Genomic DNA, 115343 nt, shown 5'->3' with positions numbered 1-115343 from the left:
CCACAACTCATTGCAGGTCCCATCATGCGACATGATGATTTTTATGAACAAATCGATCATGCAAAACTCAATTGGGATTTCGTACATAGAGGAATTCTACATATACTTTCCGGTATTATCAAAAAAGTTTTAATTGCCGATCAAATTGCAAAGACCATCAATCCAGTTTTTGCCGATCCTGCTGGATATGATGGACTCAGTATCTTTATTTCAACAATGGCATTCTCTTTACAAGTGTATGGAGATTTTTCAGGTTATACTGACCTTGCAAGAGGATCAGCCTTTTTACTTGGATATGAAATTCCTGAAAACTTTCGTTCACCATTTTTATCGGTTAGTTTTTCTGAATTTTGGTCTAGGTGGCATATTACCTTGTCCACTTGGATTAGAGACTACCTATACATTCCGTTAGGTGGAAATAGAGTATCCGAGTCGCGCTTTATGTTCAATACTGTCACAGTAATGGCTTTGGCAGGATTATGGCATGGAAATACATATACTTTTTTTATTTGGGGATTTTTACACGGTATCTTTCTTGCCATTGAAAGATTTACGTTCGGAAAAATGAATAGAAAAGATATGACCACCAAACAAAAAATCATTGGATTCATTTATGTCTTTATTGGTTTTAATTTGGTCAGTCCTTTCTTTCGTATCGATTCCTTACAGGGTATTTATAAATTTTGGTCAGCATCCACTTCCACGGCTAAAAACTTTATTTATAAACCAGATTTTTGGTTATTAATTTTAGCTTGTTACCTATTTCAATTTGTTGAATACAAAAACTATTTTAAAGAAAAACTACAACCATACGTTCATTGGTTAGTTCCAATATTTTCCTTACTCGTTTTCTTCGCATTAGTCAAAATTGAGAACCCAGTGGAAACATTTATCTATTTTCAATTCTGAGAGAACCTATGAACCAAAAACGAATTTATTTATATCCTTTTTTCATCATCTTTTTTGTCTTTCTGGTTGATAAACTGGTTTGTATACCTGAGTTAAGAGAAGCAGGTAGAAGAGCATACAAATCTGGACAAAATGTACTGGTTGGCTTACCAAAAGTATGGGAAGAAGATAAAAAACTCCAATCTGAAAATACCAAAGTGGTTGTTGTGACAGGCACTTCTCGTTCTGATATTTTTCACGAATGGGAAAAAATTCCTGTAAATCAATCTACCTATTCAGGTCCGATTTATTTCGAAACTAGGTCCTCCATCAAAGCATCCGAATATTTTTTATTTTATTTAATGATCCAATCCATGTCTAAGTCAGGTTTTAAACCAGATTTATTGTTTTTGGAATTTTCTGAAGAAATGTTAAATGAAAACAATGTGTTTTCTTACAAATCCAAATGGCAAGAGTTAATGTTACATGAGGATGAGTTAATTGATATTTTCCCAACTTTTAATTTTAAATACCAAAGAGAAATATTATCAAAATTATTTTTCCTTTCTTATAACTATCACTTTAGTCCAACACAAGGCGTGACCAATTGGATTAAAGGTAAAACAGCAAATGATGATAATTACTTCATTGCACTTGCTTCCTATTTAAATAAAAAAAGACCTTTTGATCCAAAGAAAATTGGAATTGAGTTAGATAATTTCACTCCACAAGAATTTAAGGATCGGATCGTAGATTATAGCCAATCTCAACGTGAACTTTTGCTCACGAATTATACCTTCTCCGAAACAGAATATGGGTTTTTAAAGAAAATCATCCAACATGCCGAGGAACATAATATTCCAACAGTACTTTGGGAACCGCAAGTCCACCCCTACTACGGCCAACTGAGAAAATCGATCACCGGTGGAAATTTAATGGAAATATACGGCAGACCTTTGGTGGATCCAAATTCAAAAAATATTCGTCTCATATCTTTGAACCATGGGAATACCAATTGTAAAACTTTTGTCGATAGTAGCCATGTTTCGCCTATTTGCGTTCCAGAAATTGCTGATAAGTTATTGCAAATTGCAAAGGAGATACCAAACTTCAAGTAAGGTTATGAAGTTAAATCTGAAAAAACTCAGTTTCTGGAAGAAAATTTTTCTATTTAGCTTTGTCTTCTTATTTTCCGCAAATTTCATGTACCAGCGCATCGTTGACAATGAAGTCAACTGCGGACTCATCGGTTCTCCAGAAAGTGGATGTCCTTACGCATTTTTAGATCATGCCTTCGGATTGAATCCTGGCCATGATTTACAAGAAGAAGGTGAACATGCGGATCATGTTTGTTTTTCATGTCCTTGCAATTTGATTATGTCCTGCTCTTGGGATTTGTATTTATCTCATGTTCAAATCCAACTTCATAAAGTATATATCAATCATCCTGAACTTCTTATCCCAAAACTAGTTACATTAAATAATTTTTTCCGACCACCTAAACCAAACCTCTCTTAGTTGATTTGCAATTTCATTGCATGAACACTTTTTGGAGGTTCTATGTACTTTAATCTTTTTCCCAAACATCCTAAAGTAATCACTTGTTGTTTGGTTTTCATGTACTTTACAGTTTACCCAATTCATTCGGATTCGAATGATTCGTACGGTGTTACTTGTAAAAAAAATAATTCCTTAGTGGAACTTAGCCATTGCATTGTAAGTAAACATCCGGACTTCCGAGTTGAAGAAATTAAACTTAAGGAGATTTCCGGTAGAAAAAAAATTGCTTCCTACTACTTTCCATCGAATCCAGTTTTCAGCAGTTATGTGGCAACAAGAAAAGGAGAGTCTTCTGGACCCACATTTTTATCAGAACCAAATGCGGCGAACAACTTCCAAGTTATGGTAAACCAAGAAATTTTTACCAATGGAAAAAGAGAGATCTCTGTTCAAATCGCAGATGAAGAGTTTAAAGCGCAAGTTTTTCGGTTAGAATCTGTAAAGAGAACTTTAGAATTTGCAGCCTTGAAAAAGATGATCCGATATCACTATTTACTTTTGGAAGAAGAGAATAGCCTAAATAGCTTAAATCTAGTTAAAGAACTTAAAAAAGTTTCGAAAGCAAGAGTTAATGAAGGACTATCTCCTGGAATTGATGAATCGCTCTCCGAATCAGAAGAAATCAGAATCTTTAAAATTTGGAACCAAACGCATCGTTTATCAGAAAATGCAAAGTCAGAGTTAGAAGTATTACTTGGTTTACCTTTTGAATTTGAAAATATGCCAAATAACAACTGGATATTTCCTAAAGAATTACCAAAAGATAAATCAGAATTAATTCAAATGGCAATGCAATTGCGTCCGGAACTTTCACTCTCAGAAAAAGAAATTGAATTGTCAATTTTGCGGCAAAATGAAGTTAGGCGACAAAAAATCCCAAATGTAACCTTAGGAGCGTTTGCACAAAATGATGGATTTAATGAAAAAGTGGTAGGTGGAATGTTAAGTTTACCTTTAACCATTTGGCGAGATTATGAAGGTGAAACTGTAGTTGCATCTTCAAAGGTCGATAGTTCCAGAGAAATTAAAGAATCTGTTTCAAGAAATATTAAACAAGAAGTCCTCTTTGCTTTTACCAACTATATTTATCTTTCCGAAGAAATTAAACTTTATGAAAAAACCAAAATGGATCGAGCAGAAACTGATTTAAAAAATCTGCAGGACGCAATCCAATTTGGCAAAATTAAGATCATCGATGCGATCAATCATCAAAGAATTCTTTTACAAACAAAACTAAATTATCTGAACACAAAATCTGAGTTTGAATTATCGCAAATTGAACTCGTCCGTGTTCTCGGCCTTCCTAGCGACTCATTAGAGGTCAAACCATGAAAAAACAAACTATATTACTTCTAACCTCACTTCTGCTTGTTTCCATTTCAATTTACCTATGGAAGTTTAGAGCTACAAATTCCATTTCTGAAAATACAGAAGATTCCAAAGATATTGTAAAAATTTTGGATGAAAACAGAAAAAATTTATCTTTAGAAATTGAAGTAGTAAAAACCGAACCGATCGAAACTAAAATAGAACTCATTGGAGAAACAGAAGCAGTTCCTGATGCGATCATTGATGTACCAGCAAGAATCTCTGGTCGAATTACCTCAGTTTCCTTTGTGGAAGGAGATTCCATTAAAAAAGGACAAAAATTAGCAACCATCGATTCCCCAGAGCTTGCAAAACTAAGATCTGCCTATTTAGTAGCTAAATCTAAATACACTGCAGCCGAACAAAATTTAAACAGGATTAATTCATTAGTAAAAATGAATTTGGCCGCCAAACAAGAGCTTATTGATGCGGAATCTAATCTTAAAGTAATAGAATCTGAAAAAATATCAGCAGAAGAAAATTTACGTGCGAACGGACTAGCCATTGATAATTCTGCTTCTGGCGTTTACACCGTATTTTCTCCTAGATCTGGACTTGCATTGTCAAGAAACGCAATCCCAGGGTCCATAGTTTTAGGTAACCAAATCCTAACAACGATAGCCGAGTTGTCTCAACTTTGGTTCCAAGCTAAAATTTTTGAAAACGATTTGAAATACCTCTCAGAAGGGATTCCCGGTAAAATTATTTTAAATGCTTATCCCGATTCAGAATTTGAAGGAATCTTGGAACATATAGGTGAAAAAGTAGATCCCGAATCAAGAACTGTACACGCGAGACTTGTTTTTAAAAATAAAAACCGCAAAGCAAAGATTGGATTGTTTGGAAAAGCCATATTGAGTGTAAACGGTAGAAACGGAATTCAAATTGCCGAAGTTGCAATCCAATCCTATCAAAATAAAAAATTTGTATTTATAGAAACTAAAAGTAATGAGTTTAAGTGGAATGAAATTACAACAGGATTTACTACTGATGGAAAAACAGAAATCATTTCCGGAATTAATGAAGGTGATCGTGTTGTAACGAAAGGAGCCTTCGAACTCAAAGCTATTCTCTTCAAATCAACATTTGGTGGAGAATAATCATGGAATTTTTAACAAAAATTGTACAAGTATCCTTACAAAACAGATTACTAGTTTTAATCCTTACCACATTACTTGTATTTGGTGGACTTTATTCACTAAACCATTTAAAAGTAGATGCAGTTCCTGACATTACAAATGTCCAAGTTCAGGTCATAACCACCTCACCTGCATTATCTACTTTGGAAATTGAACAGTACATCACTCTACCGGTGGAAAGAGCTATAACAGGCATTCCCAATTTAGTTGAAGTCCGATCGGTTTCTCGTTACGGTTTTTCCCTTGTTACTGCAGTATTTGCAGATGGTACAGATCTATGGAAAAGTAGACAGTTAGTTAGTGAAAAACTAACCGAAGCTTCCGAAAATATTCCAGCCATTTTTGGAAAACCAGTGATTGGTCCCATCACCACAGGTCTTGGTGAGGTTTTTCAATTTACCTTAGAAAGCGAATTCCATAGTCAAATGGAACTCACTACTTATTTAAATTGGTATATCAATCCAACACTTAAAACAGTTCCAGGAATTGTAGAAGTTAATAGTTTCGGAGGAAAAACCAAACAATACCAAGTGATTGTAAATCCTTTTAAAGCTGCCTCTCTTGGTGTTTCTCTAAATCAAATTGTCAATGCAGTACAAAGTAACAATCTTTCCACTGGTAGCGGATATATCGAAAAGTCCGGCGAACAGTTGATTGTTGGTAGTGATGGATTGTTAAAAACAACAACTGATTTTGAAAAAATCCAAGTAGGGAAAATGGGAGATGGTTTTCCCATTTATTTAAGTAGCATTGCTACAATTGTGGAAGGGCCTAGGTTACGAAAAGGTGCTGCAACGGCATCTGGTGAATCGGAGGTCGTGGGCGCCGTAACACTGATGTTACTCGGAGAAAACTCTTTAGAAGTAACAACTGCTGTAAAAGATAAAATTACCCAAATCGAAAAAACCCTTCCAACAGGTATGAAAATTAAACCATACTATGATCGTTCGATTATGGTAAAAAATACATTAAAAACAATTGTGTGGAATCTTTCGGAAGGAGCCATTCTTGTTATCATTATTCTATTTTTGATGATTGGTGATTTCCGGTCAGGACTTGTAATAGCTTCGGTCATTCCTCTTGCTATGTTATTTGCCATTACACTCATGTTTTTGCGGGACCTTCCTGCAAATTTAATGTCTATGGGAGCAATAGATTTTGGACTCATAGTTGATGGCGCAGTTATTTTGATCGAAAACTCACATAGACGTTTAGGATTAAAACGAAAAGAATTAAAACGAGATCTTACCGATGAGGAACAAAAAGAAACCATTTTAACCGCAACCATTGAAGTTCGGAAGGCTACAATTTATGGAGAGATCATTATAGGAATCGTTTATATCCCGATCCTTACCTTAAGTGGAACAGAAGGTAAAATGTTTATTCCAATGGCAACCTCCGTACTTTTTGCACTCCTTGGTGCATTCTTTTTGACTTTGACTTTAATACCTGTATTGGCATCTTACTTTTTGAAAGGAGGTCATATTGCCGAAGGAGAAACAAAGGTTTTTCAAAAAATTCACAACTGGTATACACCAAAATTGGATTATTGCCTAAGAGAATCTAAAAAAGTAACCTATTCTTCAATTGGAATTCTTATTCTTTCCATTGTTTTATTTTTTCGATTAGGAGGAGAATTCCTTCCTAAGCTAGATGAAGGAAATTTACTAATCGAAATTAGTCGGTATCCATCAACGACATTAACCGAATCTTTACAATCTTCTATGAAAATAGAGAAAGCCATTCTTAAAGAAATTCCAGAAATCACGGAAGTGGTTTCAAGAACCGGTTCTCCCGAATTGGCAATCGAACCGATGGGTGTCGAAAAAACAGATATGTATTTGGATATGAAACCTCGGTCTGAATGGAATTTAACCAAACAAGAGATTGAATCCAAGTTACAAGAGATTATAGAAAGAGTGACACCTCAAGTTGCCTATGGTTTATCGCAACCAATTGAAATGCGTAACAATGAAATTATGGCGGGGATTCGAGCCGATGTAGGAATCAAAATATTTGGAGATGATTTAATTCAATTAAAATCTTTAGCAGAAGAAATCTCCACAAAAATCAAACACATTCCTGGAGTTGTCGATTTACGAATTGAACAATTGTATGGGTTAGAATACCTCCGCATCAAACCTAACAGAGAAAAGTTGGCAAGGTATGACCAATCTATCCTTGATGTAAATCGTGTCACCGAATCAATTTCATCAGGCGTTCCAGCAGGTATCGTTTATGAAGGGATGAAACGATTTGATATTGCAGTGAAAACCGATGTTGGTCCAAATCCAGAACAAATCAAAAATATACCCGTGAAAGTAGGGAATAAAACATTTGCTCCATTACATGAACTATCTGAAATCCACATCGAAGATGGACCAGTCCAAATTTACCATCAAAATCAAAACCGTTATGCATTAGTTCAATTTAACATTCGGGGAAGTGATATGGTAAGTACCGTGAATGCAGTACAAGCAGTCTTACAAAAGGAAATAAAATTTCCTGCTGGTTATCATTATACGACTGGCGGAGAATTTGAAAAGTTTGAATCTGCTACAAAAACACTTTATGTTGTTGTACCAATTACGCTTATTATCATTTTTTTGATTCTCTATTTTGCATTTAACGAAGTATCTGCGGCAATAATTATTTTCCTGAATGTTCCATTTGCAATTACAGGCGGAATTTTTGCTTTGTATCTTAGAGGTTTGCCATTTAGTATTTCTGCAGGAGTGGGTTTTATTGCCCTCTTTGGAATTGCAGTACTCAATGGACTTGTGTTGATTAGCTTTATTCGCGGTTTAGAACAAACTGGAATGAAAAAAGAAGAAGCGGTAAAAGAAGCAGCAGTTTCAAGGTTACGTCCTGTACTCACAACAGCCTTTCTTGCTTCAATTGGATTCATACCAATGGCAATCAGCACATCACCAGGTGCAGAAGTCCAAAGACCTCTTGCCACCGTAGTGATTGGAGGGTTAGTCTCTGCAAGTGCACTAACCCTTTTTGTTCTTCCTCTCGTTTATTTGAAGTTTGCTGCAAAGAAAGTCTTCATGCTATCGAAAGATGCATAATCAGCTTTCTCATTATATGCTAGACCAGGTAATCCCTGCTTTTCGGAACCAGGTCTAGTGAATCCATGAACAGCACCTGGATGCGAAATAAAAGTTACCGGAGCTTTGGCATCTGTCACAGTTTTAATAAAAGTTTCCACGGAAGATTTTGGAACAAAAGGATCATCTGCACCATGATGTACTAAAACTTTACTTTTGATTTTTTTGGCACCGGTTGCCAAATTTTTGCTACCAAAAAAACCATGAAAGGAAACAACGCCACCCTTCAAATCAGCACCATCTAATGCTAGTTCAATGACACCGCCACCACCAAAACAATAACCAATTGCCCCAATTTTACTCACATCAACATTGGGATTTGATTTTAGGATATCGATTGCTTTGTAGATTTTTTTAAGAATGATTTTTGGATCGCCATTGGCTCCAGAAAGTTTCCCTGCTTCCACGTGATCTTTGGCAATAATACCTTTTCCATAAACATCCATCACAAAGGCAACATAACCTAAATCAGCTAACTGTCTGGCACGTTGTTTTGGATATTCGTTTAATCCCCACCATTCGTGAATCACAAGTACACCGGGACGTTTTCCAGTCATTGAGGTATCCGTAGCGAGATACCCTTCGTACAATTTCCCATCCAATTTGTATTCCACAGGAGTTCCTGTAACAGTTGTTTTTACGGGAAGTTGTGCTGTTGGCACGCTCGCACACTGAATGGCCAATACAAGTGTAAAAATAGAAATGAGTTGTTTCATACCTCTCCTGTTCCGCTCCAATCAAATCATGAAGCGGAGATAGTTTAGAATCTTAATCGAAAACCAGAAAAAAAGAAACCCTAATTTCTCATCGAATTTCCAAGATTTGGGTACGAGGGAATATTGTTACCACGTTCACTTTTGTTTCAGTTTTTTCTCTAAATAAAAAAATATACCGATTGGTTCACCTCAATCCAAAGTCTTCCATTTTTTTTGTTATACGATTTTTTTTAATCGCCTAGCATTCCTAAAATTTATCTTTTAATCCAAAAGGAAATTATATGATTCAAAGCAACTACTTTCAAACTAACGAAGACCTAAAGGAACACTTTTACGATTTAATTGATTGGAATGAAATTGTTCCCCTTTACGAAAATAATTACTCAGATTCCAAATTATATGCAGAAAACAATAATCCCAGATTGGAATATGCACCATCTAATGTAGATGAGGCGAAATCATTTTATGAAGAAATTCTAAAATCTTGCGGTGAAATTAGCGGTATGTATGTTTCGCAAGTTGCCGGAGTGGTGGATTCCAAAGGACTAAAATTTGAAAATGGAAATGTAATCCATCCTCAAGAGATGGTAGATGTAATCAAAATGTACCATGATGCAGGTCTTGGTCCTGCTGCTTTCAAAAGAAAATACGGTGGACTCGGTACACCAAGCATCATCAAAGCAATCATCGCTGAGTTAATGTATAGATCTGATAGTTCCATCACAATTGCTGTAGGAAGTATGGGACTTGCTTCCATCTTAGAAGTTTGTGCCACTGATGAAATGAAAGAGGAATGGATTCCGAAATTGATCTCAGGAAATTACACAGTTACCATGGGGCTTTCTGAACCAGACTTTGGATCTGACCTTCCCAATATCACAACAAAGGCTATTAAAAAAGACGATAAATGGTATCTGAACGGAACCAAACGATTTCAAACTGTGGCTTGCGGAATCAATGGAAGCCCTGGAATTACACTCACACTGGCAAGAACAGGAACCCAGGAAAGTGGGGCCAGAGGACTATCATTCTTCATCGTAGAAAATAAAAATTACACCGTCCAAGGAATTGAAAAGAAACTTGGGATCAAAGCATCAGCAACATGCGAAACTGTTTTTGAAAATAGCGAAGGTCATTTAGTCGGCAAAGAAGGATTCGGACTTGTGAAATACGTAATGGGAATGCTCAATGGAGCCCGTCTTAGTGTCTCTTCCCAAGGAACAGGAATTGTCACAGCGGCTTATGAAGAAGCTCTCAAATACGCTAAAGAAAGAATTCAATTCGGAAAACCCATTTATGAAATTCCTGCAGTACGTCGTATTTTGGACCGAATGGAAAGAGAGCTGGCTGGAATGCGTTGCCTCATGGTAGAAGCAGCCTACTCCGTTGATAAATACTATTGGTATGAAGATGGTCGGACAACGACAGCCGAAGAATCTAAAAGTGGGAAATTTTGGGAGAAGGTAGCAAACACACTCACTCCAATTTCCAAATACTATAACTCCGAAATGTGTAATGATTTAGTGTATGACGGCTTACAAGTATTAGGTGGTGCTGGATATACTGAAGATTATGATCTCTCAAGACTTTACAGAGATGCCAGAATCACCAATATCTATGATGGTACCACACAAATACAAGTCAACGCAGCCATTGGTGGAATTACATCGGGTATGAGTGCGACTGGTACTTTTCGAACGTATTTAGATCATTTAGCCAAAGGTTCAGAGTCCAATTCCAAACTTGGGGAAATTCGAAATCTTTTTGAATCCATTGTGGAAACATATAAAGCAATAGAAGACCAACAAAGAAAAGAAGCATATAGTTTTGAAGTAGTAGAGTCCGCAGCCAGAGTTGTCGTTGGATACTTAATGGAAAGAGCAAAAAATAAATCAGTACAAAGAAAGGAATTACGCAGCCAGTGGTGTAAAGAATTTCATACCGATAGTTTAGCAATTCTAACTGCTAACAAAATCAAACTGTGTTAAAAAAACAAAAAAAAGGGTCCTCGTAAATGAGGACCCGTAAGAAAGGAAAGGGATGGATTTTCCACAATGCGCCAGTGGAAAACCCAAAATTGTTCAGGTTAAGTGAGAGTAATTGATTTCTCTTCCATAGGTAGAGAAACTTGAAAACTGGGTTGTGTTACCATAGGTTTTGGTTCCAAATAAACTTTTTTATTTCCCATTAACTTCCCAGCAACTGAATCAGGAAAAGAATAAGCAACGATTCGTTTCCATACAGAACCAAACTGTTTCACAAAACTTCCTGTATTGTAGTGTTGGCCATACTTAGCACAAATTTCTTTCAAACGAGGAGCTACTTCACGGTAACGTATTGCCGGCATACCTGGGAACATATGGTGTTCTATTTGGTGACTTAAGTGACCAGTCATGGTATAAAAAAACTTACTGCCATCTAAGTTAGATGAACCCTTTAGTTGTCTCAAATACCACTGTGCTTTCGTTTCACCGGCAATTTCTTCGGTAGAAAAGGATTCAGCATTTTCAGTAAAGTGACCACAGAATATCACTGCATAGGTCCAAAGGTTACGAATTAAATTCGCAATCATATTTCCTAAAATGATTTTTGGAAAATTAAGTCCTGCAAGTAATGGAAACAGTAAGTAATCCTTTACAACCTGTACTTCAATTTTCTTAAAAAAGACTCTCTTAAAATCTTTTAAGGTTCTTTTATTTCTTTGTTTTTTGGGAATTTCCAAGTGTTCAACGCGGAATCCATGTGCGCCAATTCCCCATTGAAAGTTCATAGCAAGAAACAAATTTGTAAAAGGCTGCGTTAGGTGAACAGGTTTCCACTTTTGTCCTTCAGTCAAACGTGTAAAATTATAACCATAGTCATGGTCTTTATTTAAAACGTTAGTATAGGTATGATGCATATAGTTGTGGTAAAATTTCCACTGGTGCGCATCACAAACAATATCCCATTCAAAAGTTTTTGAATTAAAACGTGGATCATTCATCCAATCATACTGTCCATGAAGGACATTATGACCAAGTTCCATATTATTGATGATTTTAGAAAAGGAAAGTAACAAAGTTCCTGCTACAAATGATATTGGTTCAAAGCTAAAATGAATGAGACCACGACCCAAAATTTCAGTATAACGATATGTTTTATAGATGAAACGGATATGATCTGCATCTTCCTTTCCAACCTTTGCCATTACTTCTTCTCGCAAGGCTTCTACTTCATTCCCAAATGCTTCGATTTCTTCTTTGTTTAATTTTTTGCTAATCGTTTTCATTATTTTTCCCTATGATTAATTCGTTTATTTCAATCTTCTTTGTTTTTAATGTATAAGTTCTAAAGTTCTAATTCCAAATTTGATTCAGCACGGGAAATACAAATCTGAATATTTTGTTCACCTAACCCCGATACTTCGCCTTTTGATAAATCCGTAACAGAACCTGCAGATTTTTTGCAAACACAAGTATGGCAAATTCCCATCCTACATCCACTTTGCGGATAGATTCCTTGGTCTTCCAATTCTTCTAATAAAGATCGTTCCCCTTTCACTTGAATGGTTTTATGACTCAATGAAAGAAACACATCCACTGTTCCTGTTTTTTTCACTTTTAGGGAAGCTTGACCTGGTAACATAAATAACTCGGACTTCACTTCATTTCCTTCTAAAAGAGAAAGAGCTTTTGTTTGCATGGGTCCAGGACCACATACATAAACAGAATAGGATTTTAAATCATCTGTATACTTCTCTAAAATTTCTTTAGTCAAAAAACCTGAGTCGTAACCTTCTTTAGGAACATCAGAAAAAATATAACGAATCTCTAACCAACCAGTTTCTTTTGCAATTTGTTCTAACGAAGAACGTAAGATGATATCTTCAAAGGACCTAACAAAGTAAAGAAGTGTTGCTTTACCATTGTATTTCATTGATTGAAGTTGTTTAAGTATGGAGTGGATAGGAGTGATTCCACTTCCACCTGCTAAAAATAAAAATTTAGAAGGTACTGTTTTTGGAAGAACGAACTCGCCAGATGGTTTTCCAAGTTCCAACAAATCACCTTTTTTGATGTTTTGATTGATAAAGTTAGAAACAAGTCCGCCTGACTGACGTTTCACGGTTATGGAAATATACTTACTGTTTGGTGCCGAGGATAAAGAATAAAATCTTGTGACCCTTCTTCCCGCAATTTCTAAAGTGACGGGAACATGTTGGCCGGAAACAAAACCTTTCCAAAGCCAGTTGGGTTTTAAAATGATAGTTTTAGCATCCGCGGTTTCTTGGTGAACTTCTACCACTTTTGCTTTGATGGTTGTGACCGAAAATCTCGGATTGATTTCACCCAGAAGGAAATCAGCCCAGTCTTTCAACTGGAGGAATGCCAAAAATTCCTTGGGTTCGTTGTAGATAAAAGGAAATGTTTTCATTTTCGCCTCATATTTCGCATTTAAGTGAACAGTCGTTCACAAAGATATCTAATAGTGTTAATTTACGTCGTTAAGTAAGTCAACCCTAAAACGGCGTTTTAATTCTTGCTTTTTGAAAAAAAGTGAACAATCGTTTACTGAATTCAACCCATGAAATTGAACAAACGATATGCCCAGAAGCTCCGCACCCACAGTAACCTGCTAGAAGGTGCTTTGCGGCTGATGGGAGAAGAAAAAGGATTGGGAGACCTAAGCCTCCGGGAAGTGGCTGGAGAAGCGGGGATTGTACCGGCTGCCTTCTACCGTCATTTTAAAAATATGGAGGAACTGGGTTTGTCCCTTGTGGATGACTGCGGGGGGAAAATCCAAGCCATCGTAGGGGATGCCAGAAACAAAGGAGCTTACAAATCGGCCTTAAGGCTAACCATTGGGTTTTTCTTTGACTACGTTTCCAATAACCGCTCTCTTTTTCGTTTTATCGCCCGGGAAAGAACGGGAGGAAACCAAAAGATTCGAGAGAAAATCAGGGAATCCATGAAATCCATAGCCACAGAATTAGCAAAGGATATGCGAATGCCAAAAACCATTCCTGTGGACGATATCCAATTTGCTTCCGAATTGATCGTGAGTATTTGTTTTCAAATGGCTTCCGATTTTTTGGATCTTTCCCCGGAGGCACATACGGAAATGAGAAAACTAAAACTCCAAACGATCAAACAAGTGCGATTAGTTTTTATTGGTACAATTCGAGGTAGAAAACGAAGATAAAGTCGGTAAACGAAAACGATTTAAGTGTTTTAGTCCTTGTTGTTATGAGGAAAAGAAATCATTATATTTAGTCCTTCTCCTTTTTTGGAAACGGATGAAAATACTCCTTTGAGTTGGGAGGTCAAACTACGAATCAACTCGTAACCGAAATGGTTTCCTTTTTCTATATTCACAGAATCAGGTAATCCTTCACCATCATCCCCAACAGATAATATAATGTTTTCATTCGAACAAGATAAATGAATTCGAATTTCACCAGCTTTTTCATTCGGATAAGCATATTTCAATGCGTTGGTTAATAGTTCGTTTAAAATCAATCCAAGTGGTAAGGTTCGTTTTAGGTCCAATCGAATGTTGTCCAACTTTACATCGAATCGTATTTTTGTGGGATTCAGTACAAAAATATCATGTAGGCTAAATACCAAGTCTTCGATATATTTTCTTAAATCAACAGACTCCAAGTCTTCAGATTGGTAAAGGTTTTCATAAACCTTTGACATTGACATGATACGAGATTGAGCATTTAAAAACGACTGTTTGGCGACTTCATTCTCAACCTTAAAGGATTCTAAATTCAAAAGCCCTGAAATGATCGCAAGGGTGTTTTTAACTCTATGTTGTAGTTCTTTTAAGAGTACATCTTTTTCTTCTAAAGACTTCGCTAATCTGTTTTCTATATCGAGGATCTTAGTTACATCTAAGTTAATCCACAAAATGAAACGTTCACCAGCGATTTCAAAGGCCTGACTAAACACAAGGACTTCATACTTGTTTCCGTCAGTGTGTTCCACAGACATCCTTTCTCCTGACATTCTGCCTTTTTCTTTATAGATTCTGTTTAGTTTTTCGTTTTGTTCTGGATTGCTCCATGCTTTGAATTCGTTAGTTTTTTTACCTACTACTTTTGCCTTATCAAATTGAAAGATAGTTTCCATTGCGGAATTTAAATCCAAATAAGTACCATCTTTTACTGTTGAGATAGCCATTGCAATCGGGCTTAGTTGGAAAACCTTTGCATAAAGACTTTCCCCATCTTTTGGAGGTACCATAACAGGCTTGTTTGGTGTTTCTCTAAAAACAATTACGATACCGTTTAATTTTTTATCAGCATCCAAAATAGGTGACACAGTTTCTGTAACATGCGTTTCGCGACCAGAGCGAGAAATGATAATCAAATCATTTCGACGTTCTGTCTGAAGGAGTTCAACCTCGGAAGTTAAAAATGGATAAGAGACCCTTGTCCTTGCATCAGCATGCACTAAATATAAAAATGAGTTAAGATCCTTTTCCATTAAATCGGCTTTGTTATAACCCAACATATCCAAAGCTTTATGGTTGATCTCTCGAATGAATCCTTCTTGTGAAAGAACAATGACTCCATCACCCATTGCTTCAAAAGTGATACGAAGTTCTTTTTCTCTGAAAGCTAATGTTTGTTCTGCTCTATAGAGTTGTAATGCAGACCGAATCATACATTCAACTATTTCTGGACTTGATACTTTCGGAACATAACCGTAGTGTTTTATTTTACATACTCTATCTAATATTTTATTATCAGAATAACCACTGACAAAAAGGATAGGGATTTCACGGTAAGATAGAATCTTTTCTGCTAATTGGATTCCATCCAAACCATCAGATAAATTAATATCCATTAAGATTAAATCGAATTTTTCACCTGCAGTAATGTAATCGTAAGCATCAGTGGAATTGGAAACATACTGAACAGAATACCCTTTATTTTTCAAAAATTCCGATTGGGAGATCGCAAGTATAGCTTCATCTTCTACCAAAAGAATATGACCTAAACTTTGTTTGAGTTCCGTTAGCGGCATAGAGGGTTCTATCGATCTTCATAAGTAGCCGATAGAAATGCAATCGATTATGAGTTTTAAATTTCATGAAAAAAACAAAAACTCTTGCAATAAAATTTATAGGTAAATGTTGAACGAATGTCAGGTCTCCGTTTCTAAAAACCAGTTAAACTTTAGATTATGTCGATTTTTACGCACAAACTGCTGTTCGTTGACATAATTATCACGTAAGATTCCAGACTACGGATTTTTTTATATCAAACGTTCTTTTTTCAAATTGAACTCGCAAGAAGTCCGGACCACAATTTAAAACATATTTTTCAGAGTATAAGCAATTCCCAAAAGGTAGGTAAAAACTGAGGAATAGTCACTAACTCATGTTATAAACTCATTCGATGAAATTTAAAATTAAGGCTCAAAGTAAGCTAGATTTTCTGGACCTTCGTGTATGACGATCCGTCTGATTCTTCCTTCTGAGGATTTTACATCCTCTTTCAATCCGGAATAAAACCAACGTGCTACATTTTCCGAGGTAGGGTTGATTCCTTTAAAATCTGGGTGGTCGTTGATGAGAATGTGGTCGATGGAGTGAACCAGTTCCATTAGTTTGGTGCGTGCTGTTAAAAAATCGTAAGAGATTCCATCTGGACGAATGTTCGTATTTCCCTCTAAAAATACCTCTACCTTCCAGGAATGGCCGTGGATGGGCTCATCGGAGCCATCGGCAAAATACTGGTAGAGAAAATGGGCCGACTCAAACCGCCCCTCGATCCGGACATAAAATTTCCCGTTTTCTTGGGTAAACATTCCATTGACGAATAGAGCATAGTCCAATATTTGTATAGTAATTTCCTTCCTTGGGGTTCTTAAGATGACTGAAACAACAAAACCGCGCTTTTTTAAAGAAATGACTGTGGGCGAAGCGATCGCCATCCATCCAGAAGCAGGGCTTGTTTTCTCCAGCTACCATTTAGGTGGATGTTCACATTGCTCTATTAACGAAGTAGAAACGATTGAACAAGTTTGTATGGGTTATGGTGTCGAAGTAGACACTCTTATTGACTCACTGAACAACCTTTTCGCTGAAGAATAAGTTCTAGTTCTTCACTCTACTACAAGGGCCGCCTACGGCCCCTGTGTCTTCTTTCCCACCTCAAACTGAAATTCGTAGGTCTACGATGGCAAAAAATTTTGTACGTTTTCAATATAAAAACCAAGTTGATTGGGGATTGATCGTTAATGAAGAAGTTTTACCTTTACATATTGGTGATATAACTACCAAGAATTTGTTAGTTGGTCTTCAAAAAAAAAGAATCAAAACTCCTACAAATATTCAATCGCAAAAAAGGATTTCTAAAAACAAAATTACTATTTTGTCACCAATCACCGCACCTTGCCAAATCATTTGCCAAGGTGCCAATTACACAAAACATTCGTTAGAAGCTGGTCTCAATCCGAAATCAAAAACATATAACTTATTTTTTACTAAATCTGACGTATCGATCACAACTGCAATCGGAGATGTGATCCGACCTAAATATGTAGAACTTTTGGATTATGAAATTGAATTAGGAATTGTATTTGGAAAAGAAATCAATTCCACTCTCCATTTAGATTCTTACAAACCAGAAGAATATATTGCGGCTCTATTTATTGCTAATGATATTTCAGCAAGAGACATCCAACTTCCCCAATTACAATGGTATAAAGGTAAATCTTACCGAACCTTTTTTCCGGCGGGCCCCATTCTTTCTGTTTTAGAGCCAAATGATTTTGAAAAGATTCCTTTGTTAGAATTGAACCTCACTGTCAATGGCCAGTTACGACAGTCAGCAAAAGCCACCCAAATGGTGTATCCGCCGAAAGAAACTATCGCCGAACTTTCCGAATTCGCAAAGATCCAAGTGGGTGATATTCTGTTAACTGGAACACCATCCGGTTGTGCGCTGAAAGCTCCAGGAAAACTAAAACAAATATTCGCAAGTTTTCTTCCTGAACACAAAAAATGGAAAGTTTTTATCGAGGGACAAAAAAAACGAAACGAATATTTACAGCCTGGAGATGAAATCAAAGCAAACATTCGTACATCTGACGGAAAGTTAGATTTGGGAGAACAAATCCTTCAAGTGAAACAAGGATCATAGAAATGGACAACCTAACTTACAGTATACCTGGTTTATTATTTCCTGCAATTTCTTTGCTGATGCTCGCTTACACCAATCGCTTTTTTGGACTGGCAAAACTTTCCAGACAACTTTTATCCGAATATGAGAAATCTAAATCCGAAATTTTAAAAAAACAAATTCATAACTTACGATTTCGTATTTCTTTGATCCTATACGCACAAAGTGCAGGAATCTTTAGTTTGATCTTATGTACTTGTTCAATGGGAATGATCCCATTTTATAATATTGTGGCTTGGATTCTATTTGCCTCTTCACTACTTTTTATGGTAGTATCACTGATTCTAGCATTGATAGAAATCCATTTATCAGTGATCGCCTTAGACTTAGAAAGAAATTCGATTTTAAATACGAATGACAATCTTTCCAAAATGTGATCCCGATCGTAAATATCGTATCGCATCTGCAGATTCTTCCAATGAAAATACTTTGTCTATAATTGGGCGCAGACCCGAAGATTCGATTGCTTGGTTCATTTCGATAAAGGCTTTTCTCCCTCCGACCACCAAACCTTGAATTTTTAAATTGTTCATCACTGCGGGAAGTAAATTGAGTTCACCTGATTTTCCTGCGAGAATTCCTATCAAATGAATCACACCAAACGGTCTACAGGCGGCAATGGATTGTTCTAAGGTTCCCGCCCCACCCACTTCAATGATATGATCTGCTCCCACTTTTTCGGTGATCCTACGAACTTCCTTTCCCCACTCCAGAGTTTCCTTATAATTGATTAAGTAATCAGCTCCTAACTCTTTTCCACGTTCTAGTTTTTCACTACTGGAGGAAGTAAGGATGACTTTGGCACCTACCAACTTTGCAAACTGCAATGCAAAAATAGAGACTCCACCTGTTCCTTGTACAACGACAAATTCACCAGGTTTCAACTGGCTAAACTGAAATAATCCAGACCAAGCAGTGAGGGCCGCACAAGGTAAAGTAGCGGCTTCTTCATAAGACAAATGAGAAGGAATTCGGACAAGTCCCGTTTCCGGAACTAAAGCAAACTCGCGTAAGGTGCCAGGAAGGGGGCCACCGATAGTATGACGCATTTCTGAATGGGTTGCTTCTTTTGAAATCCACTTAGGTGCGAATGTGAGTAGAACTCGATCGCCCACTTTCCATTCGTTTACTTCTGAACCAATCGCAACAACCTCGCCTGCACCATCACTACAAGGTACCAAAGGAAGTGGAAATTTAGGATTGTATTTGCCTTCCACTACTAAAGAATCTCTGTAGTTTAACGAAGCTGCCCGCATTCGAACCAGAACTTCAGTTGGGTTTGGTTTTGCCGGTTCCGAAACCTCTACAATTTTTAAATGATCCAGACCAAAACTTTGGATTTGAGCTTGTTTCATACCTTCCCCTATTTTCTTTCCTAATAAATAAACATAACAATAGTTATACGAACTATTTATTTAGTATAATTTCACCTTTTTCATTCAAAGGGAAAAAAGGATTGTAAGCTACTTCAAAAATATGACCTTCAAAGTCTTTAAAATATCCGCTATATCCTCCCCAAAAAACTTTTTGAGGTTCTTTGAGAATGGTTGCACCTAACGAGCGCACTTTGTTGATTACGGCATCAACTTCTGCTTCACTTGTTTGGTTTTGAGCCAAAGTGATTCCTGAAAACTCTTGTCGTTTCTGAAAAGGAATTCCAATATCCTCAGCCAATGCTTTTTCACCAAACAAAGCAAAAACGACGGCTCCTAATTGGAAAAAAGCAATATTTTCATTACTTTCTTCCGATCGTTTCCAACCAAGTCCCTTTTCATAAAAATTTATGGAACGTTGTAAATCAGAAACGCCAAGTGTGATTAAATTGATTCGAGGATACATAAACGAATTCCTTTTGTTAAAACATGAACTTTTAGAAAATAAAAAATGAGAAATAGGGAAATGGATTCACAAAACGAAAGTTTTATGGTAAATGGAGCCATTGGGTGGCGGGTGGATAACCCCACCCAGTCTCAATAGGGCGGGGACTTGTACCTAAATACTCACCCGGAAAGAATTACTTCTTTCCAAGTCCTGTAGTTTTTGCACCAACGAGGATTGACATGTTTCCTGCTGGGTGTTTGTTTTCTCTCATCAATTGGTGGCATTCACCTGTTTGATCGAAAGTAAAAGTTTGTGCTAAAACTGGATCCACTTTTTTATCAATCACCAATTGGTTGAGGTCACGACAGTTGTCGTCGTTTGCGAAGTGAGAACCTTGCAGACGTTTTTGTCTCATCCACAGATAACGTAAGTCAGCTGTTGCATTAAAACCAGTGGTTCCCGCGCAAATCACAACCATACCACCTGTTTCACAAACAAATACAGAAGTAGGAAGGGTAGTTTCACCCGGATGTTCAAATACGATTTGTGGATTTTTACCTTTACCAGCAATGTCCCAAATCGCTTTTCCAAATTCACGAGCTTGTTTAGTCCATTCCACAAATGCTTCTGGTTTGTTGATATCAGAAGTAAGTCCACCCCAATGTTTGAACTTGTTACGGTTGATCACACCAGCAGCACCTAAATTTTTACAAAAATCAATTTTATCATCGGATGAAACAACTGCGATGGGAATACCACCAGCTGCTTTTACAATTTGGATTGCCATAGCACCAAGTCCACCGGCACCACCCCAAATCAGAACCACATCCCCAGGTTTTACATCATTTGGTTTCCAATGGTGTAACATTCTGTATGCGGTTGCAGCAACTAACATATAAGCAGCGGATGCTTCCCATGTTAGGTGTTGTGGTCGAGGAAGGCATTGGTGATCTTGTACTTTGCAGAACTGTGCAAATGAACCCCAGTTGGATTCATATCCCCAAATGATTTGGGAAGGCGCATACATTGGATCTTTACCAGAAAGAACCCACGGATCTTTTGGATCCCACATCGCGCAGTGAACAACAACTTCGTCACCCACTTTTACATTCTTAACTTCAGATCCAACTTTATAGACAATACCGGAAGCATCCGATCCGCCGATGTGGAATTTTTCGGGTTCGCCTTTTTTGTTACGAGCTGCAATTACATCAACAGGATAGCCAAGTGCCGCCCAAACGTTGTTATAGTTCACTCCGGCTGCCATGGTCGCAACGAGAACTTCGTTCGGACCGATCTCCGGAACATCAATGACTTCTGATTGGAAAGAAGTTTTCGGCTCGCCGTAACGTTCCGGGCGAATGACCTGCGCGTGCATTTTTTTGGGCACAACTCCAATAGGAGGTAGTTCCCCTACTGGTACGATTTCTACGTTGCTCATAGATTACCTTTTACGAATAAAATTTATAGAGTTTCTTAGAACGTTTTAAAAAAGGCGTCAGATGTCAATCGCTTCCCCACTCCATCGAGAAGGCAAATGTCCAGGCAGATTGGTAGAGTCGATACTCACGATCTCTCTGTAATGGGTATCGATAAGCCAAACTCATATTGTATTTCTCAGAAAAATTCCAAGAAAATCCAGCACTTGCTTCGGTAAAGTAGGATGGATTCAATTTATCTTTTACTTTTGAATAATCAACACCGTTGTAAGGATTGCGATACAAAAGCCCCGTAAAGAGTGAAATTTCTGGCATCAAATAATAAGTCACATAACCAGAAATGAGAGTTGTTTTTTTGAACTCATACTCCGGCTCTGGAGGTGATGCTGAAAGTTTTCTAAAATAATAAGGGATACCATCATTGTCTTGTAAGTTGTTTGGTTGGGGACGTGAGAGTGGAGCCAGTCCACCAATCTTAGTCACAAAGGACCACTTTTCATACAAATACCCAAGTTTAATAAACCCAGTACCTGTATAATAATTTCCTCCTGTAAACCGGTCTGTATCCGGTCCACTTGGAAAACCTACGGAACCTTCAATCACAAAAAAGTAAGGTTTATCCAAATCAAAGAATGGTTGGTATTTAAAACCAAGATAGGTTTTGCCAATCCTTGCCGCATCTTCTCTTCCTCTTTGTTGGTAATAGTTCCAAGGGACAGAAGCATTGAGTGCAAATCTCCCGTCATAAAAATTCATTTCAGCAAAGGCTGTTGTCGTAAAGAGATGACTATTTTCACGAGTCGATTGATAATAATCTTGTGTCACCACCAAATAGTTAGTTGGTTTTTCCCTCTTTCCCGTAAATGGATCCACAAATCTTGCTGTGGCATTGGGACTATCCGACGAACCAGTGTGATGCGAATATATTGATTCTGCGAAAATGAATAGAAAAAATAAAATTAAAAAACTATGTTTCATCGTTCCACTCCAGGGAAACAACCAGGAAAACTAAAAACGATATCTTCTGCTTGGAGATTTTGTTGAAGGATATTGTATAAAGTCACATTCGAAACTTTGGAAATGACCACGGGCCCCGCTACTAGTGACAATTGTTGTAAAAACCGTAGAGGTGTTCCGGACACTGTCCGATCTTGAAAAAGGGAAGAAAGAGAGATTAGAATTTCTATATTTCCAGATCTTTCCGGTTTGATTGGGATTTTGCATTTAGGAGTGATGGATTTAATTCCTTGCGGAAGTAGAATCGTAACATCCTTTCCTCCCACATCCATCCGAATATAAATCTCTTCCCAACTTACATTCGCTACCGCTACCACTCCTAATGGCATACTCGAAACCCTTGTGTTTGGATAAAGAAAACTAGCACCTGTTTCCGTTGTGCTATTGCTCGTTGTAATATTAGAAACTGTTCCCGCTGATAAAAAAGGATACGACTTTCCGTACAAATCATCCGCCGGCAAATCGAGAGGCACTGTATACGGTGTATGAGTTTTTGCTATGGCATTCGAACTTTTTTCCGAACCAGAAGTAGACACACCTAAAACTTGGTTAGGAGGATTGATGCGGTAAGTTCCCGTTTCCCAATTTATATAGGTACTACTTTGGATGGTGATATTGTAACCCACGGCATTACTTGTTAAACTAAACTGATTTAGATTATCATCTGCTTGGTCATCATAACTGCGAAGATTGGTTCCAATGGGAATCGTTTGGTTGTTGTTAAAAAAGATCAAATTCTGCAAAATCGCCAGTTTGTCTTTGTTACTATCACCCACCGAACCAAAAGTGCAATGAGTGAAAAAAAGGAATAAACCAGATATTAGAGTGTAACGACTGAATAAAGATTTCATCAAAAGGGACTCGCAAACTTGGGATTCGATAAAAACTCATCATCGGTCAGTGCTAAAAGAAAATTTACCATATCGTCTCTTTGTGAATCAGAGATCGGAAAGGCCCGAATGAGTGCCCCATCTTTTCCACTATGGGCTTGCCCCCCCGAACGATAATGGTCTACAACTTTCGTCAGTGCATCCCTGGCACAATCCACCTTTGTTTTTCCGGCGGTGATATTCGGATTGTTTGCATTATCACACATAAAAGATCCATCATGCATATAAGGATAGGTAACACCAATATTTCGTAAAGATGGGGCTCGAAACTTTCCTGTATCGGATGCCACACCAGTCAAATCGAATAACCCGCGTTTATTGCTTGCTAATCCAGCATAATAGGCATCCGTATGGATTCCATTACTATGATAAAAGAATTCTTCCTTGGCTCCCCCATGAAAGGAAGTGTCAGTAAAGTTAAACCCTCCATGACAATGAAAACATTCTGCCACTTCCCCATTAAATAAATTGAGTCCCCTTATTTCTGAAGCGTTTAATGCGGATTTGTTATTCCTAAAAGTGTATTGGTCGTACTTGGAATTTCCAGAAATCATCGATCTTTGGAAACTAGCAAGGGCATAACGTACATTTTGTTCGGTAATTCCGGAACCACCAAAAGCACGTTCAAACATAGGTTGGTAAATGGGATTGGAAGCCAAGGCACTTAAAAAATTATTATTCTGTAGTCCAAGCTCCACAGGTGATTCACCAAACATAGGAGCACGTGCTTGTAATTCCAAACTTGTCATTTTTGGATTACTCCAAGTAAGCCTTGGCATATACGCGACGTTAGAAAGATGTTGGGCGTTTCTTGGATGGGCTTGGTTTGTAATCCCACTGGGAAAATCCTTTCCATCAGCAAATGCCAAAGATTGAAAATGGCAACTGCTACAAGCCATAGTTCCATTTCCTGACAATTTCTTTTCATAAAATAAATGTCTACCTAGTTCGACTTTGGATTTGGACATAGGATTGTCCGCAGGAACATTTGGTACTGGAAAACCGGGAGGTAAATCCCAAACCCAGTCAGAACCATTAGCCAAAATTCCAAGAGCTATCAACAACATATCATTGTTTTTTTCTTTTTTCTGAAATGGCAGGACATTACAGCTAATGAAAAAACTTACCAAAAAGAAAACGGTGGGATGAAAAAATTTCATAATTAATATCCTTAATCACTTAAAGGGTTAGTATTGTATGATACTAACCCTTTCAATTTTACTTTAAACTAAAGATCCTTTGTGTATAGGTTCCATCTGCAGCACCATTAGTATCATTCAATCCAAATGCTCTGATTAGAGGTTGACATGTTGCAGCAGCATCACCAGGCATACACATACCCATATTCCCATAGGTATGACCAGTTAACAGTTTATCTACATCCAAAGAAATTTTCTGATTTCCTGGATTAATCTGACCAGTAAGCTGCACTGAAGTACGGAATTTTTTTGTACAATTTCCATAGTTTGGTGCACCACTACAATTAGTTGATCCAAGATGCAATAAAGTATACTCAGTTCCGTCGTTTTTATAACTAAACTCAATATTTGCATGTTTGTATCCACTGGTCCAAGCCCAATACATAGAACTAACATTAAGTGGTGCTGGTTGTACATTTTTATCTAAATGGTTTAATGCTTCAGGAACTCCGACAGTAAATTGGATTCCTGTATAGGTTCCAGGAGCAACAGTACCCAATACCTTCGTATTGGTTTCCGTTGTTTTAGAAGTTTCTAAATCCACAAGAGCCACTCCGTTGGATTGCCAAACATTGTCCGTCGCAAAAGATACTTCTGAAGTTGATCCATCTGCACGTATAAGCTTAATTTCCGATATAAACAATCGGAAATCACTAAATCGAACCGTACGAGCATCTGCAAGTGTATTGGAACCAGAAGTAATCTTTTGCCCATTTGCTAAAGCTTCAAATTCTAAACTCACAGGTTGAGGCCATGCCAATGCTAAAAGTGTCAAAGTATCCGTGTCATCGGATTTGGAATTTGGATTACAGGATATAAATCCTGTTACCAATATGGAAATAATAAATGTTTTAAATAAATTCATAAATACCTAATATTCTAAATTACTGTTTTTCTTTAATTACAGTAGATACAAAAACCTACTGTTTGGATCAACTTTCAGTTCAGAACTTAGATACGAGGTGGTCTTAGTAAAGTGGGGATTTTTCCATCCAGAAGAACGGAAGGAGACTCAGTCATTGTATAAATGATATCAGAAGATGGAACCAATATGTTTGTTAAGCTTGGTCGATCCATTGTTTGGTGATGCATTCTCAATGAAACTGCATCTTTTTTTTGTTTTTTACAAGAACAGAGATGGGCCTCTCCTGCTTTTGCATCATGACAACTAGGTTTGAGAGTCTCATGAGCGGAGGATTGGTGATCGTGAGAAGAAGTGACTGCGACCGAGGTTTCCTTGTCTTCGGAAAAAAGTTGGTCTTCCGTGTTCCCATGTTTTTCCTTTTTGGATCCATGGTTACACTGACAAATTTTTGATGCAGACTCCACACAATAGCCTAGCAACCCACTCCCTAAAAATAGGAATTGGGTACAGAGGAAAAGAGCCAAACTACCCGCAATCCACCGTCTAAAGAGCATCCACCCCATCTTTGGTCACCCAACCCAAAAATCGAGCCATTTTTGGACAAATTTAGTGTCCCCCCTCCTGGCCTTTGAAAACATGGTATTGGAACCAATGCAAACGAGCTAGAGGCCATCAGATGAAACGTACGGAACTAGAACGCAGGGAAAGAGAACTGCGAAAGGCAGAAAAGAAGAAGATCCTACCAGGTCAAAAAGAGGCCATGAGCGTAGGGGATTACATTGACTCCCTATTTGGAATGTTTCGTTATGATTCGGATGAGATTTTTAATGCATCCGATGACGAAAACATTTTGGAACTTCTGGAAAACATGAAAATGGAACATCCAGAAAAACAGTGGGACGTAATCATACGCAAGGCTGTCAATAAAACCAAAGTAGAACAAAAAGAGAAGGCTTACGACTCACTTCGTATCCTTGCAGGAATTCCTGCAGTCACTGCTTAATTCCTTTTTTCCACTACAAACAGATTTACAAAGGAAGGTCTTCGTCTTATACTTGTGACCTTCCTGTATGAAACGGATACTCACCTTCATTCTGTTATGTCTCTTTCAAACAAACGTATTTGCTGACCCTAAAAATTGCCCCAACACCACTCCAGTTGCACTCTCTTCCTTCCAAGGGAAAACTTTTGACCTATCCCAGCACCTCACTTACTTTTCGACAAAGCCTTCCCTTCAATCTCTATCAAAAGTGACAAACCACTTCCAAACTTTTCGTACAGAAAAATCAGCCGGTGTAATTCCGAATTTTGGAAACACTGACAAACAATATTGGTTTTGTTTTGTGATTCAAAATGATAAAAACCATTACAATCGAATCATTACTTATATAAAATACCCATTACTGGATGAGGTTAAATTTTTCGCCTTACGAGAATCAGGTGAAATCTCAGAAAATACTCAAGGTAGACTCTATCCTTTTAGAAATAGAGAAAGAGATTACAGGGGATTCAGTTATGGAACTGACCTTTTGCCGGATGAAACAGTCACTTATTACGTAGGTGTCAAAACAGATAGTTCGATGTCTGTCCCACTCATGGTCGCAGAAGAAAAAGATTTTGATAGTTTTGTTTCTTTGGATACCTTATTACAAGGTTTTTATTTCGGAATTGTGGGTGTGATGACTTTATACAATCTTTTTGTATATTTTATGGTTCGGGATAAAGCTTATATTTTTTATGTTTTGTACTTATTTTTATCCGCAATTTTATTTCAATTTTCTATGCAAGGATTGTTTCCTGCACTTTTTTTTCCGTCCTCACCTGAGTTAGTTTATCATATACACAATCCACTTTACTTTCTTTTTTTAATCTCCTGTTTTCCCCTAAGTATCACCTTTATGAATTTAAAGGAAAACTCTCCTTTCATTTACAAATGGTTTATAGCACTGAGTATCATCCCGATTGTTAGTTTTTGCCTTTTGCCATTTTTTCCCTATCGATTGATGAATAAAACAGGAGATCTATTTTCGTTTTTACTCGCTTTTTTTGCTTTAGTAGTCTCTTTTTACATTGCTTACATAAAAAAATTCCCACCTGCTAGATTTTATTTTTTTGGGTTTTTCTTTGTGATTGTTGGCGGACTTGCTACCGTTCTCAGGTACATGGGTTTTCTTCCTGTGAATGTTTTTACCGAAAATGCCTTTCAAATAGGAACTGCTATCGAAGTATTACTGATGGCATTTGGTTTGGGTGATCGAATTTCCGTGGTTCGCAAAGAAAAAGACAAAATCCAACTCAAAGCAGAAATCAACAAACAGAAGTTAATCGCCTATGGAAAAGAGCTAAAATTAGCTCAAAAACTACAAGAGTCCACTTTGCCACAGGTTCTTCCTAAATTCCCAGGCCTCATCATCAAAACAGGATATTTCCCTGCCTCATTGGTGGGTGGAGATTTTTATGACCTAACCGTTTACGGCAAACACCAAATTTGTGGACTCATTGCCGATGTGACCGGACACGGTGTACCTGCAGCCATTGAAGCTGCCATGTTAAAAATTGCTTATATGCAAACCTTGGCCTTTGCCAATAAACCAGGAAAGGTTTTGGAGAGTATCAATGTTTCTCTTGTTGGTAATTATAAAAATCAATTTTTAACTGCCAGTGCGATCTTTATCGATTTGGAACAAAAACTATTAAAAGTAGCCAATGCCGGACACCCCGCCTTATACAAGTTCAACGAACAGTCCACATCGATTGAAGTGATCCGTCCCAAAGGAAAACTCATCGGATATGCAAAAGAAGTACAATATCCAGAGGAAACTTACAAACTCGCAACCGGAGATAAAATTTTACTTTTTACCGATGGGATTTGGGATTTGTGGGAAAATGGAGATTCGGGAGAAGAGGAACTGCTCCAGTGGTTACTCACAAGAAAAGCAGAGTCAGTGGAATCTTTGTATGGTGGGATTGATGAACACATTCGCCTACGGAACAAAGAAGGTCCCGCAGACGATGATATAACATTGATTCTATTTGAAATTACTTAATCAAATTAGGCGGACTAAACGTCCGCATAAATTGCCGCATTCAATAGTCTGGAAATATTGTCCAAGTTACGAGACACATCACGGTAAAGTAGAGCTGGCATCAAATTATCTTTTTTCTGATACTTTTTCTTCTTCACTTTAGAATCGTTCTTTTTTATGGAACGAATCATTTGGAAACGATACTCACGGCTTTGGTTACGAATTTGTGGGTTACCAAGGATATCAAAAGTTTCACTTTGATCCAAGTTCACGAGCAAAATGTCGTAGTGGTGTTTGAGTAAATCCATTTGTTCTTTTACGGAATTACCGAACGTTTTGTCCAAAGAAACTTTTTGGCGGTGAGATTTTCTCATTTTTCTTGCAATTGAGGCAAAGTTATCACCCATTTCTTCCACTGCCTTCACCCTTTCCATAATTCCTAAAACGTCTTTTGCATAGTTTCCGGTAATCCCAGTTTCTTGGATTTGGTTTAAGTAAGTGAGAACTTCTGTACGAACTTGGTCCAACTCTTCTTCTTTTTTTAATACCTGAAGGACACGGGCAGCATCATAAGGTTGTAACAAAATTTGTTCTGTTAACCTTAGGAAATCATAAGTATCACGAATGATTTTTTTCGTGAACTCCACAAGTTCCACCATCGCTAGTTCTGTTGTTTTTACAGCACCAGCTTGTAATAACCGAATGGAATCTTTGTCTTTTCCTGTTTTGGAGGCGAGGCCGTCTACAATGGCACTCACCACTTTCGAGATTGTATTCACAAACCAAATAAGGATTAACGTATTTGTAATGTTAAACATTGTATGAAACAAGGAAATATGGAATCTAGTAGATTCTTTATCTGTCAGTGGATCTCCAGGAATCAAATCATCTACGATTCCTGTAAACAGTTTGAAAAAGAGGAGTGCCCAAACCACACCGAACACATTGAACATCGTATGCGCCAGCGCGGCTTTTTTAGCATTTCGATTTCCCGGAATGGCCGCAAGGTTAGCTGTGATAGTGGTTCCAATATTTTCCCCAAGGATCATACCATAAGCCGCATCAATCGGGATGTAACCAGAGAACGCGAGTGTAATGGTAATGGTTGTGGAAGCAGAAGAGGATTGAATCACAATCGTTAGTAAGGCACCAATCAATACAAACAACAATATGGTGTTGAATCCCATATTTGTGTATTGTTGTAAAAAGAGAAAACTTTCAGGGTCTTTGGCACTATCAGGAACTGATGATTTTAAATAATCCAATCCTAAAAACAAAAATCCAAATCCAATTAGGAAACTTCCCCAACCAGATCTGCTTTCTTTTCTTGAAAAGTTTAAGATCACCCCTGCTGCCACAGCTGGCAAAGCAAACGATGCAATATTGAACTTAAAACCTAAAAAAGATACAATCCATGCCGTGATGGTGGTTCCAATATTGGCTCCCATAATCACACCGATGGCCTGGGCAAGAGAAATTAAACCAGCGTTTACAAAACCAACCACAAGAACGGTGGTTGCCGAACTAGATTGTATTGTAGATGTAATAAATAGTCCGCTGAACACAGCAGAGACTCTGTTTCTCGTCATAGACGAAAGAAAGGAACGAAGCCTATCTCCCGCCACGCGTTGTAAGGACTCACTTAGTAATTTCATCCCGTAGATGAAAATTCCGAGCCCACCTAAAACTTGAATGAGTAGTGACCAATTCATAGATGTAATATTTCCAAGGTTCAATTTCTTTGATTACAATTTGGTACCAACCTTTTATTCGGTTGCAGTATTTTTTTCCATTGGTAGAATGTAATGAATATGTCAAAAACCATCAGCAAAGGAATGGTTGTAGGATTTTCCTATCACCTAAAGAACGCCCAGGGAGAAACTCTGGACCAATCAGACGAACCACTATTATACCTCCACGGCTGGCAGAACATCATTCCCGGTTTGGAGAAAGAACTAGAAGGATTAGTGAACGGAGATTCTAAAAATGTGACTGTACCACCTGAAGATGGTTATGGGACATATAACGAAGCTCTTATCTTTCAAGTCCCCAAAACAGAACTCCCTCCAGAAGCAGAGTTAGAAGTGGGAATGGAATTCCAAACGGACACTCCCGAAGGTAGAATGGTTCTATATTTACAAGAGGTTCGTGACGCCGATGTCATACTGAACGGCAATCACCCGTTAGCCGGAGAAACCCTCCACTTCGCTGTCACGATTAAATCCATTCGTGAAGCCACGGAAGAAGAATTACAACACGGTCACGTGCACGGTCCAGGCGGACACCACCACCACTAGAAATCCTTTTTCGCAATTTTCTCTCTGGGTCTTCTTTCAGATTGCTTTTTTTAGAAAGGGTAATTACACTGACAGAAGATTCAGAGTATTGTTGATTTTCACCGCCGAAGTAGTCCTTTCAAGCTTGCACGCTGGTAGCTTTCCCAAGTTTTTCCCTGCATTTTTCTGGAGTTCTTACCCAAAATCCCTTTTAGGGTCCCGACGATTGTAAATCTAGAATTCCCGAGTCAACTTTAACAAACAGGACAAAAACTATGTCAGTAAACATTTACGTTGGCAACCTCTCTTACGATATGACTGAAGGTAAACTCAGTGAGCTTTTCGGAGCACACGGAGCAGTAACTTCTGCAAAAATCATCACTGACCAGTATTCTGGTCGTTCTAAAGGTTTCGGTTTCATCGAAATGAAAGATGGAAAAGAAGCTGATAACGCGATCAAAGATCTTAACGGAAAAAACGTTCTTAACCGTGAGATGAAAGTAAACATCGCAAAACCTAAAACTAACAACTGGAGATAATCTAGTTTGTTAAAAACCGTCGCTTAACTTTGTTTAAGTGGCGGTTTTTTTTTGCCTTTTTCGTTTTTTGAATTTAACTTCCTACCAAACTCACGTCCAAAACTCAGACAATCCGAATAGACTCCAAATAAAATCATTCACCTTTCTTTACCTTATCTCGTTGACAATTGATCGATCTTCATCTAGTATTACGAAAGAGGTATCGATATGGGAAAAGTGACAGTCTCACCAAAATTTCAAGTGGTCATTCCAAAAGAAATTCGTGAACAAATCGGTGTTAAAGCTGGTATGAAACTCGAAATGATAACTTTTGGAAATCGAATGGAGTTAATCCCTATTGAACCAATTAAAAAATTGAAAGGTTCTTTAGCCGGTATGGACAGTAAATTAAATCGTGATGGAGATCGAATTTGAATGTAGTTGATTCTTCCGGATGGTTAGAGTATTTCGGTGGCACGAATCGAGCGAATTTATTTTCTGAAGCCATTGAAAAAACGGAAACCTTAATTGTTCCAAGTTTGTCTTTATTTGAAATTTTCAATAAAGTTTATAAAGAAAAGGGTGAAGACCTTGCTCTTAAAATTGTAGCCCATATGCAACTCGGTACGGTGATCAATTTGGATTCGAGAATTTCTATTTATGCTGCAAAGATCAGTGTAGAAAAGTCAATTCCGATGGCAGATAGCATTATTTATGCAACAGCCCAATTAAATAAAGCAACACTTTGGACTCAAGACAATGATTTCAGGGGTCTAGCAGGGGTTAAGTTTTTCGATAAATAGAAAGTTAAAGTCAGAATAGTCCGAAAAAACGTATTTTCAATCGCCACATTTCTCTAGTTTTAATTTTTCCATCTTAGCAAACTTCATCTATAAATTAGAAAAATCGTTCTTATTTTCCAATCCTTTCCTACAATACCAACTTATATTTTCCTTTCATCTTCTCGATTTGATCTTCTGGAATCTGATGTGTATTCTTTCCGCCATGTCGATTCTCGACTGTGACAACAAAAAGTCTATATCCAAATTCTTTCGCCAAACTAATGTAAGGTTCTAGTTCCCAATCTAAAGTAAATGTATTGTCCACAATCACAAAAGGGACACCGAGTTCCAGTGCTTGTTTGGTTTTGGCTTCGCAGTCTTTATATGCTAAATGGTTTTTTTGATAATCAAAATGATATTCACCGGCTTCATCTTCAAAATAAGAATCAATAGAATAAATAGGTGCTCCGTTGGTGAAGGAAATGGATTTTGCTAAACTTGATTTTCCGGAACCGGGAATTCCTCTTAAAGCAAGTAGTGTTTTGGCTGTCTCACTTGAGGTGTGATTTTTTTCAGAGTTCGACAAATTTTTGGGTTCCATTTTCCAAATCCTAGTTCTTTTTCCTCGTAGGGAAAGAGAAAAATCTAGCCTAGAATGATTCTATCTGAAAGAATAGAGCAGAAACAAGGAGACTTTTGTGTCATACGAAGCATATAAACTCATTCATATTTTCGGAATGTATCTTTTATTTTTATCCCTCGGCGGTATCACCCTCTACACCATCAATGGGGGAAAAAAATCGGAAAACAAATTCAAAACTGCGGCAGCCATTTTTCATGGTGTTGGACTTTTACTTTTAATCGTTGCAGGGTTTGGACTCATGAAGTTCCGAGGAATTTCACATTCCGCACTTCCAGTTTGGGTAATTTTGAAAATCGTCATCTGGCTTGCGTTTGGTGGACTATTGGCAATGGCTTCTAAAAAAGAAAAATTTGCCAAAATCCTTTGGTTTGTATTCCCACTTTTGGGACTTGCCGCAGCTTACCTAGCCTTCTACCAACCGTTTTAATTTTCTAAATCATAACTCTCCCGTTGCATCAGATGCGGGAGAGTATCATTTTTTCATTCCCACCTTTTTCTTTTTCGATTCTCCAAACAAACTCTGTCTACATTAAGAATAGAATGGGATCTCTAATGATTCGTGAGGGAATATGAAAACAAGAATCGAAACTGACTCAATGGGTGAAATTGCGGTAGAAATCTCTCGTTATTGGGGTGCACAAACCGAACGTTCCCTCCACCACTTTCACATTGGCAATGATAGATTTCCTAGAGAAATGATTCGAGTTTTTGGAATTTTAAAAAAGTGCGCAGCTATCACAAACCATGAACTCGGAATTTTATCCAAAGAAAAAACAAATCTCATAGTAAAAGCGGCAGATGAAGTCATCGAAGGCAAATTGGATGACCACTTTCCTCTTGTGGTTTGGCAAACAGGTTCGGGCACACAAACCAATATGAATGTAAACGAAGTCATATCCAACCGTGCCATTGAAATGGCAGGAGGTGTCCTAGGTTCCAAAACTCCCATCCATCCCAATGATGATGTGAACAAAGCGCAAAGTTCAAACGATACCTTCCCTACAGCCATGCACATTGCCTGTGCCGAACAACTCGTTCACAAACTGACTCCCGCCTTACAAACACTTCACGATACTTTGGAGAAAAAATCAAAAGCATTTGAGAGTATCATTAAAATTGGAAGAACTCATTTGCAAGATGCCACTCCTCTTACCTTAGGACAGGAATTTTCTGGTTATGTGCAGCAGCTTTCTTATTCCATAGATAGAATCAAACGAGTGTTACCGTCTGTGTATCGATTGGCTCTCGGGGGAACAGCCGTAGGAACAGGACTCAACACCCATCCTAAATTTGCAAAGGAAGCTGCCGCTGCGATTGCCAAAGAAACAGGACTTCCTTTTGTCAGCGCAGAAAACAAATTTGAGGCACTTGCCGCCCACGATTCATTAGTCGAAGTCAGTGGAGTTTTAAAAACCATTGCTTGTTCTCTGATGAAGATCGCAAACGATATCAGGTGGTTGGCTTCGGGTCCACGTTCAGGAATCGGCGAAATTTCCCTTCCCGAAAATGAACCCGGCTCTTCCATTATGCCAGGAAAAGTGAATCCTACCCAATCCGAAGCTATGACGATGGTGGCCGCTCAAGTCATTGGGAATGATGTGGCAGTGAATGTAGGAGGATCTTCCGGTAATTTTGAACTGAACGTATTTAAACCTTTGATTATATTTAATGTTCTCAATTCCATACGACTACTAGCAGATGTTACTTTGTCATTTGAAGAACATTGTGCCAGGGGTATTGAACCAAACCTTGAAACGATAAATCAAAACTTAAAACGGTCACTGATGCTTGTGACAGCACTCAACCCACACATAGGGTATGACAATGCTGCCAAAATTGCCAAACTGGCTCATAAAGAAAATTCAACCTTAAAAGAAGCTGGGATCAAATTAGGAATTCTTACGGCCGAAGAATTTGATCTTTGGGTAAAACCAGAAGCGATGATTTGAAATTACTTTCTGAACACCGCGGTGTGTGTGCGTATAACTTCAAGTTAACTCCTACCACAGTGTCTTTTCGCCTTCCTTTTGAAGGTGAAAATTAATTATTTGGTTATTTATAATCCCGATCTTTTGGTAAAAAAGATTCAAATTCCAATCTTTCTTTGTGCCAAATGGGATTAGAAACATCTCCAGACCATTCAAAACAAGATACAAATTGAAAGTTTTTATCATCTCTTTTGGCCTCACCCTCTGCTGTTTGATGTTCCATACGAAAATGTGCCCCACAAGATTCTTCTCTCAATAGTGCATCCAAACACATAAGCTCAGCTAACTCTAGATAGTCTTTCATTCTTCCCGCTTTTTCTAATTCTGCATTTTTAGAATAAACGTCTTTCGGAACTTTTATATTTCCTGATAAAAAATCTTCTCTTAGTTTTTGAATCGTATCGATGGCGGATTCTAAGTCCGCTTGAGAACGTTTTAATCCACAAGCATCATATAAAATTTTACCTAATTCTTTGTGGTAATCATCTATAAGTTTTTGTCCATTTGCTTTGGTATAAAAATGAATTTCGTTTTTAATCTTTTCTTCAGATTCTAAAAAACTAGGATGATCCGTGGAAACGAGAGGTGAGTTTACTTTATCATAAAGATAATTAGGAAGTGTGGCAGGAAGGATGAAGTAACCATCTACCGATGCTTGTAATAATGAATTGGCTCCCAATCGATTGGCACCATGGTCGGCAAAATTTGCTTCTCCTATTGCATATAGTCCAGGAACACTCGTCATCAATTCATAGTCCACCCACAATCCGCCCATAGAAAAATGTGCCGAAGGAGAGATTAACATTGGTTCGCTCAAAGGATCAACATTTGTTATTTTTTGATACATATCAAAAAGATTTCCATACCGAGCACGTAATACTTCTTCTCCCAATGTTTTTTTTGCGTCTTTAAAATCCAAATACACTGCATTTTTTAAGGGACCAACACCAAAACCCAAATCGATTCTCTCTTTTGCCGCGCGAGAAGATATGTCTCTAGGAGCTAAGTTACCATAAGAAGGATATTTTCTTTCTAAGTAATAATCCCTTTCCTCCTCAGGAATCTCCCCTGGTTGCCTACATTCGTCTTTTGATTTGGGAACCCAAATTCTTCCATCATTTCGTAAAGATTCTGACATTAAGGTTAGTTTTGATTGGTATCCGTTTGATTGTGGGAGTGAGGTAGGATGGATCTGGGTCCAACTTGGATTTGCAAACAAGGCACCTTTTTTATGAGCTCGCCAAACTGCTGTTGCATTACATCCTAATGCTAGGGTGGATAAATAATAAATTTTTCCAAATCCACCAGAAGCAACAACAATCGCATGTGCTGCATGTTTTTCCAAATGTCCATTTAACAAATTGCGAACGATAATACCCTTTGCCTGGCCATCAATGATGATATAATCCAAAAGTTCCGTATTTGTATATAATTGAACATTGCTTAGGTGCACTTGACGCATCAATGTTTGGTAGGAACCAAGTAACAATTGTTGCCCGGTTTGCCCTTTGGAATAAAAAGTTCGGCTGACTTGCACTCCACCAAACGAACGATTCTCTAAATAACCACCATACTCTCGGTTAAAAGGAACACCTTGGGAAACGGCAAGATCGATAAAAGGAAGGGAACACTCGGCTAATCGATACACATTTGCTTCACGAGAACGGAAGTCACCACCTTTTAATGTATCCCGAAACATGCGGGTAACACTATCCCCATCATTTTTATAATTTTTTGCCGCATTCACTCCACCTTGAGCAGCAATGGAATGGGCTCGCCTTGCGGAATCATGAAAACAAAAAGATGAAACTTGATAACCTTGTTCCGCGAGAGTCGCTGCAGCTGCACTCCCAGAAAGACCAGTACCCACAACGATGATTTTGAATTTCTTTCTATTGTTAGGTGAAATTAATTTAGAATTCCTTTTAAAGAGATTCCATTTTTCTTCCAATGGACCATCTGGGATTTTTGAGTCCCAAAAGAATGATTTTTTTTCCTTTTCATTCATAACTTCTTAGACAAACAAATGAAAAGGATTCATTAGAAAATTTTAATTCAACATTTGGAAAAAATCATTTCCTTTATCATCTACTACGATGAAGGCAGGGAAATTTTCCACGTCAATCGACCATACCGCTTCCATACCTAACTCAGGGAAATCCAACACTTCTACCTTTTTAATATTTTCTTTCGCAAGAAGAGCTGCTGGACCACCAATCGATCCGAGATAAAACCCACCATTTTTTTTGCAACTATCAGTGACAACTTTGGACCGGTTCCCTTTCGCAAGAGAAATCATCGAATAACCTTTCTCTTGGAATAGTGGCACATAACTATCCATACGACCCGCAGTCGTTGGTCCAAAAGAACCAGATGGCATCCCTTCTGGAGTTTTGGCAGGACCTGCATAATACACTGGATGGTTTTTGAAATATTCAGGAAGTGGTTCGCCCTTATCCAATTTTTCCTTTAACTTGGCATGTGCGATGTCACGAGCTACAACCAATCGACCCGACAACATAACACGTGTTTTAACTGGATATTTAGTTAGAACTTTTAAAATTTCAGGCATTGGTTGGTTGAGATTGATATGTACGGATTCCGTATTGGAATCCACATCATCGATCGTTGGTAAAAACTTAGATGGATCGTATTCTAGTTTTTCTAAATAAATTCCGTCTTTTGTAATTTTTGCTTTGATGTTACGATCGGCACTACAACTCACACCAAGTCCCACTGGACAAGAAGCGCCATGGCGAGGAAGTCGAATGACTTTAAAATCATGGGCCAAATACTTTCCACCAAACTGAGCTCCAATTCCTGATTTTTGAGCCGCCAGTAACATTTTTTCTTCCAGTTCTATATCGCGGAAGGCAGATCCAAATTTGTCTCCTTTGGTTGGCAAATGGTCCAAATACCCAGCTGACGCCAGTTTTACGGTCTTTAAATTGGCTTCTGCTGACGTTCCTCCAATCACCACTGCGATATGGTAAGGAGGACAGGCTGCTGTACCCAAGTTGGATACTTTTTCTGTGATGAATTTTTCGAGAGAAGCCGGATTGAGAAGTGCTTTTGTTTCTTGGAAAAGATACGTTTTGTTCGCAGACCCACCCCCTTTTGCCAAAAATAGAAAACTGTATTTATCGCCAGGTGTAGAATAAATATCAATCTGCGCGGGCAAGTTGGAACCAGAATTGACCTCATCGTACATTGTGAGAGGAACCACTTGTGAATAACGTAAGTTTCTGTTTACATAGGTATTATAAATTCCACGAGAAAGGGCTTCTGCGTCATCGCCACCGGTAATTACATATTCCCCTTTTTTTGCCATCACTATCCCGGTTCCTGTATCTTGGCAGGAAGGGAGTTGTTTGTCTGCGGCAATCACAGCATTTTTAAGGAGAGCCATTGCCACAAAACGATCGTTTGGTGTTGCCTCCGGGTCGTCCAAAATTTTACGAACTTTTTCTAGGTGTTTTGTTCTTAAATAAAAAGATACATCTTCCATTGCCTTTTCCGCAAGGAAGGTAAGCCCTTCCGGTTCCACTTTTAGAATTTCTTTATCACCAAAGGGGACTGTGCTTACAAAATCTTTTGTTAATAATTTGTATTCTGTGGTGTCTTCTTTTAAAGGGAAAGGATCGGCGTAAAAAAACTCTGGCATGGAAACCTCTATTTATAACTTCTAATTTCGCGGGATTCCTCGTTTCGTAAATGAATTTTTACAAGGACTGTTAGAAACACCAAGGAGAAAGAGGAAAACAGGAAGGGAAAAAATCGTTTCTATTTTTTAAAATCAGTCTATAACAAGGAAAAATGAAACAGAACCTAATTTATCTATTCCTTGTTTCTGTCTCTTCCATGATTTTTGCGGAGGGCCGGGAAATGGAAACCTCAATCCTCGAAGGAAAAATCAAAAAATCAGAATGGAGTTTGCTCTTAAAAAGACAGACCTACCACTACCTTCCTTACGAATACAGCTCTCTCACGGATAAAAATGAATCCATTGTCCCCACTCGTTCTAGTTCCGCTTTGAAAGAAAATGGAAAGGTTCTCATTCCCTTTGTCTTCAGTTATGAAAACTTAGAGAAAGGATTCAAAGTAGATCTTTCTTATTTTGAAATTGAAATCGTAAACGCAAATACTCTACTTTACCAACAGTCGGCCCAAGGTGGAAATGTATCCCGGTTTTATCTTTCTCCGACGGCTCATTCTGAGTTTGAACTGAACCTTTACCAAACATTTTTACTTAACAAAGATTGGAAATTATATCTGGGAGGTGGGGTTCGTAATATCAACAGGTATCTCTATGGGAACTATTTAGGCCAAGGAACCTTCAAAGAATATTTTTTTACGTATGGGCCGCAAGTCTCAGCCCAATCTGTCTACCAACTCTCCCAAAAATTAGCACTCCACCTAACAATGGATGTATTCTACACACAAGGCACTAGGTTTTTCAAACAACCTAACTTAATGGAGGACCGATTCCAATATTCCCTATCCACTGCTGGTACAGAAGGAATCTTTCGTGGTTATGAATGGGATGGATCGCTTTCCTATTCGTTTCATCCGAATATGAAATTTTTTGTGGGTTATAATATGATTGTTTCTAAGTTCTCCTATTTGCATTACAATGAAATTCAATTTAGCAGTAACACGGCAAATTTAGGATCACAGAATCCTTCCGTGACAGACACTTGGGAATGGAACCTCCCGAAAAAATCAGAAAACTTTGATCGTTTGCGTGGAATTTATTTGGGAATGATGGTTAGTTTTTAAGAAATCTTTTTTGGAACTAGGATGGATTCACATGGTTCATTGTTGTCTAAAATAGGATGGAAACAAATGTTTTTGACCAACTTGCAAAAGAGTATGATACAAACGAAAGAATAGAATTAGCAAAAATCATTGCCAGTGCCGTGCAAACAGAATGCCAAGAGAGCCAATCAAAAACTTTATTTGATTATGGTTGTGGCACGGGTCTTGTCGGCCTTACCTTAACATCCTTAGTCGACCATGTGTTATTCATTGATTCCTCGGAACCCATGTTAGACATTGTCCGCGAAAAAATCAAAAGAAAGAACATACAGAATGCAGAGGTAATCCACTCCAACTTTCTGCAAAACTCGAAAACAAAAAAAGCAGATATTTTACTGGTTTCTTTGGTTCTTTTGCATATCCCCGATACAAAAAAGATTTTAAAGTTTTTTTATGAAATTCTAAATCCCCAAGGAAAGATCGCCCTTGTTGATTTTGATAAAAATGAAAAGATAAATCATCCCAAAGTGCATAACGGATTTACCGATTTAGAAATTAAGTCCTTACTCTCTGCAGTTGGGTTTCACAATATAAATAAAAATACGTTTTATCATGGGAAAAATATTTTTATGAAGGAAGATGCATCATTATTTTTGGCAACAGGGATTAAGTGATATCTCTGACAAAATCAAATTGTAATCCCAAAAATTCCTTTATAACAAACGAATTCCGAATCGACCTAGAACCAACTGATATAGATAAAACAAAACTACCGTAAAAACGATACTGAATAACATGGCTACCCAAAACCCGTAAGTGGCATTTAGTTTTGGAAATAACAAAAACATAGGTAAAGTGGGAATCACAAACCAAAAAGTATAATAGGCATGGTTCGAGATTTTTTCTGTGCCAGCATTTTCAAATTTTAACCAAAACAATGTTAGAATGGTGACCAATGGAAGAGAAGCGATGAGGCTTCCTACTCGATCATTCCGTTTTGCCACTTCCGAAATGATGACAACAAGTGCCGCAGTGACTAAGTATTTGATTATCATAAAAATCATAAATAATTTCTCCAAATTCAAAATTTGGCAGTTTTTAGTAGTTTCTTAATTTCCATTAAAGAGTATTTACGATCAAGAATTTGTTTCATTCAAAAAATACAAACAAATAGATCCTCTTACTCTTATTTTAATAGCTGTGTCGCATCATATTTTTAAAAAAGAGAATCATCTTTGGTGTTAACTCCCATCCCCCCGCGCCATTTACGCTGAGTGTATCGAAGTGACGATAGAAGCGGAAATCCGAAGGATTGAAACGAAAAGCGCGGTCGGATTAAAATCAATTCTTCATTCGCATAACCAATGCGAGGCGCCCAAACAAAAAAAACAAAAGAGGCATCTAATTCCAAAAAGGATATGGGTATAAAAAAACCCACCAAAAGGTGGGTTTGATTTAGAGAAAAGTCTCTAGGTAAGAAATTTAAATTTCTTATTTAGAAACGACTTGGAAAGTCACACGACGGTTGATCGCGTCTTTTTCATCAAAACCAGAAATTGGCTTAGAAGAACCAGCAGCTTTTGTTACGATTCTGTCAGCAGGGATCCCTTGTTTTACAAGAGCGTCTTTCACTGCATCAGAACGAATTTGTGAATAGTATCCGTTTCCTTTTTTAGCACCTTCTGCTTCTTCTGGACCAGATGCATCCGCATGACCAGTTACTTCTAAAGCATATCCTTCAGGAAGTTTTGCAAGAGCGTCTTTGATGTAAGAAACGTTGTCTTTTGCCCAAGTTTTGAAATCTTCTGCTTGGATGTCCGCTTGTTTATAGCTAAAACCTCTGCGACGAACACCATCTGGGTAACGGTAGTCTTTAAGTGCTACGTTGATTTCGTCCAAAAGAGCTCCGTTGAGATCTCTAGAAGAAACTCCAGTTGTGTTGTCCGTTGTTGTGGACGTTGTTTCTTTTGGAGTTTCTTTTTCTTCAGAAGACGAACAATTCGTTAATGAAAGCGAAAGACCTGCGAGGAGGATGAGGCTTAAAAAAAATCCTTTTTTCATCAGTTGACCTACCTTAATGTTTCCATAGTTTAGTTCTTTTCATTAGATAACAACCGAAAATGCAAATATTTGTAACCGTTTCCGAAGATTATGACCAAAGTCGCCTAGATGTCTTTCTAAAAGACAATGCTGGAGACGATCTCAGCCGTTCAACCGTTCAAAAGTGGATTGATTCTGGATTTGTGACAAACAAAACCAAAGATCAACTCGCCCATAAAAATGGATATAAAGTGACCGTTGGCGAAGAATATGTAGTGGATGTGATCGCAAGACCACCTTCAAGACTCGAACCCATCCCTATGGACATTCCTGTTCTTTATGATGAGGACGAATTTATGGTTATCCATAAGAAGGCGGGGATTGCTTGTCACAGTGGACCGGGAGACGACCAACCTTCCCTTGTGAATGGACTCCTCCACCAATTCAAAAACCTATCAGCCACAGGTGGTGAACGTCGTCCAGGGATTGTGCATAGGCTCGATAAACCTACAGAAGGGGTTCTCATCATTGCCAAAACCGATCGTGCCCATGCAGCCCTCTCCAAAATGTTCCAAGACAGACTCGTGGATAAAACGTACTACGCTTGGGTTTTGCAAGCTCCTGTGGAATCGGAAGGGACTGTCAATTTACCCATTGGCCGCCATCCCGTCGAACGAGTGAAAATGTGTGTACGGGAAGATGGACGAATGGCCATCACTCATTACAAAACAGAAAAAATTGTCCAAACACAAACCGGACGGAAATACAGTTTGATGAAACTAGGGCTGGAAACCGGTCGTACCCACCAAATCCGTGTTCATATGGCAAAGATTGGTTGCCCCGTCGTAGGTGATACATTGTATTCTCGTTCGGCAAAAGACTATGCACAATATGGACTTTTACTTTTTGCCAAACGATTGGAGTTTCCTCATCCTTTTATTGCCGACAAACGAATCTTAGTGGAACTTGATTTTCCAGAAAGGTTCAAAACCTTTGAACGGAAATGCCCCAGTTACTAGTGGGACGTATCTTTTCATAATCATGTTTGTAAAGAAATATGATTTCCGATTGCCAGTGATTTTTTTATGAAATTGCGAAATGTAAAACCAATCCTCATCTTACTGATTTTATTTGGCAGCTTTCATCTGTTTTATGATGTCATCTATGAAAATCATTTGGGGGAAGGTACTGATAGCGATATTTTATATCCTTATTTGTTTGCACGGGATTTTTGGACTGGCGGATGGGAAGGTGTTCGAGGATGGAACCTTCCTCCTTGCACCACTATTTTTCCTGATTTGATCTATGCCATCCTTGCCTATCCCATTGTTTCTTCGATTTACTGGTTCCACTTAGTTTTTGGATTCCTTGTATTTTGTCTGCCTTATGCGTTAGCCAGATCCCTTGGATTGGCCAAACGATTCTCTTATTTGGTTTCCTTGGGATTTTTTATGTTTGCGGGACTTGATCCCAACCAATTGGGCCAGTTTTACTTTCCCAGCTTCCATGCGATGACCTTTTTCTTTGTTATCTGGACTTTGTTTGAATTGGATCATTGGAACCCCAAAAAAGGCAAAGTTTGGTTTCGGTTCCTCCTCCTTATGACCCTTGTTTGGGTTTCGGAATATTGGTTTTTCATCAACTTCTCACCGTTTTTAATTTTTTATGCCCTTGTTCGTTTGCGTTGGCAAAGTGTAGGACCACTTAGCATGGGTTTTGTGGGATATCACTTAGCAAAGTCCATCGGCAAAGGACTGCGATGGTTGGGGATCGGCACAATGGGATCCGACAACCTCTCTCACCTCACCAAACTAATGAATACATTTCATTCGATTCTTATAGATCCAAATTCTGTTTGGCAAACACTGGTTCATTCCGTCTCAAACCAAGAGGTACTTTCGGAGTGGTTCTATTGGTATTTGGTGATTGGATCTTTGTTTGTACTTTTATCTCTTTTTCGGAATCAGGGAAAAGATTTTTTTCTCGATTTCGTTTTTTACCTTTCTCCTTTGATTTCCATTTTCATTTTATATACCATCCAAATAGAACCAAACATACGTTATTTTTACATCCTTCCTTTTGGAATTTTGTATTTTTCCTTTCGATTGTTAGAAAGGATTCCTTTCATTCGATTTGGAATTCCAATTGTTTTGGTGTTTGGATGTTTTTGGTATTACTTAGGCAAACATTCCGAACTTACAACAATGGTCAAAGCCGGAGAAACCAAACGAAATCACAGATTGGAATGTCTTTCAGAATTTGATCCGAACCTTCCCGGTGCTGCCACGTACTGGCCCATCAAATACAGTTATGCGTTTTCCCATCAAAAATGGACTCTTGTTCCTTTCACAAAAGACGGAGTGTACTACCCTTGGGTGGCCAATTTTACTTGGGATGGAAACTTAAAAAACCAATCCTTTGTTTCCTTTTCCTGGGGAGTGACCGAATCCAAAGAAAATTTGGAAAATTGGAAAGGGGTCCGTTTGGTGAAAGCTTGCGAAGGTTGGTATTTTTTTCGCAGAAATTGACAAGATGGAATTCTTAAACTCAAGAATTCGATTGATTCTAGTTTTCCTTCGAACAGTTTGGGACAGGTAATGATAGAAATTCTTTCTGATCCCACAATGTGGCTTGCCCTCTTTACATTAACTGCTTTGGAAATTGTCCTAGGCATTGATAACATTATTTTTATATCCATCCTATCTTCGCGGTTACCTAAAACCAAACAAAAGTCAGCAAGACAATTGGGTCTTTTACTGGCTATGTTAACTCGAATTCTTTTGTTATTTTCCCTTTCTTTCATTATGAAACTCACAACACCTATTTTTACGATCTTAAACCATTCTATCAGTGGCCGTGATATCATTTTGATTTTAGGAGGACTCTTTCTCATTGCCAAGTCAACTACGGAAATCCATCACAAACTGGAAGGAGAACCAGAGTTAGGTGAAGAATCCGGCAAAAAAGTTTCCTTTACCAAAGTCATTGTACAAATCATGATTTTGGATATTATTTTCTCTTTAGATTCAGTCATTACGGCAGTCGGGATGACTGACCAGTTAGGTGTGATGATCGCTGCAGTGATCTTATCTGTGGGATTTATGTTGTTATCCAGTGGGAAAATTTCTGATTTCGTAGACAGCCATCCAACCATCAAAATCCTTGCTCTTAGTTTTTTAATATTGATTGGGGTTGCCCTTCTCGGAGAAGGATTAGAACTTCATATTCCAAAAGGTTATATTTACTTTGCTATGTGTTTTTCTGTGATAGTAGAGTTTCTAAATATGAAACTCCGATCCAAACCTGAAAAAAAATAAATTATAAGATTATAAGGAAAATTCTAATGAAACGAAAAGAGTTTATCAAACGATCCGCTTTATTGTATACAGTTCTCCAACTTCCACTGCGAAGTGAATCCAAACCCGAAGATGAAAAAGTTTCCTCGGAGAACTCAAAAGAATCTCCTTGGTTAGAAGCGGAAGATCTTTCCGATTTCCGTACGTTACTTGTTAGTTTACAATCATACCCAAAGGGAATTCAGTTGGCAGGTAATTGGAGTCCAGGAAAAGTTTTTACTCACTGTGCACAAAGTATTGAGTATTCTTTGAAAGGTTATCCTGAAATGAAATCGGCACTATTCCGAGGTTCTGTTGGCAAAATTGCCTTTTCAGTTTTTGCTTTTAAAAATAAAATGAATCACGGATTAGAAGAACCCATTCCTGGCGCGGAAGATATTTCCAATGATACCGAACTAAAGGCAGGAATCAAAAGACTGATCCAAGCCATTGATGATTTTTCCAAAGCCAAAGAATCTTCCCTTAGGCCTCATTTTGCTTATGGGGAACTCACAAAAGAAGAATACGAAGTGGCACATAGCCTTCATATCAAAAATCACATGGAACGAGTGTTACTCTAAAATCGATTCTATTTGTTGGCAGAGATCCTCTGCCTTATACATTTTCGATAAATATGCAGATACTATCGTTTCTAATCCTTCCTCTTCCAAAAATTTATCACCACCGGAAAGAGGAGCATCCGAACTAATCAAAATGATCGGAATTTTTTGGTTCGTGTGACGACGCCCTTCCCACTCATGGATCAAAGAAATTCCATTCATTCCTGGCATATGTAAATCGGTAATAATTAGCGATGGTGTAATCCTTGATAAATGCGATAATGCTTCTTCTCCATTCCCCGCTTCAATGACTATCCATTGATTTCTTCGCATAACCTCCGCTAGATCCGATCTAAAATTTCCAGAATCATCTACGAGAAGAACCGACTTTGTACTTTTTGATAACGAAATTTCAAAAGAGGAACCAACACCTAATACAGATTTGATTCGAAGTTTGCCAAAATGAGCTTCTAAAATATTGTTACATAATTGCAAACCAAGACCTGTTCCGCGTTCACCCGCAGTTCCTGGCAAACTTTTGATTGTTTCTTCTCCTGTAAGTCGATGGATTTGTTCTTCGCTCATACCCAATCCCCGATCTCGGATTTCCACAGATAACCATTTTCCCTTATAAGAAAGACCTATCCAAACTTCTGAATTCAGGTAGGAATATTTGATAGAATTGGTAAGAATATTTTTAAACACCTCTCCGATCAAAGTACGATCGGCAATGATTTCCGCTTGGATGGGAGTCTCTTTTTGGATGCGAATTCCTTTGAGTGTGGCCAGTGGTTCGACCGATTCGATTATTTCATTCAGTAATTCGTTCACACAAAACTGAGATTGGATGAGTTTGGTACCGAAGGCATCAAACCGACTTACATCCAGTAATTGCTCTAACATTCGTAGGGATTGAGTCACACCAGTTTTACAAATTTCTAAAAATTTCTTTTTTTCCTCTGCTGTGGTTTCGCTAAAACTAAAATCAATCACATCCAAAATTTGATTCACACTATTGAGAGGCGAACGTAAGTCATGCGAAATTAGAGAAACAAAGTTTGCTTTCCAACGATTCGCTTTTTCCAATTCTAAAGTGCGAGCTTTTACTTTTTTTTCGAGAGCTTCCTTTCTTTTGTATAATTCTTTTGATAAAGATTCGGATCGTTTGTATACACGAACAAGGCCAAAAGTTACACCTAATGTTTGTGGAAAAATAAACAAATATAAAGAGACAAGACCCAAAGGTCTATATCCAAATGTTGGATTGGCAATCAAAAGTATATCGATAAGGCCGCCAATGATAGCTAGTAACAAACTGAAAAAATACAACCTACTTTCCTTTCTATGAAAGTATAAGGCAAGAGACACAGACAAAAGCCCTAAAATTACAAAAGCACCTGATAGGATTTCAAAACAAAAAGAAATATCTGCGAGATGTGAAACTGGCGTAAACATAACAACAAAGAGAAAAATCAATGCATAGATTTTTAGAAAGATCAACATACGTTTAAAAAAACGCATTTGAGGCATGTTCAGAACAATATAACCACCAAAGTACAAAACCAATACAAAACCGATGCGAGAAAATCGAAACAAAGGAATACTAAATTCATCAGACAATAAATTATATAAAATTCGAGTCTCCATCAAAGTGGAAGAAAGAATTAAAATTCCTAAATAAACAAAAGACATTCGAAGTGCATTTTTTTCGGATCGATTAATAAAAAACACTAACGCATGATAAATGGCCAAAAACGTCATAAAGATCATAATGATCCATGACATTGTAAAATTCACATTCCAGATATGAATGATGTTTTGTAATTTACCCAAACGAATGAGGCCATGAATGCCAGCATACTTATGCGAAAAATTTGAGATATGAATGACTAAATCTAACTTATTAGAAACAACCATGAGAGGAATGATTTTTGTATGAAAGGAAGGACGGTGGAATTCCTGAGTGGTTGAAGTGGTTCCATTCTCTGCTACCAATTCACCATTGACAAAAATTTTATAAGCACTATGTAATGCGGGAACGGAAAGTGCAAACGGCTCCTCATTCGAATCCGAATTTGGCAAAATAACCGTTAGGCGGTAAGTTCCAAATCCAAAACTAGGATACTCTTCACCATCCTCATTTTCCTGTGAAAACCAAGGAACTCCCACACTTAGATAGGATTTATGTTCGGGAGAATTCCCTTTTGGATCCAAGAATTCATTCCAATAAAATTCCCATTTTCCTGTGAGGTTTATCGTTTCCCCTGAAAAATCGACAGTTTGAACATCGACAACACCATCTTTTGCGAGTAAGGTTGGATAGGCATCAAACCGGCAAGAGGTGGTGCCAAGGAACATAAGACCCAAAATTAAGGGATATCTACAAAAAATAAGTAAGCATGAAAAATATTTTTGGATGGATGAGAAGAATGCGCTGAGAATCATAAGGCTGTGGAATCCGTAAAAATTGCCATCTTAGAAGATCATTCCGTTGTCACTGAAGGAATCATATCTATCCTGAAATCCAATCCTTTCTTTTCTCTTGCCGGAGAATTTCGAACAGCCGCTGATTTGTTTCATTTTTTAGAATCGAATCCCATTGATCTTTTAGTTTTAGACATCGATTTACCAGATCGGAATGGAATCGATGTATTACGTGAGATTAAAGAAAAACACCAACCTACAAAAGTCATTATCTTTTCTTTACATGGAAGCCGGGTTTATGTGGAAGATGCATTAAAAGCAAAGGCAGACGGCTATATGCTAAAGTCTGACCCAATTTCCAAACTTCCTGAAGTCATCGAACTTGTGATGAAAGGTGGGTCCTTTGTTTCCGAAGGTGTGAGCAAAGTCCAACTTCCTTTCTCTGCTTTTCAAATGGAAATTCTAAATCTACTCGTACAAGGGCTGTCACAAAATGAAGTTGCAGATCGTATCCAAAAGTCTAGAAAAACAGTGGAATACCATCTCAACCAGATGAGGACCAAATTCTCCTGTAAAAACAATAACGAGCTCATTTCCAAATACGAAAAAGAAATACAAAAATAGCCATTTCGTGATTTTCTAATCTTTGGTTTCGACTAAACTATTAGTATGAAACATATCTATTTACTCCGTCATGCCAAATCGGAATGGGACGAACCTTATGATTCTGATTTGGAACGGACACTTTCTCGTCGTGGAAAGGAACAATCGAAAGCCTTACGAGAATATTTAAAAGAAAGTCGTTTTGAATTTGACCAATGTTTGGTTTCCCCTGCCGAACGAACCCAAAAAACTTACACCTCACTACGCAAAGAAATCCTTCGTTTTCCCAAACCAGAATTACGTGAGGCCATTTATGATGCGGACAAAGAAGACCTCCTTTTTTTATTACATGGTTTGTCCTCTTCCGTACGTTCCGTCTGCCTAGTCGGACACAATCCTGGATTAGAGGATTTAGGAAGTTCCCTTCTCTTTGGAGAAACGGACACATCTAGATTTCAGAAATTTCCAACGGCCTCATTTCTCGGCTTGAGTTTTTCTGGAGATTCATGGAAAGATATAACTTGGGGCAGTTGCCAATTGGCAGTTTTCTGGATCCCTGGGCAAATAGGCAAAGAATGAAACCTTTATATTCAGAAGAAAGAATCCACCAACGTGTTGATGAGCTCGCAAGAGAGATATCTCGCGATTTTTTAAGCAAAGACTTAGTTGTCATTGGAATCTTAAACGGTGGATTTATTTTTACCGCCGATCTTTGTCGCAGCATTGCCATTCCCCACGAGGTAGACTTTATGGCTGCCTCCTCTTACGGCGATGGAACAACTTCTGGAGATTTAAAAATCACCAAAGAGCTCAAACATTCAGTCAAAAATAAATCTGTCCTTCTAGTGGAAGACATCGTAGATACAGGCCAAACCTTAGAATACCTTTTGGAAGAAGTAGGAAAACAAAATCCCAAAGACTTAAAAGTGGCGGCCCTCTTTTGGAAAAAATCCAAAGCCAATCCACACATTCCTGTCCACTATCCAGGTTTTATCATCGAAGATGAATTCCTTGTGGGTTATGGTTTGGACTACAAAGGCAGATATCGCAATCTTCCTTATGTGGCAAAATTAGAAGGAACGGATTCTACTCTTTAGAATAATCCATTCCCTTTCCAATTCGCCTGTTTTTTCAGCAAACAAAAGTTAAGAAAATGAATACCCCAATGAGTAAATGACCCACTCGGGCGCCTCGCATGGGTTAGATGGCAAAAATCCAAATCTAACCCGACCGGGCTCACTCCGGGGTGCGCTTACGCTACCGTCTCACCTTTGTCAGGTGAGACCAAGCCCTTCGGATCCCTGGCGCTGGGATTGGTTGCCAGAGAAACAGGTTGCATAAACTAAAGATAAGACCGGTTGGTTTAATTTAGAAAAGAAGAATCCATTCCTATTATGACTTCATGAGGTGGCGTATCAGAATCTTTTTAAGGAATTCCCCAAATTTACCTTTTGAAAGAATGTTTGGTAATTTTTTATTTAGAATTCAATGCTAAATTTCATTGCTAAAACCAATACGACTGCCACAACCGTATTAAAATTTTAGTTATTCGGTTCAGGGAACCTTGCCTGTTGGACTTAGTTTGGATTCATATTCAGGAGAAATTAAAGTAACTACTACTGCAATCACCGATTCTACACCAATTACCATTACAAGAAGTAATCCCGGATATGGCACTTTTACAATCACACTCCAAGTTGTAGATACAAGTGCAACCATGGTCTATGGACAATACGGGTCATTTACCTGCGCATCTACTTATAATACAGGGGCTTGTGCAATCAGTGCCGTTGCATCGAACCAAAACCTAAGTTCTCCTTATGGAGTGGTTACCGATTCCAATGGAGCAGTTTATATTTCCGGTGTAAACCGCGTCCAATACTATCCACCTAACATAAATATTTCTTCTAGAGTGTACGGACAACCAGATTTTACAATGGAGGAAGTTGTAATGCAGGAGTCATTGGACCTAAAAGTCTATATTCCCCTACTGGAATTTTTTTCAACAAATCCGGCCAACTATACATAGCTGACCGAATGAATCATAGAGTTTTAGTTTACTAAGAAGCACAAACAAAGAAAGTTTGTAGTTCTAAATTTAAAACGGAATACTCTCTAAGTAATATTTATGTATTTAACTCGAAAAACGTTTTTACTTTACTGGCTCTGCAGAGACTTCCACTTCTGGAAGTGATGCTCTTAAATATCCCGATTGTAAAACAGCAACTTGACCTTGTTCACTGGTAAGGAAAGTAACAAACGCATCAATTTTATCACCTTGGTCTGTTTTATAAATGATAAATAACTCACGAGCTAATTTATATTTTCTATCATAAACATTACGTACCGAAGGGGCAACATAAGGATCTTTTATGGTTTTAGCATAATCCAAAGCCTTAAGTTTGTCTTTGTTTTCAACAAGAGCAGATCCCATACCCATATAACCAATGCTATTTGGATTTTCTTGGATATATTTAGACATTTCCGCATTATCTTTTACTATTTTAGCTTCTTTAGAAAAAACATTGGTTTTATATTCATTAAACTCGCTAAGTCCCAAATCTTTTCGTTTGAGGATATGGTTTTGAAAGTAGTCTTGGGTTCCGGATTTATCGTTACGAATCACAATCGAAATGGGAGCATCCGCTCCACCCACTTCCTTCCAGTTTTTAATTTTGCCAGAAAAGATATCGGAGGTTTGCATTAGATTGAGTTTGGTTACAACATTCTTTGGATTCACAACAAGAGCCACTCCATCGTAAGCCAATCTTACTTTTTCTAAGTTGCCAGTTTTGCGAAGATCATCAAATTCAGCTTGGTTTAAGTCGCGTGAGGAAACTGCCATATCGATCTCACCTTTTCGTAGTCTGTCAATTCCCGATTCGGATCCTCCACCTTCAACTGTTACACGAACATTAGAATTTACTTTTTCGTATTCAGCTCCTAAATAACGCATCATACTGTTCATGGTTTCTGAACCTGCCACTTTTAAGGTTTGTTTTTCCTTACAAGCGACAAAGTTAATTGTAATCAAAATGTAAAAAAGCAGGGAAAGGTTTTTCATGGTAATTCAGGTAAAGCCAAAAATCCATCCTTCGTCAATCGCAAAAACCGCTAGTTTTTTCCATTTCCCCTATCAGTTTTTCAAAAAATACCCCGATCTTTGTTTTGTGAAAACTCCCTACCGATTGATTTTACTTTGTTTTGTAATATTTCTAACCTTAGAAGGTTCGACCCCTGTTCCTACTGAGAAAACCAGCTTTCAATGGAAATGGAAAGAAAATCAAGTATTGGAGTTAAACGAATACCATAACGTTTTTTTTCGTGTCGGTGCAAAAACGGTAGAACGAGAAGATAAAAACAGAGTGGTCATGAAACCGAAAAAATGCACACCTGACTCTTGTTTGGTGAATTCTTGGTTTGATACCTATATTCGTTATGGAAAAACTTCTGGCCCTTTTTGGAAGGATAAAGAATTTACTTCGGACTTTACTCTTTTTCGTAATGGCCGTTATGAAGTTCCCAACGAATTTACAATGCCAAACCTCCGTAGTTTTCCGAGTTTTCCGGAAACACCAGTTTCTGTTTCTGATGTTTGGAAACTCCCGGCCGAAGAATCCTTTGACTTTAATTCTGAACGCATTCGTGTCAAAGTGATTCCCGAATATACCTTCCAAGGAATTTTTCCTTGGTCGGAAGGAAATTACAAAGGGAATTGTGAAAAAATCACTTATACCTACCCCATCTTTTATTCAAAACCTGACGGGGAAAAAATGGTTCCGAACGTTCCCTACAAAATTTTCGGTTTTGCTTCGGGGACTGTTTTTTTTAATGCTACCCGCGGTGTTCCCGAGTTTAAAGAAGTAAAATTATCTTATACTTTTATTTATCCAAACGGAACTGTACAGGAAGCAAACTTTCATATCAAAGGAATATATTTTCTACGTAACCAAATCAATACAAAAGATAAAGAATCCATTCGAGAAGATATCCTTGGTGATTTAATTGTGGGATATACTGGTGATCCGAATGGGTCAAAGTTAGGTGATCGTATCAAAGATCATAACAATGATAAAGAACCGAATGGAAAAAACTTAGGAAGGATTACGGATACTGGTGAAATTCCTAGACCCGAAAAAGATTCTTCTCTCGAGAAACTTCCGGTTTCTGTTCGTACTTCCGAGGATGGAATTGTATTCTCTTTGGATTCTATTCTTTTTGATTTTAATGATAGCAAATTAAAACCTGATGCAGAAACCGCAGTCGCAAAAATTGCAGAAATTCTTAAAAAATATCCAGATAGAGAAATTAGAGTATCGGGTCATACAGACAATATCGGAAAAAAAGAATACAACAGGAAACTCTCTGAAGATAGAGCAAAGTCCGTCTTACATTCGCTAGTTGATAATCATAAAATGGATGAAAAACATATCTCCTTTAAAGGTTATGCAGACGATCTACCAATTGCCCCCAATGACAGTGAAGAAAACCGTCATAAAAACCGCAGGGTGGAAATTACTTTAGTTTTGGACTAACCAATTTGTAAATCGAGACCCACAGAATAAGGAGGAACTAAAGGTTCACTTTCTTTTTTTCCTCTTTCCAACAATGTTTCCATTTCTTTGCGCATATCGGTAAGTAAACTTTGAACCCCATCTTTTTTGTTTGATTGGTAAATCTTATAATAAGGTGCAACGGAGAATGTTTGTGCAACTACCACATGTGCATATCTTGCTCTCATTTCAGTTTTCCCAAAAATATGTTTTTCAAAACTACAAATCCATTCCATCAAACGTTCGGCAGAAGGCCATTGGATTAAATTCTTTGGTTTGGTAATGATAAAGGCGTAGGCAGTGTCTACCAACTGTTTGGCTCTACGAATATTTTGATCCGTTAGATTCTTAGGTGTAGTGGAAAGAGGAGAACCCGCTTCTAAACTTTCGATGGTCATAAAAAGAAGCCTTAGTTTCTGGATGGCATTGTCCGATTCTTGAAACTTTACACCCAGGATCGAAGCCGCTAAATTCAGTGCCGTGTGTCTTGCCCTTCCTAAACGATAATCAAAATCTTTTCCATCCGTTTCCGCACGAGGAATTCCTAATTCAAATTCAGTTTCTTCCAAAATCACGCGACCAACAGTTAGAAATCTTCTTAATAAAGTACGTCCACCGGGATAAAGTTTGAGTTTACGTTCGATCCGAGAAAGCGAAGTTTCAATGTCGGCAAGGATGGAATCCCTCGAACCGGAAATTTTATATTTCACAAAGGTGGGTTGGATCCACAATTCAGCATGTGGATCTTTTTCCAATGCAGCTTCTAATCCCCAAAAGGAAACTTGGGCCACACCCGGCATAAACGATACTAAATTATCATTTTCTCCAGAAACCATCCCTTCTGGATACATGACAAGTTTGCCATCTGCTTCAGCTAATATCTGCTTTGTGGTCTTAATCGCATTACGATTTAACCTACCTGAAATGATAGAAAAAGCGCCTACTCGTTTGATCACTTCACCTACCAAACCAAATCCCCAATTAAAAATACTTCGAGATGCCATAAAATGAAATCTTGTTCCAATTTTATTGGCTACGTAATATGCAATGATTGGTTCTAAATCTGTTGGTTGGTTAGATAAGTATATGACTCGTTTATTTTTGATTTCTTTTAAACGAAGTTCATCTTCTTTTGTTATCTCCACTCCATCAATATTGAAAAGGAGTTTGGAAAGAATAGGAAAACTTATATCCAAGCCCAATGCAATGGGAAATTCAAAACGTGGAGCAATAAAAAGATCTTTCATACAATTGTCTTGATAAGTAAGCCAAACCCCTTTACCAATACGAGCAATTATTCGTGAATGTATCCCCAAGTTTCTAATATTTTTTTCACTTCTTTTCCCATCTCACGTTGCACCTCCGATTCCCTCGTTCCACTAAAGGCACCATCGTTATAAACCCAAGGCAAAGGTGAGGAAGGAAAACCATCAGGTTGTCTTTCCGATACAATTAAGTCTTCTAAGTGTGTGATCGATCTTTGATACTCTAGCCCATACCTCCCAAAACGAACAGGAATCGTTTTTCCATTTCGCGAAAAACTAAAAAACGCACCGAGTTCAGGATTCACTGTTTTAAATACTAATTCTTCCCCTTGTGTAACCTTGGAAGGTTTAGATTCCTTCAGTAGGGAAATTGTTTTTGCCGAACCGGAATTCAGTTGGATAGCATCAGACACCTCCCAATCGTAAATGGAACCTTGGACATTCAAAGAAAGGTAGTCGCGGCAAATGGATTCAGAACAAGGAGGGATAATAATTCGTATGTTGTTTCGTTTTAAAAAATTTTCCCGACGAAAATCGTTCCTTGCTGTCTGCAAAAGACTTTCTCCTTCTGGGATCGGACTTAAGTTATTTTTTTCCTCTGGATCTTTTTTTAGATCATACAATTCTTCTGCCATTGTATGGGGTTCTCCGGCCGATGTTCGCCTAACAGTAGTAAAACCAGGATATCTACGAATGTATTTATAATTTTCCGTCCGAACCGATTCCGACATCCTACCTTCAGTATAAATAAACTTTTCTTTTGGGCAAATGTTTGTTATGCGAATGCAAGAAGAATAATTTACACCTTGGTAAGTGGAATTTTTTGGCAATAAATCTAAAAAACCTAAAATAGTGGGCGCCAGAGACAACAAAGAAGACTGCCCAGGAATTCGGATTTGTCCCCCACTGGATTCAGATTCCCTAGCCAAATTGGAGTCCAAATTTTCTCGTACAGACTTAGGAAGTTTAATAAAGTATGGGACGTTAATTTCCTCATCATAATGAGTTTCCCCATGACCAAACCGAGTTTGCATAATGAAATGATAACTATAATCATGGTGTGCGCTGAATAATTCCCCATGGTCGCCAGTGATAATAATCATGGTTTCCTCATAAGTACCTTCTTTTTTTAATGTTTCGATTAACCTGCCAATTTCACGATCGGTATAATGCATTTCGCCGAGATAACGTTGCACGGGAGATTCATACTTATAAAAAACATCTGAAGGTACAATGGAACGAACGGCAGTCATATCCTCAGGTGGTGGGGAATAAGAGGCATGCGGGGTATTCAAATTAAAATGTAAAAAATAGGGTTTGTTTTTGTATTCTGAAACAAATTGGATTGCCTTATTTGTGAGAACTTCGGTATCCACAATGTCCATTCCCACTTGAAAAGAGTTATGAAATCCCAAATCCAAACCCACTGTGGTGTAATCCAAAAAGAATACATTATTCATGATCGTTTGGGTAAAGTATCCGGCTTCCCGAAAGGTTTTGGCTAAGTTGTCTCTTTTTTTCCCATAATAAACTTTTCTTTGGTATGGTTTAGTCGAAAACCAAGAATTCCCCAAACCAAGGTTTGACGAATATTCCGAATGAAAAAAAGACATCATGGAAGGTTTAGTCCAATTTCCATTCGCAAATGGATTTTCGAAAAACACAGACTCCTTTGCCATTTTGTCCATCACCGGAGTGACCGAATATGGATACCCATAGGAACCAAAAAAATCCTTTCTTGCAGAATCAATCACGATAAGAATCACCGATTTGGGTTTGCCATCCTTTTGGTTTACCGAAGTTGATTTTTCTATCGGATATAACAAAGGTTCACCGACAAACAGATAACTATCTAAACTCTCCCAAACCAACCGAAGTGATCCCAATGCACCTACATCTAAAACTGCTTTTTTAGAAATCCACCTTTCTTTTGGTGATTGGCTAAGATCCCATTCTTGTAAAAGATTTTCTCCTGAATAAATTTTCAATTTCCCTGAAACTTGAGTTTGAAATTCGGTTCCACCTAACAACCCTACTAACGAAGAAAATTCATAATGTCCCGATGGGATTTTAAATTCATACTCTTGGCCCGGCGGGAAAAAAAGCGAATCCAAGGAATGGTTTAAAAAAATCTCTTTGTCTGTATTGAATGTAATTTGTGTATTTTCCCATTTGCGAGAGAGGGGAAGGTTACTTTGACGACCTGGATTTTTTTTCCAGTGGTAGGGTAATAAATCTTTGGATATCGAAATTTTGGATTTTGCATTTCGTAATTCCAAAACCAAATCCACAGGGAAACGTCTTTCCGATTTGTTCAAACAGCTGAAGAGACAAAAACAGATCGTCAGGGCGAAGGGAAGAGTCGCTCGCATATGGAACCAGTTTGGAAAACGTGTTTCCGACGAACAGGAAAAGTTCTTTCTTTTTAGGTTTCCATCGTCCACCGTTGACATCTATGAGTAATTGGGAACAAGCCTACTCCCGTGAGGAGTCTACCTTTCAAAATAAAGACGGTGGTAAAATTTATTACCAAATTTACCGACCTAAATCGGGAGTCAAACGTGTCCTTGTGGTCCACCATGGGATTGGGGAACACGGTGGCCGTTACAATTTTTTATTGGAGGCTATGGCAGAACGTAATTACGCCATTTACCTCATCGATTGCCGTGGTCATGGTAAATCCGATGGACGACGCGGGGTCATCACTCATTTTTCTGATTTTTTTGCCGACCTAAAAGAACTAATCGATATCGCCAAACGAAATGAAGGTGTCAGTAAAGTTACCTTACTTGGTCATTCTATGGGAGCAGCCATTACCTTCCTTTACACTGCCACTGATAACTACCAAAATGATTTGGATGCTTACATTTGTAGTGCACTTCCTATCAAAGTCAAAACAGACTTAGTGATGGATATTAAAAAAGCAGCGGGTGGTTTTTTAGCAAAAGCTTTGCCAACTCTCACCATTCCCACAGGTTTAAATGTAAATTTAATTTCGCGTGATAAGTCAGTAGTTGATGCTTATGTAAAAGACCCTTTAGTACATGGAAACGTATGTACTTACTTAGGTGACTATTTACTTAACTGTTACACCCTAACTTTAGAATCGGCAGCTAAAATCACAGTGCCAATATATATGTTCCACGGAAAAGAAGACCAAATTGCCCTTCCTGAAGGAACTACTGATGCTTTTGAAAGAGTGGCATCCAAAGATAAAACCATAAGACTTTTTGATGATTTATATCATGAAACCATGAACGAACTTCCTAAAGACAGAGCAATCGTCTTAAAAGAGTTAGTTGCTTGGATCGACAAACACTAAGGAGACAATGCCAATGGCAATAACAAAAGATATAGTTGGAAAAAAACTAGATCGTTTTGATTTCACAGTGGAACGAGGAAAGATCAAAGAATTCTGCCTCGCCATCAACGAAAAAAACCCAATCTATTTTGACGTAGAAGAAGCAAAAAAAGCAGGATACTCTGATGTTCCTGCTCCACCAACTTTCCCTACAGTCATTATGTTTTGGGGATACCCAAAGATTTGGAACGATATGGCGGAACTCGGTATCGACCTTTCCAAAATCCTTCACTTAAAAGAAGAGTATACGTATCATAAAATTCTGTATCCGGGCAAAGTGTACGCACAGTCCGAAATTTCTGATGTAAAATCAGGAAGAGCAGAAATCGTAACTTTCAGAACAACCATCTACGATGAAAAAGATGATCCTATCCTTTCAGCTGAGATGGCGATTTTCATTCGTAAGGATTAATACAAGGAGGCAAACAATGGCAAAAATCGAATTTGATAAAGTAGAAGTTGGTCAGACTCTTCCTCCACTTGATATCCCTGTGATCGAACATGCAAATTTAGTTCGTTATGCGGGAGCATCTGGAGATTTTAACCCCATTCACAACGATCCTGATTTCGCAAGAAAAGCAGGTCTTGATGGAACAATCTCCCATGGTATGTATGTTATGGCACAAGTAGGAAGACTTTGTACTTCTTGGGCTGACCAAAAAGACATCGCATATTTTGGTGTGACTTTTAAAGCTATGACTAAACTCGGCGAAAAACTCACTTGTGTGGGAACCATCAAAAAGAAATTTGAAAAAGATGGTAAAAAAACCGTAACAGTACTCGTAGAAGCAAAAAACGAAGCTGGCGAAGTAAAAGCCGGTGGGGATTTAGTCGTCAACGCAGTATAATTTAGAATTCTATTTCTTTCTGATTTTTAATACAAAATCAAATTGAAAATAGTTTCAAGAGCATCGGAGGAAACTTCGATGCTCTTTTATTTTATAAATACAATCTTCCTTTTTTTGGGGCACCTCGGAATGGATGGTATGTTTTTTCTCAAAAAGGAAGCCACATGCAACTGAAACATCCAGAGAAGATAGGACGTGTCACTGTACCAAACCATGGTTTGGGAAAAGAAGTTGATATTAAAACAGAAAAAAGTATCTTAAAACAAGCAGGGATTAGAAGAAGATGGGATTTCTTTACCAGATCCCAAAACGAATGTTATCTGGGTGGAAGTCTAACCCTACTCCAATTCTTCAAAAGGGATATCCAATACCTCAAACCCAGCACAATCCAAATAATCATAATGCCACCACTCGGTTTTGTTCACACGAAATCCATATTTGCTAAGCACTTGAATCAAAGTGGTTCGGTTTTTTAAAATTTCAGGATCAGAAACAGAGGCTTCGGCCCAGGCTTCTTTTCGAAACGAATCATATTCCGTTGGCATTATAAGTTCTTTTTTTGTTTTTTGATCTACCAAAGTTAAATCAATCGCGCAACCTTTGTTATGCCTCGATCCGTTTTTTGGGGAAGCTACATACCTTGTATCTCCGACAATTTCAAAAAATTTGACTGTTGCAGCGTACGGCCTGTAAGCATCAAAGATTTTAATCGAGTATCCAAGTTGTAAAAATTCGAGTTCAGCCCGAGCAAGTGCGTCTGCTACTGGTTTTCTGGCAAAGGCTTTGGCTTCCTTATAGATAACTTGTTTTGTGAAGTTATCGGGAGTCGCGTATTTAATATCTAAAGTAATGCCAGGAATTTTTTTTCCTAAGTTGATCAGCTCTTTATTTGGATTTTTCTGTATGGAAAGTTCGTAAGTCTTACGATCCAAAACATTGAGTTTGTTTTCCTTCGGTTGGGATACCAAAGATAAAAATGGAAATCCCAGACAAATGGTGGCAATCAATAATTTCATTTGGACTCCAAAAGGGGTTCATACATCATCCAGGCCGTATTTTCTGTAACCAACTCATCTTTCAAAATTTCTTTTGTATCTTTAGAAATCTTTTTTCTGCGAATTACGTTCCTTCTCGTATAACCTCCCCAAGGTTCTGCATGAAAACCGTGATAAGATTCATACACTTGGTAAAAATATGGGAATTCCAGATCGGTTAGCCATTCCCCTTTTAAATCATCATCCTCGATCCAAAGATGCAAAACAAAGGGTTGGTTCGTTGTATTTTTAATTTGCAGGTCAATATAATTATAAGATAAAGTGGCACCCGAACCAAAGGGTAAGGTCCTATTGGAATCGGGAAAAATATCAAAACTATGACGCCATCTCTCTTTCACTTCCAAAGGAGAATGTAAGGTCATCCAATAAATCAAATTGGCCATTTGGCATAGACCCCCTCCCGTCCTTTCGATAAAACTTCCATTCCGAAGTTGCATTCCAGGCAAATACCCTTTCCTTCTGGTGGGTTTTCCTACCAGATACCAAAAGGAAAACACTTGATTCGGCTCGAGAATAATTCCATCTAACTTTGAAATGGCGATATTCAAATTTACTATTTTGTTTTCTTGGAGATACATGGGGACATCTTTTAATTTACGGTAAATAGGAGATGCGTGTTTATAAATTGAAATAGGATATTTTTCTTTGGTTTCAATCGGAAGAACTCTTTTTGTAGCAAATGATTTATGTTCCCAAAACCAAATCAAATATCGTTTCCATTGAAAATATATTTTACCGAAAAATAAACGTAGGTGTCCTCGATGTATTTTTTCATTCATACCAAGGATTGATTTTTTTTTGAAACTAAAACCCATTCGTATGTTTTCTCTTTATAAAAATAGGACGTTCTTTATAAGGATTTTTCCAAGACTTCGCTACTTGTAGAAGTTTTGAATTTCGTTTTTCTAAAGACAAACGGTAGGTTTTCCAATCTTGTTCTTTCACTAGTTGATACTCACCTAACGGTTGCAGGAATGAAAAAATTGGTTTTTTATTTTCATCCTTACTGGACAATAGATTTTCATAACGAATTCCATACACCGCACGATAAATTTCAGTCCCTTCGGGTAATTCAGAAATGGCTTTTGTATCTGGCTCAAAAGAAAGGCAGTCTTTGTTAAATTGGAAATGGTAATATTCGCAGAACCCGTGGTGAGCCACAAGCAATCCAATGTTTGGTACAGAAGCCATTGATTCTCCCGGCATCCACATCGCTTCATAAGAATAACGAAATTGGTTAGGATTCATAAATAAAGTAAAAATCCAAAGCCCAGTACTTACCATCCAAATCAAAATTTGAAATACATTCCACTGGATAAAAATCTGAGTGAGTAAAATCAAACTCAATAGAATTCGGAATTGAATGTCAGCAAAATGAAGGATTGGAAATAATAATAACAATCCAAAAAAAGCCAAAGCCCTACGTAATTTATGGAACTTGGGTTCTGATGACCCAAAAATTAAAAAAAACCAATCCCATAGAATTCCAAGTCCAGCTAACGCAAATGCTGCGGACAAAGGATACATTTCTTTCTCACTGTAAAACCTTCCGCTTGGATCTTCAGGGAGTAAAATAGGAAGAAGAAATCCGAAACAGAAAATCAAAAGATAAAATTTTTCTGGAATTTGATACAGGATAAGAACTCCCAATCCCAGAAGGGCCACCATAGGATGAAACCAAAAACAAAATATAAAAAGGACCCCAGAGGCAATCCATCGCAGTGGGAATCGAAACAATGTGAAAGAAAAAGATGGAGATGATGGTGATGGTGTTGTTAAAAATAATGATGATATAGTTGGGATCGGAAATAAGAAACCGAAACTAAGAATTAAAAATCCTAATGCCCAACTTTGTTTAGGATATAAAAATCCCAATATAAAAATCAAAATACTCGGAATGAAATGGAATCTTTGGTTTAGTGTATCTTTTACTGAAAAAACTAAATACCTAGCAATAAAAAGTGAAATAATAAGCCAAACGGATGTTAGTATTTGGAAAACAAATAATGTTTCGTCGCTAATTCCAAAAATTCGAAATAAAAATGCGACTATATGATATACAGGTGAGTTGTCAGGTGAATGCAATTTCCCTGATTTTAATAGGGAAACTGCTTGGACACCATACCAATAAATATCCTTACCAAACAATGGAATTTAGTCAGTAATTTGGACTTTTTTGCCAATCATTTGTAATCCATTGGCGGACTTTTTGACTGTCAGTGTATCACCAAAGATAAGTGTAGATTTTTCTTCTGTAGTTTCTGCATAAGGGCTATTGGAATCTAAACTTTGTGTGACCACCTTGTGATCCCTTCCAAAAATTTTGATTTTGGCTTCGGTTGTATTGGCTTCCAGTAAAACCCAATTTCCATCTAATACTCGTTTTTCGGACACGTCGTCTTTCCAGATGACAAAGGAACCATTGGATCTAAATACATAATCCAAGCGGCCTTCCGATACATCTCCAAAAACGGCTTTGTTTACGAAACCAGAAAGGATGGTATTTTTTGTTTTCGAAAGAACAGACCTTTTGAATTCATCTGCATTTTTATCGACTACAGTAAATCGTTTTCCTTTTTCACCAAGTAATATGATTTCAGCAATGACAGTATCTTTCCAGGTTTTTCCAGGACGCACTTTTTGAATGGAAAATTTAAACTTTTTTCCGGAAAGGGTTTTTGGAAAAAAAATTCTTTGACCGCCTTGTTTGTCTGCCACTTTGATCGAAAAAGAATCTGAATCATTCGATACGAGTAACTCTGTCACAGATCCATTTTTATGAAAAAGTGCATCCAATCTCTGATAACCGTTAAAAATTTCAATTCCAGATAAATCAATGTTATCCTCTAATTGTATTTCAAAGGATTCGCCAACGCCATCTGTGGGAACTCCTTCTACCCAAGCAAAATCAATACTACCATCAAACAAACTATATGCGGGATAATTCGGAAGTGTACTACTCGCAGTGACTTGTCCTGTGATAGGTTCCGGATATAATACATCTAATTTTTTTCCATTTTGAAAAAAGGAAACCGTTTTGATTCCATTGGCAGAATCTGGTAATAAATAAATAACATGAACCCCGTTGGATTTTATTTTTTGAGGTGTATCTTTGGTGCAGTCGAAATTTGTCGCATAACTTCCATCCTTATAAAAAGCTACGTATCCTTTTTTTTCTTGGCATTCGATTGCAATTTCATTAAAAAAAGCACGACCATCTGTTTTTCCAGATTGGTTCCATTTGGCACCATTGGAAAAAAATATGGTTATCCCGTCTAAACTGGTTTCCGGTTTCCAGTATTTGCCCGAAATAAATACGTTAATGGGGCTTGTACCATCCGCAGAAGAGGCAGCTTGGATTCGTTCAATGACGATGGATTTTTCAATCGGGCTATTTTTACAAAACAAAACAAGGAGAGCCAAAAGAGTCAGGATAATTTTTTTCAAAGGTTGTACCTCGGCAGATACAAAGAATCCAAAACTCTTTCGACTGAGACAAGTAAAAAATTGACCGACCTTAGATCATCCCACCAAATACTTTTTTAAGTTCTTCACTTCGCATAGCACCAGAAATGCGATGTATCTCTTTCCCATTTTTAAACAATATCATGGTAGGGATTCCCGTGATGCCATACCTACCAGCTATATCTTGTTTTTCATCGGTATTGATTTTGATGATGGAAACTTTTCCTTTCCAATCCTTCGCCAATTTTTCCAGTTCTGGAGCTACCATTTTACAAGGGCCACACCAGGGAGCCCAAAAATCGACTAAAATTGGTTTATCATGTGTCCGAACCAATTCTTCAAAACTTTTTGGTAAATTTTCTGACATAGATCCATCTCCTAACTCTTAGACGGATATACCCTGGCGGGTATATCAATGAATTTGATTTTTTTCCGAATTCATGTGTTTACGATAAGGCTAGTAAGAACACTCTGTTTTTTGATTCTAAAACAAATCGATGGATTCAAAACCTTGTAACAACTGGATTTCTATTTTCTGTCCTTCCGATCGTTTTAAAATGGATTTCATATTGGCATCAAAATCATCTCCCAATTGAAGATTGGGTTCCAGAGGTTCTGAAAGTGGTTTGAAAAAATTGTCCCAGTGAATAGGAATCAATACTTTCGGTTTTAACGTTTGTACGGTTTGTTTGTAATACTCATCTTGGAAAGAAATGGGTTGCAGAGAAATTTGAGCGATTCCCAAAAACAAAACATCAACATTGAGTTTGTCAAAAGCTCCTTCTACAAAGTTTGTACTACTTTTGATTAAAATTTTATTTTTTCCATGTTGGATGTAAAAATCAAATGTCCCTCCTTCTATAAAATCCATAGCTTTCACTGGTTGGATGAGAGGAGTATCAATGTTGGGATGATTGGGATCGGTGGCATTCGTTTTTCCCAGAATTTTGAAAGGCGGAGTGTGTTTGGATTCCAAAACAGTGACTGTAAACTTTCCAATGGAGATGGGTTTTCCAAGTTCAAACTTTTGCATTTGGTTTTGGGTAAGCCCAGCACCAATTCCTACATTGAGAGTGGAAGAAGAACCATATAATTTTGAATTTGTTTGTTTGGCGACAAACGGAGCATCCAACACGTGATCATAATGTGAATGACAGACAAAACTCCCTTTATGCGATTCATTTTTGTTTTTTCGATCACTGACAAAACAGTCGTTGGATCTGATTCAATTTTGGAAAATGCTGTTTTCCATAAAGAAGGCCTAGAGAAAAATCCATCGGTTAAAATTTGAGTTTCTCCATCATCTAACAGAATCGAAGAAGTTCCTAAAAATGTGGCCCTAACTTTTCCTTTTTGAATGAGGTTTGTTCCACTATGATGCGGGAAGTAAGAATCATAATTGGTTAAATTTCCTGAGGGACGAAGAAAACAATGAGAACTAAATAGAATCAGTAAGAGAAAGATTCCAAGTTTTGAAATTTTTTGGAGATGGAATGGATTGGTCTTTTTTGCCATAACTAGTAAAATTCTGACAAAGAAACGGGGGTGGCAAACCTTTTCTAGATTGGTATAAGGTTGGATTTTTAGCGAGAGGGATTTGCAGGACTTGGTCTCTGGTGGGCACTTGGTGCACAACCAGAGACGGGAGCGAACGCGGACTCCGGAAAAGCCCGGGCCCTTGGGCCTCGCCCATACAAAAACAAACAAACAAATCATTGTTAGGAAAAGATTCTTTAGATTTTGTTTATCACTGTTGAAAAAAACTGAAGTCTAAAGTTCATTATGAAATCGATCAATCCAGAATTACCTGTTGTTGTTACGGGAGGATCAGGATATATCGCCTCCTGGATCGTCAAATATTTGTTAGAAGATGGAAAATCAGTAAGAGCCACTGTTCGCAGCTTAAAAGACAATTCCAAAATCCAACATTTATTAGAATTAAAAGAAAAGTTCAAAGACAAACTTAGTTTATTTGAAGCAGATCTTATGTTGGATGGAAGTTTTGATAAAGCCATAGAAGGTGTCGAACTTGTGATCCATACAGCGTCTCCGTTTTTTGTTGCAGGAGTCAAAGATCCCCAAAAACAATTGATAGATCCAGCATTACAAGGAACTAAAAACGTTCTTGAATCTTGTAATCGCAATTCTTCTGTTAAACGAGTTGTTTTAACATCAAGTGTGGCTGCCATTTATGGAGATAACATTGATTCTTTACAAGTTCCAAATCAAACCTTTACCGAAAAACATTGGAATACAACAAGTAGCCTTACACACCAACCGTATGCCTATTCTAAAACATTGGCTGAAAAAGAAGCATGGGATATTCAAAAGAAACAATCTCGTTGGGATTTAGTTGTGATTAATCCTTCTTTTGTAATGGGACCTTCTCTTTCCAAACGAATGGATGGAACGAGTGTCGAGTTTATGAAAAATATGTTGAAGGGAGTTTTTCGCACAGGTGTCCCAGATACAAAAATGGGATATGTGGATGTAAGAGATGTTGCCAAGGCTCATATTTTAGCAGGATTTACCCCAGAAGCGGAAGGAAGACATATCACTTCTTCTGAAGTAATACCGATGTTAGGTGTTGCAAAAATTATTAAAGAAAAATTTGGAAACAAATATTCTGTTCCCACTGGAACTCTACCAAAGTTCCTTGTGTATTTAATTGGTCCGTTTTTTGGATTATCTTGGGGATACACAAAAAATAATATTGGCCAACCGCTTCACTTAAACAATGAATTTAGCAAAACGAATTTAGGATTAACCTATCGTCCGTTAACTGAAACTTTTACAGATCATGTAATTCAAATGGAACGTTCGGGATTGTTATAAGATATAATTTACATCCTTTTTGGATTATGGTGAAACTACGAAGTTTTCTTAAGAATTTTTGACGAGATTCGTTTCCCAAAAGACAAACGTTAGATTTTATGGTAGGAGTTGGGCCGGGAATGAACCCCCACAAGCCCGCCTCCACCACCCATTCAGGGTGGGGGCTGAGATTTAAAGCACACGAGACATAATATGCAAGCTTTGCTTTCCCATCCGTTCCAACAAATTGAATTTTTACAATCGGGGACAGTTAAACAACAGGCATTGGCAAAGGATTTAGAAGATTGGAAAATTCTAAAATCATTATATGGCTTCAAACCGACTCTCGCTGGTACGATTCCTTTAAATATCGACACAGATTCTAGCGATGTCGATATCTTAGTAAAATTTAATATCCCTGCCCATTTACAAAAGATTTGTTATGCTAAGTTTCGAAACTTGCCAAATTATAGTTTTTCTGAAAAAACAATCGCACTTCGTGTTACTTTGATTTGTCGATTTGAAACCAAAAATTTTTGTTATGAAATCTTTGGACAATCAGTAGAACCAACAGAACAATATGCATGGATTCATATGATGGTGGAAAATCGGTTTTTGCGAATTGCGGATCCAACTTTCCGAGAAGAAATTCGTAACTTAAAGAAATTAGGTATCAAAACTGAACCAGCGTTTTGTAAAGTTTTAGATTTAAAAGGGGATCCTTATAAGACCCTACTCCAATGGAATCAGAAAACCGATGAACAGTTTCGAGAGTTATTATTACAAAGAGGATATCAAACCATTCCAAATTGACGAAAGGTTAAATTAATCCTTGGACGTTTGACCTTCATTGCTTTGGGAAGAGAATGTAACCAAAACCTTTGAATGACATCTTTCATTAAAAGTAAACTTCCATGTTCTAACTGTAATTCCACTGGCTCTTTTGTTTTTTTATGTTTGAAACGAAAGATTCGTTCGGCTCCCAAACTCACAGAGGCAATGGTAGAATTAGGACGTAAAGAAGTTTCATCATCACTATGCCAAGCCATCCCTTCACTTCCATCATGGTATAAATTCAAAAGACAGGAATTGAATTTTTCATTGGACGCAATCTCTACTTTAGATTTTAATTCTAAAAGGTCAGGTGACCAAGGTAAGGCAGTTTTGGTAGTTCCTGAATACCGGTAAGAAAAACCTTTTTCCGCATACCAAGCCACACTTCGTTTGGTGGTAATGTGTTTTCCATAGAGAATGGCCTCGTCCGGTTTCCATTCGATTCCTTCTAGTAACGAGTAAAATGTCCGATTTGCTTCCTCTGTAGGGAGAAAATCAAAGATGTACAACAAAACCCCGTCATAAGGTAAAAGATTTTCTGATTCAGTTCTTTGGAATAAATGCATGGATTTCGAAATCGGCTATTTTTTAAAAAGTAAGCCACTGTTATTTTTCTCCGACTGACCATAGAAATCCAATGAAAATCGATACCGACTGGCAAAACCGTCTAAAATTTTAGTTGGTTTCCCTTGGAGACCAAGGAATCTATACTCGTATGACCCCAACACGCACGATTCAATCTTTTATCGACTCTAAAAAGGAAAACCAATCTCCTTCACAAGAAGTCTGGAACTCACTAAAAGGTTACAGAAAGTGGAACGAACCAGAACTCATTGGTCTAAGAAATGCCTCTGGTTATTATCCTGATATTTATTTTGAAGAAGGAATGGATGAAACCATAGCCAAACTACTAGCAAAATTCAAAGAGAGAGTTGTTCCGCATAAATTTTAATGAATCCAAGCACCCCTAAAGTTTTATACCAAGAAGCAAATCCCTACGGTTCTTTTACTGCCTTTTTAGAAGATGATGGAAGAACAATTTACTTATACTTACAATCACATAACAACCCTGAGTGGCCCATGAAAACACTTTGGGTGCGTAACTTAATTGATGCCCCCGACGCACGTGTGGAGGAAGATTTTGATGCCGGTCTTGCCCCAGTACTCACAAAATCTGAAATTACCGATCCAACTGCACAAAGTTCACTCACTGAAGATCAAATTCATTTTATTTGGTCTGAAGAAGGTGATGCCGTGGCCTTGTTTGTGGATGAGGAACTACAAGCGTATCTTCCGTCTTGGTCAGGGATTAAAGGAATTCATGGGTATGCAAAGTTTGCAAAAGAAGAAGCTCCTACTGCCTCTCCCCTTGGTGATCCAGAAAACGGTGTGATTGCTGAACGAGTGCAGGCGAATCGAAAATTTTGGGAATCTGTTGCAAAAAAAGATCATTGGAAGAACGCACAAAAACTAAGATTGGATTTTTTAGAATCTAAACTTGGCAAACATGAAAAGTATTGGTCTGCTGATGGAGGAAAGTATCCTTCACTTGGAATTGCTTCTTTTTTACCCAAAGAATTTCCAGGGATCAAAATCTTTTCTACCATTGGGATGAGTGTGCAAAACCAACCATCCATTGAACTCTATCATAAAGATTATGAAAACTTTTCAAGGATCGAACTTGTATTTGCCATTCAACTTCTAAAAGATACAGAAGATAAATCAGAAACATGGATCCAACATGTTCTGGGTGAGATGGTAAAGTTCCCTTGGAACACAGGAATTTGGTTTGGGCATTCACATACCATTCAAAATCCAAGAAAAGATCCCGACCAACTCTATCTAGACTTCAACTGGTTCGTTCTACGTAACGTCACAGAGGAAATAGAGCAAGGTTCGAAGGAATCACTACCAATCCTTCACGGACTCATCACAGAGAATGGGAAACGTGCTAATTTTCTTGTATTAACTCCCATTGCCACTGAAGAACGAATTTGTTTTATGCGAGAAGGTTCTGCCAAATTTTGGGAGACATGGAAAAAAGAAGGGTATGGTTTCTTTCACGACAGCGAACGAAGGATGTTAGAATTCTAATTTTCTAGAATTTAAATTTAAAAAAAATCCGATTCAAACTCTAAAATCTGACCGTTACTCTAAATGATATGGCAGAGACGTATACAAAGTACTTCAATTTAGAGTTTGAACCCTTTTCTTTAGAACGAATCCTCGAAGAAAGGCAAGATTCTTCCGGATTTTTCCTCTCTACCGTATTCCAAAAGCGGTTTTCAGAAGAAGTGAACCTAAAACGTCACGAAGATCAGAAACTTTGGATCCAAACAAAGAATTTGCGTTACGTTGTTTTAGATGGGATTCAGAAAATTTCTGATGAAAATGGAAGACTCGAACCAACCAATATCCTCTACTTACTTGTATTTTTTGATTTTAATTCCATCACTGAGTATGGTTTCGAAGATGTATGCAACGTACTAATGAAACGATATGATCTTCCTTCTCTTATCTTAAAAATGCCTGATACGGACCATTTAGAGATCTGGGGTAAGGACCATTCACGTAAAAGTTATAAAAACGTAGTGCATCCTAACATCGAATCACTAATGAAAGCACTCTTTGATTCGATCAACAAGAAGGATCATTTCCAATTTATTGGTATGGAAAGAGCCAATTTAGAAAAAAAATCAGGGTTTTTGATGAGTCGAAGGGGTTTTACAAGGGCAATTGCCTAATTTTTCTTAAGAACATACCCCTTTAAATGAAAAAACCCGCAGGTCTTGCGGGTTTACACAAATCTTACTTCGATAAATCGAAGGAAGAATTAAATCTAAGTTATTTCTTAGATTTTTTCTTTGCAGCTTTTTTCTTAGCGGCTTTCTTTTTTGCGGCTTTCTTTTTAGCAACCATTGTGATCGTCCTTATCTTTTGATTTCAAATCACGGCTGTCCTTGGCAAACAGAGAGTGAATTGATACGACATAATTAAATCAGATCATTTTAAATGTAAAGAAATTTTATTTTTTGCATGAATTTTTATTCAAAATAAAAAAACAGACTAATACTCATTCTACGGAACATTGATGACGATCTTACCGATTGTTTGTCCCGATTGAAATGTACGGAGTGCATCATGTATCGAATCAAACGTAAACTCATGTCCTATTGTTTGTTTTGGTAGTGATAACATCATTAAATCGGAAAAATGTTTTCGAAGTTCATCAATTTCATTCCACAACCATATTAAATTGAATCCCATCACCGATTTATTGTCAGAAATCATGGATAATGGATCAATTTTTGGTCTAGTGAGGTAAGAATATGCGATTGATAACCAATTTCGGTATGAATGTGATGGTGTGAAGTTCGCACTACCATAAGTAACAAGCCTTCCCATTGGTGCTAAGAGATCATAACTGTCCTGAAAATAACGACCACCTAAACATTCTAAAACTATTTTTAACGGATGACCTGATAAAATTTTCTGCATCTCTTGTTTAAACTGTGAAGACCTAATGAGAAAATAATCATAACCAACCTCTTTTAAGATCGGAAACTTAACGGAATCACCTACAAGACCAATGGTGATTGCTTTTTTTTTCTTCGCAATGTGACCTGCCATGATTCCCACACCACCTGCAGCACTATGAATGAGAACATGATCACCTTCTTTCACTTGTCCGAGTGGAACCAGTGCATAGTAAGCAGTGAGTGCTTGTACAGAAAAAGCTGCACCATCTTGCATTGACCAACTCTTAGGAAGTGCAAATACAGTTTTTTCTGAAATGTTAAGATGTGTTGTATAAGCACCAAAACGAGTGACACCAAACACAGAGTCGCCAACTTCAAAATCCTTCACTTTTTCGCCTATTTTCACGATTTTTCCCGCAAATTCCAAACCAGGAATGAAACTTCCTTTGGGTGTTGCAGAGTACAAACCATAAATCGAAAATACATCAGCGAAATTAAGTCCAATGGCTTTCACTTCAATGGTAACTTCATCTCCTTCAGGTGGCCTTAAAGGTTCAGTTTTACGATGAAGGTTGTCGATAGATCCGGTTTTTTCGATGCGGTAGACTTCTCTTAACATAATATCTTAAAAAAAATTCAATTCCATAACGATGAAACCATTTTTCAATGGTTTTAGAGTCTGATTGAGAGAAAGCCGTGGAACTAAAACAAACCCCTTTACATAGTATTCATAAAGAAATGGGAGCCAAGATGGTTCCTTTTGGCGGATGGGACATGCCAGTACAATATACTGGAATCATCCAAGAACATTTAGCCACAAGATCGGCTGCGGGACTCTTTGATGTTTCCCATATGGGTGAGATTTTTGTCACCGGAGATGAAACCGATGTTCTTTCTTTCTTAGAATCAGTCACTTGCAACACTATCTCCGGGATGAAAGTAGGCCAAGTGCAATACAATGCAGTGGTAAATGAAGCTGGTGGACTTGTAGATGATATCACTGTTTATAAATTCAGTGAATCAAAGTATATGATTTGTTCTAATGCATCCAACTATCCTGCTGTCACAAAACATTTAGAAACATATAAAAAAGGAAACGTTACTGTTGTTGATGATAGTAAAAACTGGCATCAAATTGCATTACAAGGCCCAAAAGCCGATGAAATTTTTTCTAAGTATCTTGGTAAGGACTTAAGTTCTATCCTATATTATCATTTTGAAGAAATGAATTGGAAAGGTGAAACTATCATCGTATCTCGCACTGGTTATACGGGAGAGGATGGATTTGAAATTTACACTTCAAATGCACTCGGTGTCACGCTCTGGAAAGAATTATTAGAAATTGGAAAAGAATTTGGTTTGGTTCCCGTAGGTCTTGGCGCACGCGACACACTGAGACTGGAAGCAAAATACCCGCTGTATGGTCATGAACTGAATGCAGAATGGACTCCTGTAGAATCAGGAATCAACTTTATTGTGAAAGAAAAACCAGTCTCTTACTTGGGATATACACGGATCATCGCAGACAAAAAGAATGGCCCCAAACGAAAAGTTGTGGGGATTCGCCTGATGGAACCAGGGGTTTTACGAGAAAATTTCCCCATTTTTTCTAGCGAAGGGAAAGAAATTGGAAAATCTACCTCGGGAACTCACTCACCCAGCCGGAAAGAATCCCTAGGACTTGCCATTCTCGATACTGAATTCGCAAAAAACCAGATGGAAGTATTTGTGGAGATTCGTGGACAAAAGAAATTGGCTAAAGTGGAGACTGGTGCTTTCATCCAAGGCAGTGTTCGAAACAATCGCTAACCGAAAGTAAAAAGGAATAGGAAAAATCATGGCAGATACACAAGCAAAAGACGGATATTATTATACGGAAAAACATGAATGGGTGAAAGTCGAAGGGGAAGTGGCTCTTATCGGAATCACTGACTTTGCACAAAATGCACTGGGTGATATTGTCTTCATTGACCTCCCGAAACCTGGAAAACAAATCAAAGCAAAAGACAGTCTTGGAACCATTGAATCCGTAAAGGCCGCAGAAGATTTGTATTCACCCATTTCTGGCGAAGTGTTAGAAACCAATGCAAGTCTCGGTTCCAATCCAGCAGCAGTGAATGCGGAACCATTTGATACTTGGATGGTAAAATTAAAAAACATCCAAACATCTGAACTCGGAAATCTTTTATCCGCAGCACAATACAAAGAATACGTATCTAAATTAGATTAATAGGAGTTATTCTAAAGTGAGTTCCCAAAAACCATCATCACCTCTCCAATCCCCTTACGAAGAAACATTAGAACCAAGTGATACCTTCCTCCGTCGCCATGTCGGTGTGACTGAAGAAACAGTTTCTTCGATGCTTAACACCATCGGTTATAAGGCTTTGGATGATTTAATTAATGATGCGGTTCCGGAAAACATTCGTTTAAAAAAGGAACTCAACTTACCAAATCCGATTGGGGAATATGCTCTCCAAAGAGAACTAAAGAAAATTGTTTCAAAAAACAAAATCTACAGATCTTATTTGGGGCTTGGATATTACTCTTGTATCACACCTGCCGTAATCCAAAGAAATATTTTGGAAAACCCAGGTTGGTATACGGCGTACACTCCGTACCAAGCTGAAATTGCGCAAGGTCGTATGGAAGCACTCATCAACTTCCAAACCATGATCACTGATTTAACAGGAATGGAAATTGCCAATGCTTCACTTCTGGATGAAGGAACCGCAGCGGCAGAAGCCATGAACATGCTTTTCTCTTTAAAAGAGGATTCACAAGGAAAGTCATTCTTTGTATCACAATCCGTTCATCCACAAACATTAGATGTGATCCGCACTCGTGCGATTCCTCTGGGAATCAACATTGTTGTGGGATCTTTCAAAAAGATGGTTCCTTCCAATGATTTTTTTGGAGCTATTGTACAATACCCATCCACCGATGGAACCATTTTTGACTTTAGTGAATTTATCGAAAGCCTTCACAAAGTAGGAGCGAAAACCGTTGTAGCTGCGGATCTTTTAGCACTTACGATTTTAAAAGCACCTGGTGAAATGAATGCAGACGTAGTTGTAGGTACCACTCAACGATTTGGATTGCCACTTGGATTTGGTGGACCACATGCCGGATACTTTGCTACCAAAGAAGAATACAAACGAAATATGCCAGGTCGCCTCATTGGAGTATCAAAAGACTCACAAGGAAAACCTGGTTACCGCCTAAGCCTCCAAACACGAGAACAACACATTCGCCGCGACAAAGCAACATCTAACATTTGTACAGCGCAAGTACTACTTGCAGTATTATCTTCGATGTATGCTGTTTACCATGGTCCAAAAGGACTCAAACAAATTGCATCACGAGTGCATCGAATGACAACCATCCTTGCCACTGGTCTTGAAAAACTCGGATACAAAATCATTTCTAATCCTTACTTTGATACCATTCGTGTAGAACTTTCTAAAATTTCTTCTGCGGAAATCATCCACTATGCAGAAGAAAGAGAAATCAATATCAGACAGGTTTCTGGTCATGTGATCAGTATTTCCCTGGATGAAACTACGAATCTAAAAGACATCAAAGACCTTTTAGAAATTTTTAATGAAAACAAGTCACTTCATTTCCAACTGGAAGACCTAACTTCAAAAGAAGAATGGAAAATTCCTGAACTTTTGGAACGTAAGTCATCTTATCTGACTCATCCTGTCTTCAATAGTTTCCATACAGAAACTGAAATGCTCAGATACATTCGTAGATTAGAATCGAAAGATTTATCTCTGACTACATCCATGATTGCCCTTGGGTCTTGCACAATGAAACTCAATGCATCGACTGAGATGTATCCTATCACTTGGCCGGAACTTTCCAATATTCATCCGTTTGTTCCTGAAAATCAAACCGAAGGGTATAGAACTCTTTTTAGCCAATTAGAAAAATGGCTTTGCGAAATCACAGGTTTTGCAGAGGTATCTCTCCAACCTAACGCTGGTTCGCAAGGAGAATACGCAGGATTACTTGCGATTCGTAACTTCCACCAAAGCCGTAACGATATGCATAGAGACATTTGTCTCATTCCTATTTCTGCTCATGGAACCAATCCCGCCTCAGCTGTGATGGCCGGGTTCAAAGTGGTTCCGGTGAATTGTGATACTAACGGAAACATTGATGTGGATGACCTAAAGAAAAAAGCTGCCGAATACAAAAACAGCTTAGGTGCACTCATGGTCACCTATCCATCCACTCATGGTGTGTTCGAAGCCTCCATCAAAGAAATTTGCCAAACCATTCATGACCATGGCGGGCAAGTGTATATGGATGGAGCCAATATGAATGCACAAGTGGGTCTCACTAGACCTGCTGACATTGGTGCCGACGTTTGTCATTTAAACCTTCATAAAACTTTTTGTATTCCTCATGGTGGTGGTGGACCTGGTGTTGGGCCAATTGGCGTTGCCGAACACTTAGCACCTTTTCTTCCAGGACATAGTCTTGTGGAAAATGGATCGAATAACAGCCAGTGGGCGGTCTCTGCTGCGCCTTGGGGATCTGCATCCATCATTGTAATCTCTTGGGCATACATTGCCATGCTTGGATTTGAAGGATTACAATTTGCAACAAAGATTGCCATTCTCAATGCAAACTATATTGCTAAAAAATTAGAATCTACCTTTCCTGTTTTATATCGTGGAAACAAGGGTCTTGTGGCTCACGAATGTATATTAGATATGCGTGGGTTCAAAAAAACAAGCGCTGTGGAAGTGGAAGACATCGCTAAACGTCTGATCGACTACGGATTCCATTCACCCACAATGTCCTTCCCAGTTCCAGGAACTCTAATGGTAGAACCTACAGAATCAGAATCGAAAGAAGAACTAGATAGATTTATAGATTCTATGTTAGCAATTGCAGGCGAAATCAAAGACATTGAGTCGGGAGTTCTTTCTAAAGAAGACAACCCACTTAAAAATTCTCCTCATACAGCAGATATGGTCATCAGCGATTCCTGGAACCATTCATATCCTAGAGAACGAGCCGCTTACCCATTACCTTGGCTACGCACACGTAAATTTTGGCCAAGTGTCGGTCGTGTAGACAATGTGTACGGGGATCGTAACTTAGTTTGTTCTTGTATTCCTATGGAAAACTACGCCGTTTAGGAAATTAAGGAAAAGAAAATCCAATGTTTTACGAAAAACATGTTTTTGTTTGCGAAAACCAAAGGGCACCCGGTGAACGGGTGTCATGTGGCAACCAAGGTTCCATAGAACTACTAAAACTCCTCAAACAAAAAGCGGCCAAGGCAGGAATCGAATATAAGTTCCGAGTCCAAAAATCTGGATGTTTGGATCGTTGTGAACTTGGCCCCATCCAAGTTTCCTACCCGGAAGGGAAATGGTTTGCGATGAAAACAGAAGCAGATGTCGAAACTATTTTAGAATTCTACCTAAAAACCAACCAACCAGAAAAATACAATCACCTAATCGTTGCAGATGATGCAGTGGCAGAAAAGAAATAAAGAATGTAGAATCTAGGTAAGGATTATTTTATCTTATTTTTACTGAACAAAATCAATTTCCATTCCTAATAAAAATGGAAATTGATTTTCTATTTATAATCATTCCGTTGGATAAAGTTTGTCTCTATAGATATCATTCACAAAATTATCTGGAACATTTTGATTTGTAATATAATTCAATTTCCTGAATGGCATTACAAAAAGAAGTAATCCTTGTCTAACTTCAATCACATCATTTTCGTAAGTGTATCGCTTAATTTCTTTTCCTTGATTAAATGCAACGAACTCAGTTTTTCCGTTTATCTCTCCGAAAACGGGAAACATTGTTGCAGAAAGGACAAAGAGAGTGGAAGTCAAATAGAGAGAAACATTTGGCTGCACTCTATTAGTTACTTCAATTTTGACTAAATTTTTACTTTTAATTTTACTAATATCATCAAGACCATCCACATAAACAGTAAACTTGTTTATACAATTACAACCAGCAATGATATTTGTAAATGCTTGTTTATTCGCTTGATGAACTCCAGAACTAACTTCCGAACGTTCATTAAATGCATTGTAATGGTTATAATATAATATGAAATCTACGTTCGCGATTTTTTTATCAATTTTTGCAGGATTATATGCAGGGTAGTCTTTTTTTAAATAAGTAATACAATGAGTTAGAAAACTCATGAGAAAAACTAAACCGGCTATTTTGAGATATTTCATTTTGTGCCTTTAATTGTTTTTACTTAAAAGATTGGTAAATTTCGAAAGAGTCAAGATTTTAAATCTGATATGAAATTTAATCCTTTCTGTTTCCTTTGAAAATATACTTCTCCAAATTGAAAAATCGATCCAACGAATCGAAGTAGGTTCGCTCTCAATATGAGGTAGGGTATTAAAGAGAATGCATTTCCGAGTATCTAACACAAACTATACGATCTTTCTTAGCCTTCTGCACCTTGAAGTATTTCTATATCTTGAATTGATTTAGGGTAAAAGTCTGATTTACATTGCATCGGCTGAACTTTTAAATTTTTATAAACATATCTTTATTCCATTTCTCCGCTTTCCATTCCTTTATACTCGCGCCCAAATGCTAGTATTTGTTCAGATTTAGATATTATATCATTTAACTTGGTGTCGGAAAAGTCAGCGCAACCTATGAATTGATACTCTTTTTAAACGAACGTCACGACATTCGCATTTTTCATCAATGTTAACTGGGAAATATCTTTCAAGAATCTAACACTAAACGCTTAGTTTTGCTTCAATCTTGAAGTTGCATTCCTTTTCGAAACTACGAACTTTCCGAGAGAATTTTTTTGTTTGGGAGAGATTTGCTCGTGAATCTGGGCTAGTTGTGATAAAAGGAATGCATTGGGAGGAGGGTCTAGTTCCCCACCCTCAAATCGGGCGGGGATACAAATATCCCATCTGTACCCGCGCCCCAAACCTCCCTCAATTCCGTCTTGACCAAAAACATCTTTCCCGTTCACTTTGCTCCACCTATGAAAAAAATTTCACGTATCCTCACGATCACCTTTCTGTCCTTAGTGGGCATTCTTGTAGTGTTACTCACGATTATTTATACATTAAGTTCCGCTCGTATGAACAAAACATACGATGTAAAGTCTGTCCCTATTCCTAAATTTTCTAAACCCATAGACCTCGCAGAAGGAAAACGTCTCTACCAGTCCAGAGGTTGTGGGGATTGCCATGACGTTGACGGAAGTGGAAAAACTTTTATAGAAGATCCTGCAATCGGAATTCTATCTGGCTCTAACCTAACAGCTGGTAAAGGAGGAATTTTAGCTGATAGAACAGATGAAGAACTGGCAATTGCCATTCGACATGGTGTTGGAAAAAATGGAAGGGCTTTAATCTTTATGCCATCTACTGACTTCCAAGGAATGACAAACGAAGATGTTGGTAAATTGATCTCCTTTCTCAGGTCCAGGCCTGCAATTGATAAATCACAAGGAGAAGTCAAACCAGGACCACTAGGAAGGTTTCTATTTTTAATAGGAGAAATTCCAGTTTTTGTATCGGCTGAAATCATTAACCATGAGACAACCCACCTAGCGAATATTACACCTTCTGTTTCCATAGAATATGGAAAGTATGTAGCATCAACTTGTACAGGCTGTCATGGATTCAATTTAAAAGGTGGGCCCATCCAAGGTGCACCTCCAGAATGGCCTCCAGCACAAAACATCAGCAAACATGGATTAACGAAATATACGGAATCAAACTTTATCCAAACCATCAGAACAGGCAAACGTCCCGATGGTACAGAAATGAAATTTCCAATGCCTTGGAAAAGTTTAGGTCAACTCACGGACACTGAACTGAAAGCCCTCTGGATGTATTTACAAACGATTCAATAGGTCATCATACCTATTGATCTAATCTCATTTTTCTTTTGTAAAACTCAGTTCCATACCGGTCTCAATGTCTTTGACTGACTGGAACTGAGCTAAAGAGTTTCCCTCTAAGGACTTTGAAAGTTCAAATAAAAATCCATTAGATTTTAAAGTTTGACTTCCCGGTATCCAAGTTCCTGTGAACTGACGAACCTCTTTTTCATTTAACTTTAGTTTAGCGACAAAATCTTGTTCTTTTCCCGAAATTTCCACGATTACAGTTTGTGGTCCCAATTTTGGATTCCAATACATGGAAGACCAAGTGCCGACAAAGGAAGAAGGTAATTCCTCTAGTGAAAATGCTCGTTTTTTTACTTGGGTTTTTGGTTCATTCCAAAACACAGATACAAAATTGGAATCCTTCGATTCAGAACCAAATTCCGATTTAGATCGAACCGAATATAAAAATAAATCACCTGAACTTCCGGGAAAAGTTTCGCTATAAGAATTTTTTTTACCCTCTACTGCCGCAACAAATTCAAGTTTTCCTGTCTTTCCACTCCCTTTTAAGTATTTTCGATAAACATAATATTCAAAACTATCTTTTACCGAATCCCACCTCAAAGTTACAAGTTTATCTTTACCAACAGAATTCGAGGTCAAGTGTTTCGGAGGGTTTAGTGTAACTCCACCTGCTCTTTTTGTAAGTCCAGGGTCTGTTTTCCCAAACACAACTTCACTTGGTTCTGCATAACCTAAGTCATTTGCTGCTATAATGGTATATAAATATGGTTTTCCATTTTGTATTAATTGGTCGGTATCTGTGTAACTTGTTCCATTTATTTCAAATTGGCCAGAAGGTTCCGCATTTTCGTCAAAACGATACAAATAATAAACCTTTGCTCCTGGAGCTGCATTCCAATTTAAAACAATTTTATTTGCAAAATCTCCACTAGTCGCTGTTAAATGACTCACCTGATTTGGTAATAAGTTCTGATCAGCTACATCAATAACTACAGAATCACTCCAATCTCCAGATTGTTTTGCCTGAATCATTGCACTCACTCGATAAAAATTTGATTCACCAATTTTTGGAGAGGTATCCATAAAGTTTGAAGATTTACTAGTTCCTATGTTTTTCCATTTCAACGATGTGTCGGCCCGTGCAATTGTATAACCACTGGCACCTTCCAACTCAGACCAACTTAATTCTACGTTCGGTAAGGATCCACTCACATAAACCACTCCAGTGAGACCAACTACTTGACCAAAACTCCCATTTGTATTCGCTTCCGCAGAAGTAAAACCTTCCACTTCCAAAGAAGAATCAGACACTTCTTCTGCACCTATTGAAATGATTCTATACGCATAAGTAGAATTAGGTGAAACTGAGAGATCAGTAAAACTTGGTTTATCTGAATAAGCTAGATCATAAAATTCAGACACATCTTTTCTTTGTATCAAATAGGCAACTGCTAAATCTTGAATATTCCAAGTTAATATAATCTTTGAATCAAATTCTCCCTTAGATACTTTGATTTCAGTCGGAGGAAGGATCGGTTTCTTTGTTGGAACCGTATTTAGGTTTGGTGTACTTTGCGGTGCAGGTTCATCTATAATGGCATAGGTTTCTTGTCCAACTTTTGCAAGCATGGAATAAGAAACCCAGCCGAAACCTTTATCACCCCAATTGGTTCCCCAAGAGTTTTGTAATTTAAAGGCTCCTTTTTTCCCTGACTTTGATTTTTTTTGATCATCATATCCAACAATCGTCATGGCGTGCCCACCATAACTCTGCCCTCCATTCTCATCATAAATAGTAGAACCCTTTAATTTATAGAAGGCGTCATCTATGATCATTCCTACCATGACAACATTTTTACCAGCTAATACTCGTTTGATCTCATCTGGGTTTTTAAAGTTAAGTCTGGAGAAGGATTTTATTTTATATTTAAGCGCTTCCTTTTTTGAAGATGCTGATGGTTGCGTAAGATAATCTTTATCAGAATAAGGCATACTACTCCAAGGAGCAGCTCCATTAGACTTTAGGAATTCCATTGTTTTATAATAATATAAACCTTTGTCTTCTCCGCCATTTTGTTGGTTATAAATAAATGCAGGAGAAAAAACAAAATTTCCTTTACCGCCCGCAAATGGAGGATCATATTCTGGCGCCTGGCCTTTGTTTTTTAACAAATAGGATTTGATCGCATAACCAGTCGCCCATGCCACACAACTATTTTGTCTACCTTGGTTTCCGACAGGAGGCATCATGGAAGATAAATCGATCGATTTGGGTAACTCATCAAAAGAATTAAAATCTCTTTTGAGTGGAATACTATCCTGAATTTCTTTGGAACTTGGAATGTAACCACAAGAAAAAGTTCCTGGTTTACAGCCGGGAGAACGTACGCTACTTGGATCAAATTCCTCTGCAAAGATAGCACTTGTAAGTAATAGAAATAGTCCTATTATTTTCCAATTTTGTTTTAGTTTCATGGTTTCATCCTTTCAATTATTTGTATGATACTATTTTTTTGTTCCCAATTTGGATTGTTACGTTCTTCCAATTTATAATAAAACTTTGATTTGGTGGAATCTAACTGAAAAGAAACAAGGTTATAACTAACACCTGTCATTTGATCCTTGGGAATTTCCTCTTCTGGAAGTTGATGGATTTCCCATTGGAATAGTGATTCCATCCATTTTTGATATATTTGGGGTGAAATTTCTTTAGATTCATTTAGAATCAATTTACCTTTCTTTACCACTCGGCGAGAGAGAATGATCCTATTTTTTTGTGCCACTAATTGAAATTGTTTTGCAAATCGAAACTCAGGTGCAACAGCTCCAGAACTTTCATCCCAAACAAGTTTCATTGGAATCCAAGTCCCATTCGTATTTTTAAGTTTTATAGAATCCGTCTGGCTATGTTTTGTTTCAGACTTAGTATTTTTTTTTGTTTTTTCATTCTTATGTAGCGGCGTCACAGCGGATTGCTTTTTGATGATCTTTGAATTCGACTCTGCTTTCATTTCCCCTCCTGTCAGACCAAGAGAAACAAAGATGAGGATTAAATTTAAAAAACAAATCAAAGTGGATCGATCACATCTTGTTTTCCTGAGAAAACAAGACTTTTTTCTTTATAAAACAGTGTTCGAAATTTATAAGAAAAAAATTCACTGAAAGGCAGAAAATTAACTACTCCCAATTTCTGCCTTGAGCCATTTTTTTTCACCAATGGACTTCTTCATATTTTCAATGAGAGCCACACTAATGTTGGTATTGAGTTTCACCATATCAGGATCTTGGGCAATAAGAATCATTTCATCGATGATGTAATCAATTAAGTTCTCGATTGACTTTCTTCCCGAAGGATCTGTCGCCATAGCCACCGTTGCTTGCGAAATTGCTGAATATATCGTTAAACTAATTTGTTTGGTGAGATTGGCTTGCATGTCTTTAGGTAGCAAAGATATCGGTTTCATATTTGCCGAAACTCGCTCTGAAACCTCAGTCACCAAATTTTGAATTAACGCTTGTAAGTTTGGATTTTGAGCCGACTTGGCAATATTTTTAATCGCTACTTTTTTTAATTCATCTCGGTTTTGGTCAATCGCATTTACAAGTTGGTCGAGTGAGTTCCCCGACTTCACTTCATTTTGTGTTTCTGTAAGGATCTGAATCGTAACAATGTCCGAAATTTCTTCTTTGATGATATTGGAATAATATCGCAAAGTTTTACTAATCAAGTCGTTTCCTAATATACGAGTAAACTGATTGGTTTGTAACATCAGATAAATTTTATATACCCGAACCAAACGGAAAAAACGGAATGTAGCTATCGGAATGAGTCCTAAAACATCATACCAATGATAAATCGGATACAAAAACCAAGCAATATAAGATTTATTACGAATGGCAATGAGCCAACTTAGGATAAATTCAGCCAAAAAGAAAAACAAAAATGGAGCATCTAACAACAAATAATTGTTTACGGGACTTCCATCGGAGGCAATGGCTCTGTAATAATTAAGGGAAAAATACTCTCTAAAATGTGAATTAAAAAAATCAATTTTTTGTTCGAGAGATCTGTTTTGATCTCTCCAAAACCAAGCAAACGCCACAACCGTGGATGGAATACGATCTCTGTTTAAAACAGGATCCAATTCTTGCCTTAGTTTGATGTCTCTTGCTTTTGTTTTGTGAGTTTGGTATTCATTTTTGATAGTAGTTTGAATTTCAGTTAAAAATTTTGTTTGCCCAGACATAGCAAAAGGATTGGTTTCCACAATCTCTAACATCCGTTTGTCCATCTTTTGAAAAATGGATAAAATTTCTTTAGATTCATTTGTTTCAACACTCAAACGATTGATAAAAGCATATTTTTCAGAAAGTTCACCAAGAGTTGTGATTTCATCTGTTTCTTCTAAAACGCTAAAAAAGTCGTTTAACTGAACCAAAGTCTCTTCCACTTTTTTTCGGCGGACTTGTACGTCTTCAATTTGAATAGCCGACTCAAAGTTAGCATACAAGGAATCAAATTTTTCACTGGAGACTTGCGTCTTTAAAGTAGTAAGAGTTTTGTAAATTTCTTCTCTTGTAATTTTTCTTTGGTTTTCTCGAAAACTATCATCACGTAGTTGGGTTAAATATTTTAAATCATCCACCAAATCAGTGTAAGCGGTTGTGGTTCTGTGAGCTTCAATTCCTAAAATTGGTTTGTCATAAAGTTCCAAAATTTCTGGAAACTTGTGAAAGTAAAACGGCCGTAAACTTAAATAACTTAGATCAAAAATGATAAGTGCTAAGTTCCCAAGGACAACAAAAACCATTGTTATGTCCCAGAGTAATGGAATTCCCAATTTGTGTTTTTTGATCAAATCCCAAGAAATCATAAATTCACCAAGGGTAGGTGCACTACCCTTTCCTTTGTTTACATGTTGCGGCGGTACTGACCTCCCACTTCATACAAAGCATGAGAGATTTGCCCCAAGGACGCCACTTTCACTGTTTCCAATAACTCTTGAAAGATATTTTCTTTCGCACGAGCCACTTGTTTTAATTTTGTAATGGCAATATCCGTTTTGCCTTCATTTCGTTTTTGAAACGCCTTCAAATTTCCAATTTGTTGCTGTTTCTCCTCATCTGTCGAACGAATCACCTCACCTGGGATGACGGTTGGCGATCCATTTCGATTGAGAAATGTATTCACACCAATGATTGGATATTCACCTGTATGTTTCAAAGTTTCATAATGGAGGGACTCTTCTTGGATTTTATTCCTTTGGTACATCCGCTCCATCGCTCCAAGTACTCCACCCCTTTCGGTGAGTCTGTTGAATTCGGTTAAGATCGCTTCTTCTACAAGGTTTGTTAGTTCTTCAATGATAAAGGCACCTTGTAACGGATTTTCATTTTTGGCAAGACCAAGTTCCCGATTGATGATGAGCTGGATGGCAACGGCCCTTCGCACCGATTCTTCTGTAGGAGTTGTGATGGCTTCATCATAAGCATTGGTATGAAGAGAATTACAATTGTCATAAATTGCATATAATGCTTGTAATGTGGTTCGTATATCATTAAAGTCAATTTCTTGAGAGTGTAAAGACCTACCCGATGTTTGGATATGATATTTTAACATTTGGGAACGTTCATTCGCACGATATTTGAACTTCATGGCTTTGGCCCAAATTCGTCGTGCCACACGTCCAATCACCGAATACTCAGGATCAATCCCATTGGAAAAAAAGAAGGAAAGGTTCGGTGCAAACTCGTTAATGTCCATCCCTCGGCTTAAGTAGTATTCTACATAGGTAAATCCGTTGGCTAATGTAAAAGCAACTTGGGTGATCGGATTGGCACCTGCCTCTGCAATATGGTAACCACTGATGGAAACAGAATAAAAATTCCGAACTGCATTTTGGATGAAATGGTGTTGGATGTCTCCCATCATCTTTAAGGCAAATTCTGTAGAGAAAATACAAGTGTTCTGAGCCTGATCTTCTTTTAAAATGTCCGCTTGCACTGTTCCTCTCACTTGGGACAGGGCATCTTTTTTTAATTTTGCATATACATCTTTAGGTAATACTTCATCACCCGTCACACCAAGTAACATTAAACCCAAACCATCGTTAGTTTCCGGGAGAGACCCACCAAAACTCGGAACCGCTTGTCCTTTGGCTGCATAGATTTTTTGAATTTGGGATTTAACTTCCTCTGTTTTCCCTTCGGCACGAATGTATTTTTCGCAAGCTTGGTCAATGGCCGCATTTAGAAAAAAAGCAAGAACCATCGGTGCGGGACCATTGATGGTCATGGACACAGATGTGGATGGATCACAAAGATCAAAACCGGAATACAGTTTTTTGGCATCATCCAGTGTGGCGACATTCACACCAGAATTTCCAATCTTTCCATAAATATCAGGACGAATGTCTGGATCTTCCCCGTATAATGTTACCGAATCAAAGGCAGTTGACAGTCGTTTGGCGGGCATCCCTGAACTCAAATAATGAAAACGACGATTCGTTCTTTCGGGTCCACCTTCTCCCGCAAACATACGAGTTGGATCTTCTCCACTTCGTTTGTAAGGATACACTCCCGCCGTATAAGGAAAAAACCCGGGAAAGTTTTCTTGGTAAGACCACTGTAATATATCACCCCAATCTACAAAACGAGGAGTGGCAATTTTGGGAATTTTTAAATGGCTTAAGGAAACTGTATAGTTATCTACTTTGATTTCTTTCCCACGGACGAAATAGGAATATTGTTCCTTACGAAAAGATTCAATTTTTTCCGACCATGTATCTAGAATATTTCGTGAATCCAATGACAAAGAATCCCATAACAATTGGTATTCGGATTCTAAGTCAGAAGTTGGTTTTCCTTTTTTGGATAAAACAGAAATAGCACCTTTCAGTTGGTAAGCGGATCTTGCAATTTCAGCTTCTTTCGAAATCCACTCGGAATTCCTATCAATTTCTTCTTTAATTTCTGTGAGATACCTTACACGATCGGGAGGAAGCACAACGGAGGCTTCGTTTCCTTTTTGATTTTTGGAACTGTTTGTTTTCCAATCTAATTGGCACTTTTCAATGACAACTCCAATCAAATGAGCATAAAGTTCATCCGTTCCTGTATCTTGGAACTGCGAAGCAATGGTTCCATACACAGGCATTGAATCCACTGAATCATTAAATAAATTGCGAGACCTTTGGTATTGTTTTTTAACATCACGAAGGGCATCAAGGGCTCCACGTTTGTCAAACTTGTTGATAGAAATTACATCTGCATAATCGATCATATCGATTTTTTCTAATTGGGTAGCAGCTCCATATTCCGGTGTCATCACGTATAACGAAACATCGGCGACTTCTGTAATTTCAGAATCACTTTGTCCAATCCCTGCAGTTTCAACAATGATAAGATCATATCCTGCAGACTTTAAAATTTGAATGGCACCTTTCACACTGCGGTTGAGAGCAATGTTTGCTTCTCTTGTCGCAAAACTTCTCATATACACTCGTTCGTTAAAAATCGAATTCATTCGAATTCGGTCTCCAAGAAGAGCTCCACCTGTTTTTCGTTTGGATGGGTCCACAGACAATATCGCTATGGTTTGGTTTGGAAAATCATGTAAGTACCTACGAACAAGTTCATCAGTCAAAGAAGATTTACCGGCACCACCAGTTCCTGTAATTCCAAGAACAGGAATGTTTTTTTTCGGTGGCGGAAATTCTAAATTGATCGAATAATTTGTTTTTTCTTGCAAAAGAGAAAATTCCATCTGTGTGATGGCCTGTCCCAGTGCTAAATAATTTTTGTTTTGGATTTGTGACGCCAAATTTCCGTTAAATGAAAGTGGCGTAGGGAAATCAGATTGTTTGACCACATCATTAATCATCCCTTGCAGACCAAGAGTCCTTCCTTCATCAGGGGAATAAATATGAGCCACACCATATTTGTGAAGGACTTCAATCTCGGAAGGAAGAATGGTTCCGCCACCTCCACCAAACACGCGAATATGACCTGCTCCTTCTTTTTTTAAAAGATCAATCATGTATTGGAAATATTCCACATGACCACCTTGGTAACTGGTAATGGCAATGCCTTGGACATCTTCTTGGATGGCACATTGGACAATCTCTTGTACACTTCGGTTGTGTCCCAAGTGGATCACTTCCACCCCACTTTGCTGCAAAATCCTCCGCATGATATTGATGGAGGCATCGTGGCCATCAAAGAGAGAGGCCGCCGTCACAAAGCGAATTTTGTTTTTGGGGGTGTAAGTAAGGATTTCGGTGGTCATAGAGAACAACGTTCTAAAAGGATTGGTACGGGTTCAATTGTAAAATGTGACGGGAATGACATAGCTTTCGAAAACTATGCCATATTTTTCTAAAAGGTCGAGACTAAAGTACGGATTCCGCCTGTTTCATTAGCTCCCGCACTCGGTTTTCCAGAATTTCTGTCAGTTCTTTGGCCGCTTTTTTCTCCGGACCCGTAGGAAATTCAGAAGGAAGGATGGGTTTGCCAATCACGTAACGAATTTTGGTTTTAAATGCATCTCCGGTAAGAAAGGCCTTAGGTTTGGACATATTGGTAGCACCAACAATTCCAGAAGGAATGACTGGAACTCCTGCCCGAATCGCCAGTTTAGCCGCCATAGCCCGAAAGGATTGGAGTTCCCCCGTTTCCGACCTTGAACCTTCTGGGTAAATGGAAAGAAGTTCTCCCTCTTTCATGAGATCAACCATGTAATTCTCTAATTTTTCATAGTATTCCATCGCTGCTCGTTTATCCATTTCGGATTCCTTGGCGGCATTGCGGATGATGGGCATACTCCCCCAATTGATCAGGTTTTTTTTCACCACACTCCCGAGAGAATTCACCAAAACTTCAATGACTGGTTTGGTTAGGCTTAAGGGTGGATAATGAAATGGAGAGTTTTTATGATTGATGATGGCCATAATCTCTTCTTGCGGGTGGAAGAGCTCATATTTGCCTAAGTAAACGATTTTTCGGTCGGCAAAGGCACCTTGGACCGCAATGTCCAAATAATCAGTATGGTTTGAGACAATGAGAGCTCCACCGGATTCTGGAATATTTTCGTATCCAGTCACTTTTACGTCATAAATTAGCTCCAAAAGGTTACGGAGGACGGTTTTGGGAACTTCCCGGGGGATCACAAAGAGACTTTCTAATATATCTGCAGCGTTTTGGTTTGAATCCATAGAAACATCACATATTTCAAAATAAAACTTTATGAAATCAAGTTGGATTTTCATCTTAGATGGAAATTCCTATGAAAGAACTCCTCTTAGCACAGAACTCCCTTTGGTTCTCGCCCGTCCCTCTCGATTCCTTACACAATTGGGATCCAACTCTTGGTGGAATCTTCGTCGTGATTTCGACTATCTGCCATTTCCTGGGAGGAAGTAGCTTTTTTTTGGGCCTCATTTCCTTTGTTTATATTTACTACCGGCCAAAACTAGCCTTCGAACTTTCTCTCGGGTTACTTACTTCTGCTGTGATGGTTTCTCTATTAAAATTCTATTTTGAAAGCCCAAGACCTTTTCCTTATCCTGAAGCCTTTGATGAAAAAGCATTTGGTTTACCATCAGGCCATGTATATTCAGCAGTTGTCGTTTGGGGATTGTTAGCCTATCGAATTCCCAAACTTTGGTTTCGAGTTCTTTCTGTCCTCATTATCCTTTTTATGCCTTTTTCCAGAATGTATCTTAAAGTTCATTATTTGGGAGACGTTAGCTTGGGATTTGGATTGGGTGTGGTTCATTTACTGATTCTTTTATTTTTTCTCGATCGATTTTATAAAAAAGATTCGATTCCGACCTTCTTACAAACTGAAAAATACAGAACCTTAAGTTTACTAGGTATTGTTGTTACTTTATCTCCCATCTCATTGGATTCACCTTTTTTATCCGTCGAACATCACCATAGTTTGTCGGGAGTCCTTATGGCAAGTGGAGCTCTTGCCGGTTTTTGGATGGGAGTTCTATTTTATCCCAGGTTTAGCAAACCAGAATTTTTAGATTGGTCCCTTCCTAAATGTAGTTTTTCTCTGGGATCTAAAGAATTTAATATTTTTTGGAATACGGTTCTTGTTCGGTTGTTAGTTTTAGCGATAGTGATCTCGTTACTCTATGTAATACCTGGTATCATTATCAAAAAATCCATTTGGAAAGATGATTTGTTCTTAAGATACATTCGTTACTTGGTTGTAGGATTTGCACTAGTTGCAATTGTTCCTTTAGTTCTGCAAAGGATAAAAAAAGGAAAGTTTTTGCAAAACTAATACATGCAAAAAATTAAAAAGATATTTCAAATTTTAAAAGTAGAACTAATGAAAGAAGGTGTTCTAAAAAACTCTTTCTTTGTTAGTAGCTCCAAAGCTGTTTCCGCCATCACTAATTTGGTGTTTATGATTTATTCCGTCAACTTACTCAGCAAAGCGGAAAACGGAAAACTCCAATACTTTTTAGGTTTTTTGCCTGTGGTTTTAGCTGTTGCGGAATTCGGCCTACCTAATGCCCTAATCAAATACATTTCTCCGATGGCAGAACGTAAGGAAAACCCTGGTGCCATTTTAAACGCATCCCTTCGCATTAAATTTTATTCTTTTTTGTTTTTGTCTTTGGTTTGTTTTGTCGCTTATATCGCAGGTGATGAAAACTATTTTGTATTATTACTTTTATTATTCGGCGGAATCATCATTTCGTTTATTTCTTACTTCGAAAGCTTATTTGTTTCCTATCGCAAATACAAATCATTATCACTTTGGAACCCACTTCCAAACATAGTCCGACTTTTATTATTACTCTATTTCTCAGAATCAAGTGTTCATCCATTAACTTATATGGACATACTTGCTATTTTTTGTATTGCTCCCATTTTTGTTTTATTTTTATTCTTTTTCTTTTTTGGGAAGGAAGAAATTTCTTTTACCGCAGAGCGAGAAGAAATCAAAATCAGCGAAAAAAAACTTTTGCTTTTTAATCTTTGGGCCTTTGCTGCCTCCATATGCGCCATCCTTTCTGATCGATTGGAAATTTTCTTTTTAAACCAATTCCACCCTCCAGAAATTGTAGCAGACTACGGAACCGCCTTACAATTGTTTAGCGGCTTCATCATTATCCTTGCGACCTTTAATTCAATCATTTATCCAAAATTAGCAAGACTCGCAGAAACAGAAGAATTTCCGAATGTACTTAAAAAATCAGTTTTTTTAGGTGGGATGATTGCCATAGCCTTATCTCCAGGGATATTACTGGCAGAACCCATATTAACATTGTTATTTGGAACAAAGTATACAAATTCAATTTCAGTTTTTAAAATTTTATATCCAAACTTTTTGTTACAGTTAGTATTTGCCCCGCTAGGAACGGCACTCTTTGCCTTAGGATTACCAAGACTTCTTGCAGGACTTGCTTTACTAAGGTTGATATTTGGTGCTATATTTGACTATTGGATCATTCCCGATTGGGGTGCGAATGGTGCTGCCATATCCCTTTTTCTTGGTCAGATTGTTTCCTGGTTACTGCTAACAGGTTATTTTATGGCTTACTTTCGGAAGTAACAAACTCATATATTTTTTTATAGTTTGTTTCTAATCTTTCCCATTCGTTAGGTGTGAAATTCTTTCCATATAACTTCTGATAGGCTTCTTTTACCGATTTTCCTTCAGAAATATATTCCTTTAACTTTAAGATTACCATTTTAAATTGGATTGAGTCGTTTTGGATGTCGTAGTCACGATTGATTCTTGCACCAGATGACATTTCAAATTCTCGAACAAAAAACTCAGGCAAAGTAAAAATGCCATATCCTTCTAAATGGTTTGTCTGAAACTCTGATCGTGTTTTTGCCCAAGCCATTAAAAACAAGGATGGATTTGGAGGATATCCACCTAACAATGTCCCATCGGGAAATTGTAATTTTTGAGAAAATCGCACAATGGCCCTAGAAAGTTCCTTTCTTCGACGAACAGAATAATTGGTTTTTTCTGCCTCTGTCAGATAGGCAAATAAAACTGCTTCTTCTTTGCTATGGTCTGCCTTTTCAAAAAACCGACTCAAATCATGAGAAAAACGAGTGTCAGCTTCCCTATAAGAAAAAATAACCAACAGGAGAGGGAAAATGAGAAGAAATCCATGTCTGTATTTCAAAAGTATTTTCTTCATCCCTACAAGTATCGGGATAGTTTCCTTTCTCTTTCTTTCTTTTTTTTCCAGTCTTTTGGCAGAGTCGTATTCGGACACGGTAATGGATGATGACCGTGCCAATCGCAATTTTGGACGAGTGGTTGTTAAAGAGAGAATCCAAACAATTCCCTCTGGGCCGGAGGACAAGGGATTTGGTCTGCAAACGGAACTTATTAGCGGCGGAAGGTTTTTTTCCCAAAAGGGCGGTTTAGATGCCGAAAAAGCCAGTCGTTACTATGGATATGGAATTTTAACAACTCCGAGTCTTTTTTATTACGCGGGGCAAGGTTGGAATTTAGGAATCCTCATCGCACCTCGTGTGGGTGTATCGGAAGGAAGGGTGGTAGATAAAGAAGTACTTACCATTTACGATTCTGAATTCACAGCCCTTCTATCAAAGGATATCTCATCAGTCCAATTGGCATTTGAAGTTGGCCGAGGTTTCAATAGACTCGACCGATATGGTTTTTTCTTTGTTGGAATGTCCAATTATGGTTCGGCATCCATTTCTTTTGCATCCAACATTCGCATAACAGGCATTCAATTAAATGCAAAACCAGAATTAGAAAATTGGTTTGGACCACCCTGGACTGGATACCGTAGAGAAATTTATGGAGGTCATATCAGTTCTGAAAAAACATTCTTTTGGGAAGAATTACGTTTTTTTCATTATATATATACAGATCCCAACCATAATACCAATGGACAAATTCTTTCAGGCCAAAGAGTTTTTGGGCGTTATTCCTACAGTGGAATGGAATTCCAATCTAAAAAATTTTTAGATACTTGGGTTTTAGATTTAGCAGGAATTCGACTTCTCGGCGAATCAAAATCCTCAACAAATCCTTGGACCGAAAAACAAATCGCAACCAATTCCTATTTAGGATATGTATCTCTTAACTCCCAAGGGGAAAAATTTAGTTTCGCTTTGGCAGGTCTTGTTACCAAAAAAGATAAAAAAGATCGATTAGATTCAAATAGCAATGGTTATGCGTCAAACTTTGCAGAACCAAGAGTCCTTGGAGGTTATTCCTCTTTTTTGCTTTATCAAACTTTAGACACCATAAATCCTCCCCAGTTTCGAGATGTTCCTACACGAGAGAATCCCAACTTTGAAAATAAAGGAAACCGGATTTATGGAATTCAAATGGGCTGGGACTGGTATTCTTTTTTTCGAACGGATCTATTTTTAAACCGATCGGATTCTGCTTTGGGAAAAGGCAACGAAGTGATAGGAAAACTCAGTTTTTTATCGAATGATTATGGTAAATTATTTGCACAAATGAGTGCCTCCTATACCGTGATGGACCCTCGCAAAACACGCGTTTTGATCACAGAACCATTTACAGTAGAAGAACCCAAAAAAGAATATTTAAGATTTTACGTTTCAGTAGGATTGAAGTTCTAATTTGTTTGCATGAGTTTATACCAAGTTTTGAAAAATCGAACTTCATTGCCTTTTTCATTATAAACAATAGAATCAATATTCATCTTAGCAAGAAAGATACCTCGTCCACTGACAAGGTTAGCAGCTGGGTTGAGAATTGGATTGGGAATCTGGTTAACTGCAAATCCATTTCCTTCGTCTCGAATTACAATTGTTACACCTACGTCATCCATCGATATTTCCACAAAAACGGAAGAATTATTTTCTACACAACGAGAATCCACTAACTTAAAATAATCCTCATTGGCTTCCAAACATTCTTGTTTTTCAGCATAACTCACACCTGCAACACCATGTTCAATGGCATTCGCTAGTAATTCATACAATACAATTTTAATTGATATCAAATCTTCGTGTGTAGCGAGTGGAGAATTTAAAATTTGTTTTACTATAAAAGCAATGTAAGAATTTAATTTTTTAATCTGAGGTCTTAGTTTGATTTTACAATCAGAACTGAACTGTATGATTTCGCCGCTATTAAAAAGAAGGGTTAAATCAATATCTGCATTTTCGAATTTTTTAATTCGAGAACGTAGGGCTTCCATTCGAAATGGCTTCAGAAAAAAATCAACGGCACCCATCCTAAAAACATCAATGGCGATTTGGATGTCACTATCGCCTGTAATTACTAAAAAAGGTGTTTGGTTTCCATCAGCTCTTAACTTTTGAATGAATTGAATTCCATTTAATTTCGGTAAGCTGATGTCAGAGATAATAAGATCAAAAGTATTTTGGTTGGTGATCGCCAATGCCTCAAGTCCATCCGAGGCCATCGTGACGTCAAATTCGTCCTTAAAATATTCCCAGAACAATTCCCGGATTGTATCTTCGTCATCAACAAAAAGGATTTTCATAGGTCGGAGTCTTAGAGTAAAGAGAACTCCAATCTATAACAATTGTAAATCTATTTTTGGATTTTAATCTTCTAAGTTGTAAGAACGTCCCAATTTATAAGTGGATTGTAACTCTTGTTGGAGGTCCAAAATCTCTTTACGAGTGAAAAATGCAATTTTTCCGCCAGAAAGCTCAAACGCAAAGTAGGTGGCATCTTCTGACTGTAAAAGACTTTTTAATTGGCTGAGTGAAGTGACCCGAATTCCGTTTACCTTTTCTAAAACCAAATCTTGAAATTCCTGATATCCTAGGTTCCCTTCTAGGGGAAAAACACGACTTAAAATCACGATCTTTTCACGAACAGGGTGAACTTTCTTTTGGTAGTAATCGGAAAGATATACTAGTTTTTTTTCCGACTTAACACGATATTCAGAACCAAACTCTTTTAAATACGCATTTGTAAGTTCAGTAAAGAAAAACCCACCAACGATCAAATATAATGGTGTTCTTTTTTTAGCTTCTTCGGGAATCAAAAAATCATTAGAATCATAGGCTCTCAAATCATAACCAACTGATTGGTTTTGGAAATTCCTGCGTATTTTTAATTGCACAGGCTCACCTAATTCACGCAAAGTGCCATTTGGTTTTCGTAAAATTAAATCATAAACTTTGTCTGCCCGATCCCAATCATCAATTTTGGTAAGAGACGTTGAATTGATTTCTGTGATTAAATCCCCTGGAAACAAATTGTATGTTGGACCAACACCTGGAACCACTTCTGTTACTAAAAGTGGATTGTTCATATTTTGTGAGTAATATTCACGTTCTGATGGAGTTAGGTTAACATCAAAAACCAAACCTGGATGTGGAAACGGTTTCCCATTGGTTCTATAGAAAGTTTCCACATACTCAGTTGGAATTAAATACTCTGCTATTGTTACACCACATAACACTTGATTTTTGAAGAAAAATTCTGCTTCTTCCGATGTTTTTTTCTCAAACAAAAATACTTTGATCGGAGTTTTTGAAAAAGGTAAAAATACATAACGAGACTTACCCGTTGGACATTGTTTATTAAAAGATTTGAGATCTAAAACAACTGGTTTTGGAAGTTTTGAGATTCCATTGGTTTCTAAAAGTATAAATCCTGTTTCTTCATCATAAGATTTAATTGCTAGTTTTGGCACAGAATAATCAAAAGATTCAAATTCTGCAAATACGGGATTTTGTTTGGGTAAAGTGACTCCAAAAAAAAGACCTTTCCCAACATAAATCAAATTTAATTTTCTTGTAAATGGTTCCCCAACAAGCCAAGGGTTTTGATGACTTGTCTTTTGGAAGGTAATTCTTGATTCAACAACTCGTTTGTCTTCAAATTCTTCTGCACCAAGCGGTAATAAGGTGACAAAACTTGCGAAAATTACAAAAATAAATTTAAAACTCTTCATAACTTGCACCATATCTTTTTTTTACACGTTGGTTCATTTGATAAACAGACTCCGGCCTAAGCACAATGGGTAAATCCATCCCTCGGAACCTGAGGACTATAAATCCTTTTTTTTCATTTTTCCAAATGGTTTTAAATTCATTTAAGTCTTTTGGAACTCGACCATTGATCGATTCAACTACTTTGTATTTATACTTTTTATATTTAGAAGTTTCAGGATCATTAAAGGTATAACTCAAAACAATATCTCTGACAGTGTATCTATATAACAAATCTTGAATAAAATAACTATAATGGTATTTTAAAGAGCTATCTAAGTCCCCATCTTCAGAATGAAAAAAAGATCTTGTGATTGGTTGAAACACAAATCCAGCCTGCAGAAAATAATCTTCTGTTGAATCTCGATACAAATCCAATGCATAGTTTTTTTGAAGATTCACTTCGGCATCGTATTTTTTTCCTGCTCTGTAAAAACTCACGGCAACTTTTGAATTCATTTGTTTGTTTTCGATCCAATCAATGATGAATTCTTTTTTATTGGACTGAGAAATTTCTCCATCGTTTGTGATAGTTAAATTATCTAAGGCAATTACAAAATCCTTCTCTTTTAAAACTTTTGAAAATGTCGAAGAAGGATAAATCCGATTCACAAAGATTCCCGTTTGATTTGGGGGAACCTTCATTGCTTGTTTCAAACTTTTAGGATTTCCATTTTGAAACGTAAATCCTATATTTGGAAATCCATCATACTTCCCATCTGCAATATCTTCTAAAAAATGGCGAATGATATCGTTCGAAATCAAATAAGCAATTCCTGGTTCCAAAGTACTAATTTGAAATACAAGTCCAACTACTTTGCCATTTTGAACAGCCGGCCCACCAGAGTTTCCGGGTTGGATATTGGCATTGATTTTTAATACGTTTCGATAGTCTAACCCTGAGTAGGTGTATCTATTTTTTTCAAAACGAAGGATGGATCCTTTTTCTACCGATAAACTATCATTCCCATTGGGAAAACCTAATAATAATACATCTGATCCTAAATTGGGAATCCCTTCTAAAAAGGAAAGAGTTGTAGTTTGTTCCGAAAAATCAGGATCATTTACTTGTAATAAAGCCAAATCACAATCGTAACCAATGTATTTAACATCAGCTAAATATTCTTTTTTAGTAAAACTACTTTTCACAAGAATTCTTTTGGCATCACGAACCACATGGGCATTTGTCAAAATGGTTTGATTTGGTAATACAAGCCCCGATCCAAATCCAGTAGATAGATTTTTTTTCATCCACGGTTGGGTTTTATTTTCTGTATTAAAACCTTCGTTGCGAATGAGAACTACAGAATGGAAAATAGAATCTACAGCCGGCTCTGGGTCTGCTTGAGCAAACAACGAGTGGTGCAAAAGAAAAAAGAAAACAGAGAGTTTAAATAATTTATTCATAATACAAAACGACTTTCTCCCAAAAGGTTTGAGTTTCTGTGATTTTTTTTAAGACAGCACTTCCCAAAACTCGATCACCAGGTTTCGGATCTTTCCAAATCGTATTTGATGAAATTAAATTCCCAGAAGAGGAGGATGGCACGCGTATCAAACTATAAGCGGAATCACGAATGCATGTAATTCGAAACACATAAGAAACCGTTTGGTCCCAATAAAAACTTTCATCTTTTTCTATGTATTCTAAAGGACAGGTAGAATCAAAAAAAACTTCAATGTTCGATGGAACTTCTTTTCTTCTTTTGGGATTTTGGGAGATGGATTTAAAATAAAATAAATTTGGATTTTGGATTGGTTGGTACGATGGAACTGATAGTTTTCCTTCGGTACCCACAGGTCCTTGTTTTTTAGAAGGATAATCTAGATCGGTATCATCCGTATTCAATCGTGCCAGTGGTTTTGTTTCTCCGGCAACTAGGCCTGTTTCAATTTCTAAATATTGTTTATTTCCAATTCGCTGAACAGCCCTTAATCGAAACGTACCAGGATCCAATTTTTTTTTCTGATTGGATTGAAATTGAATCAACATTGGTTCCTCTACTTTCTGACAACTGAAACGAAAGTATGTGACCGAAGAAATTCGGGATGCTGGTTCTAATCGGCAATTTCCATCATCCAAGAGAAATTTTTGTTTGGATTGGATTTGTTTTCGGATCACTGGAGATGGTTTTCTCTCTTTCCAAGCGCTCACTTCCTCTGCCAGCGATTGGAGCGTTAAGTTAGTCTTTGTGCGGTCCGCAAAACTGACTCCTGAGACAAAAAATAACAAAATTAATCCGAAGTATATGTATGACTGCTTAATCATGGATTACCAATTGTTGTGATTATCGGCTTCTCTACCCCATAGAATCAACCTACATCCAATTGATTTCTTTTCTCATTATGTCTCAAACTGAAGTTGAACTTTTTTTTTGGTTTTCAGACTTTCAAAAATTCATGGGGGGGAAAAGTAATGTAAGAAATAGGAGAATACTTTTTTGAACTGGAACTTTCTTAAAACCGAAATAGAACCTGGTGACTTCCTCATCGATTGTCGTTCCCAATCAGCATATGAAGAAGAAACATTAGAAGGTGCTTATTACTATCCATTTATCAAAAAAGCATTCGGATCTGATCCAGAATCACAAAAGAAATTGTACGGACCGATGATGGCCGTCGTACAAGAATTTCAAAAATCCAAAAAAACACGTATCATTGTCTTCGATGAAGGAATGGGAATGTTTTCCACCCGTATGGTGTATTTGCTACGTGGGATGGGAATTAAAGACGCTTATGTTCTTGGCCAAAAATGGCCAGTTGACGGCAAAAAAGCAAAAGGGGAACAGAAAATAGAACCTCCGATTGCTGACAAAGCTAAACCCATTGAAGGTGTTGTCGACAAGGCCTTTATGGAACGAAATCTTACCAAACTCCAAATCTTTGATGCAAGAACCATGGACGAATATGAAGGCAGATTGCCACGTCTTACTGCTCCAGAAGAAGGAACTCTTTGTGGACGTTTGCCAGGGGCATTTTTATGGGATTGGAGAAACTTATACGATGGAGAAGCAAATCTCATCGAACGTTCCCTTTTCAAAAAACGCCTAAATGGATTTCCTTTTATGCCAGAACGACCTACTGTGATTTACGATTACAATGGTGCGCGCTCTTGTTTACTCGCTCTCATGCTCAGAGAAGCAGGTTATATTGATGTCACCACTTACCAAGGTTCTTGGTTTGAATGGAGAAAATCTAGCCTACCAAAACAAGCCGTAGCTGTATTTGGTGCCAAACAAGGGGCGGCGGCGGCACCTCGTGTGGGTGGAGTCGATCGCAAGAAAGTTTAAAAAAGTATTTACGAATCCTCAAACCATCGATCCACTAATCTCTGCTCCTGGAGGGGTCGATGGCATTTCGTTTGATATCCTTATCTCTATCACTGTTCTTTTTGGAATGTGCTTCCCGCATCATTTCTAATTTTCCGCATACAGAAGAATCGTTTTCCCTCACTCCAAAAGTCCAATGGATTCAATCGACAAATGAATTCACTTTAAGAAACCAATCCCTCTCAAAAGACTTTATCAAACTTTCTCTCGAAGAGCCATTCCTTAAGTCCTCTACGAAGGAAACCATATCTAAATATCGAATGGCATCCTTTCAATTTAAAGAAAGCCTACAAAAAACTTGTGACAAACAATCCATAGACGAAATCAAAAAAGAACCTGGTAAAGTTACCATCAAAGGAAAGTTAACTGGTAAAGATTGTTCCACTGATTACCAGCTCATTTTCCAAACCAAATCAGATACGGAGGTAGAATTTAAAATCACTCTTTCCGATCTCAGCTTGAATAGAATCCAGTTCCATTACGGTTCATCCCCAGATGAAAAAATTTTTGGGTTAGGCGAACAGTTTACTTATGATGAACTCAAAGGAAAAACTCCCTTTTTATTTACGGAAGAACAAGGAATAGGACGGGGAGACCAACCCATCACTACCGGAGCCAACATCATGGCAGGTGCCGGTGGAAACGCATATACAACTTACGCTCCCATTCCTCACTACATCACTTCCGAAAACCGTTCTGTATTTTTTGAAAACAGCGGTTATGCGAATTTTGATTTTAGTGACACCAAAAAAACCAAAGTGGAGTTTTGGGATTTCCAATCCGAAAAATCATTAACCGGAACCATTTGGATTGGAAATTCTTCCAAATCCCTGATTGAAGCTTATACCAAAAAAACAGGGAGATTTCCAAAACTTCCCGATTGGGCCTACGGCACTTGGCTTGGTGTCCAAGGAGGAACAGAAAAAGTTTCTGCAATCGTCAAACAAGCAAAAGATGCAGGAAATCCAGTCACAGCACTTTGGATCCAAGATTGGTGTGGACGAAGAGTGACCAATTTTGGTGATCAACTCAAATGGCGATGGTATGCGGATGATACTTTGTATCCAGACTTTAAAAAATTTGTGAAGTCTATGAATGATCAAAACGTACAGGTATTAGGTTATATTAATTCCTTCCTGGCTGATACCGATCCTAAAAAACTGGGAGATGATTTTACTAACCCACTCTTAACGGAAGCAAAATCCAAAGGATACTTGGTCAAAAATTCCCAAGGCGAAGACTATCTCATCCAAACCGTTGGCTTTCCCGCTTACCTCATTGACCTTACCAATCCCGCTGCGGTTCGTTGGACGAAGGATCTCATCAAAAAGAATATGATTGGAATGGGTCTTTCTGGTTGGATGGCAGATTTTGGAGAGTGGTTGCCTTATGATGCGAAATTATATTCTGGAATCGATGCAAAAATCTATCACAACCGTTATCCGGTAGATTGGGCAAGAATCAATCGAGAAGCCATAAAAGAAGCCGGTATGGAAGGAAAAATTGTATTTTTCACAAGAGCCGGATACAGTTATTCCAATGCTTATTCCACTCTCTTTTGGGAAGGGGACCAGATGGTGAGTTTCGGAACCAATGACGGGCTTGCATCTTCCATCATTGGACTTACTAGTTCAGGGATAAGTGGTTATGCGTTAAATCATAGTGACATTGGTGGATACACTACCATTTCCAATCCACTCCGAAACTACCATAGATCGAAAGAACTTCTTTTGCGATGGGCTGAAGCATCTGCCTTTACACCGGTTTTTAGAACCCACGAAGGAAATAAACCTCTCAAAAACTGGCAAGTGTACACTTATACCAAACCTGATGGAACCAAATCCCTCGGTGATGAAGATACGGTGAATCTTTTTGCAAAAATTGCAAGAATCCATTTTGCGCTTAAACCATATATCCAAAGTTTGGTGGAAGAAGCATCGATCACTGGAATCCCTGTTGTCCGTCATAATTATTTGGTCGAACCGGAAGATAAAAATTTATTAAATTTCAAATACCAATTTTTTCTAGGAAATGACCTTCTTGTGGCTCCCGTCGTAGAAAGTGGAGAAATTGTACAGGAAGTTTATCTTCCTCGTGGCAGATGGTTACACCTTTGGACAGGAACCACTTACGATGGATACAGAAAAATCCAAGTCCCTGCTCCCATTGGTAAACCTCCCGCATTCCTTCGGGTCGGTGGAAAATCGGAAGGCCTCATTCGATCTTCCATAAATTCCATTCGGAACAAAGACTAAGTAGTGGAGAAAAAACCCAAATGAAATTTGCATTGATCGGCGACATCCACGGGTATTGGAACAATCAGGATATTGAATATTTTAATACTTCAGACTATGACTGTCTCTTCTTTACAGGTGACCTTCGTGGTAATCCCAAACTAGGAAAACTTTCCTTCCAAGGTCTCACCAAACGTGCGTATATGATACCCGGAAATTGGGATGGGATGAGTTTAACATCCATCATTGGGGAAGTGATCCAATCAAAAGTTCTCATCCATTCAGGGCAAATTGGCCAAAACCGTAGGATAAGGAATCTTTCGGAACTAGTAAAACCCATTTCCTTACTTGGCTATAGTTCCTTAGTATTGTCGAAGGAATTGGATTTAAGTCTTATCGTGGGTCGTCCTCATGCGATGGGTGGAGGTCTTAGTTTTCAACCCTATCTAACAAAAGCCTATATGGTTTCCAATATGGAAACTTCGATTCAAAAGTACAAACGTTTGATCGATGGAACCAAAGAAAAAAATTTATTCTTTCTTTCGCATAACGGGCCTTTTGGGTTAGGTGCGGCCAAAAATTCCATCTACGGTGCTGAGTTTAAAAAAGAAGGTGGGGATTGGGGAGATTTCGATCTTACAGAAGCCATTGATTATGCCAAATCCATTGGGAAAAAAGTTCCTTTGGTTCTCTCAGGTCATATGCACCATTCAATCAGCAAAAAAAGAGAACGAGAGACTCACGAATACACAGGGGGAACCTTCTATGTGAATGGGGCCAAAGTCCCAAGGATCCAAGAAGGAAAACATTTCCATACAAAAATCGAGTGGGATGGTGGTTCTGCTACTGTAATTCCCCTTTGGGTTTAGTGACCATTCACCTAACCCAGAGTGGTTTCTATTTCAATTTTTCCAGAGAGAATTTTATGTACAGGACATGCGTTTGCCACAGAAAGTAATCTTTCTCTTTGTTCAGTGCTTAGATTTCCAGAAAGAACCACAACTCTTGTAAATTTATGATCTTCTGCCGATCGTTTATCAATCGTTACATGAACTTCTACCGAATCCAAAGAATACTCTTTTCGATCCGCATACATTCTGATCGTAATAGAAGTACAAGCTCCCAAAGAAGAAGCAAGTAACTCTGTAGGCATAGGGCCAAGGTCGGTTCCTTCTTTGTCTTTCGGTTCATCGGCGATCCAATTATGTTTTCCTGCTGAAATTTTTGTTTCGTATTTTGTTTTGGCTGTGGAAACAACCACCTTATCTTCAAATACTGCTGTCATTTGGATTCTCCTTTGCGAATTCGTTCTGCTTCCGCAATCGCACGGTTACGATTGTTTAACATAGCCTCTTCTACTTTTAGACGCATCTGTTCAAATTCTTCTTCATTCAATTCTCTGGGAACAGAAATCGGTTCCCCATAAGAAACAACAAAGGTAGTGAATGGTTTTGGAACTCTATGTTTGTCCCAGGCCTTTTCTAGAATCCACTGACGACTGCACTCATAATGAAAAGGAATGATGGGAACCTGTGTGACTTGCGCTGCAGCAATGATCCCAGGTTGGAGGACTAATGCAGGTCCCCTTGGGCCATCAGGGGTAAAGGCAGCAGGTAATCCTTTTTTTAAATGTTGGATCATCGCCTTTAAAGCTTTGGATCCTCCTTTGGAACTACTCCCACGAATGCTTGTGTTTCCAAATCTATGGACCACTTGGTTGATGTAGTCTCCGTCTTTCGATTCAGAAATGAGAACGGCTACGTTTTTTCCCCTGTGCAAATACGGAGAGTACAAAACGTTCGTATGCCAAATAGAATAAATAAATGGTTTTTTATTTTTGAATAAATCTTCGTATCGTTCGTTTGTCAAAAAACGAAACCTGGAAGTAAGGCCAACCAAACGTTGGAACCATACTATGATGAGAGGCAACAACCAGACTAAAATTTTACGTTTCAATGAATAAGTGACTCCCTAGAGCTTGGCTCCAGAGAAACTTAAATCGAAAGAAAGATCAAGTTAAGTTTTCTTTTTGAACAAATCACCGAGTTTGCCCAAATCTTCCGGTTTGATATTGGTTCCCGCAGCTTTTTTGTTTTCTTCCTGAATTTCTTTGTATACTTCCGCACGGTGCACAGAAACATTTTTGGGAGCTTTGACTCCAATCTTTACTTGGTCACCTTTGATATCGACTATCACAATTTCGATATCATCACCGATCATTATGGACTGGTTACTCCTCCTCGCAAGAACTAACACGGATTATACCTTTTCGGAAGACATCTCTTCCATAGATTCGATGATGTTTTTTCGGATAGGGTGATTTTCATCCCGAGAAATACATTGTTTGCCCTTTCCTTCTTTACCGTTCAGAATGATAGGACCTTGTAAGTTGGCCGTCATTCCTTTTGGGTTGTCATGAGGAATGGTAACAATTAAAAAAATGATTCCTTCTTTCCATGAGCTAAGTCCGATGTCATGTAATTCTTCATCGGAAACCGCTGGTTTATAATCATTCATAAACAGTTCTGGTTGGATGACAATAAACGCAAGTCCCGATTCTTTCGTGGATTGTAACCATTTGAATGGACTTTCTGGACTTTCTTCAATGAGAGCATACTCATCAAATTCATCAAATCCAAGTAAACCTTGTGGGAATTTTAGGATTTGTTTTGCGTCCACTTGGATGGTTCCGAAAGGTTTTGTGTGAATCGTTACCGACATTCTAGTTCCTGTACTTTCTAATCTTTCTAATATAACCGTCATTTAGTTTCCGTTACCGTAGGAAATCCATAAGAGTTGGTTTGATGATTTTAGAACCAACATTTAACGCATAACTATGAATTGTTTCCAACCACTTCATGTTCATGATTGTCTCTGGAAAATCGATTCCTTCATTCTTAGCAAGAAGCTCTGTCATATACATTTTGTCGTATGAAACTCGGTCTTCATGTTGTTCCAAACGATTCATTCGTGCACCAATGGTCGAACGGTGGCGAAGGATATTTTCTAAAGCTAAATCCAAATCACCCAAATCCCTTCCACCAATTCTTTCTTGGTCTTTTTGAATTAAGTCATTTCGAAGTTGGATCAGAACATCAAATACAGAAAGTCCAGTCACGGTTGCCGACTTAGAATAGTTATTCGGTGGTTCGCTGGCACTTGGTTCCACGAGGCCAATATCTCGAAGGACAGTTCCTCCATCCACATCCTCCAACCAAATTTGGTGAGGTGCCGTGGAAGAAATAGAAATGTTATCTTGGGCTAGTTTACTTGCCTTCACTTCCAGAGGGGCATTGTTGATTTTATCAATCACATCATCAATGGTATCACCCACAGAGATATGAATCTCCACTCCATCAATTTTAAACTTTTGGTCGGACGTAGCCTGGTAAGCCGAGTTATCCACTTTCGAAGTGACACTGACGTTTGTTCCCCAAAACACTTTATTACCAGGAATCGTGATTGGTATGTATTCGCCTTTTTCGATTTCACGGAGTTGTTCCCCAATATCACCTCGATACTCTACACCCACATATTGGTTTTTGAGTTCCAGGCCTTGCAGACCTTTAATTTTGGATTCTATTGGTTCAAAAGGAGGTCTTTCGATGACATGACCACCAAACAAAGGTTGTCCGGTCGCATCACGTGCATTGGCAAGATCCACAATGGCACGCAGGTGTTGGTCAATCTCTTTACCAATCGCCACTTCCAATTCAAAACCCTTGTCCCCTTGGTAAATTCCGTTTCCAGCCTGAACCGTAAGAACACGAGCTCTTTGGAAAATTTCACCCATTTTGTCTAGGACACCATCAATCTGTTGTAACCTTTGGTATCCGTCCCCAATGTTTTCTTCGTATTGAGAAAGTTCATTCAGACGCGACCTGAAGTACATTTGGTTTGTGGCCGCACCTGGATCATCCGATGGTTTCCGAATTTTTAATCCAGTTCCCAGTTGGGTTTGGGTTTCGTCCATGGCCACTTGGTGGCGGTTTAAGTTCCGCACCAAGGAATTGTTTTGCATCATGTTAGTGATTCTGATCATGATTATACACCTAACCTATTGATGATGGTATCTAACATTTCATTGAGTGTGGAGATCATTCTTGCGGAAGCATTATAGGATTGTTGGAACTGAACCATATTGGCCATCTCCTCATCCAAGTTCACACCCATCACGGACTGACGCATATTTTCAAGTTCCACCATTAGTTCATTTTGAGTGGTATACTCTTGTTTTGCTTCCCTTGCTTCTGTTCCAAGCCTTGAGATGAGTGAGTTATAAAAATCATCCGTTGTTTTGGAATAATCAAACATCACAGGTTTTTCACGGAGGGCAGCGGCAATGAGAAGGGCATTGGATCCGTCTTTTTGACCATTCGGTGAATTGTAATCACCCGACCCATTTACGTCCTTACCACGAGCTGCCGCAATGTTTGCCGGATTGTTTCTGACCTCTTCAGACATTTTAAAGAATGAAGAAGGATGATACATCGGTGTGAGAGTTATGTCCTGCGCATTGGCTTGGAATTTGTTGATCTCACCTACTTTTCGGTAATCAAAAGATCCAGCAACCCCTGTTGCAGTTAGAATTCCTGTAAGGCCAACAAGTAGTTCGCCAGAGTCTTCCAAGTGACGAATCATAAAGTTTTCTTTTTTATCGAGCGGGTTTGTCGTTGCTTTTAGCGCCAACTGGTTGTCATGCGACATGTAAGCCACAACACCAGTTTCCGAACGATTGATTCGTTTGATGACTGCATTCAAAGTATCATCTTTGGAGTAAGGAACTAAAATTTCAGTTTCTCCCCCAGGACTTGATTTTAGAAAACGCATGGTTCCTGAAATTCCAATCGGACGATCCGCATCAAGTGATGTGCGACCTGTCACTCGAAACACAGCAGTTTTATCGTTTAGTCCATCCCCATCGGTATCAATTTCACCGAAGGTATTGGTCGCAAGAGCACGGCTTTCAAAAAAATTAAGATTGGTTTTTCCATTCAAACCAAATCCATCTTTATGGATTTCGTTGATCACATCCATCGCATTGATGGCAAGGGCATCCACAGCATTGATTTTTTCGACAAGGATTCGATCTCTGATTTCGTAGAGAGCTTGGATGCTTCCCTTACGAAGTAGAACTGTATCCCCAGTCTCTGACCATTTTAAATCCAAAAGTCCATCGTTATTGGGATTTCCGACCAAATCAATTTTATGAACCTTTTGTCCTTGGACAAGGATTTGTTGGCCTATAAAAACCATCAGTTCATCTTCATCACTGCGACCAATGGTAATGTCTGCCATCCCCGCTAGTTCTTGCAAAAGTTCATCCCTTCTGTCCAAAAGGTCATTGGGATTATCACCTAATGCTTGTGATTTTGTGATTTTTTCGTTCAGAGATTTGATATTCTCTGCAACAGTATTCAAATGATTGACTTTTGATTCAATCTCACGATTGGACTGGTCCCGTAAGAGAGAAAGTTTGCGATACACATCTTCCATTCGGGAACCAAGAGCTTCCGCTTTTTCTTGGACCACGGCTCTATGTGCAGTTTCTTCTGGATAATTGGAAAGATCTTCCCAAGAAGACCAAAACTGATCCATCATTGAACGGAGTGTCGTTCCTGTGGGTTCATTAAAAACAGTTTCTACTTGGTATAAATAATCATTCTTTTTTCCCCAATATTCTTTGAGAGAAGAAGAATCAATGATACGATCATCAATAAAATTATCTCGAACTCTTTCGATTTCGGAAATTTTTACCCCTTGTCCAATTTGTCCCGGAACCTCTGCTCGGTTGAAAGCTGGTTCATAAAGAGGATCCATACTATTCATGACCACTCGTTGGCGAGCATAATGTTTGTTATCCGCATTGGATATGTTATGACCTGTAGTTTGGATCGCTTGTTGGTGGACCGAAAGTCCTCGTTTTCCTATTTCAATTCCTTGGAATGTTGATCCCATACGATTCTCCTAAGCAGTCGCGTTCAAAATGATCGCGCCTTTTTGGCCCTGCCCACGCCTTGTCGGTTGTTTGTGTGAGGTATAAACTTTTTCTCTGGATAACTCTTGCAAAGAATCAACAGTTGTTTGTAAAAATTCTTTTCTAGTTCTTAAGAGTTTATCATTCGTGATGATGGCATCTTTCAGATCTGCCACTACCTTCTTTAATTCTAAAGCAAAGGTTTTGAGTTTAAAATTGGATTCACGATCCATTTGGTTCAGAAAACTAGTGAGTGTAATAGAAGACTCGTCTTTTGTGAATTTTTCTTTTTCATACACATCTTCTATTGTTTTCATCCGAATTCGTTCTAATTCGGAGGCTTCCACCATGATATGATAACTTTCTTTGACATAGGACTCTAAGGATTTTCCGTCCGCAGAATGGATGGACGCTCTTTTTTTGCCTTCCAATTCCAGAAGGCGCTTGTAACAGTCTATTTCATTAGTAAATAAACTTCTAAGTGATTCTACCCAATCCAACATGCGAATTCCTTTTCCCTTATGGGAAGGATCGACGGATTCCCAAACTTGCTTAGGAAAATTTATAAAAATTTACTATTTTCAGGCCTATGTCACTAAAATCGCCGTGTACCAAAGTATGTATGATGGACCCAGATTCAGGGCTTTGTGCGGGCTGCTATCGAACCATTGAAGAAATTGGGAATTGGTCTAGGATGACTGAGGAAGAAAGAAACGAAGTTTGGAATGAGCTCCCGCAACGAAAAGCGGGAAACTCTCCTGGGTAAATTGATTATTTAGTACCTTTATCGATCTTATTGCGGTGTTCTTCGCACAATCTATAGAGTTGGTCTGTTGACGGATTTTTCTTTGTTACTTTTTTTCCGCATACAATACACATCCCTTGAGCTCTTCTTCTTTTGTATAACAATTGAACTCGTTCTGCACCGGAAAGATTGTATTTACTGATTTGAAGGCGAACCCCTTTTACTAAATAACTACCGATGGCAGATTCATCGCCTTTTTTCAGTTCGGCAAAAATCTTACTCAGCTCATCCGGTTTTATCGATTTAGGTTTCATACATTCTCCTGCTTTCTTGCTAAATTTAACTCTCTGTTAGATTCTAAATGTTAATGCACATTAGGCAGTACCCACTAACGTGCAACACAATTTTAAAATCATATCAGAATTATCGAATATAGACGTAAAAACTAGGGACAAACTCTAAGATTAGAATCATTTTTGTCTTGGCAAAGTACGATTATTGATTATGATCAAGTGTAAGGAGACTTGTATGGAAAAGAAATACAAAACACTCAAAGATTTTTTCCCTTTTTATTTAGAGGAACATAGCCACCCGTTCAATCGAGCTCTTCACTTCGTTGGATCAAGTCTCGCAATGGGATGTATCCTTGGGTTTTTATCCACAGGTAAATTCTATATCTTAGCCTTTGCCCTTGTTAGTGGGTATTTCTTCGCATGGATCGGACATTTTTTTGTCGAAAGGAACCGCCCTGCCACCTTTACCTATCCATTTTATTCTTTTATCTCGGACTGGATCATGTATTTCAAAATGCTCACCGGTCGCATTGATGCAGAATTTGCCAAAATTAAGTCAAATAAAACCTAAGATGAAACTTGTTCTCAATTTACTTGTAACCGCTGTTTTGTTCTTTGGTTGCCAACCGAAAGATGTGTCGAAACAAGAGGTGACTTCTCTTCGCGATGGGAACCAAAAAAATCTACTTAGCTTTGCCAATTTGGTTTTACCAAAAATTTTAGGACAAGAATTCAAACGATTTGAAACAGAAGTAGACAAAGATCAAAAACACGAAGCACAGATCACCTATGGAAGCAATTCTGCACTCACTTTCAATGATGCCTCGGAATACAGAAAAACAAATACTGAATACCATAGTTTAGTTTTACTTCGTACCAGTTATGCATTGGCCCTTCACCATTTCCACAGACTTTCTTTAAGTCTTTCCAAACCGTTTTTCATTCAGGGTGAAAAGAATCCTGATGCAGAAATCCAAGAAGCAGAAATATTCAGAACCGCCATTTCTAAATCTGATTTGGACCTTTTTTGGGAAAACCATCCCCAATTTGATCCCTATCGTGCACCTAAGTTAGGTGAGAAAGAATGGGAAAATGTAACAGGAGAAATTCAAAAATTATGGAAAGTGGAATTGGATGAATTTAGTCGTGTAAAGGTGGAATGATCCAAGGTTCACATTCACCTAATGCACGTTCCAATCGATCCAAATAAGAAAGTTTAGGAATTTCATAGGCACCCAATTGCCAAGTCACATGATTGAGTTGTTGGGTGTCAAAAAGTTCAAATTGTGATTTGTTTAATTTTTCGAACAAGTGAAACAGTCCCACCTTTCCTGCATCGGATTCAAAAGAAAACATACTTTCCCCTGCAAAGAATTTGCCTATGGCAACCCCATAGACTCCGCCAACCAAAACATTCTCGGCATTCCAAACTTCTACAGAATGTGCCCATCCTTTTTTGTGTAATTCCGCATAACCTTCGATAAAACCTGGAGTGATCCAAGTATTATCTTTTTCTCTATAGGAACAGGCTTGCATGACAATAAGAAAAGCCTCATTAAAGCTGATTCGAAATTTACTTTGTTTTACTTTTCTTTGTACGGTTTTGGAAAAATGAACTCTTTTTAAATCAAAAATTGCTCTAGGATCCAAACAATACCATCGAATAGGATCTTCCGACCAAGGAAAAATTCCGTGTTTATAAGCATATAACAAACGCTCTACGGAGAAATCTCCACCCACGGCGACAAGGTCTTCCTTCCAAGTTCGTGGGTTTTTAAAAAATTGTTCGAAAGTACGTAGTGTCAAGGTTCCAGTACTTCCTTGGGATAATCGTAAATAATTTTCACTTTCAAACTCTTCCCATTTTCATCATTGATATTAGAAAGTCCTTCGAACTGTAAAATTCTCCGAGTTTGTACATCATAAACTAAAAGAAACGGTTTCACAACCTGTTTCAAAAGAAAATTATCAACCTCTAATCGTAAATAAAGAGCAGGTCTTCCTTTCCACTCTCCATCTCGAATTTTTTCAACTGCAAATTTATAATCATCCAACTGGATGGGAGCAAGAAAATGAAAAGACATCCTTTCCCCTTTGGATAGTACTTCCCAATTGTTTCTGACAAAATAATCAAAACCACCATCCATCACAGCAGGTGACTTGGGTGTATAAGTTCGTTCGGAAAGAGGATCTTCGTTTTTTCGTTTGGAAAATAAACGAACCGACTTTCCTTTTACGTCAGCACCTTCCGTATAACCGTCGCGAAAGTCTTCCATTTTAAACGTTGGAACTTCTGAATTTTTATCGAATTCGATATGTTTGGTGCCAAAAACCTTTCCTTCAGCATCTTTGTATTGTATGTCTGAATAGATATGCTTTCCATTATTATAATATTCTTTATGATTGTCTGAATAAATGTACTTACCAGTTTTCAGATCGTATGCCTTTCCGAAGTATTGGTATTTTGGTTTTTCTGCCCATAAAGGCAAAAAAGATGGAAAAACTATGGCAAAAATTAGGATTTTACGTATCATACTGTTTAGACCATGAAAAAATACAGACTGACTGACCAAAGAACTGTTTTGGGAATTGTTTCCAAACTCACCACAACGATTCTGCAAGATAAGGATACCAAACAAAAATTTACTCTCCAAAACCCAGTCGCAGTCAAGGATATCCTTCATTCAGTTCATATCACAATTGCAACCACAGAACCTATTGTTTCCAAACCAAAATCTTTAGTTTGTGTTCTCAAAGAGAATCGAGTCGAACTTCGTGTAAAACCTGTGAATCCTTACCAAGATGATTTACTTCAGGTTTATGAAATTCTCATTGAACCTTTGGAACGATCTGCCAAACGAGCTGCGATTGAAGACATATCTGCTTATGAATTTAAAATGGCACAAACAGCCGATTTGGGAACTGTCATTTCCATTTACGGAAAAACTTCTATCATCAATCAAATTTTAAACCAATGGCAAATCCATTTGGAACAAATCTTAGCCAACTACGGTTATTTTATTAAAAAAATTCAAATCGGTTTTTATTATGCCGTAGACACACAACTTATGGAAGCTCTCGCAGCATCGAAAGCACCATATTACGTACGTGATGCGAATAAAAGAATTTTTTATTCAGATAGAGGATTTTTTAGCCCCAAAAAACTAAGCGAAATATACATTCGCTCTTATTTGGATTCTCTACTTTTAAATAATATCAAATCTACATTGATATTTCCAATTTTCTCCAAGGGAAAAATTTTATTAGGTTACTTTGAAATTATCAGCAATTTACCAGACCTTGGGAATCCAGTATTACAATCTGATATTGAAGGGGCGGAAGGCATTGGCCCCTTACTTAGTTTTTTAGACCAAAAAGCCGAAGAATTTGTATTCCAATTAGAATTTGCATATGCAAAAGACTGGGAAACAATAATTCGCACAACACCCGTTAGAGACATTAGTCAAGATGGAAGAGGAATCGGAATTACCTTTCCCAAGGGAACAAATATTGAAACAAGTACATTAGGTTCTCCTGTTTCTTTTCAAATGGTAATCAATTCTTCCCCCTACACTTTTTATGGAAGTTTACGAAGCATAAAAAAAGGGGAATCCAATTCCACAAACATTGGTGTCCAAATTTTCCAGTGTGACAAACCAGAGGGAATGTCATATCTTAGTGCTTATGCATCAAATTTAATTGGAGAGGCTGTTTCGTGACTCAGGAGCAATATGAAACAATCATAACAATACTTACAAAAATTCAGGATAGCGGTGGATCCGATCCTTACCGTTTGGTTTTGTATTTAGTTCCGAATATAGGAATTATTTTTGGCACCACACTTTTGTTTTTTTTGTTTCAGTGGTGGCATAAACAAAAGATGGCACTCATCCAGTCGGGACAATACAAACCATGGAGTTTTGACATCAGATTGTATTCCTTTTTCCTTGGTCTTTTGTTGACATTCACTGGATTTGCCTTATCGTTTGTATTTATACTCGTCTTAGGAAGTTCTATGGCGATGTTAGGAGGGTTAATCCCATTCGCAATTGGACTCGGTCTCTTGACCTTCTACAAAATGTACAGGTAGAGCATGTACAACGTATCTGCAACGAGGAAGATTGGAATTCCGTCCAGTCGGTCCTTAGAGGAGACGTATCCCAATTCGAAGTCCTCATGAAACGATACCAAGGTATGGTATTCTCCCAGGCGAAAAAAGCCTTCCTCACCGAGGAAGAAGCAGAAGATTTCACCCAAGAAGTTTTTTTAAAAGCATACGAATCCTTAAGTCAGTTCCGAGGGGAATCTCAGTTTTCCACTTGGTTATTTCAAATCGCTAGATTTCGCCTAACGAAAGTTTTCAAAAAGAAAAAACTCCCTATTGTCGATTGGCAAGAAGATATATCCGTTGTGGCTGATAGGTCAAATCCTTCTGTCATTGAAATTTTAGATAAAGAAGAAACAAGTCATAACCTGCGATCTCTTGTTTCGAAATTACCAAAATCATACCAAATGCCGATTCTTTTACATTACTTTGAAAACAAACCTCTCAAAGAAATTGCCGCCGATCTCAATATAAAACTTGGTACGATCAAAAGCCATATTTCCAGGGGGAAGGACCTATTAAGGAAATGGTGGTCACATGAAATCGAAAATTAAGACCAGATCCCCAAAGGATATCTCTGTTTTTAAACATCCTGACCCTCTATTAAAAAATTTAGAGGCACCTTCCATAATCCGCTTGCGAGTGTTAGGGCAAATTTTACCTCTCAAGTTTTTATTTTCCTCTGTAGGCCTCTCGGTTTTGTTATTTTTAATTCCAATGGGTATTATGTTTTTATCCGTATTTCATAATGAAGACACAGGATTACTTTTACCAATTTTGATTAGTTCCAGTTTGTTTTTTTGTTTTTACTCTCTTGTCCTTGGCTTTTTGCTCCTCAACACAAGAATTCCTTTTCTGAATGAATGGAAAGAGAAACTTGGATTTGAAGAGGTTTAAAGTATTCGTGAAAGGTCTATTGGTTCTCCCACTTCTTTTTTTGGCTATTTCCCTTTCCGCCGAGGCGTTGCCATCTGCGGATGAATTTTTAAAAATGGATTTGGATAAGGCACTCCCTCTCATCGAATCCCTTTCTAAAGAAGATTCAAAAGTCCTTGTTTCGGAACTCCGAACAGAAATCAAAAAATCCTACCCTAAGGGCGACCATTTTTATTTCCTCATCTCCCACTTGGAGGAAATCCAAGCCATCGAAAAAGAACAGGCCCGCCTACGATCCCTGCTTTGGGTGTATGGACTTGCCTTCATTTTGTTTTTTGGGTTCTTGGGATTTTTGTTACTCAGACAACGCCAAGCGATCCGAGACATCAACCAGATGCTCGGGAAATAGATAGATATCGTTTCTTTGTAATCATTTTGTATTCTTTTTGTAATGAATCCCTGTTACTTTTGGATTAATTCATGAAAATACTAATTGTAGATGACGAAGAAGACATTGCAGGACTCATCCAATTCCATTTAGAGGAAGAAGGATTCCAGACCGAAGTTTGTCATAATGGGATGGAAGTCCTCCCTCGGTTAGAAAAGAATCTTCCCGATGGAATCATTTTAGATCTGATGTTGCCGGGAATTGGTGGGATGGATCTTTGCAGACGCATCAAAGAAAAATACCCCCATATTCCTATTTTAATGGTAACAGCAAAAACCGGGGAAACCGATGTGGTTCTTGGCCTTGAATTAGGTGCTGATGATTACATTCGCAAACCATTCAACATCCGCGAACTGGTTGCCCGCGTAAGAACTGTTACACGAAGAACTACAGACCCAAACCAAGAAGTCCAAGGAACCATTTCCACAGGAAAAATCCAAATCAATCCAACGGCACACAAAGTGTTTGTAGAAGGAACAGAAATTGACTTAACGTTAATCGAATTCAAACTTTTACAATTGTTTGCAGGAAATCCAGGTGTCGCTTTTTCAAGAGACAAACTACTCGATCGAATTTGGGGAAAAGATGTTTTTGTAACGGACAGAACGGTTGATGTAAATATCAAACGGCTTCGGGACAAATTACTTTCTGAAAAAGAAAGATTAGAAACCATTCGCGGGGTCGGTTACCGATTCCGAGATGCGTAGTTTTTTTTCTACATTACTTTTACTCAACTGGGGTCTCCTACTTGTTTTACTGACCCTGGCTTTGGGTGTTTTTTATATTTACGATCTAGTTGTACCCGCAGTTAGACCGCTAATCTTATTTGGATTTGTTTTAATTACCATTTTTGGGACTTTTTATATTTCAACAAACATCGCGATGCGAATCACAGATCCGCTAGCAACTGTAGAGAAAAAAACTAAAGAAATCAATGCAGGAGATTTTGGTGTGGAACTATCTTCTCCTGATATTCGAGAACTTGCCACGTTAACTTCCTCTATCAATGAAATGGCTAGACGACTCAAAGTCCAATTTTTGGATCTGACAGTTGAAAAAGAAAAGTTTAATTATTTATTACAAAACTTAAAGGAAGGTGTCTTTGCGATTGATAGAAATGAAAAATTTTTATTTTTAAATCGCAATATATCTGACACCTTAATTGAAAAAAATTCCCAATTTAAAGCATATACTCCCGCAATCAAAAACAAAGAACTCTTAAACTTTATAAAAGAGAAAATCCAAAAGGGTGTAGAAGGAAAAACTGAATTCCAAGATGGACTTCATTTCTATACGGCTCGCATTTACCCAATCAAATCTGATTCCATGATTCAATTGTTCATTGGGGTTTTGTCTGACATAACCGAAGACAGACAAAATCAACTCATCCGAGAACAATTTTTTCAGAATGCTTCTCATGAATTAAAAACTCCCATAACATCGATTAAAGGTTATGCCGAAACTTTAGAGTATAAATTAAAACTTCCACAAGATTCGAATGAAAGAAAATTTTTAGATGCCATTCTCCGAAATACTGACCGACTCATTCGAATTGTAGAAGATATGTTGACTGTTTCCAGGTTGGAAAATCATAAAACAGTTTTGAACCTTACCGAGTTTTCTCTGTTTGATTTGGTAAAAAATGTATCAGAATCTTTGGGTGTGATTTACTCCCAAAAAAAACAAAATTTAGTTTTAGAGATTCCATCTGATTTTCGGGTGAGAGCAGACCGCCTTCTCCTTGAGGATTTGTTAGTGAATTTGATCTCCAATGCCTCTGCTTATAGCCCTGAAGGTTCGAGTGTCATTGTAAGAGCTTCGTCGACAGAGGATAAAAATCAAATCCAAGTCATTGATCATGGCATTGGGATTTCTGCAGAGGACGCCGAACGTATTTTTGAACGTTTTTTCCGAGTGGATACCAATCGTTCCAGAAAAGAGGGTGGTACGGGCCTTGGCCTTTCCATAGTCAAACACATCGCTAGACTCCATTCGGGAGAGGTTTCCGTCTCTCCCAACCCGAAAGGTGGTTCCATTTTCACCTTTGAGTTTCCTAAAAAATAGATTCTCGTAAGAGAAATCACCGGATAGAATATTGGTATCCGGTAGGTTATTTATGAAGTTTCCATTGGGATTTTATTCCTTCGGCAAAAACATCGGGATCAAAGACGATAGCTTAGATTTTGCAGTCATTTATTCAGAAAATCGATGTAAGGCGGCAGCCGTTTTCACACGGAATAATTTTCCTGGAGCACCCATTTATGTGGGTCGTGACCATATCAAAGATGGGTATTTACAAGCCATTGTCATCAATTCTAAAAATTCCAATGTCGCCACTGGGGAACAAGGAATCAAAAACTCCTATCAAATTTGTATTGAACTTGGAAAATCTTTAGGTATTCCTGCTGAAGATATTCTTCCTTCTTCCACTGGAGTGATCGGGGTTCCGCTTCCAATTGAAAAAATACTTAATGCTTGTTCAACGGCAAAATCCGATTTAAAACCAGGTAATTTAGAGGAAGTGGCTGAAGCAATCATGACTACTGACACTCGTAAAAAAATCTCTTACCGCACGATTACAAACCAAGCAGGGGAAGGAGTGATGTTTGGAATTGCCAAAGGTGCAGGAATGATTGAACCCAATATGGCTACCATGTTGTCTTATATTCTATGCGACTACTTGCCTGAATCTGGTGACCTACCGGGAATTTTAAAACGAGTGGTGGATGTGACCTACAATTGTGTGACCATCGATTCCGATACCTCCACAAGTGATACAGTGGTGCTTATGTGTTCAGGAGTTCTTGGAACCATTCCTGATGATGTTTTTGAATCTCATCTAAAAGAAATTGCAACAGACCTTTCCAAAATGATTGCCCGTGATGGAGAAGGAGCTTCCAAACTTATTGAACTCACGGTTTCACACGGTAGAGATGATATGCAAGTGACAAAAATTGGGAAATCCATTCTCAATTCTCCTCTGGTGAAAACCGCCATTTACGGTGGTGATCCCAACTGGGGAAGGTTTGTGATGGCAATAGGGAAAGTATTTGATGAACCAATTCCATACGACTCTTTAGAAATCCAATTAGGTGGAATATCCGTTAAGGGTGCTGATAATAACACCAAAACAAAGTTAGCTGAATATTTAAAATCAAATGAAGAAATCCATATCTCAGTGATTCTAAATACTGGATCTTTCCAAAAAACATTCTGGAGTTGTGATTTTACAGAAGGATATATTCAAGAAAACGCATACTATACAACATGAATTCAAATAAATTCAAAAGTGCATTCAAATATTTTTTACCTTCGAGTTATCAATTAAAACTTTCTGTAACTAATATCTTTACCCGTACTTTGTTTATTTTATTAGTTTATATTTCCTATTTTCTGATTTTATCACAAATTCCAGAACCTATGTCTTATCGTTTGGAACTTGCATTACTTTTAACAAGTGCCTTTGCACTGATTTTATATCTTCCCATCATCGAAAGACTCACACGTTACATTCGAACAAGATTTTTATCTGAATATTTGACAGAAGATGCAGAATCATACCGGCAAGCCATCAAACGATTTAACTTTGATGCACTAATCAAAAACGTTTTTCCCGACATGGTGAAAATCACAGGAAGCCATTCTGGTACCATG

General features: G+C 37.9%; 113 protein-coding genes and 2 pseudogenes (2 of these 115 running past the window's edge). 63 read left to right on the top strand and 52 right to left on the bottom strand.

The genetic code is table 11. From position 1 onward, the window contains the following. The 6 genes from EHR07_RS13255 to EHR07_RS13230 all read left to right on the top strand — a co-directional run. Positions 1 to 909, top strand: the 3' portion of a protein-coding gene (locus EHR07_RS13255) for an MBOAT family O-acyltransferase (RefSeq protein WP_135745505.1). Its footprint begins 462 nt before the window's first position; 909 of the gene's 1371 nt are visible here — the last part of the coding sequence; its start codon lies off the left edge, out of view; its stop codon occupies positions 907 to 909. Between the two features lie 8 nt (positions 910 to 917). Continuing rightward, a complete protein-coding gene (locus EHR07_RS13250) occupies positions 918 to 2006 on the top strand; it encodes a DUF1574 family protein (RefSeq protein WP_135745504.1) in 1089 nt (362 codons plus the stop codon). Positions 2007 to 2091: 85 nt separating this feature from the next. Beyond that, complete coding sequence (locus EHR07_RS13245) at positions 2092 to 2406, top strand: hypothetical protein (protein ID WP_135745503.1); 315 nt, start codon at positions 2092 to 2094, stop codon at positions 2404 to 2406. A gap of 42 nt (positions 2407 to 2448) precedes the next feature. Continuing rightward, the gene (locus EHR07_RS13240; protein WP_135745502.1) at positions 2449 to 3780 is read left to right on the top strand and encodes a TolC family protein; all 1332 of its coding nucleotides are present in this window, start codon (positions 2449 to 2451) and stop codon (positions 3778 to 3780) included. After that, entirely contained in the window at positions 3777 to 4916 is a 1140-nt protein-coding gene (locus EHR07_RS13235; RefSeq protein WP_135745501.1) for an efflux RND transporter periplasmic adaptor subunit, read from the top strand. The genes EHR07_RS13240 and EHR07_RS13235 overlap by 4 nt, the downstream gene beginning before the upstream one ends. Before the next feature lie 2 nt (positions 4917 to 4918). Beyond that, positions 4919 to 8029 carry an efflux RND transporter permease subunit gene (locus tag EHR07_RS13230; protein ID WP_135745500.1) on the top strand — a complete coding sequence of 1037 codons (3111 nt, stop codon included), beginning with the start codon at positions 4919 to 4921 and terminating at the stop codon, positions 8027 to 8029. Here EHR07_RS13230 and EHR07_RS13225 read toward each other — a convergent pair. Continuing rightward, positions 7978 to 8784: a dienelactone hydrolase family protein gene (locus EHR07_RS13225; RefSeq protein WP_135745499.1), complete on the bottom strand. Its 807-nt coding sequence runs from the start codon at positions 8782 to 8784 to the stop codon at positions 7978 to 7980. The genes EHR07_RS13230 and EHR07_RS13225 overlap by 52 nt on opposite strands. Positions 8785 to 9065: 281 nt before the next feature. Between EHR07_RS13225 and EHR07_RS13220 the strand changes: the two genes are divergently transcribed. Beyond that, positions 9066 to 10772, top strand: a complete 1707-nt coding sequence (locus EHR07_RS13220) for an acyl-CoA dehydrogenase family protein (protein ID WP_135745498.1) — start codon at positions 9066 to 9068, stop codon at positions 10770 to 10772. A gap of 98 nt (positions 10773 to 10870) precedes the next feature. Here the strand turns inward: EHR07_RS13220 and EHR07_RS13215 are convergent, their stop codons facing one another. Together EHR07_RS13215 and EHR07_RS13210 are read right to left on the bottom strand one after the other, a co-directional pair. Then, complete coding sequence (locus EHR07_RS13215; RefSeq protein WP_135745497.1) at positions 10871 to 12052, bottom strand: fatty acid desaturase family protein; 1182 nt, start codon at positions 12050 to 12052, stop codon at positions 10871 to 10873. A 59-nt stretch (positions 12053 to 12111) separates the two neighbouring features. Continuing rightward, a complete protein-coding gene (locus EHR07_RS13210; protein WP_135745496.1) occupies positions 12112 to 13197 on the bottom strand; it encodes a flavin reductase family protein in 1086 nt (361 codons plus the stop codon). 150 nt (positions 13198 to 13347) lie between these two features. Between EHR07_RS13210 and EHR07_RS13205 the strand changes: the two genes are divergently transcribed. Then, positions 13348 to 13965 carry a TetR family transcriptional regulator gene (locus EHR07_RS13205; RefSeq protein ID WP_135745495.1) on the top strand — a complete coding sequence of 206 codons (618 nt, stop codon included), beginning with the start codon at positions 13348 to 13350 and terminating at the stop codon, positions 13963 to 13965. Between the two features lie 29 nt (positions 13966 to 13994). Here EHR07_RS13205 and EHR07_RS13200 read toward each other — a convergent pair whose 3' ends face one another. Both EHR07_RS13200 and EHR07_RS13195 read right to left on the bottom strand, forming a co-directional pair. After that, positions 13995 to 15800 carry a PAS domain S-box protein gene (locus tag EHR07_RS13200; protein ID WP_135745494.1) on the bottom strand — a complete coding sequence of 602 codons (1806 nt, stop codon included), beginning with the start codon at positions 15798 to 15800 and terminating at the stop codon, positions 13995 to 13997. A gap of 387 nt (positions 15801 to 16187) precedes the next feature. Further along, positions 16188 to 16586 carry a 6-pyruvoyl trahydropterin synthase family protein gene (locus EHR07_RS13195; protein ID WP_135746288.1) on the bottom strand — a complete coding sequence of 133 codons (399 nt, stop codon included), beginning with the start codon at positions 16584 to 16586 and terminating at the stop codon, positions 16188 to 16190. Positions 16587 to 16650: 64 nt separating this feature from the next. On the opposite strand from EHR07_RS13195, the gene EHR07_RS13190 reads away from it, so the two are divergent. The 3 genes from EHR07_RS13190 (at position 16651) to EHR07_RS13180 (ending at position 18339) form a co-directional block, all read left to right on the top strand. Beyond that, positions 16651 to 16872 (top strand): DUF1858 domain-containing protein, encoded by a 222-nt coding sequence (locus EHR07_RS13190; protein ID WP_100789227.1) that lies wholly within the window; start codon positions 16651 to 16653, stop codon positions 16870 to 16872. An 85-nt stretch (positions 16873 to 16957) separates the two neighbouring features. Beyond that, the gene (locus EHR07_RS13185) at positions 16958 to 17923 is read left to right on the top strand and encodes a fumarylacetoacetate hydrolase family protein (protein WP_135745493.1); all 966 of its coding nucleotides are present in this window, start codon (positions 16958 to 16960) and stop codon (positions 17921 to 17923) included. A 2-nt stretch (positions 17924 to 17925) separates the two neighbouring features. Further along, the gene (locus EHR07_RS13180; RefSeq protein WP_135745492.1) at positions 17926 to 18339 is read left to right on the top strand and encodes a DUF2721 domain-containing protein; all 414 of its coding nucleotides are present in this window, start codon (positions 17926 to 17928) and stop codon (positions 18337 to 18339) included. Here EHR07_RS13180 and EHR07_RS13175 read toward each other — a convergent pair. The 8 genes from EHR07_RS13175 to EHR07_RS13140 all read right to left on the bottom strand — a co-directional run bounded on the left by EHR07_RS13175 (position 18307) and on the right by EHR07_RS13140 (position 25657). Then, complete coding sequence (locus tag EHR07_RS13175) at positions 18307 to 19317, bottom strand: zinc-dependent alcohol dehydrogenase family protein (protein WP_135745491.1); 1011 nt, start codon at positions 19315 to 19317, stop codon at positions 18307 to 18309. The two genes, EHR07_RS13180 and EHR07_RS13175, sit on opposite strands and share 33 nt — an antisense overlap. Positions 19318 to 19369: 52 nt before the next feature. Continuing rightward, positions 19370 to 19801, bottom strand: a complete 432-nt coding sequence (locus EHR07_RS13170; protein ID WP_135745490.1) for a VOC family protein — start codon at positions 19799 to 19801, stop codon at positions 19370 to 19372. Positions 19802 to 19976: 175 nt separating this feature from the next. Then, positions 19977 to 21224: a crotonyl-CoA carboxylase/reductase gene (gene ccrA, locus EHR07_RS13165; RefSeq protein ID WP_135573362.1), complete on the bottom strand. Its 1248-nt coding sequence runs from the start codon at positions 21222 to 21224 to the stop codon at positions 19977 to 19979. A 64-nt stretch (positions 21225 to 21288) separates the two neighbouring features. Then, on the bottom strand, positions 21289 to 22200 hold the full coding sequence (locus EHR07_RS13160) for an LIC11086 family outer membrane transporter (RefSeq protein WP_135745489.1): 912 nt from the start codon (positions 22198 to 22200) through the stop codon (positions 21289 to 21291). Beyond that, positions 22197 to 23090, bottom strand: coding sequence for a hypothetical protein (locus EHR07_RS13155; protein ID WP_135745488.1), 894 nt, complete (start codon positions 23088 to 23090; stop codon positions 22197 to 22199). The genes EHR07_RS13160 and EHR07_RS13155 overlap by 4 nt, the downstream gene beginning before the upstream one ends. Beyond that, entirely contained in the window at positions 23090 to 24289 is a 1200-nt protein-coding gene (locus tag EHR07_RS13150) for an MbnH family di-heme enzyme (protein WP_135745487.1), read from the bottom strand. The genes EHR07_RS13155 and EHR07_RS13150 overlap by 1 nt, the downstream gene beginning before the upstream one ends. A gap of 58 nt (positions 24290 to 24347) precedes the next feature. Further along, positions 24348 to 25193 (bottom strand): MbnP family copper-binding protein, encoded by an 846-nt coding sequence (locus EHR07_RS13145; protein ID WP_135745486.1) that lies wholly within the window; start codon positions 25191 to 25193, stop codon positions 24348 to 24350. 86 nt (positions 25194 to 25279) lie between these two features. Next, positions 25280 to 25657 (bottom strand): LIC_11090 family protein, encoded by a 378-nt coding sequence (locus EHR07_RS13140; RefSeq protein ID WP_238735535.1) that lies wholly within the window; start codon positions 25655 to 25657, stop codon positions 25280 to 25282. Between the two features lie 212 nt (positions 25658 to 25869). Here EHR07_RS13140 and EHR07_RS13135 point away from each other — a divergent pair, with 212 nt between their 5' ends. Together EHR07_RS13135 and EHR07_RS13130 are read left to right on the top strand one after the other, a co-directional pair. Beyond that, complete coding sequence (locus tag EHR07_RS13135) at positions 25870 to 26196, top strand: LB_289 family protein (RefSeq protein WP_135745484.1); 327 nt, start codon at positions 25870 to 25872, stop codon at positions 26194 to 26196. Between the two features lie 67 nt (positions 26197 to 26263). Beyond that, positions 26264 to 28240 carry a 7TM diverse intracellular signaling domain-containing protein gene (locus EHR07_RS13130; protein WP_135745483.1) on the top strand — a complete coding sequence of 659 codons (1977 nt, stop codon included), beginning with the start codon at positions 26264 to 26266 and terminating at the stop codon, positions 28238 to 28240. A gap of 14 nt (positions 28241 to 28254) precedes the next feature. On the opposite strand, the gene EHR07_RS13125 is transcribed toward EHR07_RS13130, so the two are convergent. Further along, entirely contained in the window at positions 28255 to 29931 is a 1677-nt protein-coding gene (locus EHR07_RS13125) for a Na/Pi cotransporter family protein (protein WP_135745482.1), read from the bottom strand. A 93-nt stretch (positions 29932 to 30024) separates the two neighbouring features. Here EHR07_RS13125 and EHR07_RS13120 point away from each other — a divergent pair, with 93 nt between their 5' ends. The 4 genes from EHR07_RS13120 (at position 30025) to EHR07_RS13105 (ending at position 31816) form a co-directional block, all read left to right on the top strand. Beyond that, entirely contained in the window at positions 30025 to 30516 is a 492-nt protein-coding gene (locus EHR07_RS13120) for an FKBP-type peptidyl-prolyl cis-trans isomerase (RefSeq protein ID WP_004785810.1), read from the top strand. Between the two features lie 254 nt (positions 30517 to 30770). Further along, positions 30771 to 31034, top strand: coding sequence for an RNA recognition motif domain-containing protein (locus EHR07_RS13115; protein ID WP_039928132.1), 264 nt, complete (start codon positions 30771 to 30773; stop codon positions 31032 to 31034). Between the two features lie 207 nt (positions 31035 to 31241). Continuing rightward, on the top strand, positions 31242 to 31448 hold the full coding sequence (locus EHR07_RS13110) for an AbrB/MazE/SpoVT family DNA-binding domain-containing protein (protein ID WP_135745481.1): 207 nt from the start codon (positions 31242 to 31244) through the stop codon (positions 31446 to 31448). Then, positions 31445 to 31816, top strand: a complete 372-nt coding sequence (locus EHR07_RS13105) for a type II toxin-antitoxin system VapC family toxin (protein WP_135745480.1) — start codon at positions 31445 to 31447, stop codon at positions 31814 to 31816. Before EHR07_RS13110 ends, EHR07_RS13105 begins: the two co-directional genes overlap by 4 nt. A gap of 127 nt (positions 31817 to 31943) precedes the next feature. Here the strand turns inward: EHR07_RS13105 and EHR07_RS13100 are convergent, their stop codons facing one another. Further along, a complete protein-coding gene (locus EHR07_RS13100) occupies positions 31944 to 32396 on the bottom strand; it encodes a P-loop nucleotide/nucleoside kinase family protein (RefSeq protein ID WP_208739792.1) in 453 nt (150 codons plus the stop codon). A gap of 136 nt (positions 32397 to 32532) precedes the next feature. Between EHR07_RS13100 and EHR07_RS13095 the strand changes: the two genes are divergently transcribed. Further along, complete coding sequence (locus tag EHR07_RS13095) at positions 32533 to 32865, top strand: hypothetical protein (protein WP_208739857.1); 333 nt, start codon at positions 32533 to 32535, stop codon at positions 32863 to 32865. Between the two features lie 142 nt (positions 32866 to 33007). Then, entirely contained in the window at positions 33008 to 34387 is a 1380-nt protein-coding gene (gene fumC / locus EHR07_RS13090; protein WP_135745478.1) for a class II fumarate hydratase, read from the top strand. 103 nt (positions 34388 to 34490) lie between these two features. On the opposite strand, the gene EHR07_RS13085 is transcribed toward fumC, so the two are convergent. Further along, on the bottom strand, positions 34491 to 36434 hold the full coding sequence (locus tag EHR07_RS13085; RefSeq protein WP_135745477.1) for a fumarate reductase/succinate dehydrogenase flavoprotein subunit: 1944 nt from the start codon (positions 36432 to 36434) through the stop codon (positions 34491 to 34493). Between the two features lie 42 nt (positions 36435 to 36476). Further along, complete coding sequence (locus EHR07_RS13080) at positions 36477 to 38090, bottom strand: fumarate hydratase (RefSeq protein ID WP_135745476.1); 1614 nt, start codon at positions 38088 to 38090, stop codon at positions 36477 to 36479. A 152-nt stretch (positions 38091 to 38242) separates the two neighbouring features. Between EHR07_RS13080 and EHR07_RS13075 the strand changes: the two genes are divergently transcribed. Then, positions 38243 to 39205: an LA_2444/LA_4059 family outer membrane protein gene (locus EHR07_RS13075; RefSeq protein ID WP_135745475.1), complete on the top strand. Its 963-nt coding sequence runs from the start codon at positions 38243 to 38245 to the stop codon at positions 39203 to 39205. 56 nt (positions 39206 to 39261) lie between these two features. Continuing rightward, on the top strand, positions 39262 to 39858 hold the full coding sequence (locus EHR07_RS13070; protein WP_135745474.1) for a class I SAM-dependent DNA methyltransferase: 597 nt from the start codon (positions 39262 to 39264) through the stop codon (positions 39856 to 39858). Between the two features lie 39 nt (positions 39859 to 39897). On the opposite strand, the gene EHR07_RS13065 is transcribed toward EHR07_RS13070, so the two are convergent. Both EHR07_RS13065 and loa22 read right to left on the bottom strand, forming a co-directional pair. Next, on the bottom strand, positions 39898 to 40248 hold the full coding sequence (locus EHR07_RS13065; protein ID WP_135745473.1) for a DUF3147 family protein: 351 nt from the start codon (positions 40246 to 40248) through the stop codon (positions 39898 to 39900). A 427-nt stretch (positions 40249 to 40675) separates the two neighbouring features. Beyond that, positions 40676 to 41248, bottom strand: a complete 573-nt coding sequence (gene loa22, locus EHR07_RS13060) for an OmpA family outer membrane lipoprotein Loa22 (protein ID WP_208739855.1) — start codon at positions 41246 to 41248, stop codon at positions 40676 to 40678. Positions 41249 to 41304: 56 nt separating this feature from the next. Between loa22 and EHR07_RS13055 the strand changes: the two genes are divergently transcribed. From EHR07_RS13055 to EHR07_RS13040, 4 genes are all read left to right on the top strand, one after another. Beyond that, on the top strand, positions 41305 to 42243 hold the full coding sequence (locus EHR07_RS13055) for an RluA family pseudouridine synthase (RefSeq protein ID WP_135745471.1): 939 nt from the start codon (positions 41305 to 41307) through the stop codon (positions 42241 to 42243). Positions 42244 to 42309: 66 nt separating this feature from the next. Next, positions 42310 to 43752 carry a hypothetical protein gene (locus tag EHR07_RS13050; RefSeq protein ID WP_135745470.1) on the top strand — a complete coding sequence of 481 codons (1443 nt, stop codon included), beginning with the start codon at positions 42310 to 42312 and terminating at the stop codon, positions 43750 to 43752. Positions 43753 to 43824: 72 nt separating this feature from the next. Continuing rightward, complete coding sequence (locus EHR07_RS13045) at positions 43825 to 44541, top strand: TerC family protein (protein WP_208739853.1); 717 nt, start codon at positions 43825 to 43827, stop codon at positions 44539 to 44541. 26 nt (positions 44542 to 44567) lie between these two features. After that, positions 44568 to 45140, top strand: coding sequence for a DUF1569 domain-containing protein (locus EHR07_RS13040; protein ID WP_135745468.1), 573 nt, complete (start codon positions 44568 to 44570; stop codon positions 45138 to 45140). Here EHR07_RS13040 and EHR07_RS13035 read toward each other — a convergent pair. Continuing rightward, a complete protein-coding gene (locus EHR07_RS13035; protein ID WP_135745467.1) occupies positions 45132 to 47477 on the bottom strand; it encodes a hybrid sensor histidine kinase/response regulator in 2346 nt (781 codons plus the stop codon). The two genes, EHR07_RS13040 and EHR07_RS13035, sit on opposite strands and share 9 nt — an antisense overlap. 93 nt (positions 47478 to 47570) lie before the next feature. On the opposite strand from EHR07_RS13035, the gene EHR07_RS13030 reads away from it, so the two are divergent. The 4 genes from EHR07_RS13030 (at position 47571) to EHR07_RS19360 (ending at position 50210) form a co-directional block, all read left to right on the top strand. Then, positions 47571 to 48167 carry a response regulator transcription factor gene (locus EHR07_RS13030; RefSeq protein ID WP_135574094.1) on the top strand — a complete coding sequence of 199 codons (597 nt, stop codon included), beginning with the start codon at positions 47571 to 47573 and terminating at the stop codon, positions 48165 to 48167. A gap of 45 nt (positions 48168 to 48212) precedes the next feature. Continuing rightward, a complete protein-coding gene (locus EHR07_RS13025) occupies positions 48213 to 48725 on the top strand; it encodes a SixA phosphatase family protein (protein WP_135745466.1) in 513 nt (170 codons plus the stop codon). Continuing rightward, on the top strand, positions 48722 to 49243 hold the full coding sequence (gene hpt, locus EHR07_RS13020; RefSeq protein ID WP_135745465.1) for a hypoxanthine phosphoribosyltransferase: 522 nt from the start codon (positions 48722 to 48724) through the stop codon (positions 49241 to 49243). Before EHR07_RS13025 ends, hpt begins: the two co-directional genes overlap by 4 nt. A gap of 865 nt (positions 49244 to 50108) precedes the next feature. After that, positions 50109 to 50210, top strand: coding sequence for a hypothetical protein (locus EHR07_RS19360; RefSeq protein WP_135746286.1), 102 nt, complete (start codon positions 50109 to 50111; stop codon positions 50208 to 50210). Between the two features lie 88 nt (positions 50211 to 50298). On the opposite strand, the gene EHR07_RS13010 is transcribed toward EHR07_RS19360, so the two are convergent. After that, the gene (locus EHR07_RS13010) at positions 50299 to 51210 is read right to left on the bottom strand and encodes a phosphate ABC transporter substrate-binding protein (RefSeq protein WP_135745464.1); all 912 of its coding nucleotides are present in this window, start codon (positions 51208 to 51210) and stop codon (positions 50299 to 50301) included. On the opposite strand from EHR07_RS13010, the gene EHR07_RS13005 reads away from it, so the two are divergent. Continuing rightward, positions 51209 to 52681, top strand: coding sequence for an OmpA family protein (locus tag EHR07_RS13005; protein ID WP_208739790.1), 1473 nt, complete (start codon positions 51209 to 51211; stop codon positions 52679 to 52681). The two genes, EHR07_RS13010 and EHR07_RS13005, sit on opposite strands and share 2 nt — an antisense overlap. Here EHR07_RS13005 and EHR07_RS13000 read toward each other — a convergent pair. Next, a complete protein-coding gene (locus tag EHR07_RS13000; RefSeq protein WP_135745463.1) occupies positions 52678 to 53946 on the bottom strand; it encodes a lysophospholipid acyltransferase family protein in 1269 nt (422 codons plus the stop codon). The two genes, EHR07_RS13005 and EHR07_RS13000, sit on opposite strands and share 4 nt — an antisense overlap. A gap of 47 nt (positions 53947 to 53993) precedes the next feature. Next, complete coding sequence (locus EHR07_RS12995) at positions 53994 to 56408, bottom strand: sulfatase family protein (protein ID WP_135746284.1); 2415 nt, start codon at positions 56406 to 56408, stop codon at positions 53994 to 53996. 11 nt (positions 56409 to 56419) lie between these two features. On the opposite strand from EHR07_RS12995, the gene EHR07_RS12990 reads away from it, so the two are divergent. From EHR07_RS12990 to EHR07_RS19280, 4 genes and pseudogenes are all read left to right on the top strand, one after another. Continuing rightward, complete coding sequence (locus EHR07_RS12990) at positions 56420 to 57286, top strand: alpha/beta hydrolase (protein WP_135745462.1); 867 nt, start codon at positions 56420 to 56422, stop codon at positions 57284 to 57286. Between the two features lie 13 nt (positions 57287 to 57299). Then, positions 57300 to 57737: an FAS1-like dehydratase domain-containing protein gene (locus EHR07_RS12985; RefSeq protein WP_135573291.1), complete on the top strand. Its 438-nt coding sequence runs from the start codon at positions 57300 to 57302 to the stop codon at positions 57735 to 57737. A gap of 16 nt (positions 57738 to 57753) precedes the next feature. Next, positions 57754 to 58173, top strand: coding sequence for a MaoC/PaaZ C-terminal domain-containing protein (locus EHR07_RS12980; protein WP_135745461.1), 420 nt, complete (start codon positions 57754 to 57756; stop codon positions 58171 to 58173). A 29-nt stretch (positions 58174 to 58202) separates the two neighbouring features. Beyond that, positions 58203 to 58436 (top strand): annotated as a pseudogene (locus tag EHR07_RS19280) (type II toxin-antitoxin system HicA family toxin); the annotation flags it as partial. A 75-nt stretch (positions 58437 to 58511) separates the two neighbouring features. Here the strand turns inward: EHR07_RS19280 and EHR07_RS12970 are convergent. From EHR07_RS12970 to EHR07_RS12945, 6 genes and pseudogenes are all read right to left on the bottom strand, one after another. Beyond that, positions 58512 to 59189 (bottom strand): M15 family metallopeptidase, encoded by a 678-nt coding sequence (locus EHR07_RS12970; RefSeq protein ID WP_135745460.1) that lies wholly within the window; start codon positions 59187 to 59189, stop codon positions 58512 to 58514. Continuing rightward, positions 59186 to 60043, bottom strand: coding sequence for a VanW family protein (locus EHR07_RS12965; protein WP_135745459.1), 858 nt, complete (start codon positions 60041 to 60043; stop codon positions 59186 to 59188). Before EHR07_RS12965 ends, EHR07_RS12970 begins: the two co-directional genes overlap by 4 nt. Continuing rightward, a complete protein-coding gene (locus EHR07_RS19355) occupies positions 60033 to 61376 on the bottom strand; it encodes a hypothetical protein (RefSeq protein ID WP_135745458.1) in 1344 nt (447 codons plus the stop codon). The genes EHR07_RS12965 and EHR07_RS19355 overlap by 11 nt, the downstream gene beginning before the upstream one ends. A 6-nt stretch (positions 61377 to 61382) precedes the next feature. Beyond that, the gene (locus EHR07_RS12955; RefSeq protein WP_135745457.1) at positions 61383 to 62675 is read right to left on the bottom strand and encodes a discoidin domain-containing protein; all 1293 of its coding nucleotides are present in this window, start codon (positions 62673 to 62675) and stop codon (positions 61383 to 61385) included. Positions 62676 to 62745: 70 nt separating this feature from the next. Next, the gene (trxA, locus tag EHR07_RS12950; RefSeq protein WP_135745456.1) at positions 62746 to 63060 is read right to left on the bottom strand and encodes a thioredoxin; all 315 of its coding nucleotides are present in this window, start codon (positions 63058 to 63060) and stop codon (positions 62746 to 62748) included. Positions 63061 to 63177: 117 nt separating this feature from the next. Further along, positions 63178 to 64208: pseudogene (locus EHR07_RS12945) on the bottom strand (MBL fold metallo-hydrolase). A gap of 267 nt (positions 64209 to 64475) precedes the next feature. Here EHR07_RS12945 and EHR07_RS12940 point away from each other — a divergent pair. Continuing rightward, positions 64476 to 65528 (top strand): SDR family oxidoreductase, encoded by a 1053-nt coding sequence (locus tag EHR07_RS12940; RefSeq protein WP_135745455.1) that lies wholly within the window; start codon positions 64476 to 64478, stop codon positions 65526 to 65528. A 192-nt stretch (positions 65529 to 65720) separates the two neighbouring features. Continuing rightward, positions 65721 to 66320 (top strand): DUF4269 domain-containing protein, encoded by a 600-nt coding sequence (locus tag EHR07_RS12930; protein WP_135745454.1) that lies wholly within the window; start codon positions 65721 to 65723, stop codon positions 66318 to 66320. On the opposite strand, the gene EHR07_RS12925 is transcribed toward EHR07_RS12930, so the two are convergent. After that, on the bottom strand, positions 66302 to 66907 hold the full coding sequence (locus EHR07_RS12925; protein ID WP_135745453.1) for an alpha-ketoglutarate-dependent dioxygenase AlkB family protein: 606 nt from the start codon (positions 66905 to 66907) through the stop codon (positions 66302 to 66304). The two genes, EHR07_RS12930 and EHR07_RS12925, sit on opposite strands and share 19 nt — an antisense overlap. Positions 66908 to 67056: 149 nt before the next feature. Here EHR07_RS12925 and EHR07_RS12920 point away from each other — a divergent pair, with 149 nt between their 5' ends. The 4 genes from EHR07_RS12920 to EHR07_RS19105 all read left to right on the top strand — a co-directional run bounded on the left by EHR07_RS12920 (position 67057) and on the right by EHR07_RS19105 (position 69282). Next, positions 67057 to 67293: a hypothetical protein gene (locus tag EHR07_RS12920; protein WP_135745452.1), complete on the top strand. Its 237-nt coding sequence runs from the start codon at positions 67057 to 67059 to the stop codon at positions 67291 to 67293. Next, the gene (locus tag EHR07_RS12915; protein WP_135745451.1) at positions 67293 to 68435 is read left to right on the top strand and encodes a suppressor of fused domain protein; all 1143 of its coding nucleotides are present in this window, start codon (positions 67293 to 67295) and stop codon (positions 68433 to 68435) included. The genes EHR07_RS12920 and EHR07_RS12915 overlap by 1 nt, the downstream gene beginning before the upstream one ends. Before the next feature lie 68 nt (positions 68436 to 68503). Next, the gene (locus tag EHR07_RS12910; protein WP_135745450.1) at positions 68504 to 69085 is read left to right on the top strand and encodes a hypothetical protein; all 582 of its coding nucleotides are present in this window, start codon (positions 68504 to 68506) and stop codon (positions 69083 to 69085) included. A 26-nt stretch (positions 69086 to 69111) separates the two neighbouring features. After that, positions 69112 to 69282, top strand: a complete 171-nt coding sequence (locus tag EHR07_RS19105) for a hypothetical protein (RefSeq protein WP_167483373.1) — start codon at positions 69112 to 69114, stop codon at positions 69280 to 69282. A gap of 137 nt (positions 69283 to 69419) precedes the next feature. Here EHR07_RS19105 and EHR07_RS12905 read toward each other — a convergent pair whose 3' ends face one another. Further along, positions 69420 to 70439, bottom strand: a complete 1020-nt coding sequence (locus EHR07_RS12905) for a synaptic vesicle VAT-1 family membrane protein (RefSeq protein ID WP_135745449.1) — start codon at positions 70437 to 70439, stop codon at positions 69420 to 69422. A gap of 77 nt (positions 70440 to 70516) precedes the next feature. Here EHR07_RS12905 and gcvT point away from each other — a divergent pair, with 77 nt between their 5' ends. The 4 genes from gcvT to EHR07_RS12885 are packed head-to-tail and all read left to right on the top strand — an operon-like array spanning position 70517 to position 75338. After that, the gene (gene gcvT, locus EHR07_RS12900) at positions 70517 to 71629 is read left to right on the top strand and encodes a glycine cleavage system aminomethyltransferase GcvT (protein ID WP_135745448.1); all 1113 of its coding nucleotides are present in this window, start codon (positions 70517 to 70519) and stop codon (positions 71627 to 71629) included. Between the two features lie 28 nt (positions 71630 to 71657). After that, the gene (gene gcvH / locus EHR07_RS12895) at positions 71658 to 72050 is read left to right on the top strand and encodes a glycine cleavage system protein GcvH (RefSeq protein ID WP_135573248.1); all 393 of its coding nucleotides are present in this window, start codon (positions 71658 to 71660) and stop codon (positions 72048 to 72050) included. A gap of 16 nt (positions 72051 to 72066) precedes the next feature. Beyond that, on the top strand, positions 72067 to 74979 hold the full coding sequence (gene gcvP, locus EHR07_RS12890) for an aminomethyl-transferring glycine dehydrogenase (protein ID WP_135745447.1): 2913 nt from the start codon (positions 72067 to 72069) through the stop codon (positions 74977 to 74979). Positions 74980 to 75002: 23 nt separating this feature from the next. After that, positions 75003 to 75338: a (2Fe-2S) ferredoxin domain-containing protein gene (locus EHR07_RS12885; RefSeq protein WP_135745446.1), complete on the top strand. Its 336-nt coding sequence runs from the start codon at positions 75003 to 75005 to the stop codon at positions 75336 to 75338. A gap of 99 nt (positions 75339 to 75437) precedes the next feature. Here EHR07_RS12885 and EHR07_RS12880 read toward each other — a convergent pair whose 3' ends face one another. Next, on the bottom strand, positions 75438 to 76052 hold the full coding sequence (locus EHR07_RS12880) for a hypothetical protein (RefSeq protein ID WP_135745445.1): 615 nt from the start codon (positions 76050 to 76052) through the stop codon (positions 75438 to 75440). An 884-nt stretch (positions 76053 to 76936) separates the two neighbouring features. Here EHR07_RS12880 and EHR07_RS12875 point away from each other — a divergent pair. Beyond that, positions 76937 to 77716, top strand: coding sequence for a c-type cytochrome (locus EHR07_RS12875; protein ID WP_135746283.1), 780 nt, complete (start codon positions 76937 to 76939; stop codon positions 77714 to 77716). 24 nt (positions 77717 to 77740) lie between these two features. Here EHR07_RS12875 and EHR07_RS12870 read toward each other — a convergent pair whose 3' ends face one another. The 5 genes from EHR07_RS12870 to EHR07_RS12845 all read right to left on the bottom strand — a co-directional run bounded on the left by EHR07_RS12870 (position 77741) and on the right by EHR07_RS12845 (position 86928). After that, positions 77741 to 80191 carry a C1 family peptidase gene (locus tag EHR07_RS12870; protein ID WP_135745444.1) on the bottom strand — a complete coding sequence of 817 codons (2451 nt, stop codon included), beginning with the start codon at positions 80189 to 80191 and terminating at the stop codon, positions 77741 to 77743. Beyond that, entirely contained in the window at positions 80188 to 80727 is a 540-nt protein-coding gene (locus EHR07_RS12865; protein WP_135745443.1) for a permease, read from the bottom strand. Before EHR07_RS12865 ends, EHR07_RS12870 begins: the two co-directional genes overlap by 4 nt. Positions 80728 to 80889: 162 nt before the next feature. After that, positions 80890 to 82590 (bottom strand): hypothetical protein, encoded by a 1701-nt coding sequence (locus tag EHR07_RS12855; protein ID WP_135745441.1) that lies wholly within the window; start codon positions 82588 to 82590, stop codon positions 80890 to 80892. Positions 82591 to 82628: 38 nt separating this feature from the next. Next, positions 82629 to 86003: a methylmalonyl-CoA mutase family protein gene (locus tag EHR07_RS12850; RefSeq protein WP_135745440.1), complete on the bottom strand. Its 3375-nt coding sequence runs from the start codon at positions 86001 to 86003 to the stop codon at positions 82629 to 82631. Between the two features lie 103 nt (positions 86004 to 86106). After that, positions 86107 to 86928 (bottom strand): lysophospholipid acyltransferase family protein, encoded by an 822-nt coding sequence (locus EHR07_RS12845; protein WP_208739851.1) that lies wholly within the window; start codon positions 86926 to 86928, stop codon positions 86107 to 86109. A 71-nt stretch (positions 86929 to 86999) separates the two neighbouring features. Here EHR07_RS12845 and EHR07_RS12840 point away from each other — a divergent pair, with 71 nt between their 5' ends. Together EHR07_RS12840 and EHR07_RS12835 are read left to right on the top strand one after the other, a co-directional pair. After that, positions 87000 to 88010, top strand: a complete 1011-nt coding sequence (locus EHR07_RS12840; protein ID WP_208739788.1) for a phosphatase PAP2 family protein — start codon at positions 87000 to 87002, stop codon at positions 88008 to 88010. 3 nt (positions 88011 to 88013) lie between these two features. Continuing rightward, the gene (locus EHR07_RS12835) at positions 88014 to 89291 is read left to right on the top strand and encodes an oligosaccharide flippase family protein (RefSeq protein ID WP_135745437.1); all 1278 of its coding nucleotides are present in this window, start codon (positions 88014 to 88016) and stop codon (positions 89289 to 89291) included. Here the strand turns inward: EHR07_RS12835 and EHR07_RS12830 are convergent. After that, complete coding sequence (locus EHR07_RS12830) at positions 89269 to 89895, bottom strand: hypothetical protein (protein WP_135746282.1); 627 nt, start codon at positions 89893 to 89895, stop codon at positions 89269 to 89271. The genes EHR07_RS12835 and EHR07_RS12830 overlap by 23 nt on opposite strands. Before the next feature lie 82 nt (positions 89896 to 89977). On the opposite strand from EHR07_RS12830, the gene EHR07_RS12825 reads away from it, so the two are divergent. Next, entirely contained in the window at positions 89978 to 91324 is a 1347-nt protein-coding gene (locus EHR07_RS12825) for a hypothetical protein (protein ID WP_135745436.1), read from the top strand. Here the strand turns inward: EHR07_RS12825 and EHR07_RS12820 are convergent. The 4 genes from EHR07_RS12820 to EHR07_RS12805 form a co-directional block, all read right to left on the bottom strand. Then, the gene (locus tag EHR07_RS12820) at positions 91321 to 92217 is read right to left on the bottom strand and encodes an ATP-binding protein (RefSeq protein WP_135745435.1); all 897 of its coding nucleotides are present in this window, start codon (positions 92215 to 92217) and stop codon (positions 91321 to 91323) included. The genes EHR07_RS12825 and EHR07_RS12820 overlap by 4 nt on opposite strands. 63 nt (positions 92218 to 92280) lie before the next feature. After that, complete coding sequence (locus EHR07_RS12815) at positions 92281 to 93645, bottom strand: PDZ domain-containing protein (protein WP_135745434.1); 1365 nt, start codon at positions 93643 to 93645, stop codon at positions 92281 to 92283. Further along, on the bottom strand, positions 93632 to 95089 hold the full coding sequence (locus EHR07_RS12810; RefSeq protein ID WP_135745433.1) for a S1C family serine protease: 1458 nt from the start codon (positions 95087 to 95089) through the stop codon (positions 93632 to 93634). Before EHR07_RS12810 ends, EHR07_RS12815 begins: the two co-directional genes overlap by 14 nt. Further along, the gene (locus EHR07_RS12805) at positions 95082 to 95951 is read right to left on the bottom strand and encodes an LIC11113 family protein (RefSeq protein ID WP_135745432.1); all 870 of its coding nucleotides are present in this window, start codon (positions 95949 to 95951) and stop codon (positions 95082 to 95084) included. Before EHR07_RS12805 ends, EHR07_RS12810 begins: the two co-directional genes overlap by 8 nt. A 172-nt stretch (positions 95952 to 96123) precedes the next feature. Between EHR07_RS12805 and EHR07_RS12800 the strand changes: the two genes are divergently transcribed. From EHR07_RS12800 to EHR07_RS12790, 3 genes are read left to right on the top strand one after another with little or no spacing between them, the layout of a single operon-like run. Continuing rightward, a complete protein-coding gene (locus tag EHR07_RS12800; RefSeq protein WP_135745431.1) occupies positions 96124 to 96972 on the top strand; it encodes a sulfurtransferase in 849 nt (282 codons plus the stop codon). Between the two features lie 59 nt (positions 96973 to 97031). Continuing rightward, positions 97032 to 99266, top strand: coding sequence for an alpha-glucosidase (locus EHR07_RS12795; RefSeq protein ID WP_135745430.1), 2235 nt, complete (start codon positions 97032 to 97034; stop codon positions 99264 to 99266). A 20-nt stretch (positions 99267 to 99286) separates the two neighbouring features. Further along, entirely contained in the window at positions 99287 to 100114 is an 828-nt protein-coding gene (locus EHR07_RS12790; RefSeq protein ID WP_135745429.1) for a metallophosphoesterase, read from the top strand. An 11-nt stretch (positions 100115 to 100125) separates the two neighbouring features. On the opposite strand, the gene EHR07_RS12785 is transcribed toward EHR07_RS12790, so the two are convergent. From EHR07_RS12785 to flgN, 7 genes are read right to left on the bottom strand one after another with little or no spacing between them, the layout of a single operon-like run. Next, a complete protein-coding gene (locus EHR07_RS12785; RefSeq protein WP_135745428.1) occupies positions 100126 to 100530 on the bottom strand; it encodes an OsmC family protein in 405 nt (134 codons plus the stop codon). After that, the gene (locus EHR07_RS12780) at positions 100527 to 101201 is read right to left on the bottom strand and encodes a lysophospholipid acyltransferase family protein (RefSeq protein ID WP_135745427.1); all 675 of its coding nucleotides are present in this window, start codon (positions 101199 to 101201) and stop codon (positions 100527 to 100529) included. Before EHR07_RS12780 ends, EHR07_RS12785 begins: the two co-directional genes overlap by 4 nt. A gap of 60 nt (positions 101202 to 101261) precedes the next feature. Further along, positions 101262 to 101501, bottom strand: coding sequence for a carbon storage regulator CsrA (gene csrA, locus EHR07_RS12775; RefSeq protein ID WP_012390131.1), 240 nt, complete (start codon positions 101499 to 101501; stop codon positions 101262 to 101264). A gap of 3 nt (positions 101502 to 101504) precedes the next feature. Further along, positions 101505 to 101966, bottom strand: coding sequence for a flagellar assembly protein FliW (gene fliW / locus EHR07_RS12770; RefSeq protein WP_208739849.1), 462 nt, complete (start codon positions 101964 to 101966; stop codon positions 101505 to 101507). A gap of 52 nt (positions 101967 to 102018) precedes the next feature. Further along, positions 102019 to 103284, bottom strand: a complete 1266-nt coding sequence (locus EHR07_RS12765) for a flagellar hook-associated protein 3 (protein WP_238752966.1) — start codon at positions 103282 to 103284, stop codon at positions 102019 to 102021. A gap of 5 nt (positions 103285 to 103289) precedes the next feature. Continuing rightward, positions 103290 to 105203 carry a flagellar hook-associated protein FlgK gene (gene flgK / locus EHR07_RS12760; RefSeq protein ID WP_135745424.1) on the bottom strand — a complete coding sequence of 638 codons (1914 nt, stop codon included), beginning with the start codon at positions 105201 to 105203 and terminating at the stop codon, positions 103290 to 103292. Positions 105204 to 105212: 9 nt separating this feature from the next. Then, the gene (gene flgN, locus EHR07_RS12755) at positions 105213 to 105725 is read right to left on the bottom strand and encodes a flagellar export chaperone FlgN (RefSeq protein ID WP_135745423.1); all 513 of its coding nucleotides are present in this window, start codon (positions 105723 to 105725) and stop codon (positions 105213 to 105215) included. Between the two features lie 86 nt (positions 105726 to 105811). Between flgN and EHR07_RS12750 the strand changes: the two genes are divergently transcribed. Further along, on the top strand, positions 105812 to 105988 hold the full coding sequence (locus EHR07_RS12750; RefSeq protein WP_135745422.1) for a DUF1289 domain-containing protein: 177 nt from the start codon (positions 105812 to 105814) through the stop codon (positions 105986 to 105988). Positions 105989 to 105993: 5 nt separating this feature from the next. Here the strand turns inward: EHR07_RS12750 and EHR07_RS12745 are convergent, their stop codons facing one another. Beyond that, positions 105994 to 106281 carry an LIC10235 family protein gene (locus EHR07_RS12745; protein WP_135573202.1) on the bottom strand — a complete coding sequence of 96 codons (288 nt, stop codon included), beginning with the start codon at positions 106279 to 106281 and terminating at the stop codon, positions 105994 to 105996. A gap of 214 nt (positions 106282 to 106495) precedes the next feature. On the opposite strand from EHR07_RS12745, the gene EHR07_RS12740 reads away from it, so the two are divergent. Further along, on the top strand, positions 106496 to 106831 hold the full coding sequence (locus EHR07_RS12740; RefSeq protein ID WP_135745421.1) for an Mpo1-like protein: 336 nt from the start codon (positions 106496 to 106498) through the stop codon (positions 106829 to 106831). Between the two features lies 1 nt (position 106832). Continuing rightward, positions 106833 to 107423 carry a hypothetical protein gene (locus EHR07_RS12735; RefSeq protein ID WP_135745420.1) on the top strand — a complete coding sequence of 197 codons (591 nt, stop codon included), beginning with the start codon at positions 106833 to 106835 and terminating at the stop codon, positions 107421 to 107423. Here the strand turns inward: EHR07_RS12735 and aat are convergent. After that, a complete protein-coding gene (gene aat / locus EHR07_RS12730) occupies positions 107401 to 108066 on the bottom strand; it encodes a leucyl/phenylalanyl-tRNA--protein transferase (protein ID WP_135745419.1) in 666 nt (221 codons plus the stop codon). The two genes, EHR07_RS12735 and aat, sit on opposite strands and share 23 nt — an antisense overlap. Next, positions 108063 to 108794, bottom strand: a complete 732-nt coding sequence (locus tag EHR07_RS12725) for a hypothetical protein (RefSeq protein ID WP_135745418.1) — start codon at positions 108792 to 108794, stop codon at positions 108063 to 108065. Before EHR07_RS12725 ends, aat begins: the two co-directional genes overlap by 4 nt. A 12-nt stretch (positions 108795 to 108806) precedes the next feature. Between EHR07_RS12725 and EHR07_RS12720 the strand changes: the two genes are divergently transcribed. From EHR07_RS12720 to EHR07_RS12680, 9 genes are all read left to right on the top strand, one after another. After that, a complete protein-coding gene (locus tag EHR07_RS12720; RefSeq protein ID WP_135745417.1) occupies positions 108807 to 109979 on the top strand; it encodes a hypothetical protein in 1173 nt (390 codons plus the stop codon). Continuing rightward, positions 109976 to 110350: a hypothetical protein gene (locus EHR07_RS12715; protein ID WP_135745416.1), complete on the top strand. Its 375-nt coding sequence runs from the start codon at positions 109976 to 109978 to the stop codon at positions 110348 to 110350. The genes EHR07_RS12720 and EHR07_RS12715 overlap by 4 nt, the downstream gene beginning before the upstream one ends. Positions 110351 to 110436: 86 nt before the next feature. Beyond that, on the top strand, positions 110437 to 110919 hold the full coding sequence (locus tag EHR07_RS12710) for an RNA polymerase sigma factor (RefSeq protein WP_135745415.1): 483 nt from the start codon (positions 110437 to 110439) through the stop codon (positions 110917 to 110919). Then, positions 110903 to 111262: a hypothetical protein gene (locus tag EHR07_RS12705; RefSeq protein WP_135745414.1), complete on the top strand. Its 360-nt coding sequence runs from the start codon at positions 110903 to 110905 to the stop codon at positions 111260 to 111262. The genes EHR07_RS12710 and EHR07_RS12705 overlap by 17 nt, the downstream gene beginning before the upstream one ends. Positions 111263 to 111269: 7 nt before the next feature. After that, positions 111270 to 111650, top strand: coding sequence for a hypothetical protein (locus EHR07_RS12700; protein ID WP_135746281.1), 381 nt, complete (start codon positions 111270 to 111272; stop codon positions 111648 to 111650). A gap of 71 nt (positions 111651 to 111721) precedes the next feature. Then, complete coding sequence (locus EHR07_RS12695; protein WP_135745413.1) at positions 111722 to 112396, top strand: response regulator; 675 nt, start codon at positions 111722 to 111724, stop codon at positions 112394 to 112396. Then, positions 112389 to 113753 (top strand): HAMP domain-containing sensor histidine kinase, encoded by a 1365-nt coding sequence (locus tag EHR07_RS12690; RefSeq protein ID WP_135745412.1) that lies wholly within the window; start codon positions 112389 to 112391, stop codon positions 113751 to 113753. Before EHR07_RS12695 ends, EHR07_RS12690 begins: the two co-directional genes overlap by 8 nt. A gap of 52 nt (positions 113754 to 113805) precedes the next feature. Next, complete coding sequence (gene argJ / locus EHR07_RS12685; RefSeq protein WP_135745411.1) at positions 113806 to 114960, top strand: bifunctional glutamate N-acetyltransferase/amino-acid acetyltransferase ArgJ; 1155 nt, start codon at positions 113806 to 113808, stop codon at positions 114958 to 114960. After that, positions 114957 to 115343, top strand: partial view of a hypothetical protein gene (locus EHR07_RS12680; RefSeq protein WP_135745410.1) — the 5' portion only. It continues 882 nt past the right edge of the window; 387 of the gene's 1269 nt are visible here — the first part of the coding sequence; the start codon lies at positions 114957 to 114959; its stop codon lies beyond the right edge, outside the window. Before argJ ends, EHR07_RS12680 begins: the two co-directional genes overlap by 4 nt.

Origin of the sequence: Leptospira bandrabouensis (genome assembly GCF_004770905.1) — a bacterium.
Classification (GTDB): domain Bacteria; phylum Spirochaetota; class Leptospiria; order Leptospirales; family Leptospiraceae; genus Leptospira_A; species Leptospira_A bandrabouensis.
Note: the sequence above shows the minus strand (reverse complement) of the source record. Positions and strands in the feature narration are given on the sequence as shown.

What these genes read in the sequence shown, in the direction of transcription:
- EHR07_RS12690 (WP_135745412.1), top strand. Translation starts at nt 112,389, where the DNA reads ATGCGTAGTTTTTTTTCTACATTACTTTTACTCAACTGGGGTCTCCTA.
- EHR07_RS12870 (WP_135745444.1), bottom strand. Translation starts at nt 80,191, where the DNA reads ATGAAACTAAAACAAAATTGGAAAATAATAGGACTATTTCTATTACTT.
- EHR07_RS19105 (WP_167483373.1), top strand. Translation starts at nt 69,112, where the DNA reads ATGAAAAAACCCGCAGGTCTTGCGGGTTTACACAAATCTTACTTCGAT.
- EHR07_RS13230 (WP_135745500.1), top strand. Translation starts at nt 4,919, where the DNA reads ATGGAATTTTTAACAAAAATTGTACAAGTATCCTTACAAAACAGATTA.
- EHR07_RS12940 (WP_135745455.1), top strand. Translation starts at nt 64,476, where the DNA reads ATGAAATCGATCAATCCAGAATTACCTGTTGTTGTTACGGGAGGATCA.
- EHR07_RS12710 (WP_135745415.1), top strand. Translation starts at nt 110,437, where the DNA reads ATGAAACGATACCAAGGTATGGTATTCTCCCAGGCGAAAAAAGCCTTC.
- argJ (WP_135745411.1), top strand. Translation starts at nt 113,806, where the DNA reads ATGAAGTTTCCATTGGGATTTTATTCCTTCGGCAAAAACATCGGGATC.
- EHR07_RS13130 (WP_135745483.1), top strand. Translation starts at nt 26,264, where the DNA reads ATGAAACGGATACTCACCTTCATTCTGTTATGTCTCTTTCAAACAAAC.
- EHR07_RS12805 (WP_135745432.1), bottom strand. Translation starts at nt 95,951, where the DNA reads ATGATTAAGCAGTCATACATATACTTCGGATTAATTTTGTTATTTTTT.
- EHR07_RS13245 (WP_135745503.1), top strand. Translation starts at nt 2,092, where the DNA reads ATGTACCAGCGCATCGTTGACAATGAAGTCAACTGCGGACTCATCGGT.
- flgK (WP_135745424.1), bottom strand. Translation starts at nt 105,203, where the DNA reads ATGGGATCAACATTCCAAGGAATTGAAATAGGAAAACGAGGACTTTCG.
- EHR07_RS13195 (WP_135746288.1), bottom strand. Translation starts at nt 16,586, where the DNA reads ATGTTTACCCAAGAAAACGGGAAATTTTATGTCCGGATCGAGGGGCGG.
- EHR07_RS12915 (WP_135745451.1), top strand. Translation starts at nt 67,293, where the DNA reads ATGAATCCAAGCACCCCTAAAGTTTTATACCAAGAAGCAAATCCCTAC.
- EHR07_RS12840 (WP_208739788.1), top strand. Translation starts at nt 87,000, where the DNA reads ATGAAAGAACTCCTCTTAGCACAGAACTCCCTTTGGTTCTCGCCCGTC.
- EHR07_RS13175 (WP_135745491.1), bottom strand. Translation starts at nt 19,317, where the DNA reads ATGAAACAAGCTCAAATCCAAAGTTTTGGTCTGGATCATTTAAAAATT.
- EHR07_RS13135 (WP_135745484.1), top strand. Translation starts at nt 25,870, where the DNA reads ATGAAACGTACGGAACTAGAACGCAGGGAAAGAGAACTGCGAAAGGCA.
- EHR07_RS13180 (WP_135745492.1), top strand. Translation starts at nt 17,926, where the DNA reads ATGGACAACCTAACTTACAGTATACCTGGTTTATTATTTCCTGCAATT.
- EHR07_RS12980 (WP_135745461.1), top strand. Translation starts at nt 57,754, where the DNA reads ATGGCAAAAATCGAATTTGATAAAGTAGAAGTTGGTCAGACTCTTCCT.
- EHR07_RS12905 (WP_135745449.1), bottom strand. Translation starts at nt 70,439, where the DNA reads ATGTTAAGAGAAGTCTACCGCATCGAAAAAACCGGATCTATCGACAAC.
- EHR07_RS13155 (WP_135745488.1), bottom strand. Translation starts at nt 23,090, where the DNA reads ATGAAATCTTTATTCAGTCGTTACACTCTAATATCTGGTTTATTCCTT.
- EHR07_RS12965 (WP_135745459.1), bottom strand. Translation starts at nt 60,043, where the DNA reads ATGGGTTTTAGTTTCAAAAAAAAATCAATCCTTGGTATGAATGAAAAA.
- EHR07_RS13210 (WP_135745496.1), bottom strand. Translation starts at nt 13,197, where the DNA reads ATGAAAACATTTCCTTTTATCTACAACGAACCCAAGGAATTTTTGGCA.
- trxA (WP_135745456.1), bottom strand. Translation starts at nt 63,060, where the DNA reads ATGTCAGAAAATTTACCAAAAAGTTTTGAAGAATTGGTTCGGACACAT.
- EHR07_RS13085 (WP_135745477.1), bottom strand. Translation starts at nt 36,434, where the DNA reads ATGAATGAAAAGGAAAAAAAATCATTCTTTTGGGACTCAAAAATCCCA.
- EHR07_RS13110 (WP_135745481.1), top strand. Translation starts at nt 31,242, where the DNA reads ATGGGAAAAGTGACAGTCTCACCAAAATTTCAAGTGGTCATTCCAAAA.
- EHR07_RS13115 (WP_039928132.1), top strand. Translation starts at nt 30,771, where the DNA reads ATGTCAGTAAACATTTACGTTGGCAACCTCTCTTACGATATGACTGAA.
- EHR07_RS12855 (WP_135745441.1), bottom strand. Translation starts at nt 82,590, where the DNA reads ATGATTTCTTGGGATTTGATCAAAAAACACAAATTGGGAATTCCATTA.
- EHR07_RS13235 (WP_135745501.1), top strand. Translation starts at nt 3,777, where the DNA reads ATGAAAAAACAAACTATATTACTTCTAACCTCACTTCTGCTTGTTTCC.
- EHR07_RS13220 (WP_135745498.1), top strand. Translation starts at nt 9,066, where the DNA reads ATGATTCAAAGCAACTACTTTCAAACTAACGAAGACCTAAAGGAACAC.
- EHR07_RS13160 (WP_135745489.1), bottom strand. Translation starts at nt 22,200, where the DNA reads ATGAAACATAGTTTTTTAATTTTATTTTTTCTATTCATTTTCGCAGAA.
- EHR07_RS13250 (WP_135745504.1), top strand. Translation starts at nt 918, where the DNA reads ATGAACCAAAAACGAATTTATTTATATCCTTTTTTCATCATCTTTTTT.
- EHR07_RS12930 (WP_135745454.1), top strand. Translation starts at nt 65,721, where the DNA reads ATGCAAGCTTTGCTTTCCCATCCGTTCCAACAAATTGAATTTTTACAA.
- EHR07_RS13225 (WP_135745499.1), bottom strand. Translation starts at nt 8,784, where the DNA reads ATGAAACAACTCATTTCTATTTTTACACTTGTATTGGCCATTCAGTGT.
- EHR07_RS12865 (WP_135745443.1), bottom strand. Translation starts at nt 80,727, where the DNA reads ATGAAAGCAGAGTCGAATTCAAAGATCATCAAAAAGCAATCCGCTGTG.
- EHR07_RS12820 (WP_135745435.1), bottom strand. Translation starts at nt 92,217, where the DNA reads ATGAAAATCCTTTTTGTTGATGACGAAGATACAATCCGGGAATTGTTC.
- EHR07_RS13120 (WP_004785810.1), top strand. Translation starts at nt 30,025, where the DNA reads ATGAATATGTCAAAAACCATCAGCAAAGGAATGGTTGTAGGATTTTCC.
- EHR07_RS13025 (WP_135745466.1), top strand. Translation starts at nt 48,213, where the DNA reads ATGAAACATATCTATTTACTCCGTCATGCCAAATCGGAATGGGACGAA.
- EHR07_RS13145 (WP_135745486.1), bottom strand. Translation starts at nt 25,193, where the DNA reads ATGAATTTATTTAAAACATTTATTATTTCCATATTGGTAACAGGATTT.
- EHR07_RS12925 (WP_135745453.1), bottom strand. Translation starts at nt 66,907, where the DNA reads ATGCATTTATTCCAAAGAACTGAATCAGAAAATCTTTTACCTTATGAC.
- EHR07_RS12850 (WP_135745440.1), bottom strand. Translation starts at nt 86,003, where the DNA reads ATGACCACCGAAATCCTTACTTACACCCCCAAAAACAAAATTCGCTTT.
- EHR07_RS13170 (WP_135745490.1), bottom strand. Translation starts at nt 19,801, where the DNA reads ATGTATCCTCGAATCAATTTAATCACACTTGGCGTTTCTGATTTACAA.
- EHR07_RS13215 (WP_135745497.1), bottom strand. Translation starts at nt 12,052, where the DNA reads ATGAAAACGATTAGCAAAAAATTAAACAAAGAAGAAATCGAAGCATTT.
- EHR07_RS12810 (WP_135745433.1), bottom strand. Translation starts at nt 95,089, where the DNA reads ATGAATAAATTATTTAAACTCTCTGTTTTCTTTTTTCTTTTGCACCAC.
- EHR07_RS12880 (WP_135745445.1), bottom strand. Translation starts at nt 76,052, where the DNA reads ATGAAATATCTCAAAATAGCCGGTTTAGTTTTTCTCATGAGTTTTCTA.
- EHR07_RS13095 (WP_208739857.1), top strand. Translation starts at nt 32,533, where the DNA reads ATGTATCTTTTATTTTTATCCCTCGGCGGTATCACCCTCTACACCATC.
- EHR07_RS13205 (WP_135745495.1), top strand. Translation starts at nt 13,348, where the DNA reads ATGAAATTGAACAAACGATATGCCCAGAAGCTCCGCACCCACAGTAAC.
- EHR07_RS13125 (WP_135745482.1), bottom strand. Translation starts at nt 29,931, where the DNA reads ATGAATTGGTCACTACTCATTCAAGTTTTAGGTGGGCTCGGAATTTTC.
- EHR07_RS12970 (WP_135745460.1), bottom strand. Translation starts at nt 59,189, where the DNA reads ATGAAATTATTGATTGCCACCATTTGTCTGGGATTTCCATTTTTATCT.
- EHR07_RS12910 (WP_135745450.1), top strand. Translation starts at nt 68,504, where the DNA reads ATGGCAGAGACGTATACAAAGTACTTCAATTTAGAGTTTGAACCCTTT.
- EHR07_RS12830 (WP_135746282.1), bottom strand. Translation starts at nt 89,895, where the DNA reads ATGAAGAAAATACTTTTGAAATACAGACATGGATTTCTTCTCATTTTC.
- EHR07_RS13185 (WP_135745493.1), top strand. Translation starts at nt 16,958, where the DNA reads ATGGCAAAAAATTTTGTACGTTTTCAATATAAAAACCAAGTTGATTGG.
- EHR07_RS13000 (WP_135745463.1), bottom strand. Translation starts at nt 53,946, where the DNA reads ATGAAAGATCTTTTTATTGCTCCACGTTTTGAATTTCCCATTGCATTG.
- EHR07_RS12750 (WP_135745422.1), top strand. Translation starts at nt 105,812, where the DNA reads ATGTCACTAAAATCGCCGTGTACCAAAGTATGTATGATGGACCCAGAT.
- EHR07_RS12920 (WP_135745452.1), top strand. Translation starts at nt 67,057, where the DNA reads ATGACCCCAACACGCACGATTCAATCTTTTATCGACTCTAAAAAGGAA.
- fliW (WP_208739849.1), bottom strand. Translation starts at nt 101,966, where the DNA reads ATGTCGGTAACGATTCACACAAAACCTTTCGGAACCATCCAAGTGGAC.
- EHR07_RS12740 (WP_135745421.1), top strand. Translation starts at nt 106,496, where the DNA reads ATGGAAAAGAAATACAAAACACTCAAAGATTTTTTCCCTTTTTATTTA.
- EHR07_RS12745 (WP_135573202.1), bottom strand. Translation starts at nt 106,281, where the DNA reads ATGAAACCTAAATCGATAAAACCGGATGAGCTGAGTAAGATTTTTGCC.
- hpt (WP_135745465.1), top strand. Translation starts at nt 48,722, where the DNA reads ATGAAACCTTTATATTCAGAAGAAAGAATCCACCAACGTGTTGATGAG.
- gcvH (WP_135573248.1), top strand. Translation starts at nt 71,658, where the DNA reads ATGGCAGATACACAAGCAAAAGACGGATATTATTATACGGAAAAACAT.
- EHR07_RS12725 (WP_135745418.1), bottom strand. Translation starts at nt 108,794, where the DNA reads ATGATACGTAAAATCCTAATTTTTGCCATAGTTTTTCCATCTTTTTTG.
- EHR07_RS12835 (WP_135745437.1), top strand. Translation starts at nt 88,014, where the DNA reads ATGCAAAAAATTAAAAAGATATTTCAAATTTTAAAAGTAGAACTAATG.
- EHR07_RS13240 (WP_135745502.1), top strand. Translation starts at nt 2,449, where the DNA reads ATGTACTTTAATCTTTTTCCCAAACATCCTAAAGTAATCACTTGTTGT.
- EHR07_RS12695 (WP_135745413.1), top strand. Translation starts at nt 111,722, where the DNA reads ATGAAAATACTAATTGTAGATGACGAAGAAGACATTGCAGGACTCATC.
- EHR07_RS12990 (WP_135745462.1), top strand. Translation starts at nt 56,420, where the DNA reads ATGAGTAATTGGGAACAAGCCTACTCCCGTGAGGAGTCTACCTTTCAA.
- EHR07_RS12885 (WP_135745446.1), top strand. Translation starts at nt 75,003, where the DNA reads ATGTTTTACGAAAAACATGTTTTTGTTTGCGAAAACCAAAGGGCACCC.
- EHR07_RS13065 (WP_135745473.1), bottom strand. Translation starts at nt 40,248, where the DNA reads ATGATTTTTATGATAATCAAATACTTAGTCACTGCGGCACTTGTTGTC.
- EHR07_RS12790 (WP_135745429.1), top strand. Translation starts at nt 99,287, where the DNA reads ATGAAATTTGCATTGATCGGCGACATCCACGGGTATTGGAACAATCAG.
- EHR07_RS13150 (WP_135745487.1), bottom strand. Translation starts at nt 24,289, where the DNA reads ATGAAATTTTTTCATCCCACCGTTTTCTTTTTGGTAAGTTTTTTCATT.
- EHR07_RS12705 (WP_135745414.1), top strand. Translation starts at nt 110,903, where the DNA reads ATGAAATCGAAAATTAAGACCAGATCCCCAAAGGATATCTCTGTTTTT.
- flgN (WP_135745423.1), bottom strand. Translation starts at nt 105,725, where the DNA reads ATGTTGGATTGGGTAGAATCACTTAGAAGTTTATTTACTAATGAAATA.
- ccrA (WP_135573362.1), bottom strand. Translation starts at nt 21,224, where the DNA reads ATGAGCAACGTAGAAATCGTACCAGTAGGGGAACTACCTCCTATTGGA.
- EHR07_RS12825 (WP_135745436.1), top strand. Translation starts at nt 89,978, where the DNA reads ATGGATGATGACCGTGCCAATCGCAATTTTGGACGAGTGGTTGTTAAA.
- EHR07_RS12720 (WP_135745417.1), top strand. Translation starts at nt 108,807, where the DNA reads ATGAAAAAATACAGACTGACTGACCAAAGAACTGTTTTGGGAATTGTT.
- EHR07_RS12845 (WP_208739851.1), bottom strand. Translation starts at nt 86,928, where the DNA reads ATGGATTCAAACCAAAACGCTGCAGATATATTAGAAAGTCTCTTTGTG.
- EHR07_RS13040 (WP_135745468.1), top strand. Translation starts at nt 44,568, where the DNA reads ATGAAACGAAAAGAGTTTATCAAACGATCCGCTTTATTGTATACAGTT.
- fumC (WP_135745478.1), top strand. Translation starts at nt 33,008, where the DNA reads ATGAAAACAAGAATCGAAACTGACTCAATGGGTGAAATTGCGGTAGAA.
- EHR07_RS13075 (WP_135745475.1), top strand. Translation starts at nt 38,243, where the DNA reads ATGAAACAGAACCTAATTTATCTATTCCTTGTTTCTGTCTCTTCCATG.
- EHR07_RS13100 (WP_208739792.1), bottom strand. Translation starts at nt 32,396, where the DNA reads ATGGAACCCAAAAATTTGTCGAACTCTGAAAAAAATCACACCTCAAGT.
- EHR07_RS13190 (WP_100789227.1), top strand. Translation starts at nt 16,651, where the DNA reads ATGACTGAAACAACAAAACCGCGCTTTTTTAAAGAAATGACTGTGGGC.
- EHR07_RS12985 (WP_135573291.1), top strand. Translation starts at nt 57,300, where the DNA reads ATGGCAATAACAAAAGATATAGTTGGAAAAAAACTAGATCGTTTTGAT.
- EHR07_RS13055 (WP_135745471.1), top strand. Translation starts at nt 41,305, where the DNA reads ATGCAAATATTTGTAACCGTTTCCGAAGATTATGACCAAAGTCGCCTA.
- EHR07_RS13070 (WP_135745474.1), top strand. Translation starts at nt 39,262, where the DNA reads ATGGAAACAAATGTTTTTGACCAACTTGCAAAAGAGTATGATACAAAC.
- EHR07_RS12785 (WP_135745428.1), bottom strand. Translation starts at nt 100,530, where the DNA reads ATGACAGCAGTATTTGAAGATAAGGTGGTTGTTTCCACAGCCAAAACA.
- EHR07_RS12815 (WP_135745434.1), bottom strand. Translation starts at nt 93,645, where the DNA reads ATGAAGAGTTTTAAATTTATTTTTGTAATTTTCGCAAGTTTTGTCACC.
- EHR07_RS13200 (WP_135745494.1), bottom strand. Translation starts at nt 15,800, where the DNA reads ATGCCGCTAACGGAACTCAAACAAAGTTTAGGTCATATTCTTTTGGTA.
- EHR07_RS13050 (WP_135745470.1), top strand. Translation starts at nt 42,310, where the DNA reads ATGAAATTGCGAAATGTAAAACCAATCCTCATCTTACTGATTTTATTT.
- EHR07_RS13005 (WP_208739790.1), top strand. Translation starts at nt 51,209, where the DNA reads ATGGTAATTCAGGTAAAGCCAAAAATCCATCCTTCGTCAATCGCAAAA.
- EHR07_RS12875 (WP_135746283.1), top strand. Translation starts at nt 76,937, where the DNA reads ATGAACAAAACATACGATGTAAAGTCTGTCCCTATTCCTAAATTTTCT.
- EHR07_RS13010 (WP_135745464.1), bottom strand. Translation starts at nt 51,210, where the DNA reads ATGAAAAACCTTTCCCTGCTTTTTTACATTTTGATTACAATTAACTTT.
- EHR07_RS12735 (WP_135745420.1), top strand. Translation starts at nt 106,833, where the DNA reads ATGAAACTTGTTCTCAATTTACTTGTAACCGCTGTTTTGTTCTTTGGT.
- EHR07_RS13080 (WP_135745476.1), bottom strand. Translation starts at nt 38,090, where the DNA reads ATGCCAGAGTTTTTTTACGCCGATCCTTTCCCTTTAAAAGAAGACACC.
- EHR07_RS13035 (WP_135745467.1), bottom strand. Translation starts at nt 47,477, where the DNA reads ATGTTCCTTGGCACCACCTCTTGCCGGTTTGATGCCTATCCAACCTTA.
- EHR07_RS12795 (WP_135745430.1), top strand. Translation starts at nt 97,032, where the DNA reads ATGGCATTTCGTTTGATATCCTTATCTCTATCACTGTTCTTTTTGGAA.